Origin of the sequence: Methylomonas subterranea, assembly GCF_024505185.1 — a bacterium.
In the GTDB taxonomy this organism is placed as follows: Bacteria; Pseudomonadota; Gammaproteobacteria; order Methylococcales; family Methylomonadaceae; genus Methylomonas; species Methylomonas subterranea.
The window spans coordinates 1-106,819 of record NZ_JANIBJ010000014.1 but is presented as its reverse complement, the minus strand read 5'-3'; the positions used below and the strand labels follow the sequence as shown (position 1 = coordinate 106,819).

Here is a 106,819-nt window from a genome sequence, read left to right as displayed (position 1 = left end):
CCCGGGATTTGACTTAAAACAAGTTCCTCCAGTTTGAAAAATATTTGAATTCAAACTGGAGAACAACTTTAATAAAAAAGATCAGTTTGGGGTAGGTACATAGCCTTCCGGTGCTTCAAATCCGCCGGCAAACAGGAATTTTTCGCGCTCAGCTTCTAAAATCTTTTTTGCGGCCGGGTCGAAACTGGCCAGACGACGTTCGTTAATGATCATGGTTTGCATGGCCAGCCATTCTTTCCAGGCCTGTTTGGAAACGTGATCAAAAATGCGTTGACCGTTAGGGCCAGGAAATGGAGGTGTATCCAAGCCTTCCGCTTCAACACCCAGTTTTACGCATTTAACCATTCTCGTCATAATAATCCTCTGTGTAATATTGTTGCAGCAGGCGCTTGATTGGCGCCGGCAGCCCTAAGAAATCGATCTCGCCGGATTTATACCAAACCGTTCGCCCGGCTTCCATCACTTTGTCAATGGGGTTATCCACTTTAGCCAATATCGGAACGTAGTCCAAGTGATAATGCGAAAAAGTATGTCGTTGGTTAGCCAGAACGGTTGGCTCAATCAACCGATAGCCTTTTTGTTTGCACCAATCCACTAATAGCGGATGATCGGCAAATTCCGGCAAACTCCACAAGCCGCCCCATATTCCGGTAGGAGGGCGTTTTTCCAGTAAAATTCGTCTTTCATTGTCTTGCAAAACCAGAAAATAAGCTCGCTTGATTGGCAATGTTTTTCTTGGCTTGGGTTCCGGCAATTGATTGACTAAGCCGAGACGGTATGCCTGACAACCGTCGATTATGGGGCAAATCCCGCAACGAGGTTTGCTCCGCGTGCAAAGGGTTGCGCCCAAATCCATCATGGCCTGGGTGTAATCGCCAGCGCGCCGGCCCGGCGTATATTGGCTGCTGAGGGCCCAAAGTCGGGCTGTAACCCTGCTGTCGCCCGGCCAGCCATGCACGGCATGAAAGCGAGTTAATACCCGTTTGACGTTGCCATCCAGTATAGCTTGGCTTTGGCCGCAAGCGATACTGAGTATGGCCCCGGCGGTGGAACGTCCGATGCCGGGCAAGGCGCTAAAGTCTTCCACGGTTTGCGGAAATTCGCCGCCATTGGTGGCGATTATTTGTGCCGTCTTATGCAGGTTTCTGGCACGGGCGTAATAACCCAGTCCAGCCCAATGTTGTAAGACTTCGTCCAACTCGGCGTCCGCCAAGTTTTTAACAGTTGGGAAGCGCGCCATGAATCGATTGAAATAATCAATAACGCTGGCCACCTGAGTCTGTTGCAGCATTATTTCCGACACCCATACGCGGTAGGGGCTGATGGCCTGTTGCCAAGGCAAATCCTTGCGGCCATGTTCATCGAACCAAGCTAGGAGCTTTTGCTGGAACTGTTCGGGGGGCATGGGAATTAGGCGAAGGGTGGACTGCGCAATCTTAAAGCCTAGTAGCGTCGGCAACATCTGACATTACGCAAATGTATAAATATGTAGCCAGAGATTGGATATCTTTCTGCCGCGTTAGTGAATCAAGATGTTATCCACACAGCGAAAATTTAATTCCGCGCGCGCGTATTTACGGAAAAAGCGACTTTCTCTAACCTTTAGATCAACTGTTTCTACATTTCTTTTTCTGTCACCGCAGAAATCCGTAGCCTCCTCGTATACTTTTGCTTTTTCCCATGAATCCGTTGAAAGTAGCGGGAACAAAAGTGAAAATGGTTGGCTATGAGCAACCATATAGGTGTCTCTATCTGTTGATACAATTCCTGTGCTGCAACCGGTTAAAGCCAGCGCTGAAGCAACAATAATTTTCTTCATTCATTTTCCTCCTGAGAAGTTGCGTAAATTTTGACCAATCAAATCGATTTACAACCACGACTTATTGCGTTAAAAGAGTTTGGAATATGTGCCAACGCCAAATAGGCAATTAAATTGTCGCGGAATTAATTGTCCGGAAATTTTATTCCCACTCAATCGTAGCGGGCGGCTTGCCGGAGATGTCATAAGTAACACGGGAAATGCCCGCCACTTCGTTGATAATCCGACGCGAGATCAAATCCAGAAAATCGTAAGGCAGATGCGCCCAGCGGGCAGTCATGAAGTCTATGGTTTCCACCGCGCGAATGGCGATGACGTAGTCGTATTTACGGCCGTCGCCCATCACGCCGACCGATTTCACCGGTAGAAATACCGCGAAGGCCTGGCTGACCTTGTCGTACAACTCGTGGCGGTAAAGTTCCTCGATGAAGATGGCATCTGCTTGGCGCAATAAATCGGCGTATTGTTTTTTTACTTCGCCCAGGATGCGCACGCCCAGGCCGGGGCCGGGGAAAGGATGGCGAAAGATCATGTCGGCCGGTAGGCCCAATTCCAGGCCCAATTTACGCACTTCGTCCTTGAACAGTTCGCGCAGTGGCTCAACCAGTTTCAAGGTCATGTTTTCCGGCAGGCCGCCGACGTTGTGGTGCGATTTGATCAGGTGGGCCTTGCCGCTCTTGGCGCCGGCCGATTCGATCACATCCGGATAAATAGTGCCTTGCGCCAGCCATTTGGCATCGGTGAGTTTGCCGGCTTCCTCGTCGAAAATTTCCACGAACAGACCGCCGATGATTTTACGTTTGGCTTCCGGGTCGTTGACGCCGGCCAAGGCGTCCAGATAACGTTGTTCCGCATCCACGCGGATGACTTTGATGCCCATATGTTGTGCGAACATCGCCATGACTTGGTCGCCTTCGTGCAAGCGCAGCAGGCCGGTGTCGACGAATACGCAGGTCAGTTGCTCGCCTATGGCCTTATGCAACAGGGCGGCTACCACGGATGAATCAACACCGCCGGACAAGCCCAGAATGACTTGGTCGGCGCCAACTTTTTCTCGCACGGCGGCAATACTATCTTCGATAATGTTGCTGGCATTCCATAAGGCTTGGCAGCCGCAGATATCCAACACAAAACGGCTCAAAATCCGTCCGCCCTGCTTGGTGTGGGTGACTTCCGGATGGAATTGCAGCGCATAGAAGTTTTTATCTTCGTCGGCGATGCCAGCGATAGGCGCGCCGTCGGAACTAGCGATCAATTTGAAGCCGGCCGGTAACTCAACCACCCGGTCGCCGTGGCTCATCCACACGTCCAGCAAGCCGTAACCTTCCGGTGATGCGTGGTCTTCTATGTTCAACAACAATCTGGAATGCCCGCGAGCGCGAATCTGTGCATAGCCGAATTCGCGGTGGTCGGACGATTCGACCTTGCCGCCAAGTTGTTCGGCCATGGTCTGCATGCCGTAGCAAATGCCCAGTACCGGAATGCCGAGTTCGAAGACGCAGGCGGGAGCCCTGGGAGTATCGCTGCTGGTGACGGTTTCCGGGCCGCCGGACAGAATAATTCCCTTGGCGCCAAAGTTTTTGACTTCATCGGCGGAACAGTCGCAGGAGTATATTTCGCAATAGACACCTATTTCACGGATGCGGCGGGCAATCAGTTGCGTGTATTGCGAGCCGAAATCGAGGATCAGGATTTTGTCGGAATGGATGTTGGCGTGGGCTTGTGTCACGGTTGGGCCTTCGAAGATATGAAAAATAAAGCCATTTATGCAATGGCTTGCCGCCCAAGGCATTGCCTTACGGCGGCTTCGGATGAGGGTTTAATTCGATTTGCACGACTGGTAGAGTTGGTCGAGCAAAGCCTTGTTATTGTCAAAATTCTTCAGGGCAATTTTTTCCGATAGGGCTCTGCCCATGCGTTGAACAAAGCGCTGGTAAGGCGTGGCGGTCAGAAAATGCGCGGTGTTGGTATGCCCATGCACAATGGCTTGGATGCGGGCGGCATTGCCCTCTATCCGTAAATCTTCCAAGGCGGAGTTGTTTGCGTTGGCGCGCTGGAAAAAAATCGTCATATTACCGCCGTCCGCGGAAAACAAATGGCTGTGTTCCATCAAGCCGGCTTTCTCGCCCATTTTGCGCAGGGTCTCCAGATTGAAATTGTAGAGGTGCGCTTCATGGAAGGTGCTTTTCGGTGCCTGACAGGTGGCTTCTATGCTGGGTACTTCCACAACCAATATGCCGTCGGGCTTTAACCAGCTACGCAAATTGCGCAAAACCAAGCTGGGATCTTCGGTGTGTTCGAGGACGTGCCAGATGGTGATCAGGTCGAAATGTTCGGTGGGTAGCGTAGCGTCTTGAATGAAGCCGATTTGCAGGTTTAAACCGTATTCGGCCGCTGAATATTCCGCATAGCCCTTGTTGGGCTCTATGCCTTGAAGATCATGACCCAAGGACTTCAGCAGGTAGGCGAATTCGCCGCCGCCGGTGCCGACGTCGAGGACCTGTTTTGAGTCCCGCAAAAAATGTTTGATTTTGGCATGGCGGTCCAGCGCGATTTTGCCGGCCCGCAAAATATGCTTGGGTTTGGGGGCGTAGGTGTTTTTATATTCGACCCTATAATCATGTTCGTAAAACTGCCTGGGATCGTGCGGAAACGGATCGCTCCACACCAGGCCGCAGCTGTTGCAGATCACGCTGCGCAAGGGGCCGCCGTTTCTGCTTTGAGTAGCTAATACCGAAACATCGTGACCGCCACATAAATTACACGGCAGCGAGGATGTTATAGCTTGGGTTTGTTGCATGAATTTACTCCAAAATTCAGTCCCGAGGCGGGACATGGATATGCCTTGAGTTCAAGCACTCAATTCATATGATAATTCGGCGCTTCCTTGGTGATGGTGACGTCGTGGACATGGCTTTCGCGCATGCCGGCACTGGTAACTCTGACGAACTGGGCGTTTTCGTGCATTTTTGCGATGGTGGCATTGCCGGTGTAGCCCATGCTGGAGCGGACGCCGCCGAGCAACTGGTGAATGATGGCCAGCACGCTGCCTTTATAGGGCACCCGGCCTTCGATGCCTTCCGGCACCAGTTTTTCCACATTTTCGGTGGCTTCCTGAAAATAGCGGTCGCTGGAACCCTGCTGCTGTGCCATGGCGCCTAGTGAACCCATGCCGCGATAGGATTTGTAGGAGCGGCCCTGGAACAGTTCAACTTCGCCAGGTGCTTCCTCGGTGCCGGCAAACAGACCGCCCAACATCACCGCGTGCGCGCCGGCCGCCAAGGCCTTGGCCACATCGCCGGAATAACGGATGCCGCCATCGGCGATCAGCGGAACGCCCGTGCCTTTCAGGGCCGCCGCGACGTTGGTGACGGCGGTGATTTGCGGCACGCCGACGCCGGCGACAATACGGGTGGTGCAGATCGAGCCCGGACCAATGCCGACCTTGACGCCGTCCGCGCCGGCTTCCAGCAAGGCTTTGGCCGCTTCTGCGGTGGCGATGTTGCCGCCAATCACTTGTACTTGCGGGAAATTCCGTTTGACCCAGCGAACTCTGTCCAACACGCCCTGGGAATGACCGTGCGCCGTATCGACGATGATGACATCGACACCGACGGCGACCAATGCCGCCACCCTTTCTTCGGTACCGGCGCCGGTGCCGACTGCCGCGCCCACCCGCAGGCGCTCCTGTTCGTCCTTGCAGGCATAGGGGTTGTCCTTGGCTTTTTGAATGTCTTTAACCGTAATCAGTCCGCGCAAATGAAAGTCATCGTTAACCACCAGCACCTTCTCGATGCGGTGTTTGTGCAGCAACTCAATGGCTTCCTTATGGCTGGCGGACTCGTTGACGGTCACCAGACGTTCCTTGGGGGTCATCACCGAGCGGACGGATTCGTCCAGCCGAGTTTCAAAGCGTAAATCTCGGCTGGTGACGATGCCGACCAGTTCTTCGCCATCCACTACCGGTACACCGGAAATATTCTTGGCACGGGTCAGTTCCATCACCTCGCGCACGGTCGCATTGGGTGACACGCTGATGGGGTCTTTTATGACGCCGCTTTCGTATTTTTTGACCCGGCTGACTTCGGCGGCCTGTTGTTCGGTGGTCATGTTTTTATGAATGATGCCGATGCCGCCTTCCTGGGCGATGGCAATGGCCAGACGGGCCTCGGTAACGGTATCCATTGCCGCTGAAACCAAGGGAATATTCAGGGTGATATTTCTGGTCAGCTGGGTTTTCAGTTCCACTTCGCGCGGTAACACAGCCGAATGCGCCGGTATCAATAAAACGTCGTCAAACGTAAGCGCTTCCTGAATGATTTTCATGAGTACACCTGAGCTAAAATTCGAAATAGCAGCGTATTGTACAGCCTAACGGCTGCGCCGACAAAAGCGGAAATGCTTCAGGTTTTGCGGTATTGGCGGTTTGGAGACGACAAGGCATCAAGGATGCTTTGCAGTTCCTCGCGCTTGGGTTTGTGTAGGTAAACGCCTACCGCGCCCAACAGGGTGAAAATATATAAAGTGTTAAAGTCGTCGCCCAGCACAAACATGATAAAACCGAACAGGCCGACGATTTCCACCATGGATTGGGTAACGAGGATGGTCACCAGATAGCGCTGGCCGGCGGTTTTCTTGCCGGGCATGGTCTGGTTCAGGCGCAACAGAATGTGGCGTAGCAGATTGGTCAACGGGAACAGGACGATGGCGACTATGTATAAAATGGTGCGAAGCACTATTCGTTGCGGCTCGTCCAAGGGGTGGCGGATTTCGTCTCCCCACAGCTGGCCGAGCAAATTGTATATCAGTAAAGAAGATAACATGGCTAAGCAGATCAGCCAGTGGGGTTTCAAGGCGTTTGACTGTTCCATGGAGAGATTGGGCATGAGAAGGCTCTTTAAAGGCTGTTTCGATAGTTGCGTAAAATAACAAGGAAGGCGATGAAATCATAAAAGCCGTGGATCACGATAGGTGTTAGCAGATTGCGTTCTCCGCCATAATCCAGACTGATGCCTAAATATAAGCCCATCAGCAGAGCCAGTAAGGCATATAAGGGGGTGACGGCATGCGCCAGGGCGAATGCCGCGTTGCTGAGCCATAAGCCCGCCGTCATGCCCAGGCTGTTTTCCAGCCAAGGTTGCAGGGTGCCGCGAAATAATACTTCCTCGGAAAATCCGGCAATGGTGGCCAGGATCATCAAGTCGGTCCAATGGTGGCGGTACAGGCGGGGGCCCAACGTCTCCAGCAACAGCGCTTTAATCCTCCGCAGCGCCCGCGGGGGCGCCTCTTGCAAGGCAAAAAATAACAGCAACAAGGGGAGGGTGAGCAGCAGGCCGTGCAACAGAGCCCGCTCGTCCCAGGCGAGTTTGTCAAAAGGATCTATATCGACCAGCCAGCCCAAGGCAATGGCCGCCAAGGTCAGGGCGGCTTCGAAATAACAAGCCACGCTAAAAAAAGTGGAGGCTGATTGAGTGGAATGCGGCATGGGATAAGGTTTGTGTTGGAGAAATCCGGCCAAAAATTTTAGCGAAAAACCGTTAAACTTGGCGGCATTTGTTTGCGAGGGGTAATGCGATGTTATGTTTTATCTATAAAAGCTTAAAAAAAGAAGAACTTTATTTGTATATGGATAAAAAAGATGATTTTTCCGCGTTGCCGGAAAGTTTGCTCAATAGTTTCGGATCATTGCAATTCGTCATGGAATTGGAGTTGTCCGCCGTGCGTAAATTGGCCAGGGAGGATGTCGTCAAGGTAATCGCCAGTCTTGAAAGCAAGGGGTTTTACGTGCAGATGCCGCCTGTAATGGTGTTGTCGCCATTGAGAGTTGCCAATACTCAGCTGCACTGAAATCGGATGTCATCCAGATAAACCGTGCTACCATACGCGCGGAAAAGCGGTTGATTGCTCACATAATTATTTAGTCGAATCAGGATGCAATACATGTCGGATAGTCCACAAGCTTACGAAGACGCGAAGTCTAAAGGCATACTCTGGGGTTTTGGCACACTGGTAGGCGTAGTGGCAATTGTTATGCTGTTACTGGGCGAATGGTGGAGTCGCGAGCCGGAGCAGTTCAATGTCCAGGACGAAGCCGTCGAGCGTATGAACGTCACCCATACCGATCAAATGCCGATTGGTTATGTTTATGCCAATACCTTGGCGCATATCGCGGAGACGATACTCTTCAAACCCGGCGGCTATCTGACCAATGACGTGGCGCCTCCCGGCCTGTTTTGCGATAACATCCAAAACTGGGAATACGGCGCCCTGGTGATGTTGCGGGATGCGACAACGGCATTGCGCAACCATTTTGCCCGCGATCAGTCGCAATCGGCTGAAGACCCCGATCTGGCTCAGGCGGAACCTTACTTTTATTACGAGCACAATTCCTGGGCCTTGCCTTCCACCGAGGCGGAGTACGTAAAAGGCGTCGAAGCGTTGCATAAATACATGCTGCGTCTGCAAAATCCTACGTCAACCTCCAAGGCCGCCCAGTTTCACTCTCGGGCCGACAATTTGTGGCAATACACCGAGGTGGTGATCAAGCGCCTGGGCGGTTTGTCCACCCGTCTGGCGGCCAGTACCGACAAGTTCTCCGGCGCGATGCACGGCGACCCCGCCAATCTTATCAATGCCAATATGCCGACCATAGGCCAAACTCCCTGGATGGAAATCGACAACGTGTTTTACGAGGCTCGCGGCGCCTGCTGGGCGTTGTTGCATATCCTGAAAGCCATCAAGCACGATTTTTCCGATATTTTGCTGGACAAACGGGCCATGAATACCCTGGATAACATGATTCAGGCTTTGGAAAACGCTTTGACGCCAACCCTGAGTCCCGTGGTTCTGAATGGCGACGGATTCGGAATGTTCGCCAACTACTCTTTGGCCCTGGCCAACTATATTGCCCGCGCCAATGCCGCCGCGCTGGATTTGCGGGACGTAATGAACAGGGGGTAATGCGGTGCGGGAAGAGATCAACGAAAACCTGAAACGCGTCGCTACCTGGAAGCGTATTATTTTCATGTTGATTTATGCCGTCATCGATAGCATCGTCAAACTGATGCTGTGGCTGGTGGTGCTATTGCAAGTGGGGTCGGTGCTTATAACCGGTGCCACGAATAGCAATATTTTGGGTTTTGGCCGCAGCTTGGCTACCTATCATTACCATATTCTGTTGTTTTTGACCTTCAATACCGAGCAACTGCCGTTCCCTTTTTCCGATTGGAATCTGACAGCCGAACTGGAGTCGCCGGACAAATCCTGAAGCATGCACCAATCGCCGCGCAAAATCATCCATATCGATATGGATGCCTTTTATGCCGCGGTGGAGCAGCGCGATAATCCGGCCTATAGAAACAAGCCCGTCGTGGTGGGCGGTAAGCCGGATTCGCGTGGCGTGGTTGCCACCTGCAGTTACGAGGCGCGGCTGTTCGGAGTACATTCCGCCATGCCTTCGGCGCGCGCCGCCCGACTTTGTCCCCAAGCCATTTTCATTAAGCCGCGCTTCGACGTTTACAGGGAGGCGTCGGAAAACATTCGTGCCATTTTCAGTCGATATTGCGATTGCATCGAGCCGTTATCCTTGGACGAAGCGTATCTTGACGTCAGCGACAGCTCTTATTTTAAGGGCTCGGCGACATTGCTGGCCAAACATATCAAGCGGGAGATATATCGCCAGACCGGCCTGATTGCCTCGGCCGGTATTTCCTATAACAAGTTTTTGGCAAAACTCGCTTCGGATCTGGACAAGCCGGACGGATTGCGTGTCATTACCCCGGAGCAGGCGTTGGCAGTCATGGCAAAATTGCCTATCGGAAAGTTTCATGGTGTTGGCCCCGCCACGGAAAAGAGAATGCGCGATTTGGGCATTCAAAACGGTTGGGATTTAAAACAAGTCTCCCTGCCGATGCTGCAGCAATATTTCGGTAAATCCGCCCGGCATTATTACGATATTGCGCGCGGGATAGATCATCGGCCGGTTAATGCGCACCGGGACCGAAAATCCATTGGGGTCGAAACCACATTTGCCGAGGATATCGACGACGCGCAAATCATTCTCTTTCATCTGCAAACATTATTGAGTCAGGCGCTTAACAAGCTTGCGGAAAAAAGACTGCTGGCTTATACCTTGACCATCAAAGTCAAGTATCGGGATTTTGTGCAAGTAACCCGTGGGCGAACCTTGCCGCAAGCCATTGCGGATACGAACGATAACGTTCCGTTGTTGATTGATTTATTGAGAAATACCGCTGTCGGCGAGAAGAAAGTCCGCTTGCTTGGCGTGAATTTGTCGACATTGCAGCCGTGCCGATATGTGGATGAATGCAGGCAGTTGGATTTGTTCAGCAGCCTGCTTTAAGGTTTGCGGGCTGCCAAGAAATGTCGGGTAGAGGCAAACAAGTTGAATCGGTCTATAATTGGCGGCGGTAACCTTTTGATATTTGGAAAGATGGCAGCGCTATTTCGGTATAAATCGACATTCCCCTTGGTCTTGGTCGCGAGCTTGTTGGCGGGCTGCGCCGGTACGGAAAAGGTGCCGTTGAATGTGCCTTTCTCCGCTGCGGGTAATACCCGCGCGGCGCTGGATGCCTTGCAGTTGCAGGGGCAGCCCTACGTTTATGGCGGCACGGCGCCCGAACAAGGTTTTGATTGCAGCGGGCTGGTGGTGTATGTCTACAACAAACAGGGGATAGTGTTGCCACGCACCACCCAGTCCCTGGTGCAACAGTTGCCGGGAGTTCGGGCGGAACAACGCCAACCCGGCGATCTGTTGTTTTTCAATACCGAAAAACCTTATTCTCACGTCGGCATTTATGTCGGTAACGATGATTTCGTACATGCGCCCAGCGCGCGTACCGGCAGGGTAATGGTATCCAGTCTACGGAATCCGTATTGGCGGGAGCGTTTTATGGCTGTGCGGCGCCCCCAATTTCTGCAGGGCTTGTCGCTGAATGTCGACGGTGAAAATAGCTGCCGATTAAATTGAATGATCTATAAGCCCTCATCGTTATACACAAGTCACTCGAACAGTGGCGAAGCCATCAAAACCCCTCTCCTGTTGGAGAGGGTAGGGTGAGGAGAGTCAAAATAAAGCATTTTGGTGATTCAAATTCTCCCCCCCCCCCCTCCCCCCCGCCCTCTCCATCAGGAGAGGGAGCTAAACGCCACCATAATGAGGCTTGGTGAGGCATGAAAAAGGGTTGCCCCATGCAAATCGAAATGTGTATAACGACGAGCTATAAGCCGTGACGGTGGGTCAGGGTTGCTCCGAGCCCACCGAATAGTCGCGCTACAAACTGTCGCCCACTTCGCGTTGATAAAACGGCCATTTTTTGACGTGCAAATGTTTTCTGATCGGGGTTTTGATGACCGATACGCACAAAGCAATCGAAAACAGGCACCAGACCGCGCAATACTCATTCGGATCGTCGGTGGTGATGTCGGAAATCCAGGGTCCGATCAAATAATGAAAACCGACAAAGCGCCATGAACCGTAGACGATGGGCAAGTAAAACGCCGCCAGAATATAAGAAAAGGCATGCAAGCCCCAGTTAAAGCCGAACAGCCATTCCACCGGTTGCGACATCAGACCGTTTAACGGCATTTGCCAAGCGATATGCCAAGCCCCGGAGACCGAGCAGGTCTGTGCGCCGCAAAAGCCTTCCACGCCCGGCACGCACTCGCCGGCCCAGGCAAACGGATACATCTTGATCAGCATCGCCAATGAACTGATGGAACACAAGGCATACACCGTGGTACGGATTTTCAGTTTGACGCTTTCGGGAATGAAGTACATCGCCACCATATTCACGAAAAACGGCTGGAAGGCGATGTGTAAATAGCCGAGCAAGGTCAGCACCTGATTGTTGGGATTGTCGCAGAGATTGATGTAGACATAGGTAGCTGCCTGTAATAATTCCATCAAGGCAAAATATGTCAGCGGAATCCACAGTTCTTTGGATTCTCCTTTATAAGCTACATATACGGCGGTTGTTAAACCCGCGGCGGCTAGAACGCCGGACGCCTCTCCACTCCAACACATTGCAATACCCTCTATAGTTATTATGATTATCGCTACGCTACGGGCTTGGCCCGCAAAACTGCGGAATTATCCCATAAATAGACGGGACTTTGGCTGAGATTGCCAAGACTTAATATAAATCCACCGGATCGACATCCAGCGACCAACGGACTTTTGCCGCCAACTTGAGCCTGGAAATTTGCGGTACCGCTTCATCCAGTAATCGATGCAAATCCTTGCGTTGTGGGCTTTGCAGCAACAACTGGAATCTGAATTGGCCGGCGCGACGCGTCATCGGCGCGGCGACTGGTCCCAAAACCCGGGTTTTGCCGCCATTCAGAGTCCGGATCAAATCAACCAGGGCCGACAAAAATTCTTGCGGGAGTTGGGCATTATTGGCATGCGCCCTAAACAGAGCCTGATGACTATAAGGGGGCAGGCCGGCTTGCCGGCGTTCCGTCAGGGCGGCTTCCGCGAACGCTTGATAGCCCTTGTCGATCAGGGTGGTCAGCAGGGTATGTTCGGGCTGTCGGGTTTGTAACACCACTTTGCCGCGCTTGTCGGCCCGGCCGGCGCGCCCCGCGACCTGCACTATCATTTGGGCCAGTTTTTCGCCGGCGCGAAAGTCGACGCTGAACAAACCGCTATCAATATCCAGTATCGCCACCAGGGTCACCTCCGGAAAATGATGGCCCTTGGCCAGCATTTGGGTGCCCAGAATGATATCGGCCCGGCCGCTATGAATTTGCTCCAGGTAGGCCTCCAAGGAACCTTTGCGCTGGGTGGTATCCTTATCCAGCCGGACGATGGTTTTGCCGGGAAACAGCTCCGCCAGCGTGAGTTCAATGCGTTCGGTGCCCAGGCCCAGAGCTTGCAGTTCGCCTGTTTTGCAAGCCGGGCAAACCTTGGGTAGGCCTTGTTCGCTGCCGCAGTGGTGGCAGCGTAAACGGTGCTCGCCGGCATGGATTACCATATTGGCGTCGCAGCGCGCGCAGCGGGATACCCAGCCGCAAGCATGACAGATCTGAACCGGCGCGAAACCGCGCCGGTTCAGAAACAGCAGAACCTGCCGGCCTTGATCCAGGGTGGCGTGCATGGTTGAGATCAAGGCGTCCGATAAACCGGCGCGCAAGGGTTTGTTGCGTATATCCAGCAGCTGAAACAACGGATCCGCCGCATCGCCGGCCCGGCTGGATAGCTGTAACAGCCGATAGCGATGGCGGACGACGTTGTATAAGCTTTCCAAGGAAGGCGTCGCCGAGCCCAACAAGACCGGAATATTCAATATTTTGCCGCGGGCGATGGCGACGTCGCGGGCCGAAAAGCGAAACCCTTCCTGTTGTTTGAACGAACTGTCATGCTCTTCGTCCAGAATGATCAGACCGGGTTTTTGTAAGGGGGTGAACAGGGCGGAGCGGGTGCCCAGCATGATGGCGGCATGACCTTGCCGCATGCCCAGCCAGGTTTTCAAGCGTTGAGTGTCATTGAGCTTGGAATGAAAGCAGACGATGGGTGCGGAAAAACGTTGGCGAAAACGCTGTTCCAGCTGCGGCGTCAACGTTATTTCGGGTAATAAAACCAATGTCTGTAGGCCGCGAGACAGGGTTTCCGCAATGATCTGCATATACACTTCGGTTTTGCCGCTACCGGTGACGCCCTGTAGCAACGATACCGAAAATTGTCCCAAACCGGCGATAACCGTATCGATAGCGTGTCGTTGCTGGGGATTCGGCTGTAAAGCGTCGGCTTGCCCTGCCCAGGCGCGATCTGTTTCCTGACGCGGGCTCGGCTGAATCAGGCCTTTTGCCAGTAAGGCTTTCAAGGCGGCTTTATGCTGGCTTAATTCCGTCGAGGCAATTGCATACGGGCCGGTCTGAAAGAGTGTCAGCAGAGCCTGTTGCCTGCCGGAGCGCTGCAGCTGCGCGGGACTCGCCCGCTGTCCTTGTTCGCTCAGGCTGTAGTAACAATCCTCTTGCACGGACGCGGCCTTGCCCTGTCTGAGCGCAACCGGAAAGGCGGTCGCCAGCACTTCGCCCAAGGGGTGGTGATAGTAGCGGGCGGCCCAGTGCAACAACTGTAGGTCCCGAGCCGATAACAGGGGTTCGGAATCCAGTATCCGTTCGATCGGTTTTAGTTTATCGGGATCCGTGGTGCTGTCGTCAAGATCGGCGACCTGCACAACGACGCCGGTTTTCATGCGTTTGCCGAATGGTACCGAGACGCGCATGCCCGGTCTTATGGAGCGCGGGTCATGTTGCTCGGGTAGCGAATAATCGAACAATCGGGGTAGTGGCACCGGAATGGCAATTCGCAAAATGAATTGGATCGAAGAGCTGCAGTTAGCCATGTTTTATGAGGTGTTTTTGATGTTGCCCGCCTAAGTGATTGCAGGTATTGGGGGAATCCGGGTTATACACAAAATCTGTGGATAACTCTGTGGATTGTGGTGGAGCAGTCGCGCTTAGTGTCGGTTTTTGTTACAGATTTGTTAACTTGATTAATTTTAGGGCATGAAAAATAATTTATATATTTCATTGACTTACTTATTTAATTGATCTGTGTCAAATGCCCGTGCTGAAAGAGACCGTTAGAAATTGCGGTTGCCCCAAATTTGTGCATAACATGTAGTCCCGGCTTCGAATCGATACTGTTCCGCGGCTATCAAATATCCTTTTCTTGATCGGTATCCGACGCATGGTATACGCGAAGGCTTGCCAAACTGAAGGCGGCCAGCATGACAAAGGCAATGAATGTCCAGCCCGGGATGGTCAACCCCAGAAATATGCCATCGATTTGCGAGCATTCGCCGGTGCCGGTCAGCATCAATTTGATGGTATCCGTCAAGGGAAAATGCTGGAACACATATTCCAGGCCAGGGCTGCATTCCGGCACTTGCTCGGGCGGCAAATGCTGCAGCCAGACATGTCGGGCCGATATGCCGGCGCCGAGCAGGGCGGAAAAGGCGGCGGCGATGGCGTAAATGTTGTGAGCCTTGTTATGCAGCGCCGCCATTAAAAAAATGATGCCGGTGGCCAGTATCGCCAAGCGCTGGGAGATGCAGAGCGGGCAGGGCTCCAGTTCCTCCACGAACTGCATGTAGGCTCCTACGGCCAGCAGTCCGCAACAAGCCATAAAACCCGTTGAAAACCAGAGCCTTCGACTAACTGTTATCCGATTCATAATTCCTGTCTTGCTTGCATGCAGTGATTTACCCTCAAGGGGCGAGAATATCCGACATCGTCGGGGTTGGGATCTCGATTGCTGTCCCGGCCCATCCGCTGGGGTTGAATAATTCGTTCATTTCCGATCTTTTTAACATATCGCGCATTTTACAGCCGCATATTTGATGCGGGCTGCCGATTTTGTGGTGTTATTTTTTGAATTCGATGACTTTGTTAAGGGGGCTGAGATTGATTTCGTCCACCGCGCAATTTGGCTTGGCATTTACGATATAGCTGATCGCATCGGCCACGTCTTCGGCGAGCAAAGCCTGCCCGGGCTGGCGGCCTGGATTGAAATGCAGATGATCAAAAAATGCGGTGTCCACCATGCCGGGATTAACCAGCGACACCCGCACTCCGCTTTTGCCGCACTCGTCGCGCAAGGCCTGGCTAAAACCACGCAAGGCGAATTTGCTGGCGCAATAAACACTGCCGTTACGGCTGCCTTTTAGCGCGGCTTCCGAACCGATATAAATCAGGTTGCAGTGGGATTTCTGTTTGAGTTTGGGCAGCAAGGCCTTGGTCATGAAGACCTGCCCGGTAAAGTTGACCGTCATCAAGTGCTCGATCTGGCTAAAAGACAGTTGTTCAAGATTGCCGAATTGGCCGTAACCGGCGGCGAATATTACGGCATCCAGTCGCGGAAAGTTGGCTTGTAGCTGTTTGCAAAAGGGCTCGATGTCGGAAAGCGCCGCTAGATTCAGTTGCGCGGGAACAAAAAGAGGGTGTTCGACGGCAAATCGCCGGACGTCCCGGCTCGTGCCGATCACAAAATGTCCCTGGCTTATCAGCAACTCAGCCACGGCCCGGCCGATGCCGGAGCTGGCGCCCGAGACCAGTACGGTACGTTTTACAGTCGACACGGAAAAAACCGCTCGCTGGGTATGTATTGCAGCAGCATGTCGGCGCAGTCTTCCATCATGGCCTGTTCCAGCTCGGTTTTATACGACACCATGCCGGCGGTATTTCGTAGGGGGCTGGCGAATAGGCGTTCATCGGGATAGAGTTTGTGCATTTTCTTGAAAAAGTGCTCCGGCAAGCGGAATACGCCCAAGCTCACCGAATGCAAGGCGGCGGCATCGATGGTCGAAAAAACCCGCGCAAACAATTGCCGATACTGTTCCCGGTAATGATGCTGATAAATCAAGGGGTCGAAGCGCAAACCTATCCGCCAGCCCTGTTGTTGCAGTTTGGCGGCGGCCTCCAGGCGCTTGCTCAGCGACGGGGCCTTGGCTTCCACTTTATCGGCCACCGATTCGGGCGACAAGCTGAACGCGACTACACAGCGTTCTAACGCCGGTCGATTCAGCAAACCGCGAATTTGCGTGCTCTTGGTGCGCAGTTCCAGCCAGGCATTCGGCAACTCGGCAAACAGCGGTAAAAACGCTTCGGCAAACCCGGTGACCGGCTCGAGTGCTAAGCTGTCGCAATCGTAGCCGGAGAAAAAGTAGATGGCTTGCTGCGGCGTTTCCCGGCAGATATCGCGTATTTGCCGCTGAAAATCTTCGTAATTGACAAACAGTACATAGTTGGCGGATTGGTACATGCCTTGCAGGAAACAATACCGGCAATCGTACAGGCAGTTGAGCATGTGAGAGAAATAATAGTTTTGCTCGCCGCCGATGCCGTATCCGGCTGGGGCCGGCAAGACAAATTTCTGGTGTTTGCCGGCCAGAATCAGGGCCGGGTTTTGCTTTTGCAGGCGAAAGTTCTGGGCCTTGGGGTTGAACACTTCGCCGTAACGTTCGCAATCAATTACCCTGGCTTCGGGAAAACGCCGCCGAATTGCCGCTACGCGCGGGTGTTCAGCTATCGCCGATTCGATATACAAGGTATCTATCATGTTGGGTTACACCGTTTATGAGGCGGACATTATAAATGACGATAGGTCGCACCGGTCGTTACTGTTAAAATCCAGGGTTTTTACATGACGGAAGCTATGCGTTTGATTCGGGGATTACAGCATCTTGAGCCGTTGCGTGATGGCTGTGTGTTGACTATCGGCAATTTCGACGGTTTGCATCTGGGGCACAGGCGGGTTATCGAACGGGTGGCGGCGCATGGCAAGCGCCTGGGCTTGCCAACCGTGGCCATGGTGTTCGAGCCGCAACCCTTGGAATATTTTTTGGGCGATCACGCGCCCTCCCGGCTGACCCGATTGCGGGAAAAGGTCATTCAATTCGCCAAATTGCCCATAGACGAACTGTTGGTTTTGCCCTTTAATCGCGCGCTGGCGGATTGCGACGCGGAACAGTTCATTCAGGACATACTGCTGAGCAAGCTCAACATCAAGCATTTGGTGATTGGCGACGACTTCCACTTCGGCAAGGCAAGACGCGGTAATTTCGCTTTGTTGCAGCATCGCGGCCAGGAATACGGCTTTGCGGTCGAGTCCACCGATTCATTCGAGTTGGAGGGCTTGCGAGTCAGTAGCACAGTGATTCGCGATGCCTTGGGGGAAGGCGATCTGGCGCAGGCCAAAAGCTTGTTGGGGCGGGATTATTCTGTGTGCGGGCGGGTGGCGCACGGCGACAAGCGAGGGCGTGAACTGGGTTTTCCGACCGCCAATCTACGCATGTTTCGTAAGAATACCCCGCTGGTCGGGGTGTTTGCGGTGACCATGACGGGATTGGACGGCGGCGAACTTTACGGTGTGGCAAATCTTGGCAATCGCCCCACGGTCGATGGCGGTGCCACTGCAGTGCTGGAGACGCATTTATTCAACTTCAACCGGGACATTTATGGTCGTTATGTCGAGGTGCATTTCAAGGCCCGATTGCGCGACGAGGTCCGTTTCGAATCGCTGACTGCATTGCGGGCGCAAATCGCGCATGACGTCTCCGAGGCGCAGGCCTTTTTCGCGGGCATGGACCGTGGCTGAAGAGTCGGAAAACATCCCGTCGCCTTGCGTGCGTAATTGTTGTTTGGACGAGCAAGATATTTGTTTGGGCTGTTTTCGCAGTTTGAGCGAGATTTGCGGCTGGTCTCAAGCCGATACCCCATTGCGCAAGCAGTTTTTGGCCAACGCCAACCAGCGAAGACAGCAATCCCGGCCACATGCCTTTAAAGCGGATATTGGCCTGAATGAACGGTCAAAACCCGATAAATAACCGGCTGGTTTGCAAGCCTCAAGCGGCCTTTTTATCTATCGGCGACTGTTGGTTTATTGATTTAACACTTGTTCGCACAAGGCGGGTAATGGCGGCGGCGCTGTCGGTTTGGCGGGTTTGCTTGGGGTCTTGGCTTCGGCGGAAAACCACCAGGCCAAGCTGGCGTCACAGCCGTCGCCGATTGGCAGCGCTGGTTGGCCCTGGCAATACAAATTGCCGTCAGGGCATTTTAAGCGCACATGAAAATGATCGTCGTGTTTCCACCAAGGGCGGATTTTTCGCAGCCATTCCGCCGCCGAGGCGGTTTTATGCTTGCATAACTCCTGCTTGATACTGGGGTTGACGAAAATCCTGTCCACTTCCGGAGAATTGGCGGCGGCTTGCAGAATCTTTTCGTGGGCTTCGGTCCATTGTCGATAGTCCACTGTATCGGTAGATAAATTCACCATCGACGGCGCGCTCCAGGTTTCCCGTTCGTTGGCGCTCAGCAAGCGGTTATCCAACTGCCTGGACAGCAAGAACCAGATATCCACGTCCAGGCCGGTCTGATGACTGCGGTGGCCGCTAGGCGTCGGTCCGCCGCGGGCTTGCCCCAGGTCGCCTATCAATAATGTGCCAAGTTGTTGGTCGGCGGCGACTTGCCCAAGCTGTTGAATAAACTGTATCAACGCGCTGTGCCCGTACACACGGTTGCGCGACAGGCGCATGGCTTGGTAGCCGATGCCCGATGTGGGCAAGGCCATCGCGCCGGCAACACAGCCGCTGGTAAAGGTGCCTATGCTTTGTGAGATCGAGTCGCTTGTCGGCGTGGTGCGTTGCGCCCAACTTTGGGGATTGGAATCGGCGAAGCAGAAGCTGCCCAGCAGATAGAGGGCGATAACTAAAATTTTGAACATGAAGTGGCGGCTAGGCGGAAAAACAAATCGAATTGCCGGGCATGATACACCTTGCAGTGACTTATGGCATGTCGGGGTGTGGGTTTTTGAGTGGCTCGGAGCGAGCTAAAGTGGGTTGTTGGCGGTTGTCGTCCCTGCCCGGACAACTGCACAATTCCTTATGCAGTTGTCCGGGATATTCCTTGGCGTCTATATTTTCCATGTCCACGGGGGAGAGAACTAAAAATCCCTGACACCTGATTTCTTTGTAGCATTAGTCGTGCCATCCTTTGAAGGCGTGATGTTTTGCGACATTATAGCTAAAAAAATCCGCTGCTAACATTAAAACTATGTTATTTCACGCTGCCAGTGTGGCATATCACGCATTTTGTCCTTTCTGCCGCCCTCTCGGTGATTTAGCTATATGATTCGGCAGCCATTACGAATTAACCATTACTTGCCCTTAGAGCCTTGAAACCATTACGCCGATCAGTTCGCTACCAGCCGCAAGCCCAACGCCGGCAAAACTTAGGAAATCTGCCTAAGAGGCTGTTGCGGATTGTGGCATATGCCGGATTCGGCTTGTTAGTCAGTTCAATTATCGCGGTCGTTGCCCTGCGCTATGTTCCCGCGCCTACTTCAGCCTTCATGCTGAAGGCTCATATTGACGATCTGATTGCCGCCAGGCCGTATCAGCCGATTCAATATCATTGGGTGAGCCGCAATCAAATATCCGGGCAGGTATTCGCGGCCGTTATCGCGGCCGAGGATCAGCGCTTTTATCGGCATTTTGGTTTTGATGTCGACGCCATTTACAAGGCCTACCGACAATACCAGCGAGGCGGGAAGCTGCGTGGGGCCAGTACCATTAGTCAGCAGGTGGCTAAAAATCTGTTTTTGAGTCCGGCGAAAAATTATGCCCGCAAGGTGCTGGAAATCTGGTTTACATTTCTGATAGAAAGTATCTGGAATAAAGACAGGATTTTGGAGATGTATGTGAATATCGCTGAATTCGGCGATCATATATTCGGTATTGAGGCCGCCAGCCGGCATTATTTCGGCGTTCCAGCCAAACAACTGTCGGCGGGGCAAGCGGCCCTGCTGGCGGCCACCTTGCCGAATCCCATTTTATTGAATGCCGCCAAGCCCAGTGCGTATTTGGTCGGGCGGCGGGATTGGATCAGGCGTCAGATGCAAAACCTGCAATATTGAAAGATAGCGTTCCGTGGGCCGTCACTCGTCGTCATCATGTTCTTCGTCGTCGTCCGGTTGCTTATCCGGCGAGTATGCCTGTTGGCCGGCAATCAACTCTTTCAGGTATTTGTACAGCAGGCGCGAGGATTTTGGCGGTTTGCCATCCTTGGCCTCTTTTTGGCCATTGCGCTGTAATTGCCGGATGTGCTGGCTGTCCGCTTCCGGGTAGTCGCCCATGAACAGGGTCAGTTGTTGGTTGCCGTTATCGGCAAGTAACTGATCGCGCCAGCGCTCGGCTTGATGGTGTTCCCGGACCGCGTGCGCGCTTTTGTTTTTCATGCGCGCCAACTTTTCCGCTATTTCCTCGGTGTCCAGGTTGCGAAATTGTGCCGTGATGTATTTCAGCAAGCGCTTGCGGGCGGCATTTCTGCCCATTTTGCCGGCATCCGCCAAGGCGGTTTGAATTTTTTCGGGCAGATTGAATTCGGCGATTTGCGCCGGCGTCAATTCGCAAATTTCTTCCGCTATGGCAAAAACGGCGGCAATTTGTTTTTTTATCTGGGTTTTGTTTGGGCGAATCGCATAGAACTCGCTTTCGTCTTCCTCTTCATACTCATCTTGGAAATATTCTTCTTCAATCATTTCAAACCATCGCAATTAAAAATATTACAAACATCACAACCAGGCCCAACGGCAATATCACGCTTTGCCAGTCGCTCGGCGCCTGCTTGCCGCGAGCAATAGCGGCTTTTAGGCCGGGTTGCAGCCAAAACAGCAATAATATGGTCAATGCACCGAGAATAACCGTTTCCAGTCCGGACATGGGGTCTCCCGTCGCCATGGTTTAGGAATAGTGTGTTAAAGCTGCGGCATTCTAACAAACCTTTGTCATGGGGCGCGGTTTACCTTGATTGGCTTAGGGAATGTCCGGGGCTGATTTGTCCGAAAGGCGCATATGGCCGTTGATGGGCGGCTTTGGGGCGATATGTGTAAGTTGTCGTTTTGGTCTGGAGCTTGGTTGGGTGTGGCGCGAGCTGGTTTTCGGTCTGGCGGGTTCTATCGCCGTAATAAATTTGCGATAATCACCGGTTTTTATTGAGCGTATGCATGTGGTTTAAAAATCTTGCGATTTATCGTTTTACCGAGCCCTTTAGCTTGTCGGCGGAGCTGTTGGAGCAAAAACTGCAACAGCACCCTTTTCGGCCTTGCGGCAGTCATGATGAATTCAGCTTCGGCTGGACAGCCCCCCTGGGCAGGGCCTCGGATGCGTTGGTACATGCCAACAACGGCTTTATGATGATCAGCGCGAAAAAGGAAGAAAAAGTGGTGCCTGCTTCCGTGATCAATGAAATGCTGCAAGATCGAATCAGCGAAATAGAAGAGCGGGAGGCGCGTAAACTGCCGGCCAAGGAGCGTGGCCGCATTAAGGACGAGTTGATTTTTGAGCTGTTACCAAGGGCTTTTTCCTTTTCGAAAAAAACCTTTGCCTACATCGATAGCCGGGGCGGTTGGCTGGTGGTTGATGCGGCATCCGCCAAAAAAGCCGAAGACCTGTTAAGCAATTTGCGTCAATGTCTGGGTTCGTTACCCGTTGTTCCGATAGGCGCATCGGTAAAGCCGGCCGGCGTTATGACGCAGTGGCTGCTGGATAACGGCGCGCCCAAGGATATTTTGATTGAAGACGAATGCGAATTACGCTCTCCCGAGGAAGAGGGGGGGATAATCCGTTGTAAACGGCACGATCTGGCCTTGCCGGAAATCAAGAATCACCTGGATAGCGGTAAGCAGGTGATCAAATTGGCAATCAGTTGGGCGGATAGGCTGTCTTTCGTACTGGATGAAGGTCTGGCGGTGAAGCGTCTAAAATTTCTGGACTTGATTCAGGAGCAGGCAGCCGATATCGAGGCGTTTGACGAAACCGAGCAGTTTGACGCCGATTTTTCCATTATGAGCGCGGAACTTGCGCAGTTCATTCCGCGTCTGCTCGAATTATTCAATGTCGAAGGTAATGCCTGATGAAACGCACGCTATTATCCAGTTTACTGGCCCTTACCACTACCGCCGCAACTGCGCTGACACTGCCCGTTCCCGATCGTCCTGGCGACAGTTTGATCGGCAGTCCTCCGCATGAAGTCAAATATGTTGCGGCCAAATACGAAGATACCCTGATCGATATCGCGGTAGAGCACCGTCTTGGCCAGGATGAAATCGTTTTGGCCAATCCCCACGTGGATCGCTGGCTGCCGGGGGAGGGAACTCCGGTACGTATCCCAACCAGCTTTATTCTGCCGAATGCGCCGAGACAGGGTATTGTGGTTAATTTGCCGGAAATGCGGGTTTACTATTACCCAAATGCTCATCAGGTTGTTACTTATGCGATTGGCATAGGCCGGGAAAATAACTGGAGAACTCCCTTGGGCAGAACCCATATTGCCGCCAAGATGGAAAATCCCTCTTGGACGCCGCCGCCTTCCATTATTGCCGAACACCTCGCCGATGGTGATGTGCTGGATCCTTATTATCCGCCGGGTCCGAATAACCCTCTCGGCCTGTTTGCCATGCGTTTGGGCATATCCGGTTATTTGATGCACAGTACTCAAAAAACCAACGGCATCGGCATGCGGGTCAGTCACGGCTGTATCCGCATGTATCCCAGCGATATCGAACAGTTTTTTCCAATGGTAAAAGTGGGTACGTCGGTCAATATCGTCAATCAATCCATCAAGGTGGGTTGGTATCATGACACGTTGTACATGGAGGTTTATCCGGAGATGGAGGAGTGGCCCGCAAGCTATGAGCAGCGCCTGCATACCGCTTTGAATCTGATTGAGCAGGCCAACGGCGGGCAAATACCGGTCGTAAAAGGCTCGATCTTGAAAATGGCTTTGGAAAAGCCTACCGGCATTCCTGTAGCCGTCTACGAGCGGCCAAGTCAGGCCTCGACTCAGACGACAGTGCAAAACTGATACGCATAAAAAAGCCCGAGAGCTTTAAATCTCTCGGGCTTTCAAATCGACGACAGCAATAAAGCTTATTTGTGTTGTGATTTTTTGAACAGTCTGTCCAATTTGCTGTTGGTGTCTTGAGCGTATTGGGCAGCGCGGTTGGCGGCAGCTTCTGCGGCTGCGGCTTTGGCGGCGGCTTCGGCAGCGGCGGCTTTAGCGGAAGCGGCATCAGCGGAAGCAGCGGAAACTTGTGGTTTCAGAGAATCGATTTGACCTTGCAGGTTTTCGATGTCTGAAGTGCTTGCGCAGCCGGTAGCCAGAGCGGCAACAGCAACAAGTGCGGATAATTTTACAGCTTTCATCATGGTTTTCCCCTTGATAGTGGTTTAAAAAACAAATGGAACATACGGTGGCAATTCTCCAACATTTTTTGGAAATTTACCAACATTATTTAACGGTCACCGGCGTGCCGGTTTCCACGTATTGACTCAACCGATCGATTTGATCATTCGTTAGAGCAATGCAGCCATGCGTCCAGTCAAACGTCTCGTGAATACTTAAACTGCCGCTACCTAAACCATGTATGCCAATTTGGCCGCCGAGGTCGGTATTTTGCGGCGGAATTTGACCTTTGAATTCCGCGTTGACTATGGCTTGGTAAGTATCCTGATCGATGCGGCCTTTCTGCAGGGCCTTCTCCGCGTGATCCGGATTGGGATAAGTCAAGCCGAAGAACTTACGAAAAGCGCTTTTTTCGTTGATCCAGCCGATCCGATAGTTACCGAGCGGTGTTACGTCGTCGCCACGATATTCTTTGGTGCCGGCACCCTTGCGGCCTATGACCACATGCTCCAACACTTCAAGCGTTTCTTCGCCCTTTACGATTTCGAGGTTACGGGTTTGGGTGTCGATGATCAATCTGACCTCCGGGTCGGCCGCGCAAAGGCACGGAGCAAGACAAAAGCCTGTCAAAATATTGCGTAACAACATTTTATGTCTCATAACCAATCTGTGTCTGCCTGCAAGTCTGTTAAAGAAAGGTGTTTTGGTGTAAGTTAAACGCTTTAAATTGTCGCATTAAGGGTAGAACATGCAAATAAAAATAAAAACCCATAACACCACGCCCTATGATGATCAAAAGCCGGGAACTTCCGGCTTACGTAAAAAAGTAAAGGTTTTTCAAAATGCCAATTATCTGGAGAACTTCGTTCAGTCTATTTTCAATAGTTTAGACGATTTTCAGGGAAAAATTCTAGTTTTGGGCGGCGATGGCCGCTATTTTAATCGTCGCGCGATTCAAGTCATCATCAAAATGGCGGCCGCCAATGGTTTTGGTGAATTGATCATAGGGCAGGGCGGTTTATTGTCCACCCCGGCGGCTTCCAACATTATCCGAAAATATCAGGCATTCGGCGGCATCGTTTTATCGGCCAGCCATAACCCCGGTGGGCCGGATGAAGATTTCGGCATCAAATATAACGTCGGCAACGGTGGACCCGCCCCGGAGAAGTTTACCGACGCTTTGTACGCTAACACCAAAACCATCAATAGTTATCAAATTGCTGAAATCGACGACATCGATCTGGATACGATTGGCGAATTAAGCCTGGGCAATCTAAAGATACGCATCATTGACCCCGTGGCCGATTACGCGGAGCTGATGGCGAAAATATTCGATTTCGACCTTATCAAGCAAAGTATAGCCGCCGGTTTGATCACTCTGCGCTTCGATGCCATGCATGCCATAACAGGCCCCTACGCCAAACAAATACTTGAGGGCCAACTGGGTGCGACACCCGGTTCCGTATTCAATGCGGTGCCTCTGGAAGACTTTGGCGGCGGTCATCCCGACCCGAATATGGCGCACGCGCATGAACTGACGGAAATCATGTTTGGCGCCAATCCGCCTGTCTTTGGGGCCGCTTCCGATGGCGACGGCGATCGGAACATGATTATGGGCGCAAACATTTTCGTCACGCCCAGCGACAGCTTGGCGATTATGGCCGCAAATGCCCGTTCCATTCCCGCCTATGCCAAAGGTATCAGTGGGGTGGCCCGCTCCATGCCGACCAGTCAGGCGGTTGACCGCGTTGCCGACAAATTGAGCCTGCCTTGCTACGAGACCCCAACCGGATGGAAGTTTTTCGGCAACCTTTTGGATGCGGATAAAATCACTCTTTGCGGCGAAGAGAGTTTCGGCTCGGGCTCCAACCACGTGCGGGAAAAAGACGGCCTGTGGGCCGTATTGTTCTGGTTGAACTTGATCGCCCGCAAGCGCCAATCGGTCGCCGACATCGTGCATGAGCACTGGGAGAAATATGGCCGGGACATTTATTGTCGCCATGACTATGAAGCCGTCGATTCCGATATAGCCAACGGCATTCTGGAGAACTTACGCAGCCAGTTAAACCATTTGCCCGGAAAAAGCTGGGGAGATAATAGCGTTAAATTTGCCGACGAATTCAGTTATACCGACCCGGTCGATGGTAGCGTAAGCAGCAATCAGGGCATGCGTATCGGTTTCGATAATGGTTCCCGTATCGTCTTCCGTCTGTCCGGCACCGGAACGGTCGGAGCGACCTTGCGGATTTATTTGGAACGCTACGAGCGGGATGTCCGCAAGTTTGATCAAGATGCGCAAGTTGCGCTGGCCGAGTTGATTGAGATAGCCGAGCAACTCTGCGAAGTTAAAAAACGCACCGGACGTAACGGGCCCACGGTAATCACCTGAGTCAAGGCTTGGTTTGCTCCGTTTAGGCATCTTAGCTTGGCTTGACGGCGAAAATCCGGATGCCGTTGCGTAGGAGGCTCGGCAATCGCTCGCAACTGGTTTGCTTCGCACGCAATTTGGCGGAGCAAGTTTGTTTGTCCGGCAGACTTAGGCGATTGGAATGTCGCCGCTTCGGTCAGCGCGGACGCGTTCCCTGCGTCCCGTCCGGCGAGTAACTTGCCCCATCGACTATTCTTTCATCGGCAAGGGCGATGCCAGGCCTGCTGCATGAGCCATGTTGATTTAAGTATGCGTTAAGTCGGTCTATAGAGACTATTCCACGGTTAAATAAATGTGGAAACTTATGGACACCTTGCATACGCTCAACGCTCAAAACCCACGCAATCAAAAAATTGGCGGCGGCCTATACATTACAACCGACGGTTTACTGAGGTACTGCGTTACCGCGCCATTGCTCGAGTTGCCGCATGATTTTAAGGAATGGTATGGCGCTAATGCCCCGGACGGCTCGGGTATTCGCCATCAATCGGTATATTGTCAAAGCGCGGCTTGAACTTACCCCGGATTATTGCAAAATCATTTCCACGGCTGCGCGCCGAAGGTAAGGACTGAGCGGATTGGTGCCCGAATAGCTCATTCGGTTCTTGGATCGTTATGAAGGGGTTCGTATGTGCCGGCGGGCTCGCTGGGCGTGGCGCCTTCGTGCAATACCCGGTTCTCGGTTTTCTTGTTCATGACGATAACGGAAATCCGTCGGTTCATGGGGTCTTCGGGGTTTTCGGTGTTATATGGAATGCTGGATGCCAAGCCGACCACCCTTAAAATTTTCTCTTCCCCCAATCCGCCCAGATTCAGCTCGTGGCGGGCGATGTTGGCGCGGTTGCTGGAGAGCTCCCAGTTGGAGTAGCCGAATTTATTACTGGGGAATGGTAGTGCGTCGGTGTGCCCATTGACGGTTACCTTGTTGGGCAATTCATTGATAACGGGCGCCAGTTCGCGCAGTATCATTTTGGCGTGTTCTTCAATTTCCGCGCTGGCCAGTTTGAACATGGGGCGGTTTTGGGCGTCGATAATCTGGATTTTCAAACCTTCCGGCGTGGTTTCCAGCTTGATCTGATCGCGGTATTCAGCCAATTTGGCATTGGCGGCCAACAAGGATTCAATTTTTGCCTCCAGTTTTTCCAGAATTTGCCGTTCCCGCAGTTCGGCAAGTTTTTCAATTTCTTCCGGAGATTTGTCGGCAAGCGACGGCGGTATGTCCGGACCGGAATCGACTTGACCGCTGTCCGTGGCAGCCAAGTCAGAGCCGCCGCCCGGTATAAGCGCCGCTCGGTCCGCTATGCCTTCGCCGCTAGTGCTGATGTTGACACCGAACGGATCTTGAAAGTATTCGGATATGCCTTTTTTGGTGGTATCGTCGGTTGAGCCCAACAACCACATTAGCAGAAAAAATGCCATCATTGCCGTAACGAAATCGGCATAAGCGATCTTCCAAACCCCGCCATGACGGCTATGTCGGCTCCGCTTGGCGGATTTCTTGATGATAATGACGGGAGATTCGGCCACCGCTGACTATCCCTTGCCGGCTTTCAGCCTTGCTTCCATTTCCAGAAAGTCAGGACGAACACTTTGCGGAATAGTGATGCGCATGAATTCCACCGTAATGCTTGGCGAGGTGCCCTTGGCGCAATTTAGCAAGCCCGATTGAGCGCATCTTAAAGCATTCAATTGGTCTTCCAGGCGACGCTCCATTATCGCGGCTACCGGGTTGACGAAACCGTAAGCCACCAGGATGCCCAGGAAAGTACCTACCAGCGCCGCGGCCACCAACTTGCCCAGCTCCGCTGGCGGAACACCTACGGATTCCATGGTATGAACGACGCCCATGACCGCCGCGACGATGCCGAAGGCCGGCATGCTATCGCCCAATTGCTGCACGGCTCTGAGGGGTACGTGTCCGTCTTCGAGGTGCACTTCAAGCTCGGCATCGATCAGGTGTTCCAGTTGATTGAAATCGACGCCGGTTAAAATCAAGCGCAATTTGTCGCAGACAAATTCCATTAAATGATGATCCGCGGCCACTTGTTCCCCGAAAATGGCATTGTAATCGGGATCGTCCACCACTTTCTCCAGTGACAGCAAGCCTTCCTTGCGGGCCTTTTGACAGAGGGCGTTGAAACTCAGCAATAATTCAAGGTAGTAGCTTTTGCTGTAGATGCTGGGTTTTAATGCGTTAAAAGCTCCGGCTAGCGCCGCTTTGACGATGTCCAGCGAGTTGCTGGCCAAAAAGGCGCCTAAGCCGGCGCCGAACAGAATCAGCACTTCAACGGGTTGCCAAAGCACTCCCAGGTGGCCGCCGGCAAGCGCGAAACCGCCTAAAACGCCACCCAAAATGACCATATAACCCAAGATCAAGAACATGCTGGCCTCAACGGATGCTTGAATCGGAAAACGATTATTGTGGCTGGTTATGGTTGGGCATTCAAGCGCGGCAAAACCTCGAAGGCGGCAACGGGTCAGGCGGTTTCGACCCTGACTACAATGCGCCGGGGTTTGAGCGCCAATTTGCTGATGGCTGGCAATAACACAAATGTACAGGTCATGATCCAGAAAATACCGATGGTGATGACCAATCCCATGCTGGCGATACCTTGATGCGGAGAAAAGGCCAGGCCGGCAAAACTGGAGATGGTGGTCAATGCGCCGTAAAACATGCCGCGGGCCGTGCTGGATTGATAGATATTCTGATCTTCCGACAGGGAATGATGCAGCTTTTCCACCATGTGTATGCCATTGTCGACGCCCAGCCCCATCAACAGCGGCAGGGCTATGATGTTGGCGAAATTGATAGGCGTGCCGGTAAATACGGTGCTGGCCATGGTGAACAGGCCTGCCAAAACCAGCGGCGTCATCACCAGCAGGGTGTCGACGATGCTGCGGCGGATGAATAGCAGCAATACCGCTATCGCCGTCAGTGCAATGACGATGGCTTGTTGAAATGCCGCCAAAACGGCTTTCATGGACTCCCAATACATAACGGGCAAATCGGTGGCGTCGGGCGCTATGGCTTGTACTTCGGTAATGAAATCCCGCAGATGGTCCAGGTCGTTCAAATCCTGCTTGGGAAAGATCTGAATGCGGTACAGACCGTCCTTGCTTAGCCAGCGCTCCCTTACCTCGGTGGGGATACTGGCGGGTTCGATTTCCTCGGCCTGGAAGCCCGTCAGTAGTTGGTTCATGACGGTCGGCAGCGTACCGAGCAGGGAGGTTTGGATTTTTTCGACAAACACGCCGCGATCGGGTTGGAAACGGGCGTCAAGTTCCAGTAACACATCCTGTAGTTGTTGTTTGAAGGCTTGCAGGGAGCGGATTTCGGCCGGAGCTGTTTTTTGGGGCAGGCGGGTATCTATGGCCGCAATCATGCGCAGAATGCTGGGCTTGGGGTCGGTACCGGTTTTCAGTTGCGGAAACGATTGGCTTTGCGGACCCAGTGTCATCATCATGTCGTCTATGATGCCCAATTTGTTTTCCTGATCCTTGGGTACGAAATCGAACAGACTGACGGTCTTATCCACTGTTTTTAAACCGGCCAGTTTTTTTCGCATGGCTTTGGCATCGGCTTCCGATTGCGCCAATACGGTCAGCGTCATCGGCGAAGTATCCCGGGCTTTCAGCAGTTCCTTAAAGGCAATCACCGACTCGGTGTGCGGATCGCGCAGATTGATGGGGTTGAAGTCTGTTTTGACCTGAAAGACCAAAAAGAGCGCGATCACCGTTAGCAGCGCGGTAGCCCAGGTAATGGGTTTTGCGTAATGTAGCGTGAACGATGCCAGCCACAAGGATATTTTCGACGCGCCGGGGTGCTCTCCGCGTTGCAAGGCATGAATGGCGGGTGTCGGCAGAATTTTCAACAACACCGGCAGCACCGTCAGGGTGATGAATAAACAGATGAACAAACTGGAGCCGGCCAACAAGCCAAGTTCGGAAATACCTTGGTAGTCGGTGGGGACGAATGCGTAGAGGCCTATCGAGGTAGTGCCTGCGCATAAAATCAGCGATGGGCTGGTATCGAGCACGGCGGAATGGATGGCTCTCAGTTTGTCCTTGCCGTGCAGATCCAGATTGTCCCGGTAACGCAGGCAGAAATGAATGGCATATTCCACACCCAGACCGATATTGGAAACCGCGAACGCCACCGATATCAGGTTCAATTCCTCGACGGCCACCGCCGCGAACAAGCCGCAGAAAATCATGCCCAGGGCCAGCGTCAGCAAGGTGGCCAGCATCAAGAGCCACGAACGGTAGGCGATCAGCAGAATGCCGCACACCAGCACTATCGAGAAAATGCTGGCGGTAAAGGTACCTTCGCTCATGCCGGCCATTTCATCGTGTTCCAGCCCCACCTCGCCAGTGATCCAGACTTTGACTTCGGGTAAATTGGGATCCTGGATTTTATCGACCGCGGCACGAATGGCGTTGATGGCAGGTTCCACCGGCAGCAACTGGCTGAAGTCGAATTTCGGGGTGACAAAAATAAATGCCTTGTCCGATTGGGCTTCGCTGATATTGTTTTCGGCAATCAAGTTTTGCCAGGACAATAAATCGGTTTCGCCGTTCAGGGTTTTGTGTAGAGAGAGGCTGACTTTGTCGATCAGCGACATCAAGTCGATCGGTACTTCGCCGCTTTTGTTTTCCGCATTCAAGGCGTCTTCAAAAATCGAGAAAAACCCGTTCAGGCTGGGATCCTGGGAAATACGACCGATAAAGGGCTGGGCTTGGGCCAGGGTGACGGAAAAGTCCTGCAGTTTGGTGGTATCCAGGTACAACAGGCCGTTGCGGTGAAAAAAGGCATTTTCGTCGGGACGGTAAACCTTGCTGAAATGCGCGGTATCCGCGCGTAGCGCGCGGCCCAGGCGTTGCGCGGCGGCCTTGGTCAGTTCCGGGCTGGTGGAATCGATGACCAGCAGCAGGGTGTGTATATCCTGGCCGAAGGCTTTTTCGAATCTGCGGCGATTTTGTTGGAATTGCGATTCCGGCGCAATCAGCTCGGCGGTATCGGTATTGATCGTCAGATGCCGGCTGGTGTAGTGAACGGCAAAATACGCCAGCAGCATGGAGCTCGCCAGCAATAATGCCGGCGAATACATCAGCCAATTACTCCAGCGGAAAGCCAGATTGCGTAAATGCGTTTCCATCGGCATGTTTAAGTGCTCACTACGCTATCGATCAGGTAAAGGGTGTAAGCGGTATAGGTGGCCAGCAAAATCCCGCCCTCCCAACGATTGATGCTGCCGTTACCGTTACGGTCGTAAGCCATGGCGAACAAAGCCAACGTCAACAGCGTCATCAGCGGCCAATCGCGGCTGATAATCTCCGCAGGGATGGTCATGGGCTGGATGGCGCCGGCCACGCCCACCACGGCCAAGGTGTTGAAAAGATTGGAACCGATGATATTACCCACGGCCAAGTCGTGTTCGCCCTTGCGGGCTGCCATCACGGACGAAGCCAGTTCCGGCAACGACGTGCCGATGGCGACCACGGTCAAGCCGATGATCAAATCGCTGACGCCCAGGTCGGTGGCTATCGATACCGCCCCCCAAACCAACATCCGCGAACTGACCACCAGTAAAACCAAACCGGCGATCAACCAGAGCCAGGCCTGAAAGGCGGACATCGCATGCGCGTCCAGTTCCGCCTCGATTTCCTGTTCGAAACTGTCGGCGCGATGCTGTTTCATGCCCTGCACCGTCATCCAGGCCATGACACCGGCAAATAGAATCAACTCCAACACGCCATCCAGACGGGAAAATTCGCCGTCGTGGAGTTGCGCAAACGCAAATAAGGTCACCAATAACAAAATCGGCAACTCCTTTTTCAAAATTTGCGAATGCACGGCGATTGGGCTGATGATGGCGGTGACCCCGAGAATCAGGGCGATATTGGTGATATTGGAGCCATAGCCGTTGCCCAGCGCCAAGCCGGGGTTGCCTTGCAGGGCCGATAGGGCGGATACCGACAACTCGGGCGCGGAGGTGCCGAAGCCGACCACCAACATGCCGATCAGTAAGGGCGACATGCCCAGATGCCGCGCAATGGCGGCGGCGCCTTCAACAAACAGGTCGGCGCTCCAGACCAGAATGATTAAACCCAAAACGATCATCAAAATTGGCAAAGCCATGGATTACCTACAAAGTAAAAAAATGAGGGGGAAGCGGTTCAATCGACCGTCCATTGCACCAGCCCGCCGTAGGCCGTGCCGATGACTATCAGGCCAAAGGCGATGCGGTACCAGGCGAAGATGATGAAATCGTGGTGGCTGATGTAGCGCAGCAGGCCCTTGACGGCAAACAGGGCGCTGATGAAGGCCGCGACCAAACCGACGGCAAACGAGGCCATGTCGCTTTCCGCATGCAGCAATTCCCGATGCTTGTACAGGTCGTAGAAGCTAGCGATTACCAGGGTGGGAATCGCCAGGAAAAACGAAAACTCGGTTGCCGCCTTGCGCGACAGGCCGAACAACAAGCCGCCGATGATGGTGGAGCCGGAGCGCGATGTGCCGGGAATCAACGCAAAAGCCTGGGCGATGCCGAGCTTGAAGGCGTCCAGCATGCTCAAGTCGTCGACACTGTGCACGCGGATTTTATGCTCGCGCTTTTCCGCCCAGATAATGACGAAAGCGCCGACGATGAAGGCCAGCGCCACGGGTATCGGTTTGAACAGCAAGGCCTTGATCGTTTTGCCGAACAACAGGCCCAAGCTGGCCAGCGGGATGAAGGCTACGGCCAGATTCAGCACGAATTTTTGCGCCTGTTTGTCGCTGGTCAGGCCGGACAGTACGGAAGCGATTTTGCCGCGGTATTCCCAGCAGATCGCCAAAATCGCCCCTACCTGAATCACAATCGAAAACAGCTTGGCTTTTTCGTCGTTGAAGTCGAGCAGGTCGCCGGCCAGGATCAAATGTCCTGTGCTGGAGATGGGCAGAAATTCCGTCAGGCCTTCCACTACGCCCAGGATGAGAGATTTGATCAGTAGTTCAATGTCCATATCGGCAGACTCCATACCAAACCGGCACATGGGGAAAATTCAGCATGTTGATCAGGTAGTTATTGTTAGAAGGATATAAGGATGGGCAGGGCAAGAAGCCATGCAAACGGGACGGGATTATAGTCGAAATATTCCGTGAATCGTAACTTAAACACACCGACAACAGCGTCCCGCCAAGGGATGCAAGGCAATTATTGCCCAAACAATGCTTGCCTTAGACTGCGCCCGGCTTGGCTTACCGGCATAGGGAGGGGTTGGAGTCGATATGGGCGAAATCCCATATTAGATGAGTCAAATCCCACATTTGGAGGAGTGGATAGGCTGGCTGATTGTTAATGTAAGCAAATAATTACAAGCACTTAAAGGATTGGCATGGATGTTGACATATTAATGAATAACAGTATTGCCAAGTTTGAATATTGTTAGGGATGAAGGGTTTGCCGGTTGGGTGCCGCAAATGCAATAAGCAGTCGCTAAAGCCATGCAAATCCGGGGATATCCATCGCCAATCCTGCTGTGAAGCAGGTGCGGAAAGTCACGGGTCTTGACTGCAACTGTAAGACAGCCGGATTGCCCCCTGGCAACAGGGGGCGGCATATGCCGCATTTCACGCAATTTTTTCAACCAACGACACAATGGAATAATCTAGTATGAGTGTGAATTTACAATTAACAGCCGTCGCCGCCTTGCTGGCCGTAAGCGCTAGCTCACAAGCCGCCCTGACCGTAAACAGCGGTCCCGTCGATTTCAGCGGCTCGGCTTCTGTAACGGCAACCGGTTCGGGCGTCTTATCCGCAAGCAACAGCAACAATGGCTCCACGGTTGCCAATGTTGCCTTGAGCCAGTTCGATGCAAATTTTGGGGTATTGACCGGGGTCGATTTGCAGCTTACTTCAAATCGTACCCAGGTAATCAACGGCGTCGGTAACAAAAATAATGGTCCGGGTAGAACCGCCAACGGTAGCGGCACCAGTAGCGCATTGTTATCGGCGGCTGGCGTCAGCGCCAGTTTCGCGCCGAATTTGACTCAATCCGGAACGGGCTGCGGCTTGGCCATGGGCATGACCGGCCCGATCAATTGTAGCTGGGGGCCCGACACCGCGGCAACTGTCGCAACCAATACCACGGCCGCCGTCGACCAGCAAAATCTGGATGATTACGCCGGAAACGGCACCGTCAGTGCATTATTGAGTTTGCCGACCTTATCCGCCACGACGACGCTCTCCAGCATCATGGGGCAAGCGGGCGCCGGCTCGTCAACCACCTACAGTGTCGACTGGTCCGGCAGCTTGCAAGCCAACTACAGCTATCTGCTGCACGCCCTGGCTTCCTTTGATGGCGGTTCCGAGAGCAGCACCCTGACCCTGGATTTCGGCACGGTCGCGCAAAACAGCATGGCCTCGTTGGGCTTCGGCTTGTTCAATCTGGCCAACGCCGACCGTATCGGCCTGGATTTGGATAGCGTCGTCGGCAGCGGCGATACCGCCGCGTTCGATAGCGGCTTATCCGGCTTTGCCGGCCTGGCGCAAGGCGAAAGCCATTCCTTCATTGCCAACCTGTTGACCGCCAACAGCGGCGCCTTCAGCGCGCAATACCTGTTGAACTTGTCCGATGCGGACTTGGGCGCCGCCAGCACCCGGCAAAACTACCAACTGACCTTGAATCTGGTCGGCAACGTCGCCGCCGTTCCGGTGCCGGGCGCGGTTTGGTTGTTCGGCAGCGCGCTGATAGGTATGTTGAGCGTGGGTCGCCGCAAAGCGGTCGCCTGATTGAAGATCCGTTAAAAATACAGCGTATCGCCAGCCTGGGATACGCTGTATTTGTCCGTCAAATCCATGGCCGTTAGCCACTCGGCGGCAAATCATAGAGACAATTTTATGCATCCAAGAATACTAAGCTTGCTGCTGTGCTGGCTGGCGCTTGCGCCGGGGCTATCCCGCGCGGACTTTTTGGCGCCGCCGCAGGCGCCGGGCGTCAATACCTTCACCACCACCCATTTTTCCGGCTCCGGTAATTGTAGTCTGTGCCATAACGGTATCCGCGATAAAAACAATGTCGATGTTTCCATCATCACCGATTGGTCGTCGACCATGATGGCCAACTCCGCGCGCGATCCGTTCTGGAAGGCCAAGGTGCGCGGCGAACTGAGTCGGCATCCCGAGTTGCAAGGCGTGATCAACGATAAATGCACCAAATGCCACGCGCCGATGGCGAACTACGAAGCCAAGTTCGCCGGAAATCTCGCCGGCCAGACCGTTTTCGACGGCGGCATACTCAGCGCCGGCCATCCAGGCCACAATGCCGCCATGGACGGCGTCAGTTGCACGCTGTGTCATCAAATTCCCAATTCCGCGTCGTTGGGGACCTTGCCGCACATGTCGGGTAACTACAACATCAATAGCGGCAAAACCATTTACGGTCCTTACGGCGGTCCGGGCGATACGGCCTTGTTTCCGAATCCCATGATCATGATGTCGGGGTATACGCCGACTTACGGTGCGCATGTCAAGGAATCCAAGTTGTGCGCCTCCTGCCATAACCTGAAAACGCCTTTTGTCGACGAGGCCGGCAATATCCTCAGCACCACGCCGGAATCGGAATTTCCCGAGCAGACGCCTTACATGGAATGGGAACATAGCAGTTTTGTCGACGAAAAAAGCTGCCAGGGCTGCCATATGGGCCGCGCCGATGGCGTGCGCATTTCCAATCGACCGCCGTTCCTACCTCAGCGGAATAACTTCGCCCTTCACGACCTGATCGGCGCCAACAAGCTGATGCTGGGTATCCTGAACGACAATAAAACCCAACTGGGCGTGTTGTCGAATAACTTCCCGGAAACCATCGCCAAAACCGACGCCATGCTGAAAAGCGCGGCCTCTCTGACTGTGCTTGAGCAACATGACACGCCGGGCGCGCTGGATTTCAGCCTGAAAACCACCAGTGCCACCGGCCACAAACTGCCGACTGCCTATCCGTCGCGGCGCGCCTTCCTGCGCGTTACGGTGCGCGATAGCCAGAATGCCATCGTCTGGGAATCCGGCAAGGTCAATCCCGACGGCAGCGTGGCGGGTATCGATGCCGACGAAGTGCCGGGTAGTTTCGAGCCGCATTACGAGTTGATTTCATCACCCGAGCAAGTCCAGGTTTATGAAGCCATCATGGGCAACAACCTGGGCGAAGTGACTTACACCTTGCTGCGCGGCAAGGAATATCTGAAAGACAATCGTATCTTGCCTAAGGGTTTCGACAAACTCAACGCGCCAAGCGATATTCAGGTGGTGGGTGAAGCGCTGAGCGACGCCGATTTCGTCGGCGGCAGCGACGAGATCCGCTATCGAATCGAAACCCTGCCGCCGGGCAATTACAGCGTGACTGCGGAGTTGGTGTATCAAACCCTGGCCCATGGCTTTGCCCGGGATTTGTTCAGCGACACGACGACGCCGGAAGTGGTGGATTTCAAAACCCTGTACGACGCCGCGGCCGATAAAACCACCGTCATCGCCAGTACCGAGTTCGCCGCGTCCGTCGCCGCGCCGGCGTTGGATAGCGACGGCGACGGCGTACCCGATCATCTGGATAACTGCACGCTGATAGCCAACGCCAACCAGCGCGACACCGACGGCGACGGCTACGGCAATATCTGTGATGCGGATTTCAATCAGAACAAGGTGGTTGATCCTACCGATCTGTCCAGGCAAAAAGCTTTACTGGGAAAAGTGTCTCCAAACGGGCATGAAGATTTGAATGGAAATGGGATAGTCGACCCTACCGATTTGAGTATCGCAAAGGGATATTTGGGAAAAGTGTCGGGCCCATCGGGCATGGCGCCCTGAGTTTTATTGCTTGAATCGGCCCGTGATGCTGGGCCGATTCAAGCGCAAATAGCGAAGTTTTTAATGAATACATCCATATCAAATAAATTCGGAGAATACATGAACGAAATTTTTAAGAAGCCGCTTTCGATGCTTAGTGGCTTGGTCTTACTTGCCATGTTTTCAGCCCCAGTTTCGGCTACCGTTGTGGCGCCGAATACCGTGATGTTCAGTCAAGGCAATATCATCAATGCGAATGCGGGCGACACTTTGACATTGGAACTGAGGGGATATGATTTCACTTTGGGGCCCGACGGGGCGGCGTTTTCGCTGAGTTGGGATCCATTGGTATTGAGCTACGTTGGTAGCGCGGTTGCCAATCCCCCCTGGGATAGCTCTTTTATGAGTGAAGAAAATGCCGGGGTTATTGATTACGTATTTCTAAATAAACTAACCGCTGGTGATGCCGGGAACTCTTTTGCCATCGCATCGTTCACTTTCAACGTGTTGGGCGCCGTGGGCTCGGAAACAACCATCGGTATTGGGAATCCCGCGTTTGACGATACCGGGTTTACTTTGCCGAGCGGGACGTTGGTTGATGTCAATTACGTTAACAGCCAAGTACGCGTGGTGCCTCTACCGGCCGCGGCCTGGCTGTTCGGCGTCGGTTTGGCGGGCCTGCTGGGTCCGATGGGGCGTCGTAAACAGGTTTGAGCACCCGCCTAAAAAAGTATGTAAAAACCCGGCGCTGCCGGGTTTTTTGTGTGCGGCATACGTAAGGAGAGCAATTCAAGGGGTAACGTGAGTCAGGCCTTGCGCAATTTCTTGTAGGTATTGATCAAGCCATTGGTGGAACTGTCGTGGCTGGTAATTAATTCTTCATTTTTCAGTTCCGGCAAAATAGCCTTGGCCAGTACCTTGCCCAATTCCACCCCCATCTGATCGAAAGAGTTGATATTCCAGATAACCCCTTGCACGAAGATTTTGTGTTCATAAAACGCAATCAGGGTTCCCAGGGTCCTGGGGGTGAGTTTTTTGAACAGGAACGAATTCGATGGTTTATTGCCGTCGAAAATTTTCGACGCAATCAGCGCGTCGTCCAGGTTGGGATCGTGGTTCAAATCCATTCTGACTTCCGCTTCGGTTTTGCCGCGCATCAAGGCTTCCGCCTGCGCCAGAAAATTTGAAATCAGAATGTCATGATGATCCGGCAGGTCGTACTGGCTTTGCGCGGCGGCCAGAAAGTCGCCGGGAATCAATTTGGTGCCCTGGTGGATCAGCTGAAAAAAGGCGTGCTGACCATTGGTGCCGGGTTGGCCCCAGATAATCGGGCCGGTATTGTAATCGACTTTTTCGCCGTTGATGGTGGCGCTTTTGCCGTTGCTTTCCATGTCGCCTTGTTGAAAGTAGTCGGCAAAATATTTCAGCGATTGCGCGTAAGGCAAAATGGCGTACGTTTCGGCCTCGAAGAAGTTGTTGTACCAAATGCCCAGCAAGCCCATGATGACGGGGATGTTTTGCTCGAACGGGGCGTGGCGGAAATGGTCGTCCGCCAGATAGGCGCCCATCAGCAATTCCTCGAAATTGTCCATGCCGATATACAGGGCGATGGACATGCCGATCACCGACCAGAGCGAGTAGCGGCCACCCACCCAATCCCAAAACTCGAACATGTTTTTGGGGTCTATGCCGAATTCCCTAACTTTTTCCTCGTTGGTGGAAATCGCAATGAAATGCCGGGAGATATGGGCGGAGTCCTTGGCGCCGTTCAAAAACCAGTTGCGCGCCGAACGGGCGTTGGTCATGGTTTCCTGCGTGGTAAAGGTTTTCGAGGAAATCAGGAACAGCGTTGTTTCGGGATTCAGCGGTTTCAAGGTTTCGACAATATCGGTTTGGTCGACATTGGACACGAAATGGGCTTTCAAGCCTTCCATGCCGTAGGGCGCAAGGGCTGTATCCACCATTTTGGGGCCCAGGTCGGAGCCGCCGATACCGATGTTGACGATGTCGGTGATCCGCTTGCCGGTATAGCCCGCCCAACAGCCGCTACGCACCTGTTCCGTGAAAGCCCGCATTTTGGCCAGGACTTTGTTGATTTCCGGCATCACATCCTGGCCGCGAAAATAGACCGGCTTGTTGCCCCGGTTGCGCAATGCGGTATGTAATACCGCGCGCTTTTCGGTGGTATTGATGATGGAGCCGGAAAACATTGCTTCGGTTTTTTGCGAAAGTTCGGCCCGCTTGGCGACTTCAATCAATAAGGGCAGGGTTTGGTCGGTGATCAGGTTTTTGGAGTAATCGAACAGCAAATCGTTAAAGGTGATGGAGAACTTATCGAAGCGTAAAGGGTCATTGGCGAATGCTTCTTTCATGCAGAATTTGCCGGCAATTTCCCGGTGATGTTGCTTGGCTGCGTTCCATTCGGTGGAGTCGATTAATTTGGACATAATTTATGTGATAAACCAGACAGGGAACCTTAAGCGGGTCCGAATTACGTGCGGTGGAAAGGGTATTTCCGCATTATAAGGATTGTCATTCGGCGCTGACAAAAAAAATTCCGTCAAGCGGTTCGGCGCCGAGAGCCATATAAGTAATGCCTTTATTTGCAAGGGGTGATGTGCTAGAGTTAGGGCCGATTTTTGGTGGGACAGCTAGCTTATCAAGGTGGATAATACCGAGTCGCATCATGCGTAAGTGCATGAATAATAATAAAACATTAACAACGGGAAGGGTAAACATGAAAACATCGGGTATTTTCAGAAATGGTCTTTTTGCTCTGGTCGGGCTGATTTTTTCCACTGCGGCATTAGCGCACGGCGGCGCCGCCGGTACGGACACCGATCAGTGTAAGTTTGAGCTGGAAAAGGACCATTGGATTCATTACACCGCTTATCAACCTAAAGCCTATCCGGCCGAAGAGTTCTGCGGCAACATCCCCGACACCGATTCATTGATTCAGTTGGTATTCGATTATCAGGATCAACGCTATCGCGATAGAGCCATTGAATTTGAAGTCACCAAGGAGCCGGAAGGCACGCGGGTTTTTTATCAGGAACCCAAAAAACACAAATCCGGTACCGTGATTCTGAATCTGGATAACGGCGTGCCCGAAGCGGGTAAATATCTGATCCATATCACCTTGCTGCAGGATAGCGGCGAGCGTCTGGATGCGCACATGAGCTTCAAGGCCGGCGGCGGACAACCAACCAGTAAAGGCAGCATGGGATTGTACGCATTGGTGCTATTTGCGGGCCTGTACATCGCTTATTTGTCTCACGCCGGGTTCAAACGCAAAGTGGATGAATTGCTGGGTAAAGCGAAAGAATTTTAGGCTGTCGGCGTTCATCCCGCCCCTTCACGCGGCGGGATGAACGATTGCCGCTTCCGGATTCCGCGCTCTTTATGGCGAGGGGTTCAAGATTTTTTAAACGTCGACTTTAGTTATAGAGGAATTGCTCTAATGGTCAAAACAGTATCGATTGCCGCTCTGGTTTGTGCGTTGTCTGTTTCAGGTGTTTCCGCGAAAGAGTTTCAGGAACACAAAAACATGATGAACCATGGCGATGGCCACTTGATGGACATGGATGGCGGCATGGTGATGGGGCAAAACACGGACACCTTGCCCGGCGGTTGCGACAAAATAGCCGCCACCAAGGAGCTTACGGTACACGCGGGGCACAAATATTCGGAAAAATTTCCGGGCACCATGTGGGCCTTCGACCAGCAGGAATACCAATTCGAACCTTGTACCAAATTGACCGTGCATTTTGTCAACGATGACGAAATCCGTCATCAGTGGATGATGCATGGTTTACCCAAGTATTTGTATCCGAAAGGCATGTTTCATCTGGAAGTCAGTGGCCCCGGCAGTGTTTCCGGCACGCTGATTTTACCGCCCGGCGATAAAACCTATCTGGTGCATTGCGATATTGCCCAGCATATGGAAAAAGGCATGAAAGCCCAGTTAAAGGTGGGCAAGGGCAGCGAAGACCTGCCCAGCATTCCCGGGTTGACGGCCAGTGTTTTTCCCGACGACTACAGCGGCAAACCGTTTGATCCCAAGGTGTTTGCGGCTCAGGAAGCGGAGGCCAAGGCCGCTAGCGCCGCGTTGGCGTTGGCTGCTTCCTCTTCCGCCGGCAAACCCGCCGGCGATGCCGCTGGCGCCGAGGCGGACAGTGGTTTTCTGTCCGGTGTCGGTGTTGTGGGTCTGGCGGTGGGAATTTTGGTGGCGCCGTTATTGGCCAAGCGCTTTAAAGGCATGAGTGTCGGTGAAGTCATTGCCACCGTGTTTGAATGGGTTTCCGAAGCGGTGGGCGTTGCGCTGGACTTGGTCGGTAAATTGTTGAAAAAGCTTTCAAGCAAAAAAGCGATTCCGCTGCCGGATAAATGACGACAGTATCTTAAAGCCCCTGAAACGCTTGGTTTCAGGGGCTTTTTTATGGGAGTAAACAATTGGCATTGGAATCGTGGGGCATGTTGGGTTTGTTTCTCAGTGCATTTATTTCCTCGACGATCGCACCGGGCGGCTCCGAAGCCGTGCTGGCTTATCTGGTAAACAGTCAGCGCTACGTGGTCGGACAATTGGTGGTGGTCGCCACAATAGGCAATACTCTGGGGGCGTTGACAACCTGGTGGCTGGGGCACTGGGCCGCAAAAAGGTATCCGGCCGAAGCCTTGTTGCCGGATTCCCGGCGCAAGTCACTGCGGACGGTTCGCGATTGGGGGAGTTGGGCGCTGTTGTTCTCCTGGTTGCCGATAGTGGGGGACGGTTTATGTTTTGCCGGCGGTTGGCTCAAGCTGTCGCTATTTTCCTCGATATTCGCCATTTTTCTCGGTAAGGCACTGCGTTATATTGCGGTGGCTTATGCTTTTCTTTGATAGTGCAAGGGAATCGATGAATCTTTTTACGCTGCCGCATTTCCCCCCGCCGGATGTCGCCGCGCCGCATAAGCGGCGGGATTATTTCATCGCCGGCTTTACTTTCGTGACCACCACGATTTGTCTGACCACCGATGGTTTTGCGCCGCGGTTCATGCAGTACGTGTTGGCATTTTTCGGTTGGATATTCTTGCTGGCCTTTCTGCGCGGCGAATGTAAATACGTCCGTACCCAGGTGGCGGTTGCCGTCGCGTTTGCGGTGGTGGGCGAATATTTTGCGTCGATTTACATGAAAGGCTACGTATATAGGTTTGAGAATGTACCGGCCTACGTGCCCGCCGGGCATGGCTTGGTCTATCTGACGGCGGTGGCATTGGGGCGTTCCGGGTTTTTTATGCGCCATGCCCGGCGGATTGCGGTATTTGTGGTGGGTGTTTGCGGGCTCTGGGCTTTATGGGGAATCAGTGTCTGGGCACAGCGGCAAGATATCATCGGTGCCGTGTTGTTCTGTGTGTTTTTGATCTATTTGTTCAAGGGGCGCTCGCCCATGGTGTATCTCGGTGCATTTTTCATCACCTCCTGGCTGGAGATTGTCGGCACCAGCGCCGGCACATGGGCCTGGGCCGTGATTGACCCCGCGTCCAGTTTACCGCAAGGCAACCCGCCTAGCGGCGTGGCTGCCTGGTATTGTCTGGTGGATGCGGTGGCCATTGCCGGCGCCGGCCCGGTGTTACAGGTCTTCAATAAAACCGCTCTGATATTGCAAAGACAAAGGGCTTGATTGTTTTTCCGTTGTGTTCAGGATGATTCGATTTTGGGCTCCAGTTGCCGAATGGCATTTAACCGCACACTGTCACCGACACGAATCAAACCGCCGGATACAATGCGCGCCGTCATGCCGCCGTGACCGCGCAAGGCGTTATAGCTTCCCAAGCCCAATTCGGCGGGCATCTTCGAACACGGATCGCATGGTCCGGTGATTTGAATAATCACTTCATCGCCCACCGACCATTGCAACACCACATCCGCAAACGGCGAGCGCATCGCAATCAAATTAAGTCCCGAAACGACCAGATTGCGCCGCAAGCGGATTGGCTGCAACTCGGCGATTCCGCACCAATTGGCAATAAGCGGCAAATGTTCGGCCTGAAACAAAGTCAGTTCGCGTTTGGCGGATTGCCTGCCGGAGCGGAGAGTATTCGCCCGTCTATCACCGATCAACCCGCGCCCCGGTTCGGCGTGAGCCGCATCAACCGAAACGGCCAGCTCGTCGCGCGAGTGGCGCAGAATGATGGTCTCCAGCCGGCCTTCGGAAGCGAATTGGTGGGTGAGTTCGCGGAGCGTCATGACGGGCGGTCGTGAGGGCAGATGCGGTTGGCGTAGTTTAACCGTACCGATACACAACGGTCAGGCTAATTGCGTTACGCCAATCGGCTGCGTCAGTCCTAATCCGTGGTGGGCATGGGCTGTTAAATTCCAGCCCCCGACCAATTTACGGTTAAAATAGCCTTAATTTAAACCCAAGCGCATCCGACACAAAACATGGAAAAAACCTATTCCCCGCACGCTATCGAACAACGCTGGTATCAACTTTGGGAAGACAGCGGCTACTTTGCCGCCAAGCAAGATGGCGACTCCTATTGCATCATGATTCCGCCGCCCAACGTGACCGGCAGTTTGCATATGGGCCATGCCTTTCAGGACACCATCATGGATGCGCTGACCCGCTACCACCGTATGAAGGGCTATAACACCTTGTGGCAACCGGGCACCGACCATGCCGGTATCGCCACGCAAATGGTGGTGGAGCGCATCATCAACGCCGACGGCAAAACCCGCCACGACTTGGGCCGCGAAGCGTTTATCGAGAAAGTCTGGGAATGGAAAGAAGAGTCCGGCGGCACCATCACCCGCCAGTTGCGGCGCATGGGTTCGTCGCTGGATTGGCAAAAAGAGCGCTTCACGATGGACGACGGTATGTCGGACGCGGTGCGGGAAGTCTTCATCAAGTTGTATGAAGAAGGCCTGATTTATCGAGGCAAGCGGCTGGTGAACTGGGACCCGGTGTTGCATACCGCTGTTTCCGACCTGGAAGTGTTGTCGGAGGAAGAAAACGGTTCGATGTGGTATATGCGCTATCCGCTGACCAACGGCACCGGCCATTTATTGGTGGCGACCACTCGCCCGGAAACCATGCTGGGCGACGCGGCGGTGGCGATACATCCCGACGACGAGCGTTACAAGCATCTGCTCGGCGAATTCGTCGAATTGCCATTGACCGGCCGCCGGATTCCGGTCATAGCCGACGAGTATGTTGATCCGGAATTCGGTACCGGTGTCGTCAAAATCACCCCGGCCCACGATTTTAATGACTACGAAGTTTGGACTCGCCATAAACAAATGTCGGTGATCGCCGATCAGCCGCACGGAGGCTTGATCAATATCTTTACCGTCGATGCGGCGATACGCGCGAATGATGATGGTTTCGAGATCATTCCGGAAGCCTATATCGGCCTGGACCGCTTCGATGCACGGAAAAAAATCGTCGCCGATCTGGACGCCCACGGCCTGCTGGAAAAAATCGCCGACCACAAATTGATGGTGCCGCGCGGCGACCGCACCGGTGCGGTGATTGAGCCCTTACTGACCAATCAGTGGTACGTGAAAATCGCTCCGCTAGCCAAACCGGCCATCGAAGCGGTGGAAACCGGCGCGATCAAATTCGTGCCGGACAACTGGAAGAACACTTATTTCGAATGGATGCGCAACATTCAGGACTGGTGCATCTCCCGGCAAATCTGGTGGGGCCACCGCATTCCCGCCTGGTACGACGACCAGGGCAACACCTATGTCGGCCGCAACGAAGCGGAAATCCGCGAAAAACACGGTTTAGCAGCCGATTACCCGCTGTTCCAGGATGAAGACGTGCTGGACACTTGGTTCTCGTCGGCGCTGTGGCCTTTCTCGACCCTGGGCTGGCCGGATAAAACCCCGGAACTGGCCGCGCATTACTCGACCAGCGTGCTGGTCACGGGCTTCGACATCATTTTCTTCTGGGTGGCGCGGATGATCATGATGGGCCTGAAGTTCATGGGCGACGTGCCGTTCAAGGAAGTCTACATCCATGGCCTGGTGCGCGACGCCGAAGGCCAGAAGATGTCCAAATCCAAGGGCAACGTGCTCGACCCTATCGACATCATCGACGGCATCGATTTGGAGCCTCTAGTCGCAAAACGCACCACCGGGTTAATGCAACCACAGGATGCGCCAAAGATCGAAAAAGCCACCCGCAAGCAGTTCCCGGACGGCATTCAATCGTTCGGCACCGACGCGCTGCGCTTTACCTTCGCTTCGCTGGCATCGACCGGCCGGGATATTCGTTTCGATTTGCAACGTACCGAAGGCTACCGTAACTTCTGCAACAAATTGTGGAATGCGGCGCGTTACGTGTTGATGAACACTGAGGGTCAAGATAACGGCATTGATTGTGCCGACTGCCACTACAGTCCGGCTGACTTATGGATTTTGTCCAGGCTGAACCGCACCATCGCCGAGACACGCAACGCCATCGACAGCTACCGTTTCGACTTGGCCGCGCAAGCGATCTATGAATTCACCTGGAACGAATACTGCGACTGGTATCTGGAGCTGGCGAAAATCTCGCTGCAAAGTGACGACGCCTTGTTGCAACGCGGCACCCGCCAGACCTTATTGAGAGTGCTGGAAACCGTGCTGCGTTTGGCGCATCCGATCATGCCATTCATCACCGAGGAAATCTGGCAGCGCGTTGCGCCGCTGGCCGGCGTGACTGCCGCGACCATCATGCTGCAGCCTTATCCTGAAAGCGACGATACCGCAATCGATGCAACGGCCGAAACCCAGGTGCAATGGATCATGGATTTCATCCTCGGCATACGCCGCATCCGCGGCGAAATGAATATTGCACCAGGTAAACCGTTGAACGTGCTGCTGCAAAACGGCAGCAACGCCGACCAAGCCTATTTGAAAGAAGGCGAAAGTTATCTGTTGAAACTGGGCAGACTGGAAAGCATTACCTGGCTGGCGGCGGACGACAACGCGCCGGAATCGGCGATTGCCCTGGTCAGCGACATGAAAATCCTCATACCGATGGCCGGCCTGATAGACAAGGATGCGGAATTAGCGCGGCTGGAAAAAGAAATTCAGCGCATCGAAAAAGAACTGCCGCGCATCGAAGGCAAACTAGAGAATGCCGCGTTCGTCGATAAGGCTCCGCCAGAAGTGATTGCCAAGGAACGCGAGAAGCTGACGGGTTTGCGGTCATCGTTGAAAAATCTCAACGAGCAATACGGCAAAATTCAAGCGCTGTAAATGAACGCGGGCGATTTAAACGATAAACAACCCCAAGGTTTGGACGAGTGGGTCGAAATCCTGCGTGATGAAGAAATGCCCATCTTTAGCAACACGGCGCAAAAGATTTATTCCGCCATGGATGACAAAAAGAAGGGGGCCATGGAACTGTCTTCCATTATTTTGCAGGATCCCAGCCTAACCGCCAAACTGTTAAAAATCGGCAACTGCACGTATTACAATCCTTCCCGGCAAAAAATCAGCACCGTTTCCCGCGCCATAGTGATTTTGGGCATGCATATGATTCGGGAACTGACGCTGGCCTGTTCTTTCTTCGAATCGATTTTGTCGCCGGCCAACAAGGAGCGGGCCAACAAGGAGATTGCCCTGGCTATACATGCCGCCGTGCAGGCCAGGGAACTAGCCGTCGCGTTGGGGGACCCGTCGCCCGAAGAGGTGTTTGTCGCGGCATTGCTGCACAATGTCGGCCATGTGGCATTCTGGTGCTCCAATCACCCGAAAATTGCCCGCGTGCATGAGCGCTTGGCGTTGAGCGGGGCTGACGGCGAAGCGGCTGAAAAAGAGGTGCTGGGTTTTCATCTGCAGGATTTGGGTAAAAAGCTCGGCAAATCCTGGCATTTGGGCGGCCTGATTCAGGAGGCCATCAGTCATCCGCAGTCACCGGATACGCGAGTCCGGATCGTCTGTATGGGAGCGCGGATTTGTCAAGCGCTCGACCGGGGCATGGAGTCGGACGAGATGGCGGCTTGTCTGGAAACCTTGCAAAAGTTGGGCGGCGGCGCTACCGAAGGCATCAAATCCAAAATTCAAGCCAACACCTTGAAGGCTATTGAGATAGCGCAGCAATTCGGTGCGCACGACGCGTCGCGATATATCAGTCCTGAGCGCGAGCATGGGACGGTGGTCGTGCAGGATGAGGCGCAATTCGATAAAAAGCAGATACGGTTCCAGGTGCTGCAGGATATTACCGCGCATATCAGTGGCAATATTGATTTGAACGTGTTGTTTGAGATGGTGATGGAAGGCGTTTATCGCGGGGTGGAAATGGACAGAACCATATTCATGTTGTTGGGCCCGGATAAAAAATCGTTGAATGAAAAAATTGCCTTGGGCTGGCAAAAGCAAGCCGTCAACGAAAAAATTCGCGTAAACAATACCGACGCTCAAGGCAATCTGCTGTTTCACGCCTTGCGCGAAGACGATGGGTTGTGGTTAAAGCCCGATCAGCATGGCGCGCTTTATAGCCGACAAATTGAATCGCGGTTTGGCCGGCACGAATGTTTTGTGTTCCCGATTCAGGTGGAGAACAAACCCATCGGTTTGATCTACTGCGACCGCGGGATAGGGCATAAGGCTTTGACCGCCGAAGACTTTTCCGCAACCAAGCATTTTGCCAAACAGGCGCAGATCGGCTTGACCCTATACAGGATGAAACATCATTGACCTATGAACGAGAACGAAATGGCCACTCTGGAGGTGTTTTTGGTAGAACCCTCTCACACTCAACGTATCATCATCAGTCAGCATTTACAGGCCAGTGGTATTCACGCCGTTACCTGTGTTTCCAGCGGCGGGGAAATGCTGGCGCAACTCAAATCGGTCAAACCGGACCTGATCATCAGCAGCATGTATTTACCCGACATGACGGGCGTGGACCTGATTCATGCCATTCGCAAGGACAGCGAATCCTACGACATGGCTTTTTTATTGATTTCCAGTGAAACCAATATTCAATACCTCGAACCGATCCGGCAGGCCGGCGCGATAGCCATCCTGCCGAAACCGTTCACCCAGCGGGAGCTGGATACGGCCCTGTGCGCGGCGCTGGATTATTTGCATCCGGAAAAGGCTGATTTAGAGCACATCGATGTGGAGGATTTGCAGGTTTTATTGGTTGACGATAGTGAATTTTCACGCAAATACATACAGCGCGTATTGAATAATGTCGGGATAGAGCGTATTACTTGCGCCAGCGACGGCAAACAGGCCTTGGGAATGTTTCAGGAACATTTCTTCGATCTGATCGTTACCGACCTGAATATGCCGGAGATGGACGGTTTGCAGTTGGTCAATGCGATACGCGGCGACGCGGAGCAAATAGCGACCGTGCCCATCTTGATGGTGACCAGCGAGCAAAATCAAAACCGCTTGGCGGCCATCGAAAAAGCGGGGGTTTCGGCTGTATTGGACAAGCCTTTCGAGCCGCGGTCGATCAAAAGACTCATTATGCAATTGTTGAGTTAAGTAGTTTGATTTCCTGCCGTTGCGCGCGGTAAAGGTGTGGACAAAATCCTTAAGTCATCTATAGTTGCAGCATAACTAAAAGAAATTACTTTACATGGCCACAGCTCCTTCCAATATTCATTTCAGCGGTTTGGCAAAATGCCTTATTCAACAAGGCGTGCTGACCGAAGAAGCCGCCGCCGCCGCCGTGGAAGAGGCTCAAAAAAATAAACTGCCTTTTGTCAGCTACCTGGTCAAAAACAAGCAAGTGGATAGCCGCACCGTGGCAAATTTGGCCTCGGCGGAATTCGGGGTGCCTTTCCTGGATCTGGATGCCATCGACTTGAGCGGCGTGCCGATCAAGTTGGTCAGCGAAAAGTTGGTGCGCCAGCATCATGCCTTGCCCTTATTCAAGCGCGGCAACCGCTTGTTTGTCGCCACGGCCGACCCCACCAATTTTCAGGCCCTGGATGAGATCAAATTTCATACCCGGCTGAATACCGAAAATATCCTGGTCGAGGAAGAAAAACTCATCAAGGCCATCGATGCGGCATTGGAAGCTGTCGATACCTCCATGTCCAGCATGCTGGACGCCGATCTGGATAACATCAACATCTCCGGTGGGGATGATCAGCCCGTTGAAGAGGTCAGTTCGGATATCGATGACGCGCCCATCGTCCGTTTTGTAAACAAGATTTTGTTGGACTCGATCAAAAAAGGCGTTTCGGATATTCACTTGGAACCGTTCGAAAAAAAATTCCGCATCCGTTTTCGTTCCGACGGGATTTTATCGGAGGTGGCCAGTCCGCCGGTCAGTATTTCCAACCGTATCATTTCCCGGATCAAGGTCATGTCGAAAATGGACATCGCCGAGCGCCGGGTACCTCAGGACGGTCGGATCAAGATGCAGTTGTCCAAAAGCCGCGCCATCGACTTCCGGGTAAACACCTGTCCGACCTTGTTCGGCGAAAAGGTGGTCATGCGGATACTCGACCCCAGCAGCGCCCAGATCGGCATCGAAAAACTGGGCTTCGAGGAAGTACAGCAAAAACTGTTTTTAACCGCCATACACAGGCCTTACGGCATGGTGCTGGTGACCGGGCCGACCGGTAGCGGTAAAACCGTATCCCTCTACACCGGCTTGAACATTCTGAACAGCATAGAGCGGAACATTTCCACGGCGGAAGACCCGGTGGAGATCACCGTGGAGGGTATCAATCAGGTCAACGTCAACCCCAAGGCCGGTCTGACCTTTGCCGAAGCTCTGCGGGCTTTTTTGCGGCAGGATCCCGACATCATCATGGTGGGCGAGATACGGGATTTGGAAACCGCCAGCATCGCGGTCAAGGCCGCGCAAACCGGTCACTTGGTGCTTTCCACCCTACATACCAACGATGCGCCGCAAACCATCAACCGCTTGATGCAAATGGGCATAGAGCCGTTCAATATCGTTTCGGCGGTGAATTTGATCATGGCGCAACGCTTGGCGCGGCGGCTGTGCGAATACTGTAAAAAAGAGGCTGATTTTCCGGAAAGCGTGCTGCTGTCGGCCGGCTATGCGAAAGAAGATATCGGCAGCTTCAAGGTTTACGAGCCGGTGGGTTGCGAGCACTGTAACAATGGTTATAAAGGTCGGGTAGGCATCTATCAGGTATTGCCTATCAGCGAAAAAATGCGGGCCTTGATTCTTAGCGGCGGCAATGCCATGCAAATGGCCGAGTTGGCCAAGAGCGAGGGCATCAACGATCTGCGGGCTTCCGGCTTGTTAAAAGTGCGGCAGGGTATTACTTCGCTGGAAGAAATTGATCGCGTCACCAAGGAATAAAGCATGGCTAAACAAACAGACCAAATCGACTTTCTTTGGGAAGGTCTCGATAAGCACAGTAAAAAAGCCGGCGGCTTGATCAGCGCCAAAAGCGAGGCCATCGCCCGTTCCGAGTTGCGGAAAATGGGGATCAGGGTGGTAAAAATAAAACCCAAGCCCAAGCCCTTGTTCGGGAATAAAGTACAAAAGATCACCACCGGCGATATTGCCGTGTTCGCCAGACAGTTGGCCACCATGCTGGAGGCGGGCGTACCTTTGGTGCAATCCTTCGACATCATAGGCAAGGGCCACGACAATGCCAGCATGTCGGAATTGCTGCTGGGGATCAAAGCCGATATCGAGGGCGGCGATACCCTGGCCCAAGCCATGGGCAAGCGACCGCTTTATTTCGATGACTTATTCTGCAATCTGGTCCACGCCGGCGAGCAGGCCGGGGTGCTGGAAGGTTTGCTGGACAAAATTGCCACCTACAAGGAAAAAACCGAATCCATTCGGAAAAAGGTCAAAAAAGCCCTGACTTACCCGATCGCGGTTTTGGTGGTGGCTTTCATTGTCACGGCGATTTTGCTGATCTTCGTGGTGCCGGTGTTTGAGGATTTATTTAAAAGTTTCGGCGCCGACTTGCCGGCTTTCACCAAGTTCGTCATTGGTTTGTCGGAATGGGTACAGGAATGGTGGTGGGCCGTGGTCGGCGTGATCGGCGGTGTCGGCTATACCTTCAGTTATTTCAAAAAACGCTCTCGACCCTTCAATCATTTTCTTGACCGGGCCTTATTGAAAATTCCGGTTGTCGGCATGATTTTGGAGAAATCGGCCATTGCCCGTTTTGCCCGCACCCTCTCCACCATGTCGGCCGCCGGCGTGCCGCTGGTTGAGGCGCTGGTGTCCGTGGCGGGGGCTTGCGGCAACATCCTGTTTTACGACGGGGTGATGAAAATGCGCGATGACGTTTCCACCGGCCAGCAACTGCAGTTTTCGATGATACAGACCGGTTTGTTTCCCAACATGGTGGTGCAAATGGTGGCTATCGGCGAAGAATCGGGTTCCATCGACAGCATGCTGGACAAAGTCGCCGATTTTTTCGAAGAAGAGGTAGACAACCTGGTCGATAATCTCAGCAGCCTGATGGAACCCATCATCATGGCGGTGTTGGGGATACTGGTGGGCGGCTTGATCGTGGCGATGTACCTGCCCATCTTTAAACTCGGCGCCGCGGTCGGCTAATCGATTGCCTTGGTCGCGGCTCATGCCCCCTTTTTTGCTTGGTAGCGTATGTTTTTGACAAGCTTGCAACAATCCCCGTCGCTATTGATCGGCCTTGTGCTGGTTGTCGGTCTGATGGTCGGCAGTTTTCTGAATGTGGTGATTTATCGCCTGCCCGGCATGATGCAATCGGGTTGGCGGCGGGATTGTCTGGAATATTTACAAATGCCTGCCGAGCCCAAGGGCGAGCGGTTTGATTTGATGTGGCCGGCGTCCCGCTGTCCGGCCTGCAAAACCGAGATCAAGCCCTATCAAAATATACCGGTATTCAGTTACGTCTGGTTACGCGGCAAGTGCGGCCATTGTTCCGCGCCCATTTCTCCACGTTACCCGCTGATTGAAGCCTTTACCGGCCTATGCTCGGCGTTGGTGGCTTGGCATTTCGGCTATGGACTGCCCATGCTATTCGGATTGGTGTTGACCTGGAGCCTGATCGTGCTGAGTTTCATCGACATAGACCATCAACTGTTGCCGGATTCGATCACCTTGCCGGTATTGTGGTTGGGTTTGCTGTTGAGCCTGTTTTCAATTTATACCGACGCGCATGCCAGTATTATCGGCGCCGCCGCCGGGTATTTGAGTCTTTGGAGCGTTTACCATCTGTTTAAATTGTTGACCGGCAAGGAAGGCATGGGTTTTGGCGATTTTAAGCTTTTAGCCATGCTGGGCGCTTGGTTGGGCTGGCAGTATTTGCCCTTGATCATCATCCTGTCCTCTTTGGTGGGCGCCGTCGTTGGTATTGCCATGGTCATGTTCGGACGTCGCGACGCCGCAAAGCCAATCCCGTTTGGCCCCTATCTGGCCGCGGCCGGTTGGCTGGCGTTGATTTGGGGCAGCGATTTAAACCGCCTGTACCTGAGTTTCGCCGGGTTTTAGCCAATGCTGAGAGTGGGGTTGACCGGCGGCATAGGCAGCGGAAAATCGACCGTCTGCCGCTTGTTTGCCGGCTTGCACGTGCCGATCATAGATACGGATGTCATTGCCCGCCAGTTGGTGGAGCCCGGACAGCCTGCCTTGTCGCTGCTCGCGGAGGTTTTCGGCAAGGAGATTATCAAGGCGGACGGATCGCTCGACCGGGCAAGGCTCAGGCAATTGGCTTTTTCCGATCTTCGGCAAAAGCGGCAATTGGACGCCATCATGCATCCCTTGATTTTCAAGGAAGTGGTTGCACAAATTGCCGGCTTGACGGCGATTTACTGTCTGGTGGTGATTCCTTTGCTGGTGGAAACGCAAAATGACTATATCCTGGACAGGGTGCTGCTGGTCGATTGTCCGGAGTCGATGCAAATACAACGCGTCATGGACCGGGATGGGGTGGGCCGAGAGCAGGCCATGGCGGTCATCGCCGCCCAAGCCAGCCGCCGGCAACGTTTGGCGCTGGCACACGATGTGATAGACAATGCCGTGACAGCAGATCGCCTTGCGGAACAGGTTAAAAGACTGCACAATTCCTACCTTTTATTAGCCACCGCTGGGACGACATCGGCTTGAACAGACAAACGACCTACGAATTCCCTCTTAACGAACGAATTCGGGTGTTTATGCGCCTGGAGCAATTATTTCAACAGCTCAGCCACTTCATGGCCGGAGATTCCGTATTCGATAAGCGGGCGGCTGTCGATACCTTGCTGGATATATTGGTCATATTCGGCCGCGCCGATTTGAAGTCGGAATTGATCAAGGAGTTGGATAGACACGCCAAAGTGCTGGGGATGTTGAGCGGCAGCCAGGATGTCGATACGCAAAAATTACAGGAGATACTGTCGGAGCTGACCCAGGCCAGCCGTAATCTTTACAACGCCAGCGGAAAAGTCGGCGCCAGCGTGATGGAAAGCGGGTTGTTTCAGAGTATTTCGCAGCGCAGCACGATTCCCGGCGGTACCTGCTCGTTCGATTTGCCGGCGTTTCATTATTGGCTGGAGCAAGACCGGGCCGACCAGCAAAGGGATTTTCAACAATGGACACAGCCGTTTGCCGACATCCGCAATGCCATCGACCTGATTTTGGGTTTCATCCGCCAAAGCAGCGCGCCGAAACAGGAAATCGCCCAAGCCGGTTTCTTTCAACTGGCTCTGGATAAAAGCCATCCGGTACAACTGTTAAGGGTGGGTGTGTCGGCGTCGGTGGGGTGTTTTGCCGAGATCAGCGGCGGCAAACACCGCTTCAGTATCCGATTTATGATGCCGTCGAGCGACGAAAATCGGCCGACTCAAACGCCAGCGGATATTTCTTTCTCCTTGTCGCGTTGCGCGGTGTAATGGGCGAACGCGCCATCGCCACTGTCGCCTGCCCGACTTGCAAAGCCCCGGTGCCCTGGACGGCCGAGCAGCCCTACAAGCCGTTTTGCAGCCAGCGCTGCAAACTGATCGATTTGGGCGACTGGGCCACCGAGGCGCATAAAATTCCCGGCCAGCCGGTTTCGCCGGAGAGCGATATCGATTGGCGCGGCCCCGAGGAATAAGCCCGCAAGCCAGCGTATCCCCTGGTTCATGATTGGGGCGGGACCCGCTATAAGCACCGAGGTGCCTCAGGTCAAAAAAGCGCTGATACCGGCAATACCCCGAGCGCCGGCATGCCGAGCTCTGTCCATGTCGGCCAGTTCCAGGCCGCCCAGGAAAAATACCGGCAGATTGACCCGGGTTATCAGGTTTGCCGCGGCCTCCCATCCCAATGTCCGGGCACCGGGATGGGTCGGGGTCGGTAAAATCGGCGCCAATACCGCAAAATCCGCGCCTATCTGTTCGGCATGCCGCAATTCCGACAGATTATGGCAGGAGGCCGCCACCCACTGATAATGTGGCGGTCTGGACCGACAAGCCAGCAAGGCCCGGCTGCTGAGATGGATGCCGTCGGCGTTCCGATGGCTCAAGGCCAGATCGGAGTTCAACAACACCCGTATGCCGCGCCGTTGGCATTTTTCCAGGACGGCCTCGCAAACCGCGGATACCGCCGCCGTGGGCAGCGTTTTAAGCCGCAATTGCAGCAACTGAATTTGTTTGTCGACGATGCGTTCCAGGTTGCTCAGCACCTGCTCGGCGTTTTGCCCTTCCAGAATGGCGTAGCGGTCGGGCAGGCGAGCGGCGGTAATGATGGGCAAATTGGCGGCGGGAAATGTGTAAGCGCTCAAGCGTTGCGGCGCAACCCAGCGCATGGCCTGGCCTTCGCGCGCATCGGCCGTGCCGGAGAAATCGGTTACCTGCCAGACATCCAGCAGCACCCGCAGCTCCGGGTAGCGGTGATTGATTTTGATCAGCGGATGGGCGTTTTTTACCGTGATACCCACTTCTTCCCGCAGCTCGCGCCGCAGGGCTTGCGCCACGCTTTCATCCGCTTCCAGCTTGCCGCCGGGAAATTCCCACAAGCCGCCCTGATGGGCGTGTCTGGCGCGCCGGGTCAGCAAAATATTGCCGTCGCCGTCGCGAATCACGCCAACGGCGACATGTACGGCCGGGGTCGCGCTCATTCAGGTACGATATTCGGCATTGATGCGCACGTAATCGTAGGAAAAGTCGCAGGTCAGCACTTCTTCATGCGCGTTGCCCCGGCCCAAGCGCACCGTCACGGTGATTTCGGCCTGGTCCATCACGCGTTGTCCGTCCTGCTCGGTATAAGCGGGCGAGCGGGCGCCATTTTCGACGATGCAGACGGTGCCCAGATAAATTTCGACTTTATCCAATGCCATGTCGGTTAGGCCGGCCCTGCCCACCGCCGCCAGGATGCGGCCCCAGTTCGGGTCGCTGGCGAAAAAGGCGGTTTTCACCAGCGGCGAATGAGCGATGGTTTTGGCCACCCGCGTGGCTTCCGCGTTATCCAAGGCTTGTTCCACCACGATCCGGATCAATTTGGTGGCGCCTTCGCCGTCGCGGACGATCAATTCGGCCAAGCGCTTGCAGACGCGGGTCACCGCTGCCGCGAAAACGGCGTATTCGGGGCTGTCCGCCGTGATTTCCGGCGCATCGCCGCGGCCGCTGGCCAACAACACGCAAGCATCGTTGGTGGAGGTGTCGCCGTCTACCGTGATGCGGTTGAAAGACAGTTCTGCCGCGCGCGACAAACAGGTTTGCAGCAAGTCTTGTTCGATGTTGGCGTCGGTGGCGATAAAGCCCAGCATGGTGGCCATGTTGGGCTGAATCATGCCGGCCCCCTTGGAAATACCGGTAATGGTGACCGGCCGGCCGGCGATATCGATGACGGTCGACGCGCCCTTGGCGAAGGTGTCGGTGGTCATGATGGCGCGGGCCGCCCGGTCCCAATGATCTTCGTGCAAATTCGCCACGGCGGCGGGCAGGGCGGCGGTGAGTTTGGCGACCGGCAAGGGTTCGCCGATCACGCCGGTGGAAAACGGCAATACCTGCTGGGCAATGCCATCCACTTCGCCGGCCAGCGCGGCGCAGCTGGCAAAGGCATCCTGCAGGCCTTGTTTGCCGGTGCCGGCATTGGCGTTGCCGGAGTTGATCAACAGCCAGCGCGGCTCTTGCGCCAGATGTTCGCGAGCGATCAAGACCGGAGCGGCGCAAAAGGCGTTTTGGGTGAACACCGCCGCGCAGCTGCCGGTTTCGGCCATTTCGATAACCAGCACATCATCGCGTACGTTTTGTTTGATGCCCGCGTTGCAGGTGCCGAGTTTGATGCCCTTAACCGGGTGCATCGTGGGGAAATCACATTGTCCTACTGCCATGCCCTTACCTGTCGAAAAAATTAAACCACTTCCAAAACGATTATATATTCGCCGTTATCGGCCCGGGTTTCCAGCACCTTGTGGCCGTTGATGCGGCACCAGGCCGGTATATCCTGCATCACGCCGGGGTCTGTGCACTCGACAGTCAAAATGTCGCCGCTTTGCAGGGTTTTGACTTTGTCTTGGGTGCGGATAACCGGCAGCGGGCACAACAAGCGGCGGGCGTTCAAGGTTTGCCGGTTCATACGAACCACTCTTCGGGGATATGTTCCGCCGGCAGGGGAATGACCTGGATGTTGTGTTCTTCGCCATCCCGGCCGCGAATGGTCACGTCCACCGTTGCCGCATCGCGGCCCTGGCCGTAACGGGCGGTAATCTGGCCGGCCAGATACAGGTCCTCTTCGGTCGGCGCGCCGTCGATCAAAACCAGCGGGCCGCGGTGGCTGGCGCAGTTCATGCTCATAAAGTCTTTTTTATAACCGCTCATGAAGCGGGATTCGCCGTCTTCGCGGGCAACGATAAGCTTGAAGTTCGGCTTGGGGCGGATGTGGCGGCCGACTTTCAACAGCATCACGTCGTCCAGTTCGTATTCGCGGTTGCCGCGCGCTTTCCACAAATCGACCAGTTTGTTCGAATAGGCGGCGTCGGTTAAAAAGCAACAGCCGCCGGCCGGCTGGGCGTAATCGGTAAAACCGAATTGCTTGGCCAGGGCCATTTGCGGTTTGCGGGAGCGGCCGCTGAAGCCGAACATTTTTTCCCGGTTGATCCAGCCTTCCCGTTCCGGCAGCGTGGCCGGCAAATTTTGCGCCGACAAGGGGCGCACCAGCAAATCGTCGGCGCCCGATTCCGCGGCGACGATGGGCATGGTTTGCTTGCGCTGCGACATCGGCCGCTGGCCGACCACTTCGCCGGTAATGATGAAGTCGAAACCGTTTTCCGCCATCCATTGTTTGGCTTTGTTGACCATGAAGATCTTGCAGTCCAGGCAAGGATTCATGTTGGCGCCATAACCGTGCTTGGGGTTCAATAGCACCTGCTTGTATTCTTCGATCACATCGATGATGTGCAACTTAATGCCGAGTTGCTCGGCAACCCACAGGGAGTTGTTGCGCTTGGGTTTATCCGCATCCTGCTTGCGAATGGCGTGAGTGTGGCCTTCCACGCAGAAGCCGGTAAAAAAATTGATGCCTTCGACGTGTATGCCCTGATCCAGGATGGCCTGGGTGGCCAGCATGGAGTCCAGGCCGCCGGAAATCAGCGCCACGGCTTTTCGTTGTTGATTCATGACTGCACTACTACGGGTATTTTGAAAAACCCGCCATTATACGCGATAGCCGAGACACTGTTTCCGGCTTCACTTAAGCGGGTATTACTCTACACTTAAAGCCGATTTTAACGATTACCGTGGCAAGGCAATGGAATTTAAAGACTATTTGAAGGTATTGGTACAACACGACGGCTCGGATCTTTATTTGACCGTGGGGGCGCCGCCGGCGGCGAAATTTCACGGTGCCTTGAAACCCATAGAGAATGTCAAGCTGACGAATGAGCGCCTGAAGGAAATAGCCGACAGCATCATGGACGCCGACCAGCGCGCCGCCTTCGAGCATGTGCCGGAGATGAATCTGGCCATAGCCGAACCCGGCATAGGTCGTTTCCGGGTGAATATTTTCCGGCAGCGCAACAGCCACGCGCTGGTGATCCGCAATATCAAGGTCGACATCCCCAATGCCGACAGCCTGGGCCTGCCGCAAATCCTGAAAGACAAAATCATGGAAAAACGCGGGCTGATTTTATTTGTCGGTGGCACGGGTTCGGGAAAATCCACCTCCTTGGCGGCCTTGATCGATCATCGTAACAGCAACTCGTCCGGACATATCATCACTATCGAAGATCCCATTGAGTTCGTGCATCCGCATAAAAAATCCCTGGTCAATCAACGCGAAGTAGGGGTGGATACCTTGAGCTACGAAGACGCGTTGAAAAACACCCTGAGACAGGCGCCGGACGTGATCCTGATCGGCGAAATCCGCAGCCAGGAGACCATGGAACACGCGCTGGCCTTTGCCGAGACCGGCCACTTGTGCCTATCCACGCTACATGCCAATAACGCCAACCAAGCCTTGGACCGGATCATCAATTTTTTCCCGGAAGAGCGGCGCGGGCAATTATTACTGGATTTGTCGCTGAATTTGCAGGCCTTCGTTTCGCAACGTCTGGTGCCGACGGTGGACGGCAAGCGGGTGGCGGCGATAGAAATTTTGCTCGGCAGCAAGCTGGTCAGCGATTTGATACACAAGGGCGAGGTACACGCCATCAAGGAGGCCATGGAAAAATCCGAAAACATCGGCATGCAGACCTTCGACAGTCACTTGATGAAGTTGTACAAAAGCGGCGTGATTTCGCTGGAAGAGGCTTTGCGAAATTCGGATTCGCCCAACAATTTAAAATTGAAGATCAATCTCAGCGAAGGGCTGGGTTCGGCAACGGCGCCCAAGGCGGACAACGGCAAACGCATGCTGGACAGCCTGGCCCTGGAAGAAATCAGCAAAAACGAGGATGAGGGCGAAGAAGGGCATTAAGCGCGGACTCCCCGCCCCCGTTCGTGCCGGCGTTGGGAGCGATGATAGGCATTGCGGCATCGATAGGCTAGCGATAGCGTTTGGCCATTTCGCCAAGCGGGATGGCCTTGATTTTGTCCGCGTGCCCGGCACTGCCGAAGGCTTCATAACGCGACTGGCAAAGCGCCCGCATGGCGTCCCTGGCGGCTTGATAGGTTTTTCGGGCGTCCAATTCGGTTGCATTTTCAGGTTGCGCCAAAAAGCGGCGCATGGCGCCGGTCGAAGCCATGCGCAAATCGGTGTCTATATTGACCTTGCGGACACCGTATCGGATCCCCTCGACGATTTCGGCCAGCGGTACCCCATAGGTCTCCGGGATGGCGCCGCCGTATGCGTTGATGATTTCCAGCCACTCTGGCGGTATCGAACTGGAACCGTGCATCACGAAGTGCATATTCGGCAGGCGCTGTTGCAAGGCTTTTAGACGGTCGATCACCAAAACCTCGCCGGTGGGTGGCTTGCTGAATTTATAGGCGCCATGGCTGGTGCCGATGGCGACGGCCAGGGCATCGACGCCGGTCTGTTCGACAAACGCCACCGCTTCATCGGGATCGGTCAACAAACGCTGATGATCTTGTTCGCCGGCCAATGCGCCCAGGCAGCCTATTTCGCCTTCAACGGAAACTCCGCAAGCATGCGCCATCCGCACCACCGCGCGGGTGGCGTCGACGTTATATTCGAAAGAAGCCGGGGTTTTCATGTCCTCCAGCAGGGAGCCGTCCATCATCACCGAGCTAAAGCCGGCTTGAATCGCTTGCGCGCAAATTTCCGGCGAGGGTCCGTGATCGCGGTGCATGACCACCGGAATATGGGGGTATTGTTCGACGGCGGCCAGAATCAGATGGCGTAAAAAAATCTCGCCGGCGTAGCGATTGGCGCCGGCCGAACCTTGCATGATCACCGGGCTATCGCAGGCGTCCGCCGCCGCCATGATGGCTTGTACCTGTTCCATGTTGCTGATATTGAAAGCCGGAACGGCAAAACCGTGCTCCGCCGCATAATCCAAAACTTGTCGTAATGAAACCAAGGCCATTCGAGGCACTCCCGATATAAATGTTAGCGCCGTCATCCGCTTGATTGCCGGCATTGGGCGGGAAAAATGAATAGAGCCGGCTTGTATTTAAACGCGCCGAGCAATGGGCGCTTTCCGGGAAAGCGCATGGTAATGGCATTAGCTTGAAGTAGCCAGGGGAAAAATTATTCGAAAGCCGATGCCTAATTCATGTTCCTTCATTAAGCATGGGTTGCGGACGTTTGCAGGGAATTCCGCGGCTGGCATTCAGCCAACGGCTGACGGGACGCCCAACTCGACCGGATACGGTCGAGTTGGGTTTCGGGCCAGCCAATCAGTTGTCGAACCGATCCAATTCCATTACCTTGGCCCAGGCCTTGGCAAAGTCCAGCGCGAATTTTTCCTTGGCATCGTCGGACGCATAAACTTCCGCCACCGCCCGCAACTCGGAATGGGAACCGAAGATCAAATCCACCGGCGTCGCGGTCCATTTGACTTGGCCGCTTGCGCGGTCCTTGCCCTCATAGATGCCTTCGTTAGCCGACTTGCTCCATTGCGTGCCCATATCCAGCAAGTTGACGAAAAAGTCGTTGCTCAAGGTCCCCGGCCGGCTGGTGAACACGCCGTGTTGGGAATGGCCGGCGTTGGCATCCAGCGCCCGCATGCCACCCACCAGCACGGTCATTTCCGGTACGCTCAAGGTCAGGAAGTTGGCGCGTTCGACCAGCATTTCGGTCGGCGACAGGCTGTTATCCTGGCCGAAGTAATTGCGAAAGCCGTCGGCTTTCGGTTCCAGCACCGCCGCTGAATGCACGTCGGTTTGTTCTTGCGTCGCATCCATCCTGCCCGGTTTAAAAGGTACTTGCAGTTTGACGCCGGCCTTCTTAGCCGCTTCTTCCACCGCAGCGGAACCGCCCAGCACGATCACGTCGGCCAACGAGACTTTCTTGCCGCCTTTCAAGCCGCGGTTAAAGTCGGTCTGAATGGTTTCAAGGCGCGCCAGCACCTTAGCCAGTTCGGCCGGATCGTTGGCTTCCCAATCCTTCTGCGGCGCCAACCGAATCCGCGCGCCATTAGCGCCGCCGCGCATATCGGTGCCCCGGAAAGTGGCCGCCGAAGCCCAAGCGGTTCTGACCAATTCCGGTATCGTCAGATCGGTAGCCAGGATGGCCGATTTCAATTTGCCGACATCCTTGGCGTCAATCAGTTTGTGGTCGACTTTGGGAATCGGGTCTTGCCAGACAAAGTCTTCGGCCGGCACTTCGGCGCCGACGTAGCGCGCTTTCGGCCCCATGTCGCGGTGGGTCAGCTTGAACCAGGCCCTGGCGAAGGCGGCTTCGAATTCCTTGGGGTTATCCAGAAAACGCTTGGAGATTTTTTGGTAATCCGGATCCATTTTCAAGGCCAGATCGGTGGTGAACATGATGGGCGGATGGCGTTTAGTCGAATCGTGGGCGTCGGGTACGAAGTTTTCGCCCTTGTTGTCCTTGGGAATCCATTGCGTCGCGCCGGCCGGGCTCTTGCTTTGCTGCCAGTCGAAGGTGTACAGCCAGGTCAGGTAATCGTGGGTCCAGCGAGTCGGGTTGGTCGACCAAGCGCCTTCCAGGCCGCTGCTGACCGTGTCGGCGCCGTGGCCGGCACCGCATTGGTTGGCCCAGCCCAAACCTTGCTCCTCGATACCGGCGGCGGCCGGTTCCCTGCCGACGCATTCGTCGGGTTTATGCGCGCCGTGGGCCTTGCCGAAGGTATGGCCGCCGGCGATCAATGCCACGGTTTCTTCGTCGTTCATCGCCATGCGGCCGAAGGCTTCGCGGATGTGTTTGGCTGCCGCCAACGGGTCGGGATTACCGCCGGGGCCTTCCGGATTGACGTAGATCAGGCCCATTTGCGTGGCCCCCAAGGGCTTGGCCAGTTCGCCTTTATCGTTGTGGCGCTGGTCGGCCAGAAATTGCTTTTCCGAACCCCAGTTGACGAGTTCGGCTTCCCAGTCGTCGGCTCGGCCGCCGGCGAAGCCCAGGGTTTTGAAACCCATCTCTTCCAACGCCACGTTGCCGGCCAATACCATCAGGTCGGCCCAGGACAATTTGGCACCGTATTTTTGCTTGACCGGCCACAGCAAGCGGCGGGCTTTATCCAGATTGACGTTATCCGGCCAACTGTTCAGCGGTTCGAAGCGTTGCTGACCGCCGGAGGCGCCGCCGCGGCCGTCGAAGATGCGATACACGCCGGCGCTATGCCAGGCCATGCGGATGAAGAACGGGCCGTAGTTGCCGTAATCCGCCGGCCACCAGGGTTGGGAGGTATGCAGCACGCCGGCGATGTCTTTTTTTACCGCTTTCAGATCCAGGGTCTTGAATTGTTCGGCGTAATTGAAGGTCTTGCCCAGCGGATTGGATTCGGCCGCATTCTGGCGCAACGGCTTTAAATCCAATTGTTCCGGCCACCAAAAGCTGTTGGTCGTGGGTTGCATATCGGCAAAGGCCGGTGGGGTATGCAATGCCGAGCAAATGGCTACCGCTAACGCGGAAGCCAGGAATAGTTGTTTGGTTTTCATGGTGCACCTCTATTTCAGATTGTGGGTGAATGCTAAAAATAGCGACGATGTCGTTGCAGATAAATGAAGCGGTCAATACGGCTTCGCTGATTGGATACGCATAATTTGTATTTTTAATAGGCGAAGCAGCGAAATAAAAGCCCGTAAATTGATCGTTTCGGCGGGTGTATTCAACCTGATTATGCCTCTCGTTTGAAATTCATTTCATCGATAGGCCCATTTTTCAAATCAATGGGCGGCGCTTGCAAGATGGTATGATTGGAAAAGTCCTATTTCGGCCAAATAACTCATGTTAAGGGATTAAGCAGCTATGAACCTGCGCGATTTAAGCTATCTGGTGGCGGTAGCTGAATTAAAAAACTTCAGTCAGGCCGCCGAGCAATGCTCGATCGGCCAACCGACCTTGAGCACGCAAATCAAAAAGCTCGAGGAGTATTTGGGCGTGGAATTGTTCGTGCGCGAGAAAAACAGCGTGGAAGTGACCGATACCTGTCAGGAAATTTTGCCGATTGCGAAAAGAATTCTGGCGGACGTTCAGGGCATCAGGCAAATCGCCGTCCATGCCAGCGACAGGCATCGCAACATGCTGTCGCTGGGGGCGTTTCCTTCGCTGGCCAGTTATGTGCTGCCGGAGTATGTCTTCCGCATTAAGCAGCACTACCCGGAGCTTAAATTACAATTGGTCGAGGAAAAAACCCATGCGCTGATTGCCTTGCTGCTGGGCAAAAAACTGGATGCGGCCATGCTGGCCCTGCCGGTCGAGCATGAGCAACTGACATGCCGGACGCTGTTCGAAGACCCTTTTACCTTGGCCGTGTGTGCCGACCACCCGCTGGCCAATCTGGAGGAAGTCGACCTGAACATGGCGGCCAGGGAGCATCTGTTGTTACTCGATGAGGGGCACTGCCTGCGCGATCAGGCCTTGAAGTTGTGCGACCCATCCCGATTCGTGGAACACGATTTTCGGGCTTCCAGCCTGGAAACCTTGCGTTTCATGGTCAAGAACGGCGTCGGGGTCACCTTGATGCCGTCCGTTGCCGTTCAGGCCGAGGATAGCGACATTCGCTACATCAATATCAGCCAGCGGCCTAGCCGGACTATTGCTTTGGTTTGGCTGCGGTCCCATCCTCGTGGCGCGATTCTCGAGACATTGGCCAAGTTGTTGGCATATAAACCCTTGCCGTGAGTTTTGCTGTTCAAGGTCGGCGGATAAAACTGCCGTAAAGACCGCGCCGCAACGGTTGCGGAAGCTTGAATTGTCCCGCCCGTCTTGGTTGAGCGATAGCGCCACCGGCGCATGGTGGGCCACTATAGATCGCTTGCATCGAGTATTTTGTAAACCGCATAGGCCGGTTGTTGATAGGGGTGAGCGGCCAGCAAGGCGCTAATGGCGGCTTTTATTTGCGCGTCGGCACAAATCATTTCCACTTTATATTCCGCCAGCCGTTCCAGTTTGCCTATCTGCCCCAAAAAGGGCCGGCTGTCCGCCAGCGGGCGGAACTGGCCTTGGCCCAAGGTTTGCCAGGCGCATTGGTCGTAATCGTTAAAACGCCCGGCTCCAGCCTCGAACAAGGCATTTTTTACCTGATCCAGATGGCTGGCGGGAACATAAAAAGTTAGTTGATACATGCCGGTATTTTAACCGGCGCCGGCCAGCAGAAATACACCCCATAACACTACCACCACGGTCAGGTCTTCCAGCCGATTGATGGTGAATTGCCGGTATAGCCGGCTGCGCATGGCGTTTTGATTGGCTTTTTGATCTTTCATATGCACGGACTGACTCATCATGACGGTTACTCCCGAGGGTTTGTTGCTTAGGCACGAATTAGGCATTCAGACGGGCTTGTGTGCCGGGAAGCGGCGGCCTGTCAAAATGTTTTTCTTTTGTTTTCTAAAGCATATATGAAAACAAAAAAAGAACAAGTGTGCGGGTGTAAATTTATCTGCCGGGCTGGAAAATGTCGGAAATACAGGTAAAGCCGGGTCGAGTTTTTACGGACATAAAACCAAGCCCAACTTGGGCTGAATGCCGGATGGAACGGGATAATGGTCGAGTTTTTAGCGCGGGAATACGGCGGATTTAGGTTGCCGATAGCTGTACCCGGGGCAAGCGGTTGACGCTAAAACGGCCCGTTAATGATAGGCGCGCTTAATCGAAGGAGCGAAAAAAAGGGCCTGATCGGCCCTTTGGAATAAGGTACAAAGCTTTGTAATTTATGACGATTTGAAACAAATCTTTTATGCGCCGACCAGCGTTTCGCCGGTTGATCTGTTTTTGCGCAGCAGCGTAAACAGGCCGAATGCGGAACCGATCAACCAGCCGGCTCCCGGCACGGGTACGGTGGTGATGGCGCTGGCACTGAGGGGGCCGCTGGTGGGAATCAACGCTCCGCTGCCGAAGCCAAGGGCGCTGGCGATGCCTGCTGCGGACAGATACACGCTCTCGTAGGTTCCGAACAAGGTGCCGAAGCCGCTAAGTTGGTTGGTTGCAAAGCCGAGGTTATCGCCGTCATAGGCGAAATTTTCCAGTTTTGCGGTCAACAAGTCGCCGCTTATGTAAACGCCGGGAAGACTGGCGAACGGATAGGGTATCGAACCGAAAATCGACAATGTGCCGGACTTGAAGGTGCCGTTGCCGGAAAACAGTGCCGTCAAAAAGAATTCGCCGGGATTGGATGCGGTAGAGGTAACACTGGAGGACCCCAGGTTAAAGGTTATCGGCGAGCCGGCGTTGGTGGCGGCAAACAGGTAATTGTCATTGCCGAGACTAAACAGATTGATTTCCGCGGAATTGGTAAAGTTGGGCGTTCCCGATTCCGGTATACCGGGTAAGCTGAGCTGTGAAGCATTGCTTAATGGTGCATATGCAAGCAGCATCACCATTAAACAAGTCACAATATTTTTGAATCTAATCATGATTATCACCTTAAAAAAAATAGAATTGGATGCTCTCCCCCGACCCAAGTATATGCAAACGGAGTATTGCTGCTAAGAAAAATGTGACTTTAATCTAATTTTAATATGAGTCCAGGTTAAGCGGACTTTTTGCCAATTTACTGTTATTTAATGTTTTTAACGGCTTATGGGCTTGGTATGAGTGCATGCATTAACTGTGGTGAGCATATTAACGATTAAAGTGGTCTGCAGATCGCTAGTCCGCGCCACATAAGCGTTAGGCTTTGCGCAAGGCCGGGATGCGAAAATCGCAAAACGACTCCGGCCGGGCCTTTAAAAAAATGCTTACGTTTGGCGGTAACAAACCCCGCACCGTCCGTGTTTTGACAAGCATGCCATCAATCGCGGCGAAAATTTATTAAGCTTGCATGTCCGCCAAAATCTTATCGCGCGCCAGTTGTCCGGAAAGCGTCACCATCGGCATGCCGCCGCCGGGGTTCACGCTGCCACCGACGAAATAAAGGTTCCGTAATTCCCCGCTACGTTGCGGAGCCTTGAAACCCAGGTTTTTCCAGCGATCAGCCACCACGCCGTAAATGGAGCCGAGATTGGAATAATACTTGGCCTGAATATCCAGCGGGGTCCAATACTCTTCGGTAACGATGTGCTTGCGTAAATCCGTCAAACCCATGCGTTCCAGCTTCAGCAGCACCCGTTCCCGCAAGGCCCAATAATCGTCGGCGGTCAAAGGCTTTGCCGGATCGATATGCGGAATATGCGGTAGGATTTTGATGATCTCGTGGCCCGCCGGTGCCTGACTCGGGTCGGTTTTACAGGGCGCAACCAGGTAGATGGTCGGGTCGTCGGACAGACAGTGGCTTTTGAACACCGCATCGAAATGCTCGCGCGGGTGATCAGAATAAAAGAAGTTGTGGTGGGCCAGTTGCGGGTAAATTGTGTCAATGCCCAGATGCAACACCAAGCCGGAACAACTGGGTTCGAAGCGCTGCATTTTCTTCAGCGCGGCGGCCGGGCTATGCAGCAGTTTTTGCATGGCCGGAATCACCTCCATGTTGGATACCACGATGTCGGCCGCCAGCACCTCGCCATGTTGCAAGGCCACTCCGCTGGCGCGGGCGCCGTCGTGTTGAATTTCCAGCACTTCACTGTTCAAGCGGATGTTGACGCCCAGTTCCAGTGCCAGTTTCTCCATGGCCTGCGCCAGACCGTACATGCCGCCCTTGACATACCACAGGCCGTATTCATATTGGATGTAGGGCATCAGATTCATCAGGGCCGGTGCATCGTAAGGCGAGGAGCCGACGTATTTGATGAAGTAATTCAGAATGTCGACCAGTTTGGGATTGGATATAAACCGGCGTACGCCCTGATCCATGTTGCGGAATACATCGAAATTCAGGCTGCGCAGCGGGCCGTAAAATTTCAGCAATTCCCCGAAGCTATCCAGACCCTTGGCGAAATAGCCGGCTTCGGTTTCCTTGCCGAGCTTGCGCGAATAAGCCATGAAACGTTCGAATTCGGCGGCGGTATCGGGGCCCAATTTGTTCAATTCGCGGCGCTGCGCGTCTGCATCCGCGCATAAATCGATAGTGGTGCCGTCCTCAAAAAAATTGCGCCAGTGCGGTTCGACTTTTTCGATGCCAACATAGTCAGCCATGTTTTTGCCGACTCGGCTAAACAGCGCTTCGAAGATGTGCGGCATGGTCAAAATTGACGGCCCCAAATCGAAGGTGAAACCGTCTTTGCTCATGATGTTGAGTTTGCCGCCAACCTTGTCGTTTTTTTCCACCAATTCGACGCTAAAACCCTCGGATGCCAAGGAAATGGCGGCGGACAGGCCTCCCAAGCCGGCGCCAATCACCACGACATTTTTGTTGTTGATTTGTTGCATCAGTAATCCCGTTGCCATGACAGCCATAATTTTAAATTTTGCCAGCGCTGGGTTAAATCGAACGCCGAGTATTCCTTGAAGGCTTCCAGCGCTGGCCAGTTGCGTTTGATGCGTTGCGGCAGCGAGCCGGAGCCGTAGACAAAATCGATGTAGCCCTTGAAGTGTTGATAGCGCAGCTCGGAATACGGGAACCAGTTGGGTTCGCGGGGCAAATGGCTGCGGCTGGTAAGGCCGGACACCGGATAAGTAAACTGTCGCAGGCCTTCGGCGCCGTGATAGCGGCCGAAACCGCTTTTTTTTGCGCCGCCGAAGGGCAGGCCGGGATGACCGATATTTTTCAACACGTCGTTAATCACCCAGTTACCGGTATGCAATTGGCCGGCGATGCGTTCGGCCTTGCCGATGTCCTTGCTCCAGACGCTGGCATTCAAGCCGAACTCGCTGTCATTGGCCAGTTGCAGGGCTGCGGCTTCATCTTGAAAAGCCATCAGCGGCAACAGCGGGCCGAAGGTTTCCTCGCGCATCAGCCGCATGCCGTGGTGTACATTCCACAGCAGCACGGGTTTGACATAATTGCCTTGCCGTTCCAGCGGGCCGGATGCTTGCGCGCCTTGGGCGATGGCATCGACGTAATGCGCTTTTACGATATCGAACTGCCGTTCGCTGGTCATGGCGCCCAAATCGCCTTGCGGGCCGTGGCCGACATTGATATCGGCCAGGCCTGTCCGTAAAAGCTGTAAAAATTCCGCATGGCAGGCTTGCTGCACGTATAAGCGTTCCACCGAAACGCAAGCCTGGCCACTATTGCAGAAGGCGCCATACAAGGCCGCGGCGCAAGCGCGTGGCAGATCGGCATCGGCGAATACCAGCATCGGGTCCTTGCCGCCCAGTTCCAGTAGTACCGGGATGGGGTGTTGCGCGGCGCGTTGCATGACCGCCCGGCCGCTGTTCAGGCCGCCGGTGAAAAATACCAAGTCCGGGCCGGCATCCAGCAGTTGTTCGCCGGCGCCGGCATCGCCGATTATCCATTGCACCAAACCATCGGGCAATTCCAGTTTTTGGCACAAATCCATGATTAAGCGGCCGATCGGCAAACTGAATTCGGAGGTTTTCAGCAGCACCGCGTTGCCGGCAAACAAGGCCGTCAACAAGGGCGCCAGACTAAGTTGAAACGGGTAATTCCAGGGGGAAATGACCGCCACCACCCCATAAGGGCGGCGCTCGATGCCGGCCGTGGCGCCCGGAAACGCGAACGGCGAAGTCGCTATGCTTTGCGGGCGCAAAATCGCGGCGGCATGTTTTTGATAATAGCGGGTTAAATCCAGAATGGGGTAAATCTCGCCCAGCAGGGCTTCGGTGCGGACTTTGCCGGTGGTTTGTACGATGCGGTCGCATAGATGGTCCAAATCCGCCAGCAGCAAGGGCAGCAGTCGCCCCAAAATTTTGCAACGGGTTTTGATCGGCACTTGGCGCCAAATATCGGCGGCATTGCGCGCGGCTAGCAACTGCCGTTGAATGTCTGTTCCGGAGCTGGGCGTATATTCGCCCAGCAGTTTGCCGTCTAGCGGCGAAATCGCCTGCAACATCGCCATGCTCACGCTTTTTTCAGCCAAGTACTGTGTTGAATGTCCTTGAATGCCACCCGGTGTTTTCTGGAAATCAGGTTGGAGGAAATCCGCGCCGATTCGTAAATGGTGGGCAGGCCGCTGCCGGGATGGGTGCCGCCACCAACCAGATAGCAATTGTCCAGTTCCTCGAAGCGGTTATGCGGTCGCCAGTACAGCATCTGGCTGAATTTGTGCGACAGGCTGAAGGTGGCGCCCTTGTATACGTGCTCGTCGGTTTCCCAGTTTTGCGGGGTAATGATTTTTTCGCATTCGATATGCGCGCGAATGTCGCTCAAGCCGAGCCGAGCGCCCAGCGTGTCCAGCACCTGCTCGCGAACGTTTTGGCAGTGCGCCGGCCAGTCCAGGCCGCTGTCATTGTTGGGCATGGGCACCAAGACATACAAAGCCGATTTGCCGGCCGGCGCCAGACTGGCATCGCTGACGGAAGCATTTTGCACATAAAACGAAAAATCTTCCGTCAGGGTTTTATTCCGAAAGATGTTGCGTATATTGCTGGTGTAATCCTTGGCGAAGACGATGGTGTGGTGCGGCAGGTCGTATTGTTTGTCCAATCCCAGATACAGCATGAAAGTGGAGCAGGAATACTCGCGCTTTTCCATGGCCTCGTGGCCGTATTTGCGCAGCTCTCCCGGCGCAACCAACCGGGTCATGGCATGGGCAAAGTCGGCGTTGACGATCACTTCATCGCCGCGCACTGTCGCGCCGGTTTGCAACTTGACGCCCTTGGTCGCGCCGTTTTCGATCAACAAGGATTGCACCGGGCTGTCGGTATGGATTTCGCCGCCATTTTCCAGAATCACGGCGGCCATGGCCTGGGCGATACGGTTCAAGCCGCCGGCTACATGGTAGATGCCGTAGTCGTGTTCCAGATAAGGCAGCATGGTGAACAGGGCCGGGCAATCCCACGGCGACATGCCCAAATACTTGGATTGGAAACAAAACGCCAGGCGCATTTTTTCCTGATTGAAATATTGCCCCAGATTGTTGAAGACGCTTTTCGGGAAGGCCAGCCAGGGCAGGGCCTTGAGCAAATCCCAGGAGAAAAAAGAAGCCAGCGAAGAATAATCCCGGGTTATACAGGGATACAGCGCATTGAAGCGGTTACGCTCGTTTTCGATAAAGCGCCCGTAGCCGTCGGCGCCTTCGTCGAATACCCGCAGCAACTCGGCGCGCATGTTGTCGCGGTCGGAAAACACATTCAGTTCCCGGTCGTCGTACACCAACCGGTACATGGGGTTCAAGGGCAGAAATTGCAGATAATCCTCGCTGCGGCGCTCGCACAAGGCGAACATTTCATCCAGCACGCCTTTCATCAACAAAAAGGTAGGCCCGGTATCGAAGGTAAAGCCGTTCATGCGTATGGCGCGATTACGGCCGCCGACTTCGCTGTTTTTGTCGTAAATCGAGACTTTGAAACCGCGCTGGCTCAGCAGCATGCCGGCGCATAGGCCGCCGGGGCCGGCGCCGACGATGATAATGTGTTTGGATTGAGGCATGGGAGATTAAACGATCCGTCCGGGTGCTTAAACGTTGAAATTGGCAGCTAATGTAACAGTTAAATGACCAAAAGCCGATCATCGCGGCGAAGCGGGCGCAAAACGCGTGGTCATGGCCGGTTTCCGGGCCGATGGCTTGCGCATAGTGTGCCGTGCAAACGCAAAAATGCCAGTCTAGCGGCGAGGACTGGTTTAATCATGAATTTGATGTGAAGATTGCGCTTTTACTTGGCTATTTGCATGAATTGATGTCCGCAATTTCTCTCCACGGTCACAGCACCAACCTGATCGGCATTGCCACCGAATGCATGGCCAGCCCGCTTTTCAATGACAATCCGCAAGCCCTGCATATCGCCGGTACCCGCGAAGCGGCGGCGGGCTTGTTTGACAAACTGGCTCAACAGCAGGATTTGGCGACTTGCGGGCGGGTATTTCAGGATTACATGTGCGTGGTATTCGGTTTTGAAACGGAGCAGCGCCTGGGCGTGGATAAACAAGGCCGGCGGCGCTTTCGGAACAGCTATTTGCGTCTGATACAGGATTGGGGCTTGGATTCCAACAATGCCCAGGGCGCGGTTTTTAAAGGTTGGGTGGAAAGCCGTTTCGGTTTGTTCCCGAGTTTTCACAAACAGCCGCTGATCGGTTTTATGGATAAGGATTGGTTGGTTTATATCGAGGAAAAGATGAACAGCCGCTACCATAACAACTGTATTTATATGCAGTTGGATTTGCTGTACGAATATTGCCAATGGGTGATAGAACGCTTTCAGATACCGGCCGATCGCCATATCACCCTGTATCGCGGCGTCGATACCCTGGATGAGCACGGCGTGGTGGGGGCGGATAAAACTCAAAAAGTCGTGCGTTTCAACAGTCTGGTGTCGTTTACCGATAGGCGTGGCATTGCCGGCGAATTTGGCGCATATATACTGGAGGTGCAAGTGCCGGTAGTGAAGCTGATCTTTTTCAACGAATTACTGCCGCATCATGCCTTGCACGGCGAAGCCGAATATTTGGCGATAGGCGGGGATTATCGGGTCAAGGTACAGCGTTAAACGGGGATATATGATGGAGCGGCAGTTATTGGATAGGGCGCTGGGCGCTTATTTGGGCTTTGCCTGCGGCGACGCGCTGGGGGCGACGGTGGAGTTTATGACGCCCCGACAGATTCAAAAGCGCCACGGCGTGCACAGCGAAATCACGGGCGGCGGCTGGCTGGGTTTGGCGGCCGGGCAGGTCACCGACGATACCCAGATGTCGCTGGCGCTTGGGGACGCGATTCTTCGGCGGCGGGGTTGGACGTTGAGTGTCGTCGCCGATAATTTCGTCGCCTGGCTGGAAAGCGAGCCGCCGGACATAGGCAACACCTGCCGACGCGGTATTTTGCGCTACCGCGACAGCGGTGTTTTGCGGGGCGAGCCGCGCGACGACGAGGCCGGTAACGGTGCCTGCATGCGCAATCTGCCGGTGGTGCTGGCAACCTTGCGCAGGTCGGAGGATTTCCCTGCCTGGAGCTTGCAGCAAGCGCATATTACCCATAATCACCCGTTATCCGACGCCGCCACGCTGGCGCTGGGCCGGTTGACCGGCCGGCTGATAAAAGGCGAGGCCTTGGCGGACTGCAAAACGGAAATCGATAGCCTGATAGGCCAATTCGGCGAATTCGCCTATCAGCCCTATCCGGGCAAGGCCAGTGCTTATATCGTCGACACAGTGCAAACGGTGCTGCACCATTTTTTTAATACCGAGGGTTTCGAAGCCTGTGTTGTCGCCACCGTCAATCAAGGCGGCGATGCCGACACCACCGGAGCCTTGGCCGGCATGCTGGCCGGTGCTTTGCATGGCTTGGGGCAAATTCCCCCGCGTTGGCTGGCGCGACTGGATTCGGCTGTCTCGGAGCAGATCAGGCGGCAAACACTGGAACTGCTGGAAGTTGGTTTTGCGCTCGATTAGCCCTTGGTGACGCGGCGGGTCTAGGTTTGCAATGTAAGCGGGGATTGCGACAGCAATTGCGCTTCAAACTCGTCGATGGGCAAGGGCTTGCCGAAAAAGTAACCCTGGTAGGCCATGCAGCCGTTTTGTTTCAAAAATTGAAACTGTTGTTCGGTTTCAACCCCTTCTGCGATAACATTCAGCTGAAAATTCAAGGCAATGTCGATGATGTTTTTCACCATCATCGCGTCGTTGGCGTCGGTCGCGATATCCCGTACAAAGCTTTGGTCGATTTTGACTTGATCGATAGGCAGCCGTTTCAGGTAAGACAAGGATGAGTAACCCGTGCCGAAATCGTCCAGGGACAAGCGGACGCCCAGTGCCCGCAAGGCGAGCATTTTGTTCACCACATCGTCGATATCGTGCAAAATCACGCTTTCGGTTAGTTCCAGCTTCAGGCTTTCGGGGACGATGGCGTGCGTCCGCACGATGTTCGCTATCGACTCGACAAAGTCCGGCATCATGAATTGGTGGGCGCTGACATTGATGGCCAGTATCAGGTTGCGGGTGCGCTCGCTGTTGCGCCATGCCTCCAGTTGCCGGCAGGCGGTTTCGACTACCCAAAGGCCTATGTCCAGTATCAAGCCGGTTTCCTCGGCGATCGGGATGAATTGGGCCGGCGAAATCATGCCCCGCTCCGGGTGGGTCCAGCGCAGCAAGGCCTCCGCGCCGAAAGGCCGGTCCCGGTTATCGTATTGAATTTGATAATACAGTTGCAGTTGCCGTTGGGCTAATGCCTTGCGTAAATCCGACTCCATGGCGGCGCGCCATTCCACGGTATGCTGTAAAGCCGGGTCGAAGAAATGCACCCGGTTGCGGCCGCTGTTTTTGGCGTGATACATGGCAATGTCGGCTTGTTTGATCACGTCGTCAGCCGCCAGCGCGTGGCCCTGGAATAAACACACGCCTATGCTGGGCGAGCTGATATGAATATGCGGTTGAAAGTGGAACGGCAGGGTCAGGCAGGCGCGGATTTTTTCCGCAATCAGGCTGACGCGTTGGGAGGCTTCCTCGGCCGCATCGCCGATATTTTCGAACAGCACCACGAATTCGTCGCCGCCGAACCGCGCCACGGTATCCACTTCGCGGATGCTGGTTTTGATGCGTTCGGCTACTTCGATCAGCATTAAGTCGCCGATGTTATGTCCCAGGGTATCGTTGAGGGATTTGAATTTGTCCATGTCCAGGAACAGCAGGGCACCGTATTGCCTGCTGCGTTCGGATGCCAGCAGGGCCAGATGCAAACGGTCGAGCAGCAGGCGGCGATTGGGCAATTTGGTCAGGGGGTCGTAAAACGCCAGATGACGGATTTCCTCTTCCGCCTGTTTGCGTTCGGTGATGTCGGTAAAGATGGCCACGTACTCGGTGGGTTGGTTGCGGATGTCCTTCAAGGCGGTAATGGTCAGCCATTTCGGGTAGATTTGGCCGTTCTTGCGTCTGTCCCAGATCTCGCCTTCCCAGGTTCCCGCGGTGAGCAATTGTGCCCACATGGCCTGATAGAAGCTCTTATCGTGGCGCCCGGAACTCAAAATGCGCGGATTCCGGCCTATCACTTCGGCGGCGGAAAAACCGGTAATGTGCTCGAAAGCCTGGTTGACCCGCAGAATATTAGCCATTGCATCGGTAATCATGATGGCTTCGTGGGTTTCGAAAGTGGCGGCGGCAATGCGCAACTCATCCTCGGCTTTTTTGCGGTCGCTGATATCGGACCAGTAGCCGACCAGTTCCAAGGGCTTGCCTTCGCTGTCCCGAATCAGCACCAGTTCGTCATGCATCCAGCGGTATTCGCCGTCTTTATGCAAAAAACGGTACTCCTGTTTATGCGGGCCGCCGTGAAAGGCTTGCGGCAGTTCCGCCAACACCCGGGCGCGATCTTCCGGATGAATGCGGTTAAGCCAGAAACCGCTTTCGCCGATAAAATCCTCCGGCCGATAACCCAATTGAGCAATGATATTCTCGCTGATAAAGGTGGTGTCGAAACTGCCCGAGGCCCGGCGGGCATAAATGATGGCGGGTGTGGATTCAAGCAGAAATTGCAGCCGGGATTGCAGCGCTTTTAAGGTTTCTTCCGCCTGTTTGCGCTCGCTGATATCGTGTGCCAATGCGCAATTGAACTCCTTGCCGTCGTACTCGAAGTAGTTGGCGACTATTTCGACCGGGATTATCGTGCCGTCGCTACGCTTGTGAGCGGATTCGAAACGCAGGCTCTTGTTGAGTTTCAACTCCCGCCAATGCTCCGGCCACCGCTCCATCGGGTAATAGGGGTCGAGGTCGGCAATGGTCAGCTGGCATAATTCCTGGTGGCTGTAGCCGAGTTTTTGGCAAGCGGTTTTATTGGCGTCCAGGATGCGGGCATTTCGGTCCAGCCAAAACAATTCCTCCCCCGCATGATCCAGACTGAACTGGCGAAAACTCAGGGACTGTTCCATGCGTTTGCGTTCGGTGATGTCCAGATGCGTGCCTATCATGCGCAAGGGCCTGCCGTTGTCGTCGCGGGCAACCACCACGCCGCGGGTCAAGATCCAGCGCCAGCCGCCGTCCTTATGCAGCAATCTATGTTCCTCGGCATAGGATGGGGAGGCACCTTCCAGGTAGGCCCGTACCGCCGCCAGAATGTCGGTCTTGTCGTCCGGATGTATGCGGCTTTCCCATTCGATGAAGCTGTCCTGAATTTCGTCTTCAGCGAAGCCGAGCATTTCCTTCCAACGTCTGGAAAAAAACACCCGGTTTTCGGCCATATTCCAATCCCAGACTCCGTCGCCCAATCCCTCCAGGGCAGTATGCCAACGGTATTCGCTATCCTTCAGCAATTGTTCCCGATGGCGGATTTCGCGGGTCAAGTCGTCGGCCATGCGGGTGGCGGTAATCTGGCTGAAAATCCTGGCCCGCATCAGGTTAAACAGCAGGCCGCTAAGCGCGATGCCGCCCAGCAGTATGGCCCATGCCGGTGCATGACTGATATGAAATGGGCCGCCGAACCGGTCGAATACCAACAGCCACGGCCGGCCGTTGAAATTGATCAGGCGGCGCTGTTGCAACCATGTCGCGTCCTCCGCGGCCGTTTGCTGGCTGGCGAACAACAGCGTGTCCGGCGAGTCCACGCCGCCGTCATGGATACGCAGGCCGATAACTTGATCCCCGCGTTGCCGCCAGTCGCCCAGGATGCCGGACATCAGATCGTTCATGCGGTAGGGACTGTATACCCAGCCAACCAGGGCTTGGCGGCGTTGCGCCACATTGTTGCGCGGCAGGTCTTGGCTATAAACCGGCACATACATCAAGGTGCCCGGCTGGACTTCCTTGTCCGTCTCCTGTATCAGTCTGACCTTGCCCGACAAAGCGGCTTGGCCGCTATCGCGAGCCTGTTCCATCGCGCTTCGTCTTACCGGCTCGGAAAACATGTCGTAACCGAAGGCGCGCAAATTGCGGTCGCGGAATGGCTCCAGATAAACGATGGCGCTATAGAATGCGCGCTCGCCGGCGGGATGGACCCGGTATTCCGGGAAACCTTCGCCGCGAACGCGGGCAATATGGCCAGCCAGGCGCTCCGGTGCTATCGCCTCGGCAAAACCAATGCCTTGTACGCCCGGAATACTGTCCTGGGCGCGCAGGGCTTCGGTGAAAATTTTCCAGTCCTGGCGAGTCACCAAGGTGGATGCATCGAACAAGGCGGCGCCGCTACGCAGCGTCATGGCATAGGCGCCCAGCCGCTCGCGAATTTTTAAGGTTACGTGATCGCAGGCAAAGGCAAACTGGCGCAGGACGTCGGCGTCGATCGCCTGTTTTGCCCACCAGCTACCGTAAACGGTGGTCAGCAATCCGAGGCTCAGCAGCGTCCAAGCGAGTAGCAATTGCCTGGTAATTTTGTTCATATACGCTGGGCCATGGCTCAACCTCGTGTAAGATTTAGCTTACAAATATACCAAGTTCGCCAGCGCTTGCCATACTAAAAGTGCGTGAATTTGAAGTCGATTTCGATTTGTTCGGTAAAATTGCGCCGCGCATGCGATTCCCGCCTGTTGATGCCGGTGATTTGAATGCGCAAATCAAATTCCATTCCAAAAAAGCCTGCTTATCGACGATAATAGCCGGCTTTGTAAACCGTCTTGAGCGTACCCCGCCAGTCATGAAACTGGAGAAAATCAAACTTTCGGGTTTTAAATCCTTTGTCGATCCCACCAGCATACCGATTAGCGGCAATTTGACCGCCATCGTCGGGCCGAACGGTTGCGGCAAATCCAACATCATCGACGCGGTACGCTGGGTGATGGGGGAAAGTTCCGCCAAGCATCTGCGCGGCGGCAACATGGCCGACGTGATTTTCAACGGCTCGTCGGGACGCAAGCCGGTCGGCATGGCTTCGGTGGAGTTGGTATTCGACAACAGCGAGGGCAAGGCCGGCGGCGAATATGCCAAATACGCCAGTATCTCCATCAAGCGCCAGGTCAGCCGCGACGGTCAATCCCTGTTTATGTTGAACGGTTCCAAATGTCGGCGCAAGGACATTACCGACCTGTTTTTGGGTACCGGTTTGGGTTCGCGCAGTTACGCCATCATCGAACAGGGCACCATATCCCGCATGGTGGAAGCCAAACCCGAAGACTTGCGGGTGCATATCGAGGAAGCCGCCGGCATTTCCAAATATAAAGAGCGCCGTTCGGAGACCGAGACCCGCATGCGGCATACCCGCGAGAATCTGGAACGCTTGGAGGATTTGCGCGACGAAGTGGAAAAGCAGATTAAAAATCTGGCCAAGCAGGCGGAAAAGGCCGAGAAATATACCGAACTGAAAAAACAGGAACGCCAGTACAAACAAGAATTGCTGGCCATGCGCTGGCAAAACTTTCAGCAACATGCCCAGCAGCTGGAAGACAAGCTGCAAGGCATCGCCGCCGAGCACAACCGTTTGTTTGTGTTGTTGCGCGATACCGAAAAAACCATGGAGTTGAAGCGCGGCGAGCAAAAAGCCCAGCAGAAGCAGTTGGACGGCACCCAGGCGGAATATTACGCCGTGGTCGGCGAAATCGGCCGGCTGGAGCAGGCCATCAAGCATAGCGAAAAGAGTCATGAAGAAACCCTGCTCGAAATCGAACGCCTGCAACAGCAGGCGGAGCGGGCGCAAGGCGAATGCGAACAGGATAGGTTGCAGTTGGAAGAAATCCGCCAGACCTTGATGGAAGCGGAAGAAACGCTGATTGTCGCCAAGGAACGCGAGGAAGAACTGTTGGGTATACAGCAGGACGCGCAGGCCAGAAAACAACAGTGGCAACGGCAATGGGAGGCTTTCTTGGCCGAAAACGCCGCTTATAGGGAGCAGGCCGAGGTGCAGCGCACCAAGTTGATTCAACTGGAAAACCAAAGTCGCCAGTTACAGGCCCGCCTGGATAAATTGCAAGGCGAACGGGAAGGCTTGGCCGATGCCCAGTTGCAATTCGAACTGGAAAGCCTGGAAAGCGGTATCGAGCTGATCGAAACCGAACGCGCCCTGCTGCAGCAGCAGTTAGAGGATGTATTGCAACGGATTGCCGGCTTGCGTCCGGAGATCAAAGAGTTGCACGAGCGTTTGCATGAGCGCCGCGCCCAATTGCAAAAAGTGAACGGTAAGATCAGTTCGCTGGAATTATTGCAACAGCACGCCATGGGCAAGGATAAAAAAGAGCTGGCGGCGTGGTTGGAGCAGGTCGGTTTGGAACGGCAACCGCGATTGGCCGAATTTCTGGAGGCGGAAGAGGGTTGGGAAACCGCCGTCGAGACCGTATTGGGTAGCTACCTGGAAGCGATATGCGTCGACAATGCCGACAGTATCCTTGCGGAGCTACAGGAACTCAGCAAGCAATCGTTGATTGTATTCGAAACGCATCCCGCGGATACAGACGTCTCGGCGGCGGCTGCCGGCTTGGCCGGAAAACTGCGCGGCCGTTGGGATTTGTCCAGTCTGTTGAGCGGAATTTATTGCGCCGATACGCTGGCGCAAGCCAGACAAATGGAGTTGCGGGGGAGCGAGTCGGTGGTTTTGGCGGACGGCACATGGATGGGCAGGGATTGGATCAAAATCAGCCGGGGCAGCGATAGCAAGGCCGGTGTGCTGCACCGGGAAAAGGAATTGCGCGAATTGAAGCTGTTGCAGTCCGAATTGCAGTCGGCGATAGTAGAAGACGAGCAACATCTGGCGGACAGCGAACAGGCCTTGAAAACCGCCGAGGCTAATCGCGAGCAATACCAGCGGCAAGAGAAACTATTGAGCGCCGAATATTCCGCCAAGAGCGCGGAGTTCAGCGCCCAGTCCGCCCGCTTCGAGCAGCAAAAGCGCCGCCTGGAACAGCTGGATCACGAGATCGAGGAAATCGGCCAACATTTGGCCGAAAACGCCGAGAGTATTTCCGAAGCCGAATTGATCAAACAGGATGCCGAGCTGGCCTTGGGCGAACTGGGCGACAAAAAACTGCAATTGGAACAATTGAGCCGGCAAATTCAGTCGCAACAACAGGATACCGACACCTCGGTGGATGAAGCCCGCCGGCATTTGCAGCGTCTGCACGCGCAAATCGAATCGTTAAAGGCCTCCGAGGGCTTGACAGCCAAGCAGATCGAACGGCTGTTGGTGCAGCATCGACAGTCCGCCGATCGCATCGCCGAGCTGGAACATAAACTGGCTTTCAGCCTGACGCCGCTGGACGACGAGAAAATGCTGCTGGAGCAGTTGCTGGAGAAAAAGGTAGGCTTCGAAACCGGGCTGGCGGCCGAACGCCAGGCGCAACAGGCCAGCGAACAAAGCGTCAGTCAGCTGGCTGAGCTTTATTCCCAAACCCAGCGCGATTTGGAAAAGCAGAAGGAAGCCCTGGATAAGGTACGCTTCGAGCAGCAGGATAGCCGGGTTCGCCAGCAAACGGTGGCCGAGCAATTGAGCGAAGCGGATGCCGACCCGCAACAGATATTGGCGAAGCTGCCGGCCGACGCCAGGGAATCTAGCTGGAAAAGCCGGGTGGATGAACTGGCGGAGCAGATCGAAAGACTGGGTTCCATCAATTTGACCGCAATCGAGGAGTACAAAACCCAGTCCGAGCGCATGAAGTTTTTAACCGAACAGCATGATGATTTGATGGAGGCGTTAAACTCGTTGGATCAGGCTATTAGCAAAATCGACAGGGAAAGCCGCCAGCGCTTTAAGGAAACCTTCGACAAAATCAATAGCGGCTTGCAGGAAAAGTTTCCGCGTTTGTTCGGCGGTGGCCAGGCTTATCTGGAGCTGACCGAACAGGATGTGCTGGAAGCCGGCGTCAACATCATCGCCCGGCCGCCGGGCAAGCGTAACAGTTCGATTCATTTGCTGTCCGGCGGCGAAAAAGCCCTGACGGCGGTGGCCTTGGTGTTTTCGATTTTCGAACTGAATCCGGCGCCGTTTTGTCTGCTGGACGAAGTGGATGCGCCGCTGGACGATGCCAATGTGGTGCGATTTTCCAAGATGGTGGAGGACATGTCAGCCAGCGTACAGTTTTTATACATTTCACATAACAAAGTCACAATGGAAATTGCAAAACATTTGGCAGGTGTTACCATGAGGGAGCCTGGGGTGTCCAGAATGGTGGCGGTCGATATCGAAGAAGCAGTGAGCATGGCGGAAAGCTGATGGATAAAGAATTATTGAGAGTCGTGATTATTTTGATCGGCATGCTGGTGATGATAGGCATGCTGTTGTGGCATTTTTTCAAATCGTTGCGCGAGCGCCGGGACGCCGACGATTATTTTGACGATACCGAATACAGCGATAGCTTGGTCGATGAATTTGAAGTCGACGAAGACGACGATGAAATGGACATTTTTCCAATACCCGATGCGGTCGATGGCGACGGCTTGCTCGACGACGAATCCATCAACCCCGTTCCCAGGGCAAGCGCCAAAGCGGATGTCGTCAAGGAGCAGCCCAAAACCGCCCTGCCGGCGTTGATCGAATTCAGTCTGGTGGCCCGCGCCGATGAAGGCTTCAACGGCGAAGACCTGTTCGAAGCCTTCGAACGCGTCGGTTTGGAATACGGTAGCGTAAAAGTGTTCGAGCGTATCGATAAAAACCGCTTGGTGGATTTTGCCGTTGCCAGCATGATCGATCCAGGCACCTTTCCCGATACCGGCTTGGAGGATTTCTATTGTCCGGGTATCGTGTTTTACATGCAGCCGCGCGAGGTGGACAAGCCCTTGGCGGTATTCGACGACTTTATCGAAACCATCGATACGCTGGCGGTGGAGCTGGACGGCGTGGTCTGGGACAATCAGCGGCAGCCGTTAACCGCCGAAACCATCGCGCAATTCCGGCAAATGCTAGCCCGATAATCTTCAAACTATTCCCGGCGAGGGCGCATCGCCCTCTTTTCAGTTTAACTTTAGTAGTCAGTAAGTGGATCAAAAACATATCAGAAATTTCTCCATCATCGCCCACATCGATCATGGCAAATCGACATTGGCGGATCGGTTCATTCAAATTTGCGGGGGCTTAAGCGACAGGGAAATGGAAGCCCAGGTACTGGATTCCATGGATCTGGAACGCGAACGCGGCATTACCATCAAGGCGCAAAGCGTCACGCTGGATTACAAGGCCGGCGACGGCGAAACATATCAGCTCAATTTCATCGATACTCCGGGTCACGTGGACTTCTCCTACGAGGTTTCGCGTTCGCTGGCGGCCTGCGAAGGGGCTCTGCTGGTGGTCGACGCCGCCCAGGGCGTGGAAGCGCAAAGCGTGGCCAATTGCTATACCGCCATCGAGCAGGGCTTGGAAGTGGTGCCGGTTTTAAACAAGATAGACCTGCCGTCGGCCGAACCGGAGCGGGTGATGGAGGAAATCGAAAACGTCATCGGCATTCCGGCCGACGAAGCGCTGAAAATCAGCGCCAAGACCGGTATCGGCGTCGAACTGGTGTTGGATCAATTGATCGAGAAAATCCCGCCGCCGGCCGGGGATGAAAATGCGCCCTTACAAGCACTGATCATCGATTCCTGGTTCGATAATTATCTGGGCGTGGTGTCGCTGATACGCATCGTCAACGGCAGCTTGCGTCGCAAACAGAAGATTAGCGTAATGTCGACCGGCAAATCGTTTTTGGTGGAAAAGTTGGGCGTATATACGCCCAAGCAACTCGAGAAACAGCAGTTGAACACCGGCGAAGTCGGTTTTATGGTGGCCGGCATCAAGGATATCTTCGGTGCGCCGGTCGGCGACACCATTACCGCCACCGACAACCCTGCCGCCTCGGCCTTGCCTGGTTTCGAGAAAGTACAGCCGCGGGTGTTTGCCGGCTTGTATCCGGTCAGTTCCGACGATTTCGGCGATATGCGCGAAGCGCTGGATAAATTGCGTTTAAACGATTCCGCCTTGAATTACGAGGCTGAAACTTCCCAGGCTCTGGGTTTCGGTTTTCGCTGCGGCTTTTTGGGCATGCTGCACATGGAAATCGTCCAGGAGCGGCTGGAGCGCGAATACAATATAGACCTGATCACCACGGCACCGACGGTGGTTTACGAAGTGGAAACCCATGGCGGCGAAGTGGTGATGGTGGACAACCCGGCCAAATTGCCGGATGTAGGTACCATCGTGGAAATCCGCGAACCCATCATTTTGGCGAATATCCTGGTACCGCAGGCTTATCTGGGTAATGTGATCAATCTGTGTATCGAAAAACGCGGCGTGCAGAAAAACATGCAATATGCCGGCGCCCAGGTATCGCTGAATTATGAGTTGCCGATGAGCGAAGTGGTGTTGGATTTCTTCGATCGCTTGAAGTCGGTCAGTCGCGGCTACGCCTCCTTCGATTACGAATTTTTGCGTTTCGATCCGGCGCCATTGGTGAAGCTGGATGTGTTGATCAACGGCGATAAAGTCGACGCCTTGTCGATTATCGTGCACCGGGATTTGAGTCAGAGTCGCGGTCGTGACCTGGTTGAAAAAATGAAGGACCTGATACCCAGGCAGATGTATGAAGTGGCGATTCAGGCGGCGATAGGCTCGAAAGTGATTGCCCGCTCGACGGTAAAAGCCATGCGTAAAAATGTCACGGCCAAGTGTTACGGTGGCGATATCACCCGGAAGAAAAAATTGCTGGAAAAACAAAAAGCCGGCAAAAAACGCATGAAACAGGTGGGCAGTATCGAGATTCCGCAGGAAGCGTTTCTGGCGGTGTTGCAGGTTAACAAAGAATAACGGCAGTAAGGCATATGGATTACGATTTTTCTTTTTTTCTGGTGGTGGCCACGTTTGTGACGGGCGTGGTCTGGGGCGCTTATTGTCTGTATCTCAAATACGCGCGACTGCCTTATCCGGCCGACAGGGAGCCGCTGTTGGTGGAGTATGCCCGTTCCTTCTTTCCGGTGGTGCTGATAGTTCTGATATTGCGGTCGTTTTTGTTCGAACCGTTCCGGATACCGTCCGGCTCCATGATGCCGACCTTGTTGATCGGCGATTTTATTTTGGTGAACAAATTCACCTACGGCGTGCGTCTGCCGGTGTTGAACAATAAAATCGTCGAGATGGGCGAACCCAAGCGCGGCGACATTGTGGTGTTCCGTTTTCCCAAACAGCCCAGCGTGGATTACATCAAGCGCGTGATCGGCCTGCCGGGCGACAGAATCGCTTACTTCGATAAAAAACTCTATGTGAACGGTCAGCCGATTGCCAATACTTCCCTGGGTCGTTATCAAGGCGTGGGGCAGGGCATGAACATGACCGGCGCCGAACATCTGCGGGAGGATTTGACCGGGGTCGGCCATTCCATTTTGATCAGTCCCGGCGTGCCCAGCGTGGAAGATGTGTTTGTGGTGCCGCAAGGCCAGTATTTTGTGATGGGTGATAACCGCGATAACAGCAACGATAGCCGTTATTGGGGGACCGTGCCGGAAGCCAATCTGGTGGGCAAGGCCTTTTTCATCTGGATGAATTGGGACTGGGAAAACAAGGGGATTGCTTTTGAGCGAATCGGCACTATTCTGGAATAAACAAATGATATTCAGCCGGGGGACAGCTATGCGGACTTCACCTTACAAACAACAAGGTTTGACCTTCATCACGCTGGTTTTGCTGCTGGGCGTGATCGCTTTTTTTACCATGCTGGTGCTGAAAATCGCTCCCATCTATTTCAACCATAGCAAGGTGGTGAATGCCTTGGAAGCGGTGGAAAATACCACCGATATCACCACTATGACCAGATCGGAGATTATGAGCAGCCTGCAGAAGCGCTTCGATATGAACTATGTCGATTATGTAACGAAGGATGATATTCACATTCAGGCCCAGCCCGGTTATGTCAAGGTGGATATCGATTACGAGCGCGTCGAGCATATGGTGGGTAATTTAAGTGTATTGGTTGAGTTTCATGAAGGATTCGAAGCTGGTGGGAAGTGATTAAAAAACCGGAAGAACTGGCTAAAAAGCTGGGCTTGACCTTTAGCCAACCCCAGTTGTTTAAAACCGCATTAACCCACCGTAGCGCAGGATCTCATAACAACGAAAGACTGGAATATCTCGGTGACTCCGTGCTGGGATTCGTGGTGGCCGAGCGCCTGTATTCCCAATTCCCGGGCGTCGGCGAAGGCGTATTGAGCCGTTTGCGCGCCAGTCTGGTCAATCAGACCTCCCTGGCCGAGTTGGCCAGACAGCTCTGCTTGGGCGATTACCTGATTTTGGGCTCCGGGGAATTGAAAAGCGGCGGATTCCGCCGCGACTCGATTTTGTCCGATGCCCTGGAAGCCATCATGGGCGCGATCTTGCTCGATAGCGGAGTAGACGTTTGCCGACATTGGATACTGAATCTGTTTGCGGATAAATTCGCCCAGATCAAGCTGGATAGCTGGAACAAAGATCCAAAAACCCGTTTGCAGGAGCTGATGCAGGCCCGTAAAAAAGAGCTGCCCCTATACGAATTGGTCAGTATGAACGGCGTCGATCATGCGCAAACCTTTGAAGTCAAATGCAGCGTGCCTATTATGCTCGAGTCCACGCGCGGTGTCGGCATTTCCCGCAAGAAGGCCGAGCAGGCCGCCGCGGAAAACATGTTAATTCTTTTGGAAGATAGGGACTAATGAACTGCGGATACGTCGCGTTGATCGGTAGGCCGAATGTCGGCAAGTCGACCTTGATGAATCATTTGCTGGGCCAGAAGCTCAGCATTACGTCCAGAAAGCCCCAAACGACCCGGCATCGGATACTGGGTATCAAAACCACCGAGGCGGGTCAGGCTATCTTCATGGATACGCCGGGCATGCATGGCGACGAAAAAAAAGTTTTGAACCGTTATCTGAACAAAACCGCCGACAGCACCTTGCTGGGCGTGGATGTGGTAGTGTGGCTGTTGGATGGCCTGTATTGGCACGAGTACGACGAGCGGATTTTCAAAAAGCTGGAGGCGGCCGGTCTGCCGGTGATTTTGGCGGTCAACAAGGTCGACAAGATCAAGGACAAGCAGGCAGTGATGGCCTTTTTCGCCGAAGCCAAACAAAAATATCCCTTCGAACAAATCGTGCCGGTTTCGGCCTTGAAAAATACCAATCTGGACGTACTGGAACAGCACATCATGGCTTTGCTGCCGGAAGCCGAGCCGATTTATCCCGAAGATCAACTCACCGATCGGCCGGAACGGTTTTTTGTGGCGGAAATCGTGCGGGAGAAACTTACCCGCCGCTTGGGCGATGAGTTGCCTTATGCCTTGACGGTGGAGATCGAGTTATACGAAGAGCATCCGGAGCTCAGTAAGATTTATGCCAATATCTGGGTGGAACGCGGCAGCCAAAAAAGTATCGTGATCGGCAAGCAGGGCGAGATGCTGAAGAAAATCGGTACCGAGGCGCGTTTGGACATTGAAAAACTGATAGGTCAAAAAGTTTATCTGCAGTTGTGGGTGAAAGTGAAAAAAGGTTGGTCGGACAACGAACGCGCCCTACAAGGCCTGGGCTTTATCGATACGGAATAAGCACATGGCCGAGTCCGCGGTTTATCTGCAGCCGGCATTCATCCTACAACACCGGCCCTATCGCGAAACCAGCCAGCTTTTGGAGGTTTATACCCGCGATTTCGGCATAGTGTCCGTGTTGGCCAAGGGCGTGCGCAAGGAAAAGTCCAGGCTGGCCGGCGTGTTGCTGCCTTTTACCTTGTTGCAACTGTCCTATCTCGATAAGAGCGAGCTAAAAACGCTCACCCAGGCCGAGTTTGTCCGAGCTTATTCATTACAGCGCTTGGCGCTGTATTGCGGTTTTTATCTCAATGAGTTGCTGCAACGGTTTTTGTATCGAAACGACCCGCATCCCGAATTGTTCGCCGGCTATCAAAGCAGTCTGGAGGAGTTGCTCGCGGGGCTGCATATCGAACAGACTTTGCGTTATTTCGAGTTGGCGCTGCTGGAGGCTTGCGGCTATGGCTTGGAACTGGATGTCGAGCATAACCGGCGGCGGATCGATAGCCGGAGGCGTTATCGCTTTGAAGCGAATGCCGGCTTGTTCGAGGATGCCGAGGGCTATGTCAGCGGAGCCAGCCTGCTGCGATTAAGTGCCAAGGCGCCGTTGATCGGCGCGGCGCTACCCGAGAGCAAGCAACTCTTGAGGGCCATGCTGGATGGCCATTTACAGGGCAGGCCCTTGCAAAGCCGGGATGTGCTGGCAAAAATGCTTAAGTATTTGTAGAAGAAATAATTGGGTAACTATTCAGCGATTGTGAAGCGTGGATGTGGATAAGCGAAACGCATCCAGCATGACAGCCGGATGCGCTTCGCTTATCCGGTCTACGTTTGTTTTACGCTGTGTTGACTGAATAATTACCAAACTGGATTCATTATTTAGCCGGCCGGGGACAAGCCAAACCACCATGGAAAAACAGATTATTTTATTGGGCGTGAATATCGATCATGTCGCCACCTTGCGTCAGGCGCGCGGCACTCGCTATCCAGAGCCGATACAGGCGGCATTGGTGGCTGAACAGGCCGGTGCCGACAGTATTACCGCGCATTTGCGGGAAGATCGTCGGCATATCCAGGATAGAGATATCTATCTATTGCAGGATATGCTGCATAGCCGATTGAATCTGGAAATGGCGGTTACCGATGCCATGATAGAAGTCGCGCTCAAGGTCGGGCCTCGGGCGTGTTGTCTGGTGCCGGAACGTAGAGAGGAATTGACCACCGAAGGCGGCCTGGATGTAGCGGCCGCGCCGCAAAAAATGCGCGATGCCTGTGGCGCCTTGGCGGCGGCTGGCGTGGAGGTGTCGTTGTTTATCGATCCAGAACTCGCTCAGATCGATGCCGCTGTCCAGGCCGGAGCGCCGGTGGTCGAGTTGCATACCGGCCGATATGCCGATGCGCAAACGCCGGAGCAACAAATGCGGGAATTGCAGCGCATTCGGGTCGCCGCCGATTATGCTCATCGGGCCGGATTGCAGGTCAACGCCGGCCATGGCTTGAATATGCATAACGTGGCGGCGATATGCCGGATCGGGCAAATTACGGAATTGAATATCGGCCATTCCATCATCGCCCAAGCTGTTTTCTCCGGCCTGGACCGGGCGGTCCGGGATTTGAAACAACTCATGCGGGAAGCGCGCCTGCACAGTTAAGCATATGCAAAACGCGTTGGAGTTCTATCAATTGTCCTCGGTGGGGGATAGGGAAATCAACCAGGATTGCATGGCGCATCGGGTCTGTGCCGATTATGCCTTATTCGTGGTGGCGGACGGTTTGGGTGGGCATCAGGCGGGCGAGAAGGCCTCGCGGTTTTTTTGTCGCGGGTTGATTGAAAAGGCTCAGTCTTTTCAGGCAAACATTCAGCTTCAGCCGGAACGGGGCATGCGGGACTGGATAGCCGCCGCGGTCGAGCGCATGCGGGAATTGTTCGGCGACGATCCGTTTGCCGCCAATGCGCACACCACTTGCGCGATTTTGTATCTGGAGCCAGGTCGGGTCATTACCGCGCACTGCGGCGATTCGCGCATTTATCGCCTTAACCCGGAGCGGGTGGTATGGCGCACCAAGGACCATTCCCTGATTCAGCAGCTATTCGATGAAGGTGCCATCAGCGAATGGGAGATGGGTGTGCATCCCGAGCAAAACAAGCTGACCCGTAGCGTCAATGTACTGGCCGCGCCGGTGGTCGACATTCAGCTGTTCCCCGCCATGCAAAGCGGGGAAACCTTTATTCTTTGCAGCGACGGCTTTTGGGAATCCATAAAAGAACAAGAGTTTTTACGCTTGTCACAGCCGGCCAGCGGCAAGGGCGAGCTGACCAAAATGGCTCAGATGGCTATCTTGCGGGCTCACGGCAAAAGCGACAATTGCACGGTGCAATGGGTGAGAAAACGCTAATTGCTTGATCGAGGTTGCATGGGCTGTAAAGCCCGCAACCTCGCGATGTGCTTAACTTAATGGGTTGCCAAGCCGTGTTTTTGGATGCGGTAGAGCAGGGTGTCTCGGGAAATTCCCAGCAGGCGGGCCGATTTGCTGCGATTGCCGTTGGTGCGGGCCAAGGCTTGATGAATCATATTGGCTTCCAGCGCGTCCAATTGCAGTCCTGTTTCGGGTAGTCTGAAATCGGTAACCGTCGCGCTGATTTCCTTGCCATGGGTAAATTCATGCGGCAAGTTTTCCGGCTCTATCACTCTGCCGGCCAGCAAGATGCTCAGACGTTCGCACAGATTGCGCAATTCGCGCACATTGCCGGGCCATTTGTGGTTGCGCAGCACTTTTAGCGCGTGTTTGCTGAAGGTGGGCGATTGCAGCGAATGAGTTTCGGAAAAATGAGCGAAGAAATGTTTGGCCAGCATTTCGATGTCTTCGCTACGTTCGTGCAGGGTAGGTAGTTCCAGAGGTACCACATTCAAGCGGAAATACAGGTCGCGGCGGAATTCGCCCGCTTCGATCTGGTTGGTCAAGTCGGAGTTGGTGGCGGCAATCACGCGCACGTTGACCCGGTAGGGTTTGGTGCCGCCGACCGGCAGGCATTCGCCGGATTCCAGGAACCGCAACAATTTGGATTGTATGGTTAACGGTAAGGAATTGATTTCGTCCAAGAACAGGGTGCCGCCGTCGGCGGCTTGAAACAGGCCTTGTTTATCGGCGGTGGCGCCGGTGAATGCGCCTTTTTTATGGCCGAAAATTTCCGATTCCACCAAGCCTTCGGGCAGGGCGGCGCAGTTTAGGGTGACGAAGGGCTTGTTGGCTCTGGGGCTGTCTTTTTGAATGGCGCTGGCCAGGACTTCCTTTCCGGTACCGGTTTCACCTTTGATCAAGACAGTCACATCGGTCGCCGCAACCACGCGGGCGCTACGAATCAATGCTTCCAGAGCAGGGGATTGACCAATGATAGAACTGAAATTATCCACTGTAAAAACCTCTCAAAACGTCATGATGTGTTCAACACGCATCGGGTTAAGCCATGGGAATACGGCCAGTAGGGCAAAAATAATAAACAGGATGCCTACCACCTGCTTGAAACGCCGGGCCTTGGAAAGCCGCGCCAATAATGAGGTCATTATACCGACTCCGGCCACGGCAGGTAAAGTGCCCAGTCCAAAAGACAGCATGGTCATGGAACTGTGCATGACGTTGCCGGTGGTGGCGGCCAGAGCCAGCGCGGTATAGATCAAGCCGCAGGGCAACCAGCCCCAAACCATGCCGAACAATATGGCCTGTGTGCGGGTTTTGACCGGAATCAATTTGCGGCCAAAGGGTTCAATCAGCTTCCAAAACCGCGAGCCTATTTTTTCGATATAAGCGAAACGCGGAAACCAGCCGCCGATATATAGGCCCGCGCTGGCCATGATGGCTCCGGAGGCCAGCTGTAAAATACGGTGGGCGTGGCCTTCCGTGAAGGGTAGGCTGAGAAAGCCGACCACGGCACCGGCAATGGCATAGCTGGCAATGCGGCCCAGGTTATAACTGAGGACTATGCTGAACAATATGCGCTTGTTGCTTCTAAGCTCCTGGCTCAGGCTGTAGGTCAAAGTGCCTATGATTGAACCGCACATGCCTATGCAATGCAGGCTGCTGAATAAACCTATAAAAAATGCGGCAAGGTAAGAGGCATTGAAGTCTAAATAAAGGTGCATGGCCTGGAAAACTCGAAAAGGGCGTCAGTCATGCGCCGGATTATAGACGCATAATCGTTTTAAAGCGGGGCATTGGTTTGTTGATGCTAGCGGGGCGACAGATTTTCGCAACAAACCCGGTTGCGGCCCTGTTTCTTGGCGCGATACAAAGCGTCGTCCGCTGCTTGCAGCAAGCCGTCAACCCGATCGCCGGCAGTGGCAATGATGGTACTTACGCCGATGGAGACGGTAATATAAGCAATATCGCTGCTGTTGGCATGATCGATCTTAAGGTTTTCCACTGCCAGCCGGTATTGTTCCGCCCGCATCACGGCGCCCATGTTGTCGGTATTCGGCAGCAGAATGGAAAACTCCTCGCCGCCCAGCCGAGCGACCAAATCTTCCGGACGGTGGGTGTGCCTGGTAAAGGCATTGGCCACCCGCCGTAGGCAATCATCTCCGACCGGATGGCCGTACTGGTCGTTAAACAGCTTGAAGTTATCGATATCGATCATCATCAACGAGAGCGGGCTGGCGCTGCGCTTGGCTTGATTGAATTGCCGTTCCAGGGCGGCGTCAAAGGCGCGACGGTTGGGGATTTCGGTCAAGCCATCCAGGGATGCGAGCTTTTCCAGTAAATCGGTTTTGGCTTTCAATTGTATCTGGGTTTTGACGCGGGCCAGCACAATGGCCGGCGAAAAGGGCTTGGTAATGTAGTCGCAGCCGCCTATTTTAAAGCCCAGCACCTCGTCCGCTTCCGAGCGCTTGGCTGTCAAAAAAATCACCGGGATATTGCGCGTGCTATCGTCCGATTTGAGTTGATGACATATGTCGTAGCCGTTGATGTCGTCCAGCATGATATCCAGCAAGATCAGATCAGGCCGTTGATTGCGGGCGATATGTAAAGCCAGTTGACCGCTCGGCGCCACCTTTACGGCGTAATGGGGTTCGAGTATGTTTTTGATCAGATCAAGATTTTCCGGGCTGTCGTCAACCGCGAGTATGGTGTGATCGGCTTTTTTTTCCATGCTTACCTATCCGGGGAATCCAACAGTGATTTTATGGCTGAAGCGGCATCGATAAAATGATAGTTCGCTATTTGTTTTCGGATCGAAATTAACTCATCCGTCAGGATTTTGTCTTGAACGCCGGCCAACAGAAAATCCAGTTGTTTATCGGCGTCCGAATCAAAGGCTTGCAACTTCTCCAGCAAGACCGTCAGATGGTGTCGGGTTTCGTTTTGGGAAAACCCCCGGATGTGTTTGAATTCAGGCTCAAGAGGCGGAATGGTGCTTTGTATGCTGTTGACGATGCGTTCCAGCTCTTGCGTGGTCAGGCTGATGAGTTTGCTCATGCTGGGTGTATTCTGAATGTTAGAATCCCGCCCGGCAAGCAATTCTTCCAGCCGTTGCAAATGGCCCCGTAGCGAGGTGGCACCCAGCGAGCCTGCCAACCCTTTAAGGGTGTGGACCGAATGCCGCGCCGACGACAGATTCCCCTCTGTGGTCAGGGCCCGCGCTACTTCATGCATGCTGTCGGCGTGATTTTCCGCGAATTTGCGTAATATTTTGCGATAGACGGTTTTGTCGCCCGCGGTATGTTGCAAACCCAAATCGCTGTTTATTCCGTAAAGAAAGGGAATGTTCTCTGCGGACTCGGGCGAATCCGCCGCGGGCTCATCCCCAAGGTTTTGCGGCTTGATCCATTTTGTCAATGCGGCATACAGAGTGGCCGGTAAAATCGGCTTGCCGATAAAATCGTCCATGCCCGCTTCCAGGCACTTGTTTCGGTCGACGCTCATCACATTGGCCGTCATGGCGATTACCGGCAACGTTGCGCAGTCCGGTTGTCGGCGCAGCATGCGGGTGGCTTCATAGCCGTCCATGACCGGCATTTGTACATCCATCAAGACGCAGTGGTATTTTGTTTGTTTAAGTTTCAGCAGGGCGATCTCGCCGTTCTCGGCCGTATCCACTTGCAAGTGTGCTTGCGTCAACAATTCGATGGCGACTATGCGGTTGACTTCGTTGTCTTCGACCAACAAAATCCGGGCGCCGCGAATACAATTTAGTTGCCGGGTATCGATGTTGGCGCGGTGGCCTGAATGGCGCGGGCTGTCGATATCGCTTAAGCCCAGGGTGACGGTAAAACTGAAGCGGGAACCCATCCCCGCCTGACTTTTAACGCTGATATCGCCGCCCATCTGTTCCACCAATTGCTTGCTGATCACCAAGCCCAAACCCGTGCCGCCGTATGTGCGGGTTACACTGCTATCGCCCTGGCTGAATGCCTTGAACAAGCGGGTTTGTTGTTGTTCGGTCATGCCGATGCCGGTGTCGGAGATGTCGAATTCCAGCGTGATATGTTGGTTTGCGCGCGCGATTTCCCTAAAGGAAACTTCGATTTGCCCGTGTTCGGTGAATTTGATGGCGTTGCCTATCAGGTTGATCAGAACCTGCCGCAAGCGTTGCGGGTCGCCCACCACCGCATGATAGTTTTGCTCGATTTGCGGCCGAATCAGTTTCAGTTGCTTGCGGCGGCATAAGTCGGTCATGGTTGAAAACACCTGATCCAGCATTTCCTCCAGAATGAAGGGCGCGGACTCGAGGTGGAGTTTGCCGGACTCCATTTTGGAGAAATCCAGAATGTCGTCTATCAGGGTGGTCAAGCCGTTGGCCGCCGTTTCGACGCGTTCCAGGTAATCGCGTTGCTTGGAACTAATATCGCTGTTCAAACATAGCTCCACCAGTCCGACAATGGCGTTCATCGGCGTGCGAATTTCGTGGCTCATGTTGGCTAAAAATTCGGATTTCACTTGGGTGGCCTTTTCCGCCTCCAACTTGGCCTCCAGCAGTCGCTGTTCGGTTTTCAGACGGTCGGTGATGTCCTGCATGGTGCCTTGAATGCCGACGGCGCGTTGGTTGTCGTCCCGAATGACCTTGCCGCTCTGGTGCACGTGGCGGATTTCGCCATTATGCAAAACGATGCGGTGCTTGAAATCAACGATGTCGTTATTGTGGGTATTTTGCAGGGCGGTTTTGAAAATGTTTCTATCGTCCGGATGCACCAATTGGGTCAGGAAACTGGCAAATGAAGGAATAAAGCTGCTTCGCTGCGTATCGGTAATGCGATACATTTCCTCCGACCAGCTGAAATGATTGTCTGCCCAGTACCAGCGCCAATCGCCGATATGGGAAATGCTTTGCGCGTCTATCAGGCGTTGCTTTTGAATGTTCAGAGCCCGCAAGGCCTGGCTTCGCTCCAGTTCCGCGAAAATCAGCGCCGCATACAGTTTGAGCATGTCCTCGGCAAATTGGGGGTCCGCCGGCGGGCGGCGATAGAGGGCGGACACAAAACCGATGACCTGCTGTTGTTCGTTCAGCAAGGGTACGCCGATGTAGGCTTCTATGCCCTGTTCCTTCAACCAGGTATCGTTGGGAAATTGTTGGCTTACACCGCAAGGATAAGTGCAAATCTTGCCATCGGCGGCATGCGCGCAAGGGGTAGTGCTTATATCGAATTCGATATTGTCGACAATGGCGCCATGCGCGCAAAGCGACAGGGTTTTACACAGCTGGCTACCTTGTTGCAGCTTTCCTATCAGAGTGAAGTCGGTGCCCAGCGCCTCGGAAGCCAATAAAGTCAGTTTGTCCAAGGTGATTTTGGCGGAGGTGTCCAGGGTGTGGGAGGCAATTTTGTGAATGGCCCGGTTTTGCGTGTGTTGTCGGGTAATGTCGGTGATCAGGCCCTGATAACCGATGATTTGGCCCTGTTCGTCACGGATGACGATTTTATGATCCTGTATCCATTTGCCGCCGCCGTTTTGGGTTTGTATCCGGTAAGGCAAATGCGCGATTTCCTGGCAAGCCGGGTCGTTGAGGCTCTCGGCCAGTTCCGTCCGGAAGGTGGGCAGATCGTCGGGATGAATCGCATTCAGATAGGCCCATTCGCCGTTTAGCAACTCTTCTATGGGGTAGCCCAGGCAATCGGCCAGATTTTCGGTGGCAAATTCTATCGGCAAGCCCTCGGCGGCACGCCATTTTAAAACCACGGAGGGACTTTGGCTGATGACCTGATAGGTGGCCTGCAAATTCTTTTCAAAGCGTTTGCGGGCGCTTATGTCCTGATGCGTGCCGCATAAACGGGTTGGCTGGCCGCTCAGCGGGTCGCTTTCCACTACCGAGCCGGAGCCCTGTATCCAGACCCAATGGCCGGCCTTGTGCCGCATGCGGAATTCGACGACGTAGGGGGTGCCGGATGCGATATGGGCCGATATCAGATCCCTTACCCGGTCATGGTCTTCGGGATGTATGCGGTGGTGCCAATCGTGGATATAGTTATCCAGCTCATCCTGCCGCAAGCCCAACATATCCAGCCAGCGCTGATTGACTTCGTGCTTGCCGCTTACATAATCCCAGTCCCAATAGCCCAGTTCCGCGCCGTCTATGACCAGCGCCAATTGTCGTTCAATTTTTTTGCCGGCGGTGATATCGAAATGCAATTGCAATACGCGGTCCGGGGCGTTGGCCGACAGCTTGCTCAAGGAAATCTGCTGCCATCTTTGTTGGGGAAAGGCGAAATCGGTCGCGGCCAATTCCCGGCCGGCGGCGATGTGTTGGCAAAGCAAGCAGTCTTGGGCCGGTGTTTGGGTAGGGTGGAACAAGTCGTGCACGGGTTGCATGATAAGGCTGGCGGGGGTTCGGTTGAGCAACTGGGCGGCCGCCGGATTGATGTCGCGGATCAGGCCCCGCCGGTCGACCAGCAGGGCCGGTTGCGGCAAACGGGTAAAACAAATGCCGGTTTCGATTTTGCCGGGGAGACTCCGGCTGGATAGGCGTATCAGCCCGCCGAGCAGAAATCCGAGTCCGGTAGCCGATAAAGCCAGATCCAACCAGGGGATTTCAGGCATGCCATGGAGTTTTTGGTAAGCACCGACCCCGATGCCCGCAACCAACAGGATGGCCGCGGCGATTAACGGTAAGCTTGAGTGAGCAGGGCGGGCCGGGGCGGATTCGGAGTCCATCCATATTCCTAATATGAGGGTAGCGACTTAAATATACCTCGAACAATGCAACCCGAGACGGATTTGTCAGCCCAAACGGATTTTATGCGCGGCTCCGGCTTGTTCCTTGACCAGTTTGGGCACCAGATAGCCGGGTAACTGTTCCCGCAGGGATTGCATCAATGACAGAGCTTGCGCTTCGGGCACCTCAAAATGCCCCAACCCGCTGGCTCGATCCAGGCAATGCAAATAATAGGGCAAAATGCCGCAATCAAACAGTTTTTCATGTAATTGAAGCAAGCTTTGGCTGTCGTCGTTAACGCCTTTTAATAATACGCTTTGGTTCAACAATGTGACGGTGTGTCGGGTCAAATCCGCGCAGGCCTTGGCGACTTCTTGACTCAGTTCGTTGGCGTGATTGGCGTGTAGCACCAGCACCACTTTTTGCGGCGTATCGCTGAAGATTTGTAATAGTTCGGCAGTGATGCGGGCCGGTAAAACCACCGGTATGCGGCTGTGGATACGGATGCGCCGGACGTGCGGAATCGCCGAAACGGCGTCCAGCAGCAGGCCAAGTTTGTCGTCGTTCAACAATAACGGGTCGCCGCCACTGAGTATCACCTCGGTGATTTCCGGACGGGCGCTTATGTAAGCCAATGCCTGTTGCAACTTTTGCCGGGATAGTTGTTGGTCGCCATAGGGAAAATGCTTGCGGAAACAGTAGCGGCAATTGACGGCGCAGCCGCCGGTGCAGATCAATAATACCCGGCCGTGATATTTATGTATCACGCCGGTTGCGGTCATGGCGTTTAAATCGCCCACCGGATCGTGACTATAACCCGGGTAAAGCACTAGTTCGTCCCGCACGGGCAGCACTTGCCTCAGCAAGGGGTCGCACGGATTGGCCTTTTCCATGCAATCGACAAACCCCCTGGGTACCCGTAATGGAAACTCCTTGTAATCGGGTAATAAAGGTAATTGGGCCGGATCAAGTTCAAGATACCGGCATAAGTCCGTTACGTTGGAAAATGCCTCGGCAAGTTGGCGTTGCCAGGGGAGGGGCAGGGTGTTCAATACGGCTCCGTTTTTAATAATTAGGTGGGTGAATCGTCCGAAAACTATCCGGCAAGCCAATGGATTGGGCGTGCCGCAAACTCGCCGCCGCGGCGCATGGTGGGATTAAAATCCGGCCAAGGGGCTATATTTGTTCGTGGGATTCGCCTTATCCATTATAATCGCCCGATTTATTTTTGTTTCATGAGGAAAAAATGGCGACTTACAGCACCAACGAGTTTAAAGGTGGTTTGAAAATCATGCTGGACAACGATCCTTGTTCGATTATCGAGAATGAGTTCGTCAAGCCCGGCAAGGGTCAGGCCTTTAATCGGGTCAAAATCCGCAACCTGAAAACCGGCCGCGTCATTGAACGCACTTTCAAGTCCGGCGATACCGTCGAAGGTGCCGATGTTGTCGACAAGGATATGCAATATTTGTATAACGATGGCGAATTTTGGCATTTCATGGTGCCGGATACTTTCGAGCAATATCAAGCCGATAAGAATGCCGTTGGCGAAACCATCAAATGGCTGAAGGAGCAGGATATGTGCATCCTGACTCTGTGGAACGATTCCCCGCTGTCCGTCACGCCGCCCAACTTCGTGGAGTTGAGCATTACCGAAACCGACCCGGGCCTGAAGGGCGATACCTCCGGCGGCGGCGGCAAACCGGCTACATTGGAAACCGGAGCCGTGGTGCGCGTGCCGCTGTTCGTGCAAATAGGCGAAATGATCCGGGTCGATACCCGTACCGGCGAGTACGTGTCCCGCGTCAAAGAATAGTGACTGCCGATTGGCGGCCCAGGGCGGACTTGCGGCAATTGCGCCAGCGCGCGCGGTTGCTGGCCGCCATTCGCGAATTTTTTGCCAAGCGCGAGGTTCTGGAGGTGGAAACCCCTTTGCTCTGTCGCGCTACCGGTACCGATCCCAATCTGGATTTTTTTTCCAGCCAGTTTCATAGCCCGCCGCAAAACCCCACGCTGTTTCTGCAAACCTCTCCGGAGTTCGCCATGAAACGCCTGTTGGCCGCCGGCAGCGGCAGCATTTACCAGATCTGCAAGGCCTTTCGCAACGGCGAGGCCGGCCGCATGCACAATCCTGAATTTACCATTTTGGAATGGTATCGGGTCGGTTTCACGCTGCCGCAATTGATGGACGAAGTCGCCGAATTGCTGCTCGGCCTTTTGGGTCCGGCGTTGCAGGTAGTGCGGACGGATTACAGGCGGTTGTTCGAGCGGCACACCGGGCTGGACGCGTTGGTTTTCGACCGGCCGGCTTACCGGCAACATGCCGAGAGTCGGGGGTATCCGGAGGCCGATGCCCTATGCGGCGGCGACCATGCCTTGTGGCTGGATTTTTTGTTCAGTCATTGTGTACAGCGCAGCATGCCGGCGGATACGATTTGTCTGCTGCATGACTATCCCGCCGTTCAGTCTTCCCTAGCTTGCCTGCATCCCGAGGATACCAGGGTGGCTCAGCGATTCGAGGTGTTTGTCAACGGCATTGAACTGGGCAACGGTTTTTTCGAACTGTCCGACGCGGACGAGCAAGAGGCCCGTTTTGATCGGGAAATAGCTCTGCGCCGCCGGCAAGCGCTGCCGGAGGTGGCGAAAGACCGTTTGTTTCTGGACGCGTTGCGATCGGGCCTGCCGGAATGCAGCGGAGTGGCGATCGGTTTGGACAGATTGTTAATGATAGCCGAGGGCCGCGGGGCGATAGCCGAAGTTCTGGCTTTTCCAATCGGCAATGCCTGAATGCCAAAGAGGCTGTAAGCGTTTGTTCGACTGAGTGCCTCGACCGGCGCGTTTGATTTTCACCCGCGATGTTCGCCACTCGCCCCATCCATGTGCGGGCGGGCGCACAAATCGCTGCCTTTGATGAGGTCTTCAGTATAATCGCCGCTTACCACAACAATAATAAATGGGGGAACCTCATGTACGGTATCGACAGCTTTTTTGAAAACCAATATTCACGCTTGCAAGCCCATCCTCGATACATGCAACTCATGGCGCTGCCAAACCCGCAACGTTGGGGGGCGATTGCCGGGCTGTTCCTCCTGAGTCAGATTGTGGTATTCGGCGGTTTGTACATCATTTTCGACAAGGTAGTGGTGGTGGGTTTTTTTGCCAGCATTCTGGCCGGCTTGGCGACAGGAGTGGGTGCGCTACCCGCCTTGTTTTTCAAGGATATTTCGGCGCGTCTGTTTAACGGCATGTTGGGCGCGGCGGCCGGCGTGATGCTGGCGGCTACCGCGTTTTCCCTGTTGGTACCAGGCATGGATTACGGCGAGCAGGTGTGGCCCGGCAAGGGATTGCTGGTGGTGTCGGTGGGTATGGTGATAGGCGCCTTATTTTTACATTTCGCCGACCAAAAGTTGCCGCATCTGCACTTCGATACTGTGGCGGATGAGAGTTTGGATTCGCTGCAAAAAATTTCCCTCTTCATCATTGCCATCACCATTCATAACTTTCCGGAGGGCATGTCGGTCGGGGTGAGCTTCGGTTCCGGCGACATGAAAAACGGGGTGATTTTGGCTGTGGCAATCGCCTTGCAAAATTTGCCGGAAGGTCTGGCTGTCGCTTTACCCTTGGTGGGCTTGGGTTACAACAAATGGAAGGCGGTTGCGCTGGCTACCCTGACCGGTCTGGTTGAGCCGGTGGGCGGTTTGCTCGGCATTACCATGGTCACCGTTTTTTCGTCGGTGTTGCCTATCGCCATGGGTTTTGCCGCCGGTGCCATGTTGTTTGTGATCAGCGAGGAAATCATTCCCGAAACCCATGCCCAGGGGCGTTCGCGCGTTGCCACGTTTTCCCTGATGGCCGGTTTTATCATCATGATGGTGCTGGACAAAATCTTGGGATGAGGTCCGCATAATATGCAAGAAGGTGCGGACAAAACGCCAATCGCGACTACTTTAAGGTTTCCTGCTGCCTCGTATTGCCCATGGACGTTTCATATCAACTAATAAGCAAACTGCTAAATCTGAATTTTGCCCAACTCGCCACGACTTCCGCGACCAGTTTTGTCTTGATAGCGGCGGCCGAGATAGGCGATAAAAGCCAGTTGGTGTGCATGACACTGGCATCGCGGCACCGCGCATCGCCGGTTATCTGGGGCGCCGTGGCGGCATTTGCCTTGTTGAACAGCTTGGCCGTGGTGTTTGGTGTTGCCATAGCCAGTTGGTTGCCGGATGTTCTGGTGGCGGCCATCGTGGCGCTGCTGTTTGCCGGGTTCGGCCTGCATGCCTTGTTGAATCATGCCGAGGACGAGGAAACGGAGGACGTGGTGGAGAAAAGCGGACACGGCATCTTCTTTACCACCTTTCTGTTGATTACCATGGCTGAATTCGGTGATAAAACCCAATTGGCGGTAGTGGCCATGAGCAGCACCGCCGTCCCCGCGGCGGTGTGGTTGGGAGCCACTCTGGCGCTTGCCTTTACCTCGGGGCTGGGAGTCTGGGCCGGCCGAACCGTGCTGCAGCGCATGCCCTTGGGTTTTCTGCATAAAATCAGCGGGATGATTTTTCTCCTGTTGGCGATGGCGGCCGCTTATCAAGCCTATACCGCCGCTTGGCCGCCCGACTGGCCGTCGCTGTTTTAACTGTCAGAGCGCCGGGGCCATCGGTATGCTTATTCCACACTATACGAGGCGGGATGTTTTGGGCATGTTGGTGATAGCCGCCGGCTACGCCTTGCTGGGAAAGTTGGTGCTGAATTACTTTTCCGCCGCCGGCAACGTTACCCTGGTCTGGTTTCCCGGCGGTATGGCGCTGGCGATATTGCTGGCGAAAGGCTTGAAACTTTGGCCCGGCGTGTTTGCCGGTGCCTTTGCCGCCGGCCTGTTGGTCGAAAATGCTTATGCGCAGTGTTTCGTGATTGCCTTGGGCAATACCTTGGAGTCGCTAAGCGCTGCCTGGCTGCTGAATCGCCATTCCAGTTTTTCCCCGCGGTTGAAACGTCCGCGCGATTTGGCGTGGCTGACCGGCGTAGGCGTGGTTTGCGCACTGGTCAGCGCCGCCATGGGGCCCGCCGCGTTATGGCTGGACGGGGCTTTCCCCGCCCAAGCCCTGCCCGGCGTGATATTTCATTGGTGGATGTCGGATGTCTTCGGCATTATTTCCACCACCCCATTTATCTTGATCTGGCGACGTTGGCCGAGCGACTGGTTCGATAGAACCCGTTTGGCGGAAACGCTTGGTTTTATCACGGTCTGCGTGTTGACGGCGCTGGTGGTGTTTCTGGATGTTTTTCAGGCGCAATTGGGCGAACTTCCGCATGGGTATTGGATGTACGCGGTCATGTTTTGGGGCGGAATTCGTTTCGGCCGCCACGGCGTGCAACTGGTGGCGGTGCTTACCGCCGTCACGGCATTGATGGGGGCGGCCCAGGGGCTGGGTTATTTCGCCCGCGACTTTGAATTGCACGGGATGTGGAATTATTGGCTGTTCCAGACCCTGCTCTGTTGGATAGGCACGGTACTGACCCTAACCTTGAATAATGAGCGCGAAATCCGCGCCAAATTGTCGGACAGCGAACAGCGTTTGCAAGCCATTATCGATGCTTCTCCCGTGGCTTATGTTTTGAACGACGACCGCGGTAACATCACGCTGTTGAACCCGGCGTTCGTCGCAACCTTCGGATACGCGCCGGTTGAAGTTCCTTCCTTGTCCGACTGGAGCCTCAAAGCCTATCCCGATCCCAAGTACCGGGCATGGGTGGAAGCGACTTGGCGGCAACGTTCGGAACAGGCCAGGCAAAGCGGCCGCCCCTTTCAAGCCTTTGAGGTGGATGTGCGCTGCCGGGACGACCAAGTCAAACATGTGTTGATCGGCGCCGGCCTGTTGGAAGGGGTGCATGCGGGCGAGCAGTTAATCACTCTTTTGGACATGACCGCACAAACCAGAGCCAGCCGGGCATTGTCGAATTCCAATATTTTATTGCAATCCATTCTGGAAACCTTGCCGCTGCGGGTGTTCTGGAAGGATACCAAGTCGCGTTACATGGGTGGCAACAGTCTGTTTGCCCGAGATGCCGGATTGGAGTCGGTGGCGGAACTGTTGGGTAAAAACGACCATGACTTGGCTTGGTGGGAGCAGGCCGCCGCTTATCAGCAGGATGACCGGCAGGTCATGCAGTCCGGGCAAGGCAAATTGAATGTGGAAGAGCCATTGACCATGGCCAGCGGCGAGACGGCGTGGTTGAGTACTTACAAACTGCCGTTGCGCAACAGCGAAGATCAGATTATCGGCGTGGTGGGCGCGTATGAAGACATCAGCATGCGCAAGCGCATAGAAGATCAATTGTTATGGCGCACGACCTTTTTGGAGGCTTTATTGGAGGCCTCTCCGGACGGTATCCTGGCGGTGGATAAGGATGGCTGCAAGTTACTGCAAAATCAGCGGGTAGCGGATTTGTGGAGCATTCCCGCCGAGATTGCGGGCGACCCCGACGACGCCGCACAGGTAGCATTCGTTAAAAACAAACTCAGCAATCCGGCCGAGTTTTTGGAGAAAGTGACTTATTTGTATGCGCATCCGGATGTCAGCTGCCGCGATGAAATCGAGCTCACGGACGGCGTGATCCTGGAGCGATATTCCGCGCCGGTCAAGGATAGGCTGGGTAGATACCATGGCCGTATCTGGCAATTTACCGACGTTACCCAAATTCGGCGCGCGCAGAGGGAGTTGCAGTTAAAGGATTATTACCAGCGAGCCCTGATGGATAATTTCCCCTTTATCCTCTGGATCAAGGACGCGGAAAGCCGCTATCAAGTGGTGAGCAAGGTGTTTACGGAATCCTACGCCGTCAGTATGGACGCGGTGATAGGCAAAACCGACTTCGAGATTTTTCCGGCCAAGTTGGCTCGGCGTTTTCGGGCCGAGGATCTGGAAATCATGCGCAGCCGCCAGCATAGATATACCGAGGAAATCGGCAAAATACTGAAACCCGCCACATGGTTCGAAGTATACAAGGCGCCGTTGCTGGATAAGGACGGCAATGTGTTGGGTACGGTCGGATATGCCCGCGACATCAATCATCGCAAGGCGGCCGAAGAGAATTTGAAGTTGGCGGCGCTGGTATTTGAAAATTGCAGCGAGGCCATGATGGTTATCGATGTCGACAACAAGGTGCTGAATGTCAATAGCGCATTTACCGAGATAACCGGGTTTGGCTGCGACGAGGTATTGGGTAGGGAGCCGGTCATTTTGGCCGCCGGAGAGCAAGATGCCTCGCTTGCCCAAGCGATGCGGCAAAGCATCGAAGCGACCGGAAACTGGCAAGGCGTCATCAAAAACCGCCGTAAAAACGGCGAATACTATATTGCCGAAATGGTCATCAATACGATTTTCGATCATGAAGGCAAGCCCCACAGGCGCGTGGCCTTGTTTTCCGATATAACCCAGCGCAAGCGTTCGGAAGAACAAATCTGGTGGCAGGCCAATTTCGATCAGTTGACCGGCATTCCGAACCGACATTTTGCCCGCGCCCAATTGGGCGAGGAAATCAAAAAAGTCCACCGCGCGCGGCGGAAGCTGGCTTTGCTGATGATAGATCTGGATAGGTTCAAGGAGGTCAATGACACCTTGGGTCATGAAGCGGGTGATCTGCTGTTGCAGCAGGCCGCCAAGCGTCTGGTGGCGTCCGTGCGCGAGTCGGATACCGTCGGCCGTCTGGGCGGCGACGAATTCGTGGTTATTTTGAGCGGCTTGGACAATGCGGAAAGTCCGGAGCAGGTGGCTAAGAAACTGCTTGAGCAATTGAGCCAGCCATTTACCTTGCGGACGGAACAAGTCTATGTTTCCGCCAGCGTCGGCATTACCCTGTACCCGGACGACGGTTTGGAAGTGAGTCAGCTACTGAAAAATGCCGATCAGGCCATGTTCGCCGCCAAGGCCAAGGGCCGCAACGGTTACAGTTTTTTTACCCACTCCATGCAGGCCGAGCTGAACGCGCGGGCGGCAATGCTGAACGATTTGCGCGGCGCCCTGGCCAGACAGGAGTTGACCCTGTTTTATCAACCCATAGTGGAACTGTCCACGCAACGTATTTATAAGGCCGAGGCCTTGTTGCGTTGGCGGCACCCGTTGCGCGGATTGATCAGTCCGTCCGAGTTCGTGCCCTTGGCCGAACAAACAGGCCTGATCAACGAAATCGGCGACTGGGTGTTTCATGTGGCCGTGGCGCAGGCCAGCCGTTGGCGGCAAATATTGCATCCGGACTTTCAGGTCAGCATCAACAAGTCGCCGATGCAGTTTTTGGACGCCCGCCATGATCCCGCCGAATGGATTGCTTATTTGCGGGCTCACGATGCGCCCGGCCAGTCGGTGGTGGTGGAGATTACCGAAGGCTTGTTGCTGGAAGCCAATAATAAAACGGCCGAGCATTTATTGGTGTTCCGGGATGCCGGGATTCAAGTGGCCATAGACGATTTCGGCACCGGCTATTCTTCGCTGTCGTATTTGCAGAAATTCGATATCGATTATTTGAAAATCGACCAGTCCTTCGTGCGTAATCTGAGCGCCGAGTCCAATGATTTCGTGTTGTGCGAGGCCATGATAGTGATGGCGCATAAACTGGGTTTGAAAGTCATCGCCGAAGGCGTGGAAACTCAGGCGCAATGCGATTTGTTGACCTCAATCGGCTGCGATTTCGGACAGGGCTACCTGTTTTCCAGGCCCATGGCGGCGGCGGATTTCGAGCAGAGCTTCAAGATAAACAGCGTTTAGGATTCCGGCCAAAGTAACGTCCGCATACTGTCCCCCCCCCTCCCCGGTTAGGGTGAGGGATATAAGTAGGGAAGTTATCAGGGGCGGAATAAGGGGGGAGTAAAGCCTATGCGGCGCCCCTGCCCCTGCCGCCAAGCTATTTTCAAGGGGCGAGCGGCACTATGGCCACCGAATCGGGAGTCAGGCTCAAACTGTACTGTCCTTGCAGCAAGCCCTGCAGTTCCTGTCCGGCCATGTTGTAACGCCAGCCGTGCAGCAGCGGACAATCCGAGTCGCCGAACAGCAGTTGTTCCAGTTCCTTGCGGGTGGCCAGAATCACCGGATTAAGCGAGTTTTGTTCGGCCCGTATCCGCACCACGGCGCTTAAAACGTCCATCACGGCTTCATGCTGCTGGGTTTTTTTGCCCGGCCGGTCTTTTTCGATCAAGGGTTTGGGCGGGCGTTGACGGGCGGCGTTGATCAACTCGCACAGCACTTTGCCGTAACGGTTGACGCTACGCTCATTGATGTTTCTGATTTTGCCCAGATCGGTCAAATTCACCGGCTGCAGTTTGGCCAGTTCCAGCAGCATATCGTCGGGGAACAGCCAGTTGCGCGGTTTGTTCTCGGATTGCGCGGTATATTCGCGCCACTCGCATAGGCTTTGCAGAATCGACAGTTGCCGACCGGTGAGTTTGTTTTTACCGCGAACTTTCAGCCAGGCGTTTTCCGGCGACAGTTGATAAAGTTCCTGATCGTTCAACAGGGCGAAGTCGCTTTTCAGCCAATCCAGGCGTCCCAGTTTTTCCAGCTGTTCGCACATCATTGTGTAGATTTTGCACAAATAAATGACGTCGTCGGCGGCGTATTGAATCTGATCCTCGCTGAGCGGGCGCTGGGTCCAGTCGGTACGGGTGTGAGCCTTGTTCAGATTGATGTTCAAAAAGCTGGAGACCAGCATGGCGTAGCCGGGATTTTCCTGAAAACCCAGCAGGGGCGCGGCGATTTGGGTATCGAAAACCGGTTCGGGAACGCGGCCGGTGATTTGAAAGAAAATTTCCAGGTCCTGGCGGCAGGAATGCAGCACCTTGACGATGGCCGGATCGTAAATGGCCGCGAATAATGGCGACAGATCGGCGATAGCCAGCGGGTCGACGCAGGCCACCCAGCCGGGCGCGGCAATTTGCAGCAAACAAAATTTAGGGTAATAGGTTTTTTCGCGCAGAAATTCGGTGTCCAGGGCAATCCAGGGCTCTTGTCGGATTTGTTCGCATAAAAGGGGTAGTTGTTCGGGGCGGTCTATATATTGAATAGTCATGAGGCCAGATAGGGAAAGGGCTTTTTAATCGATTGGCCGGCTATTTTACTCCGCCGGGGGGTAATCCGTCGGTAAATATTCCGCTTTGGCGGCATGCCGCCAAACAAAACGGCAAGGGAAAAATTCCTTTTATGGGCGAGGCCGTGGCCGTCGGCGCGGGGCCTGTTTATCATGCCCGGGTTTTAACGCTTTAAGGTAAACCCATGAACAAAGTTGCCCTGGGCCTGTTGCCCTGGTTTGCATTGCAGCCGCTGGCGGCGGCGATTGCGGCCGAAGTAACCGATAAAAAAGCCGAGACACTGGAACAAGTGGAAGTGGTCGACGTATCGCCGTTGCAGTTCGGCGCTATCGATATCAACAAAATTCCGGCCAACGTGCAGACCGTGTCGGCGGAACAGTTACAGGCCGGGCAGGCCGTGTCGTTGGCCGATTACATGAACCGCTATCTGGGCAGCGTCAATATCAACGACGCTCAAAACAACCCACTGCAGCCGGACTTACAATACCGGGGTTATAGCGCTTCGCCCTTGATGGGGGTGCCGCAAGGTATTGCGGCTTATGTGAACGGCGTGCGTTTCAACGAACCTTTCGGCGACATGGTCAACTGGGATCTGATTCCGCAAGGCGCCATAGAAAGCATGAGTTTACAGCCCGCATCCAACCCGGCCTTCGGTTTGAATGCGCTGGGCGGCTCCATCAATATCAAGACCAAGACCGGTTTCTCGGCGCCCAAACATGTGCTGGAAGTGCAGGGTGGTTCCTGGGACCGGCATACCGAAGAGCTTAGTAGCGGCTGGAACAATGGCACCTGGGGTTATTTTGCCGATTTCAGCAATTTTTCCGAGGCCGGTTGGCGCGACCACTCGCGCACCGAAGCCAAGCGCGGATTCGGTACCTTGAGCTGGCGCGGCAACGAATCCAGCCTGGATCTGCACTTCGCCGGCACCGAAAATGCGCTGCGCGGTAACGGCGCGGTACCGGAAGAATTGTTGGCTTACGGCCGGGAAAAAGTCTTTACCCATCCCGATCTGACCCGCAACCGCTTGTTCATGGTGTCCCTGGACGGCGAAACTTGGCTGAACGAGCGCAACCAGCTGTCCGCGACCGCCTATTACCGGCGTAACAAGATGAGTACCTACAACGGCGACGGTAGCGAATTCGGGGACTGCGAGGTGGGCGGGGTCGATTATTTATGCGACGGCGACGAGCCTTTGCAGGCCCTGGATGGAAGCCTGATTCCCGAAAACCCGGCCTTGGAGGGCGGTACGGTCAATACTTCCGAAACCACCCAGCAATCTTTCGGCTTTGCCCTGCAAAACGCCTTTCATCACAAAGTGTTCGGCATGAACAATCAATTGATTGCCGGCGCCAGTTACGACCACAGTACCGCGCATTACCGCGCCGATACCGAATTGGGCAGCCTGACCGCCAATCGCGGCGTGGCGGCCGGTGGCGTATTTTTATTGGACTCGCGGGTGCGCCTGAATACCGAAACCAACAATTACGGCGTGTTTCTGACCGACACCCTGTCGGTGACCGACAAACTGGATGTGACGGTTTCCGGTCGCTACAACATTACCCATCTGGAATTAAAAGACCATTTTCCGGGCGACGACCCCGATGAAAATCTGACCGGCTTTCATACTTTCAACCGCATAAACCCGGCCGCCGGCCTGACCTATGCGTTTATGCCTGAGCTGACTTTTTACGGCAATTACAGCGAATCATCCCGGGTGCCGACGCCCATGGAGTTGAGTTGCGCCGATCCGGATAACCCTTGCAAATTGCCCAATGCCTTCGTGGCCGACCCGCCCTTGGCGCAAGTGGTGGCCAATACCTGGGAAGCCGGTTTGCGCGGCGATCTGAAAAAACTGCCTTTCGAGGGGCGAGTGCATTGGAATGCCGGTTTTTTCCACGTCATCAACAACAACGATATTCTGTGGCAGGGTAACGGCGCCGTCAACGGCATGGGATATTTCGAGAATGTCGGCAAAACCCAACGGCAGGGCGCCGAGGCCGGCTTGTCGGGCTTGTTTTTCGACAATCGCTGGCGCTGGTCGGCCAATTACACCTATATCGACGCCACCTATCAAAGCCCCTTCGGCAGTCCGAACGGCGCTCATCCCGATGCGGTCGACGGCGTCACTCAGGTCCGTCCGGGCGACCGGATTCCCGGTATTCCGGCACACATCGCCAAATTCAGCACCGATGTGGATATTTTGCCGCAATGGACCTTGGGTTTCGACATGAGCTACAACAGCGGGCAGTATCTGCGCGGCGACGAGGCCAATCTACTGCCGAAAATTCCCGCTTTCGTGGTGTTCAACCTGCGTAGCGAATACCGCTTCAACGAACATGTGGCCTTGTTCGGCCGGGTCAACAACTTGTTCGATCGCGAATATGCCAACTTCGGCGCTATCGGTGAAACCGGAGAGGTACTGCAGGGGCTTGGGTTGAACGAAAACGAGAATGCTCGCTTCGTCGGTGTCGGCGCGCCGCGGGCCGCCTGGGTAGGCATACGTCTGAGCATGTAAGGTCCGGCGTTGGCGGATGCCAGAGACAGGGCCGCCGGCAAGGGAATGCCGGC

The 106,819-nt window shown here is 54.4% G+C and carries 92 protein-coding genes and 1 riboswitch; of the genes, 47 read left to right on the top strand and 45 right to left on the bottom strand.

Annotated features, from left to right (window positions below):
* Positions 1–81 precede the first annotated feature (81 nt).
* From NP590_RS09355 to NP590_RS09320, 8 genes are all read right to left on the bottom strand, one after another.
* A complete protein-coding gene (locus tag NP590_RS09355) occupies positions 82–354 on the bottom strand; it encodes an oxidative damage protection protein (protein ID WP_256602097.1) in 273 nt (90 codons plus the stop codon).
* Complete coding sequence (gene mutY, locus NP590_RS09350) at positions 338–1,405, bottom strand: A/G-specific adenine glycosylase (RefSeq protein ID WP_256602096.1); 1,068 nt, start codon at positions 1,403–1,405, stop codon at positions 338–340. Before mutY ends, NP590_RS09355 begins: the two co-directional genes overlap by 17 nt.
* A gap of 114 nt (positions 1,406–1,519) precedes the next feature.
* On the bottom strand, positions 1,520–1,819 hold the full coding sequence (locus NP590_RS09345; protein WP_256602095.1) for a hypothetical protein: 300 nt from the start codon (positions 1,817–1,819) through the stop codon (positions 1,520–1,522).
* Between the two features lie 142 nt (positions 1,820–1,961).
* Complete coding sequence (gene guaA, locus NP590_RS09340; RefSeq protein ID WP_256602094.1) at positions 1,962–3,548, bottom strand: glutamine-hydrolyzing GMP synthase; 1,587 nt, start codon at positions 3,546–3,548, stop codon at positions 1,962–1,964.
* Between the two features lie 90 nt (positions 3,549–3,638).
* Positions 3,639–4,619 (bottom strand): class I SAM-dependent methyltransferase, encoded by a 981-nt coding sequence (locus NP590_RS09335; protein WP_256602093.1) that lies wholly within the window; start codon positions 4,617–4,619, stop codon positions 3,639–3,641.
* Between the two features lie 59 nt (positions 4,620–4,678).
* A complete protein-coding gene (gene guaB, locus NP590_RS09330) occupies positions 4,679–6,145 on the bottom strand; it encodes an IMP dehydrogenase (protein WP_256602092.1) in 1,467 nt (488 codons plus the stop codon).
* A 77-nt stretch (positions 6,146–6,222) separates the two neighbouring features.
* Positions 6,223–6,705, bottom strand: a complete 483-nt coding sequence (locus NP590_RS09325; protein ID WP_256602091.1) for a hypothetical protein — start codon at positions 6,703–6,705, stop codon at positions 6,223–6,225.
* An 11-nt stretch (positions 6,706–6,716) separates the two neighbouring features.
* The gene (locus tag NP590_RS09320) at positions 6,717–7,304 is read right to left on the bottom strand and encodes a CPBP family intramembrane glutamic endopeptidase (protein ID WP_256602090.1); all 588 of its coding nucleotides are present in this window, start codon (positions 7,302–7,304) and stop codon (positions 6,717–6,719) included.
* An 89-nt stretch (positions 7,305–7,393) separates the two neighbouring features.
* On the opposite strand from NP590_RS09320, the gene NP590_RS09315 reads away from it, so the two are divergent.
* The 5 genes from NP590_RS09315 to NP590_RS09295 all read left to right on the top strand — a co-directional run bounded on the left by NP590_RS09315 (position 7,394) and on the right by NP590_RS09295 (position 10,808).
* A complete protein-coding gene (locus NP590_RS09315) occupies positions 7,394–7,666 on the top strand; it encodes a YcgL domain-containing protein (RefSeq protein WP_256602089.1) in 273 nt (90 codons plus the stop codon).
* 93 nt (positions 7,667–7,759) lie between these two features.
* Positions 7,760–8,779: a DUF2333 family protein gene (locus NP590_RS09310; RefSeq protein WP_256602088.1), complete on the top strand. Its 1,020-nt coding sequence runs from the start codon at positions 7,760–7,762 to the stop codon at positions 8,777–8,779.
* Positions 8,780–8,783: 4 nt separating this feature from the next.
* Positions 8,784–9,086 carry a DUF4389 domain-containing protein gene (locus NP590_RS09305; RefSeq protein ID WP_256602087.1) on the top strand — a complete coding sequence of 101 codons (303 nt, stop codon included), beginning with the start codon at positions 8,784–8,786 and terminating at the stop codon, positions 9,084–9,086.
* Between the two features lie 3 nt (positions 9,087–9,089).
* Positions 9,090–10,181, top strand: coding sequence for a DNA polymerase IV (gene dinB, locus NP590_RS09300; protein ID WP_256602086.1), 1,092 nt, complete (start codon positions 9,090–9,092; stop codon positions 10,179–10,181).
* 90 nt (positions 10,182–10,271) lie between these two features.
* The gene (locus NP590_RS09295) at positions 10,272–10,808 is read left to right on the top strand and encodes a C40 family peptidase (protein WP_256602084.1); all 537 of its coding nucleotides are present in this window, start codon (positions 10,272–10,274) and stop codon (positions 10,806–10,808) included.
* 303 nt (positions 10,809–11,111) lie between these two features.
* Here NP590_RS09295 and NP590_RS09290 read toward each other — a convergent pair whose 3' ends face one another.
* The 5 genes from NP590_RS09290 to NP590_RS09270 all read right to left on the bottom strand — a co-directional run bounded on the left by NP590_RS09290 (position 11,112) and on the right by NP590_RS09270 (position 16,907).
* Positions 11,112–11,864, bottom strand: a complete 753-nt coding sequence (locus NP590_RS09290; protein ID WP_256602083.1) for a DUF5765 domain-containing protein — start codon at positions 11,862–11,864, stop codon at positions 11,112–11,114.
* Positions 11,865–11,973: 109 nt separating this feature from the next.
* Positions 11,974–14,190 (bottom strand): primosomal protein N', encoded by a 2,217-nt coding sequence (locus tag NP590_RS09285; protein WP_256602082.1) that lies wholly within the window; start codon positions 14,188–14,190, stop codon positions 11,974–11,976.
* 314 nt (positions 14,191–14,504) lie between these two features.
* The gene (locus tag NP590_RS09280) at positions 14,505–15,023 is read right to left on the bottom strand and encodes a disulfide bond formation protein B (protein WP_305888647.1); all 519 of its coding nucleotides are present in this window, start codon (positions 15,021–15,023) and stop codon (positions 14,505–14,507) included.
* 190 nt (positions 15,024–15,213) lie between these two features.
* Positions 15,214–15,927 carry an SDR family oxidoreductase gene (locus NP590_RS09275; RefSeq protein WP_256602081.1) on the bottom strand — a complete coding sequence of 238 codons (714 nt, stop codon included), beginning with the start codon at positions 15,925–15,927 and terminating at the stop codon, positions 15,214–15,216.
* Complete coding sequence (locus NP590_RS09270; protein ID WP_256602080.1) at positions 15,915–16,907, bottom strand: spore photoproduct lyase family protein; 993 nt, start codon at positions 16,905–16,907, stop codon at positions 15,915–15,917. The genes NP590_RS09275 and NP590_RS09270 overlap by 13 nt, the downstream gene beginning before the upstream one ends.
* 96 nt (positions 16,908–17,003) lie before the next feature.
* Here NP590_RS09270 and ribF point away from each other — a divergent pair, with 96 nt between their 5' ends.
* A complete protein-coding gene (gene ribF / locus NP590_RS09265) occupies positions 17,004–17,945 on the top strand; it encodes a bifunctional riboflavin kinase/FAD synthetase (RefSeq protein WP_256602102.1) in 942 nt (313 codons plus the stop codon).
* Entirely contained in the window at positions 17,896–18,174 is a 279-nt protein-coding gene (locus NP590_RS09260) for a DUF1289 domain-containing protein (protein ID WP_256602079.1), read from the top strand. The genes ribF and NP590_RS09260 overlap by 50 nt, the downstream gene beginning before the upstream one ends.
* Before the next feature lie 53 nt (positions 18,175–18,227).
* Here NP590_RS09260 and mepA read toward each other — a convergent pair whose 3' ends face one another.
* On the bottom strand, positions 18,228–19,070 hold the full coding sequence (gene mepA, locus NP590_RS09255; protein WP_256602078.1) for a penicillin-insensitive murein endopeptidase: 843 nt from the start codon (positions 19,068–19,070) through the stop codon (positions 18,228–18,230).
* 561 nt (positions 19,071–19,631) lie between these two features.
* Between mepA and mtgA the strand changes: the two genes are divergently transcribed.
* Positions 19,632–20,261: a monofunctional biosynthetic peptidoglycan transglycosylase gene (mtgA, locus tag NP590_RS09250; protein ID WP_256602077.1), complete on the top strand. Its 630-nt coding sequence runs from the start codon at positions 19,632–19,634 to the stop codon at positions 20,259–20,261.
* Between the two features lie 21 nt (positions 20,262–20,282).
* On the opposite strand, the gene yjgA is transcribed toward mtgA, so the two are convergent.
* Both yjgA and NP590_RS09240 read right to left on the bottom strand, forming a co-directional pair.
* Positions 20,283–20,885, bottom strand: a complete 603-nt coding sequence (yjgA, locus tag NP590_RS09245) for a ribosome biogenesis factor YjgA (protein ID WP_256602075.1) — start codon at positions 20,883–20,885, stop codon at positions 20,283–20,285.
* 1 nt (position 20,886) lies between these two features.
* On the bottom strand, positions 20,887–21,084 hold the full coding sequence (locus tag NP590_RS09240) for a hypothetical protein (RefSeq protein WP_256602074.1): 198 nt from the start codon (positions 21,082–21,084) through the stop codon (positions 20,887–20,889).
* Between the two features lie 266 nt (positions 21,085–21,350).
* On the opposite strand from NP590_RS09240, the gene rdgC reads away from it, so the two are divergent.
* Together rdgC and NP590_RS09230 are read left to right on the top strand one after the other, a co-directional pair.
* A complete protein-coding gene (rdgC, locus tag NP590_RS09235; protein ID WP_256602073.1) occupies positions 21,351–22,259 on the top strand; it encodes a recombination-associated protein RdgC in 909 nt (302 codons plus the stop codon).
* Positions 22,259–23,209 carry a L,D-transpeptidase family protein gene (locus tag NP590_RS09230; RefSeq protein WP_256602072.1) on the top strand — a complete coding sequence of 317 codons (951 nt, stop codon included), beginning with the start codon at positions 22,259–22,261 and terminating at the stop codon, positions 23,207–23,209. Before rdgC ends, NP590_RS09230 begins: the two co-directional genes overlap by 1 nt.
* Positions 23,210–23,274: 65 nt before the next feature.
* On the opposite strand, the gene NP590_RS09225 is transcribed toward NP590_RS09230, so the two are convergent.
* Together NP590_RS09225 and NP590_RS09220 are read right to left on the bottom strand one after the other, a co-directional pair.
* Positions 23,275–23,553, bottom strand: coding sequence for an Lpp/OprI family alanine-zipper lipoprotein (locus NP590_RS09225; RefSeq protein WP_256602071.1), 279 nt, complete (start codon positions 23,551–23,553; stop codon positions 23,275–23,277).
* 82 nt (positions 23,554–23,635) lie between these two features.
* Positions 23,636–24,178 carry a L,D-transpeptidase family protein gene (locus tag NP590_RS09220; RefSeq protein ID WP_256602069.1) on the bottom strand — a complete coding sequence of 181 codons (543 nt, stop codon included), beginning with the start codon at positions 24,176–24,178 and terminating at the stop codon, positions 23,636–23,638.
* A 100-nt stretch (positions 24,179–24,278) separates the two neighbouring features.
* On the opposite strand from NP590_RS09220, the gene NP590_RS09215 reads away from it, so the two are divergent.
* A complete protein-coding gene (locus NP590_RS09215; RefSeq protein WP_305888646.1) occupies positions 24,279–25,919 on the top strand; it encodes an alpha-D-glucose phosphate-specific phosphoglucomutase in 1,641 nt (546 codons plus the stop codon).
* A 633-nt stretch (positions 25,920–26,552) separates the two neighbouring features.
* Here the strand turns inward: NP590_RS09215 and motB are convergent.
* The 5 genes from motB to NP590_RS09190 form a co-directional block, all read right to left on the bottom strand.
* Complete coding sequence (gene motB / locus NP590_RS09210) at positions 26,553–27,485, bottom strand: flagellar motor protein MotB (RefSeq protein WP_256602068.1); 933 nt, start codon at positions 27,483–27,485, stop codon at positions 26,553–26,555.
* Between the two features lie 6 nt (positions 27,486–27,491).
* Complete coding sequence (gene motA, locus NP590_RS09205) at positions 27,492–28,340, bottom strand: flagellar motor stator protein MotA (protein ID WP_256602067.1); 849 nt, start codon at positions 28,338–28,340, stop codon at positions 27,492–27,494.
* A gap of 95 nt (positions 28,341–28,435) precedes the next feature.
* Positions 28,436–31,120 carry an MMPL family transporter gene (locus NP590_RS09200; RefSeq protein ID WP_256602066.1) on the bottom strand — a complete coding sequence of 895 codons (2,685 nt, stop codon included), beginning with the start codon at positions 31,118–31,120 and terminating at the stop codon, positions 28,436–28,438.
* Positions 31,121–31,122: 2 nt separating this feature from the next.
* The gene (locus NP590_RS09195; protein WP_256602065.1) at positions 31,123–32,097 is read right to left on the bottom strand and encodes a calcium/sodium antiporter; all 975 of its coding nucleotides are present in this window, start codon (positions 32,095–32,097) and stop codon (positions 31,123–31,125) included.
* 38 nt (positions 32,098–32,135) lie between these two features.
* Positions 32,136–32,963: an undecaprenyl-diphosphate phosphatase gene (locus NP590_RS09190; RefSeq protein WP_256602064.1), complete on the bottom strand. Its 828-nt coding sequence runs from the start codon at positions 32,961–32,963 to the stop codon at positions 32,136–32,138.
* A gap of 494 nt (positions 32,964–33,457) precedes the next feature.
* Positions 33,458–33,541: riboswitch (cyclic di-GMP riboswitch) on the top strand.
* Positions 33,542–33,619: 78 nt separating this feature from the next.
* Between NP590_RS09190 and NP590_RS09185 the strand changes: the two genes are divergently transcribed.
* From NP590_RS09185 to NP590_RS09175, 3 genes are all read left to right on the top strand, one after another.
* Positions 33,620–34,732: a hypothetical protein gene (locus NP590_RS09185; protein WP_256602063.1), complete on the top strand. Its 1,113-nt coding sequence runs from the start codon at positions 33,620–33,622 to the stop codon at positions 34,730–34,732.
* Positions 34,733–34,840: 108 nt separating this feature from the next.
* Complete coding sequence (locus NP590_RS09180; RefSeq protein WP_256602062.1) at positions 34,841–36,796, top strand: thrombospondin type 3 repeat-containing protein; 1,956 nt, start codon at positions 34,841–34,843, stop codon at positions 36,794–36,796.
* A gap of 99 nt (positions 36,797–36,895) precedes the next feature.
* Entirely contained in the window at positions 36,896–37,489 is a 594-nt protein-coding gene (locus NP590_RS09175) for a hypothetical protein (protein WP_256602061.1), read from the top strand.
* Between the two features lie 92 nt (positions 37,490–37,581).
* Here the strand turns inward: NP590_RS09175 and pgi are convergent, their stop codons facing one another.
* Together pgi and NP590_RS09165 are read right to left on the bottom strand one after the other, a co-directional pair.
* Complete coding sequence (gene pgi, locus NP590_RS09170; protein WP_256602060.1) at positions 37,582–39,222, bottom strand: glucose-6-phosphate isomerase; 1,641 nt, start codon at positions 39,220–39,222, stop codon at positions 37,582–37,584.
* Positions 39,223–39,307: 85 nt separating this feature from the next.
* Positions 39,308–39,514 (bottom strand): hypothetical protein, encoded by a 207-nt coding sequence (locus tag NP590_RS09165; RefSeq protein WP_256602059.1) that lies wholly within the window; start codon positions 39,512–39,514, stop codon positions 39,308–39,310.
* Here NP590_RS09165 and NP590_RS09160 point away from each other — a divergent pair.
* The 4 genes from NP590_RS09160 (at position 39,513) to NP590_RS09145 (ending at position 42,434) form a co-directional block, all read left to right on the top strand.
* On the top strand, positions 39,513–40,106 hold the full coding sequence (locus tag NP590_RS09160) for a hypothetical protein (protein WP_256602058.1): 594 nt from the start codon (positions 39,513–39,515) through the stop codon (positions 40,104–40,106). The genes NP590_RS09165 and NP590_RS09160 overlap by 2 nt on opposite strands.
* Positions 40,107–40,235: 129 nt before the next feature.
* The gene (locus NP590_RS09155; protein ID WP_256602056.1) at positions 40,236–41,165 is read left to right on the top strand and encodes a cupredoxin domain-containing protein; all 930 of its coding nucleotides are present in this window, start codon (positions 40,236–40,238) and stop codon (positions 41,163–41,165) included.
* Positions 41,166–41,248: 83 nt separating this feature from the next.
* Positions 41,249–41,653: a YqaA family protein gene (locus NP590_RS09150; RefSeq protein ID WP_371927287.1), complete on the top strand. Its 405-nt coding sequence runs from the start codon at positions 41,249–41,251 to the stop codon at positions 41,651–41,653.
* Between the two features lie 16 nt (positions 41,654–41,669).
* The gene (locus tag NP590_RS09145) at positions 41,670–42,434 is read left to right on the top strand and encodes a hypothetical protein (protein WP_256602054.1); all 765 of its coding nucleotides are present in this window, start codon (positions 41,670–41,672) and stop codon (positions 42,432–42,434) included.
* Positions 42,435–42,451: 17 nt separating this feature from the next.
* Here NP590_RS09145 and NP590_RS09140 read toward each other — a convergent pair whose 3' ends face one another.
* The gene (locus NP590_RS09140; protein ID WP_256602053.1) at positions 42,452–43,000 is read right to left on the bottom strand and encodes an MOSC domain-containing protein; all 549 of its coding nucleotides are present in this window, start codon (positions 42,998–43,000) and stop codon (positions 42,452–42,454) included.
* A 195-nt stretch (positions 43,001–43,195) separates the two neighbouring features.
* Here NP590_RS09140 and NP590_RS09135 point away from each other — a divergent pair, with 195 nt between their 5' ends.
* The 9 genes from NP590_RS09135 to yacG all read left to right on the top strand — a co-directional run bounded on the left by NP590_RS09135 (position 43,196) and on the right by yacG (position 53,775).
* On the top strand, positions 43,196–46,003 hold the full coding sequence (locus tag NP590_RS09135; protein WP_256602052.1) for a valine--tRNA ligase: 2,808 nt from the start codon (positions 43,196–43,198) through the stop codon (positions 46,001–46,003).
* On the top strand, positions 46,004–47,446 hold the full coding sequence (locus NP590_RS09130) for an HDOD domain-containing protein (RefSeq protein WP_256602050.1): 1,443 nt from the start codon (positions 46,004–46,006) through the stop codon (positions 47,444–47,446).
* Between the two features lie 3 nt (positions 47,447–47,449).
* Positions 47,450–48,247 (top strand): response regulator, encoded by a 798-nt coding sequence (locus tag NP590_RS09125; protein ID WP_256602049.1) that lies wholly within the window; start codon positions 47,450–47,452, stop codon positions 48,245–48,247.
* 94 nt (positions 48,248–48,341) lie between these two features.
* Positions 48,342–50,051: a type IV-A pilus assembly ATPase PilB gene (gene pilB, locus NP590_RS09120; protein ID WP_256602048.1), complete on the top strand. Its 1,710-nt coding sequence runs from the start codon at positions 48,342–48,344 to the stop codon at positions 50,049–50,051.
* Between the two features lie 3 nt (positions 50,052–50,054).
* Entirely contained in the window at positions 50,055–51,275 is a 1,221-nt protein-coding gene (locus NP590_RS09115) for a type II secretion system F family protein (RefSeq protein ID WP_256602047.1), read from the top strand.
* A gap of 48 nt (positions 51,276–51,323) precedes the next feature.
* A complete protein-coding gene (locus tag NP590_RS09110; RefSeq protein WP_256602046.1) occupies positions 51,324–52,190 on the top strand; it encodes a prepilin peptidase in 867 nt (288 codons plus the stop codon).
* Between the two features lie 3 nt (positions 52,191–52,193).
* Positions 52,194–52,805, top strand: a complete 612-nt coding sequence (gene coaE, locus NP590_RS09105; RefSeq protein ID WP_256602045.1) for a dephospho-CoA kinase — start codon at positions 52,194–52,196, stop codon at positions 52,803–52,805.
* The gene (gene zapD, locus NP590_RS09100; RefSeq protein ID WP_256602044.1) at positions 52,802–53,572 is read left to right on the top strand and encodes a cell division protein ZapD; all 771 of its coding nucleotides are present in this window, start codon (positions 52,802–52,804) and stop codon (positions 53,570–53,572) included. Before coaE ends, zapD begins: the two co-directional genes overlap by 4 nt.
* Positions 53,572–53,775 (top strand): DNA gyrase inhibitor YacG, encoded by a 204-nt coding sequence (gene yacG / locus NP590_RS09095; protein ID WP_256602043.1) that lies wholly within the window; start codon positions 53,572–53,574, stop codon positions 53,773–53,775. Before zapD ends, yacG begins: the two co-directional genes overlap by 1 nt.
* A gap of 66 nt (positions 53,776–53,841) precedes the next feature.
* Here the strand turns inward: yacG and NP590_RS09090 are convergent, their stop codons facing one another.
* From NP590_RS09090 to NP590_RS09075, 4 genes are read right to left on the bottom strand one after another with little or no spacing between them, the layout of a single operon-like run.
* Entirely contained in the window at positions 53,842–54,777 is a 936-nt protein-coding gene (locus NP590_RS09090) for a Nudix family hydrolase (RefSeq protein WP_256602042.1), read from the bottom strand.
* Positions 54,778–55,992: a bifunctional glutamate N-acetyltransferase/amino-acid acetyltransferase ArgJ gene (gene argJ / locus NP590_RS09085; RefSeq protein WP_256602041.1), complete on the bottom strand. Its 1,215-nt coding sequence runs from the start codon at positions 55,990–55,992 to the stop codon at positions 54,778–54,780. It lies immediately after the preceding gene.
* Positions 55,993–56,012: 20 nt separating this feature from the next.
* A complete protein-coding gene (locus NP590_RS09080) occupies positions 56,013–56,237 on the bottom strand; it encodes a sulfurtransferase TusA family protein (RefSeq protein ID WP_256602040.1) in 225 nt (74 codons plus the stop codon).
* Positions 56,234–57,277 carry a tRNA (5-methylaminomethyl-2-thiouridylate)-methyltransferase gene (locus NP590_RS09075; RefSeq protein WP_256602039.1) on the bottom strand — a complete coding sequence of 348 codons (1,044 nt, stop codon included), beginning with the start codon at positions 57,275–57,277 and terminating at the stop codon, positions 56,234–56,236. The genes NP590_RS09080 and NP590_RS09075 overlap by 4 nt, the downstream gene beginning before the upstream one ends.
* Before the next feature lie 130 nt (positions 57,278–57,407).
* On the opposite strand from NP590_RS09075, the gene NP590_RS09070 reads away from it, so the two are divergent.
* A complete protein-coding gene (locus NP590_RS09070; protein ID WP_256602038.1) occupies positions 57,408–58,574 on the top strand; it encodes a PilT/PilU family type 4a pilus ATPase in 1,167 nt (388 codons plus the stop codon).
* A gap of 67 nt (positions 58,575–58,641) precedes the next feature.
* Here the strand turns inward: NP590_RS09070 and fba are convergent, their stop codons facing one another.
* Both fba and katG read right to left on the bottom strand, forming a co-directional pair.
* Complete coding sequence (fba, locus tag NP590_RS09065; RefSeq protein WP_256602035.1) at positions 58,642–59,646, bottom strand: class II fructose-bisphosphate aldolase; 1,005 nt, start codon at positions 59,644–59,646, stop codon at positions 58,642–58,644.
* 313 nt (positions 59,647–59,959) lie between these two features.
* Positions 59,960–62,179: a catalase/peroxidase HPI gene (katG, locus tag NP590_RS09060; RefSeq protein ID WP_256602034.1), complete on the bottom strand. Its 2,220-nt coding sequence runs from the start codon at positions 62,177–62,179 to the stop codon at positions 59,960–59,962.
* Positions 62,180–62,489: 310 nt separating this feature from the next.
* On the opposite strand from katG, the gene NP590_RS09055 reads away from it, so the two are divergent.
* Positions 62,490–63,365 carry a LysR substrate-binding domain-containing protein gene (locus NP590_RS09055; RefSeq protein ID WP_256602033.1) on the top strand — a complete coding sequence of 292 codons (876 nt, stop codon included), beginning with the start codon at positions 62,490–62,492 and terminating at the stop codon, positions 63,363–63,365.
* 122 nt (positions 63,366–63,487) lie between these two features.
* On the opposite strand, the gene NP590_RS09050 is transcribed toward NP590_RS09055, so the two are convergent.
* The 6 genes from NP590_RS09050 to NP590_RS09025 all read right to left on the bottom strand — a co-directional run bounded on the left by NP590_RS09050 (position 63,488) and on the right by NP590_RS09025 (position 70,113).
* The gene (locus NP590_RS09050; protein WP_256602032.1) at positions 63,488–63,808 is read right to left on the bottom strand and encodes a YqfO family protein; all 321 of its coding nucleotides are present in this window, start codon (positions 63,806–63,808) and stop codon (positions 63,488–63,490) included.
* A gap of 9 nt (positions 63,809–63,817) precedes the next feature.
* Entirely contained in the window at positions 63,818–63,970 is a 153-nt protein-coding gene (locus tag NP590_RS09045; protein ID WP_256602031.1) for a hypothetical protein, read from the bottom strand.
* Positions 63,971–64,420: 450 nt separating this feature from the next.
* Entirely contained in the window at positions 64,421–65,098 is a 678-nt protein-coding gene (locus tag NP590_RS09040; protein WP_256602030.1) for a hypothetical protein, read from the bottom strand.
* A 397-nt stretch (positions 65,099–65,495) separates the two neighbouring features.
* Positions 65,496–67,007 carry a phytoene desaturase family protein gene (locus NP590_RS09035; RefSeq protein ID WP_256602029.1) on the bottom strand — a complete coding sequence of 504 codons (1,512 nt, stop codon included), beginning with the start codon at positions 67,005–67,007 and terminating at the stop codon, positions 65,496–65,498.
* Positions 66,989–68,602 carry an aldehyde dehydrogenase family protein gene (locus NP590_RS09030; protein ID WP_256602028.1) on the bottom strand — a complete coding sequence of 538 codons (1,614 nt, stop codon included), beginning with the start codon at positions 68,600–68,602 and terminating at the stop codon, positions 66,989–66,991. The genes NP590_RS09035 and NP590_RS09030 overlap by 19 nt, the downstream gene beginning before the upstream one ends.
* On the bottom strand, positions 68,584–70,113 hold the full coding sequence (locus NP590_RS09025; protein WP_256602027.1) for a phytoene desaturase family protein: 1,530 nt from the start codon (positions 70,111–70,113) through the stop codon (positions 68,584–68,586). Before NP590_RS09025 ends, NP590_RS09030 begins: the two co-directional genes overlap by 19 nt.
* Before the next feature lie 248 nt (positions 70,114–70,361).
* On the opposite strand from NP590_RS09025, the gene NP590_RS09020 reads away from it, so the two are divergent.
* On the top strand, positions 70,362–71,168 hold the full coding sequence (locus tag NP590_RS09020) for an NAD(+)--dinitrogen-reductase ADP-D-ribosyltransferase (RefSeq protein WP_256602100.1): 807 nt from the start codon (positions 70,362–70,364) through the stop codon (positions 71,166–71,168).
* 10 nt (positions 71,169–71,178) lie between these two features.
* Positions 71,179–72,066 (top strand): ADP-ribosyl-[dinitrogen reductase] hydrolase, encoded by an 888-nt coding sequence (gene draG / locus NP590_RS09015; RefSeq protein ID WP_371927286.1) that lies wholly within the window; start codon positions 71,179–71,181, stop codon positions 72,064–72,066.
* Positions 72,067–72,086: 20 nt separating this feature from the next.
* Here the strand turns inward: draG and NP590_RS09010 are convergent, their stop codons facing one another.
* Positions 72,087–75,977, bottom strand: coding sequence for an EAL domain-containing protein (locus tag NP590_RS09010; RefSeq protein WP_256602025.1), 3,891 nt, complete (start codon positions 75,975–75,977; stop codon positions 72,087–72,089).
* A gap of 254 nt (positions 75,978–76,231) precedes the next feature.
* On the opposite strand from NP590_RS09010, the gene smc reads away from it, so the two are divergent.
* The 10 genes from smc to NP590_RS08960 all read left to right on the top strand — a co-directional run bounded on the left by smc (position 76,232) and on the right by NP590_RS08960 (position 87,431).
* Positions 76,232–79,732, top strand: a complete 3,501-nt coding sequence (smc, locus tag NP590_RS09005) for a chromosome segregation protein SMC (protein ID WP_256602098.1) — start codon at positions 76,232–76,234, stop codon at positions 79,730–79,732.
* Positions 79,732–80,430: a cell division protein ZipA C-terminal FtsZ-binding domain-containing protein gene (locus tag NP590_RS09000; protein ID WP_256602024.1), complete on the top strand. Its 699-nt coding sequence runs from the start codon at positions 79,732–79,734 to the stop codon at positions 80,428–80,430. The genes smc and NP590_RS09000 overlap by 1 nt, the downstream gene beginning before the upstream one ends.
* A 64-nt stretch (positions 80,431–80,494) precedes the next feature.
* A complete protein-coding gene (gene lepA / locus NP590_RS08995) occupies positions 80,495–82,294 on the top strand; it encodes a translation elongation factor 4 (protein ID WP_256602023.1) in 1,800 nt (599 codons plus the stop codon).
* A gap of 14 nt (positions 82,295–82,308) precedes the next feature.
* Positions 82,309–83,085 carry a signal peptidase I gene (gene lepB, locus NP590_RS08990; RefSeq protein ID WP_256602022.1) on the top strand — a complete coding sequence of 259 codons (777 nt, stop codon included), beginning with the start codon at positions 82,309–82,311 and terminating at the stop codon, positions 83,083–83,085.
* A gap of 28 nt (positions 83,086–83,113) precedes the next feature.
* Positions 83,114–83,491, top strand: coding sequence for a DUF4845 domain-containing protein (locus NP590_RS08985; protein ID WP_256602021.1), 378 nt, complete (start codon positions 83,114–83,116; stop codon positions 83,489–83,491).
* On the top strand, positions 83,488–84,168 hold the full coding sequence (gene rnc, locus NP590_RS08980; RefSeq protein WP_256602020.1) for a ribonuclease III: 681 nt from the start codon (positions 83,488–83,490) through the stop codon (positions 84,166–84,168). The genes NP590_RS08985 and rnc overlap by 4 nt, the downstream gene beginning before the upstream one ends.
* Positions 84,168–85,055, top strand: a complete 888-nt coding sequence (gene era / locus NP590_RS08975; protein WP_256602019.1) for a GTPase Era — start codon at positions 84,168–84,170, stop codon at positions 85,053–85,055. Before rnc ends, era begins: the two co-directional genes overlap by 1 nt.
* A gap of 4 nt (positions 85,056–85,059) precedes the next feature.
* Positions 85,060–85,761 carry a DNA repair protein RecO gene (gene recO, locus NP590_RS08970; protein WP_256602018.1) on the top strand — a complete coding sequence of 234 codons (702 nt, stop codon included), beginning with the start codon at positions 85,060–85,062 and terminating at the stop codon, positions 85,759–85,761.
* Positions 85,762–85,942: 181 nt separating this feature from the next.
* A complete protein-coding gene (gene pdxJ / locus NP590_RS08965) occupies positions 85,943–86,686 on the top strand; it encodes a pyridoxine 5'-phosphate synthase (RefSeq protein WP_256602017.1) in 744 nt (247 codons plus the stop codon).
* A 4-nt stretch (positions 86,687–86,690) separates the two neighbouring features.
* The gene (locus tag NP590_RS08960; protein ID WP_256602016.1) at positions 86,691–87,431 is read left to right on the top strand and encodes a PP2C family protein-serine/threonine phosphatase; all 741 of its coding nucleotides are present in this window, start codon (positions 86,691–86,693) and stop codon (positions 87,429–87,431) included.
* Between the two features lie 56 nt (positions 87,432–87,487).
* Here NP590_RS08960 and NP590_RS08955 read toward each other — a convergent pair whose 3' ends face one another.
* The 5 genes from NP590_RS08955 to epmB form a co-directional block, all read right to left on the bottom strand.
* A complete protein-coding gene (locus NP590_RS08955; protein WP_256602015.1) occupies positions 87,488–88,447 on the bottom strand; it encodes a sigma-54 interaction domain-containing protein in 960 nt (319 codons plus the stop codon).
* 12 nt (positions 88,448–88,459) lie between these two features.
* Entirely contained in the window at positions 88,460–89,173 is a 714-nt protein-coding gene (locus NP590_RS08950; protein WP_256602014.1) for a sulfite exporter TauE/SafE family protein, read from the bottom strand.
* Positions 89,174–89,259: 86 nt separating this feature from the next.
* The gene (locus NP590_RS08945) at positions 89,260–90,180 is read right to left on the bottom strand and encodes a diguanylate cyclase (protein WP_256602013.1); all 921 of its coding nucleotides are present in this window, start codon (positions 90,178–90,180) and stop codon (positions 89,260–89,262) included.
* 2 nt (positions 90,181–90,182) lie between these two features.
* The gene (locus NP590_RS08940) at positions 90,183–94,175 is read right to left on the bottom strand and encodes a PAS domain-containing protein (RefSeq protein WP_256602012.1); all 3,993 of its coding nucleotides are present in this window, start codon (positions 94,173–94,175) and stop codon (positions 90,183–90,185) included.
* Positions 94,176–94,241: 66 nt separating this feature from the next.
* Complete coding sequence (epmB, locus tag NP590_RS08935) at positions 94,242–95,228, bottom strand: EF-P beta-lysylation protein EpmB (protein WP_256602011.1); 987 nt, start codon at positions 95,226–95,228, stop codon at positions 94,242–94,244.
* Positions 95,229–95,422: 194 nt separating this feature from the next.
* Between epmB and efp the strand changes: the two genes are divergently transcribed.
* The 5 genes from efp to NP590_RS08910 all read left to right on the top strand — a co-directional run bounded on the left by efp (position 95,423) and on the right by NP590_RS08910 (position 102,935).
* Complete coding sequence (gene efp, locus NP590_RS08930; RefSeq protein WP_256602010.1) at positions 95,423–95,992, top strand: elongation factor P; 570 nt, start codon at positions 95,423–95,425, stop codon at positions 95,990–95,992.
* Positions 95,992–96,963 (top strand): EF-P lysine aminoacylase EpmA, encoded by a 972-nt coding sequence (epmA, locus tag NP590_RS08925; protein ID WP_256602008.1) that lies wholly within the window; start codon positions 95,992–95,994, stop codon positions 96,961–96,963. The genes efp and epmA overlap by 1 nt, the downstream gene beginning before the upstream one ends.
* A gap of 179 nt (positions 96,964–97,142) precedes the next feature.
* Complete coding sequence (locus NP590_RS08920; RefSeq protein ID WP_256602007.1) at positions 97,143–98,072, top strand: ZIP family metal transporter; 930 nt, start codon at positions 97,143–97,145, stop codon at positions 98,070–98,072.
* An 80-nt stretch (positions 98,073–98,152) separates the two neighbouring features.
* Entirely contained in the window at positions 98,153–98,809 is a 657-nt protein-coding gene (locus NP590_RS08915) for a TMEM165/GDT1 family protein (protein ID WP_256602006.1), read from the top strand.
* Between the two features lie 25 nt (positions 98,810–98,834).
* On the top strand, positions 98,835–102,935 hold the full coding sequence (locus tag NP590_RS08910; protein ID WP_256602004.1) for an EAL domain-containing protein: 4,101 nt from the start codon (positions 98,835–98,837) through the stop codon (positions 102,933–102,935).
* A 142-nt stretch (positions 102,936–103,077) separates the two neighbouring features.
* Here NP590_RS08910 and rnd read toward each other — a convergent pair whose 3' ends face one another.
* On the bottom strand, positions 103,078–104,232 hold the full coding sequence (rnd, locus tag NP590_RS08905) for a ribonuclease D (RefSeq protein ID WP_256602003.1): 1,155 nt from the start codon (positions 104,230–104,232) through the stop codon (positions 103,078–103,080).
* Between the two features lie 203 nt (positions 104,233–104,435).
* Between rnd and NP590_RS08900 the strand changes: the two genes are divergently transcribed.
* On the top strand, positions 104,436–106,766 hold the full coding sequence (locus NP590_RS08900) for a TonB-dependent receptor (protein ID WP_256602002.1): 2,331 nt from the start codon (positions 104,436–104,438) through the stop codon (positions 106,764–106,766).
* The last annotated feature ends 53 nt before the right edge of the window (positions 106,767–106,819 follow it).

Coding starts and splice junctions, on each gene's coding strand:
- NP590_RS09145 (WP_256602054.1), top strand. CDS start 41,670: ATGAATCTTTTTACGCTGCCGCATTTCCCCCCGCCGGATGTCGCCGCG.
- NP590_RS09315 (WP_256602089.1), top strand. CDS start 7,394: ATGTTATGTTTTATCTATAAAAGCTTAAAAAAAGAAGAACTTTATTTG.
- ribF (WP_256602102.1), top strand. CDS start 17,004: ATGCGTTTGATTCGGGGATTACAGCATCTTGAGCCGTTGCGTGATGGC.
- NP590_RS09045 (WP_256602031.1), bottom strand. CDS start 63,970: ATGATGAGTCAGTCCGTGCATATGAAAGATCAAAAAGCCAATCAAAAC.
- NP590_RS09355 (WP_256602097.1), bottom strand. CDS start 354: ATGACGAGAATGGTTAAATGCGTAAAACTGGGTGTTGAAGCGGAAGGC.
- pgi (WP_256602060.1), bottom strand. CDS start 39,222: ATGTCCAAATTAATCGACTCCACCGAATGGAACGCAGCCAAGCAACAT.
- NP590_RS09070 (WP_256602038.1), top strand. CDS start 57,408: ATGGAATTTAAAGACTATTTGAAGGTATTGGTACAACACGACGGCTCG.
- NP590_RS08900 (WP_256602002.1), top strand. CDS start 104,436: ATGAACAAAGTTGCCCTGGGCCTGTTGCCCTGGTTTGCATTGCAGCCG.
- mepA (WP_256602078.1), bottom strand. CDS start 19,070: ATGTTCAAAATTTTAGTTATCGCCCTCTATCTGCTGGGCAGCTTCTGC.
- NP590_RS09180 (WP_256602062.1), top strand. CDS start 34,841: ATGCATCCAAGAATACTAAGCTTGCTGCTGTGCTGGCTGGCGCTTGCG.
- smc (WP_256602098.1), top strand. CDS start 76,232: ATGAAACTGGAGAAAATCAAACTTTCGGGTTTTAAATCCTTTGTCGAT.
- NP590_RS09130 (WP_256602050.1), top strand. CDS start 46,004: ATGAACGCGGGCGATTTAAACGATAAACAACCCCAAGGTTTGGACGAG.
- NP590_RS09110 (WP_256602046.1), top strand. CDS start 51,324: ATGTTTTTGACAAGCTTGCAACAATCCCCGTCGCTATTGATCGGCCTT.
- NP590_RS09285 (WP_256602082.1), bottom strand. CDS start 14,190: ATGGCTAACTGCAGCTCTTCGATCCAATTCATTTTGCGAATTGCCATT.
- fba (WP_256602035.1), bottom strand. CDS start 59,646: ATGGCCTTGGTTTCATTACGACAAGTTTTGGATTATGCGGCGGAGCAC.
- NP590_RS09325 (WP_256602091.1), bottom strand. CDS start 6,705: ATGCCCAATCTCTCCATGGAACAGTCAAACGCCTTGAAACCCCACTGG.
- NP590_RS09050 (WP_256602032.1), bottom strand. CDS start 63,808: ATGTATCAACTAACTTTTTATGTTCCCGCCAGCCATCTGGATCAGGTA.
- motA (WP_256602067.1), bottom strand. CDS start 28,340: ATGTTCTTGATCTTGGGTTATATGGTCATTTTGGGTGGCGTTTTAGGC.
- NP590_RS08985 (WP_256602021.1), top strand. CDS start 83,114: ATGCGGACTTCACCTTACAAACAACAAGGTTTGACCTTCATCACGCTG.
- pilB (WP_256602048.1), top strand. CDS start 48,342: ATGGCCACAGCTCCTTCCAATATTCATTTCAGCGGTTTGGCAAAATGC.
- NP590_RS09055 (WP_256602033.1), top strand. CDS start 62,490: ATGAACCTGCGCGATTTAAGCTATCTGGTGGCGGTAGCTGAATTAAAA.
- NP590_RS09125 (WP_256602049.1), top strand. CDS start 47,450: ATGAACGAGAACGAAATGGCCACTCTGGAGGTGTTTTTGGTAGAACCC.
- NP590_RS08940 (WP_256602012.1), bottom strand. CDS start 94,175: ATGGACTCCGAATCCGCCCCGGCCCGCCCTGCTCACTCAAGCTTACCG.
- NP590_RS09335 (WP_256602093.1), bottom strand. CDS start 4,619: ATGCAACAAACCCAAGCTATAACATCCTCGCTGCCGTGTAATTTATGT.
- mutY (WP_256602096.1), bottom strand. CDS start 1,405: ATGCCCCCCGAACAGTTCCAGCAAAAGCTCCTAGCTTGGTTCGATGAA.
- NP590_RS09200 (WP_256602066.1), bottom strand. CDS start 31,120: ATGCCGATGGAAACGCATTTACGCAATCTGGCTTTCCGCTGGAGTAAT.
- NP590_RS09260 (WP_256602079.1), top strand. CDS start 17,896: ATGACGTCTCCGAGGCGCAGGCCTTTTTCGCGGGCATGGACCGTGGCT.
- NP590_RS09025 (WP_256602027.1), bottom strand. CDS start 70,113: ATGCCTCAATCCAAACACATTATCATCGTCGGCGCCGGCCCCGGCGGC.
- NP590_RS09270 (WP_256602080.1), bottom strand. CDS start 16,907: ATGATAGATACCTTGTATATCGAATCGGCGATAGCTGAACACCCGCGC.
- NP590_RS09080 (WP_256602040.1), bottom strand. CDS start 56,237: ATGAACCGGCAAACCTTGAACGCCCGCCGCTTGTTGTGCCCGCTGCCG.
- recO (WP_256602018.1), top strand. CDS start 85,060: ATGGCCGAGTCCGCGGTTTATCTGCAGCCGGCATTCATCCTACAACAC.
- NP590_RS09040 (WP_256602030.1), bottom strand. CDS start 65,098: ATGATTAGATTCAAAAATATTGTGACTTGTTTAATGGTGATGCTGCTT.
- NP590_RS08915 (WP_256602006.1), top strand. CDS start 98,153: ATGGACGTTTCATATCAACTAATAAGCAAACTGCTAAATCTGAATTTT.
- NP590_RS09230 (WP_256602072.1), top strand. CDS start 22,259: ATGAAACGCACGCTATTATCCAGTTTACTGGCCCTTACCACTACCGCC.
- yacG (WP_256602043.1), top strand. CDS start 53,572: ATGGGCGAACGCGCCATCGCCACTGTCGCCTGCCCGACTTGCAAAGCC.
- NP590_RS09160 (WP_256602058.1), top strand. CDS start 39,513: ATGAAAACATCGGGTATTTTCAGAAATGGTCTTTTTGCTCTGGTCGGG.
- NP590_RS09215 (WP_305888646.1), top strand. CDS start 24,279: ATGCAAATAAAAATAAAAACCCATAACACCACGCCCTATGATGATCAA.
- NP590_RS09320 (WP_256602090.1), bottom strand. CDS start 7,304: ATGCCGCATTCCACTCAATCAGCCTCCACTTTTTTTAGCGTGGCTTGT.
- NP590_RS09220 (WP_256602069.1), bottom strand. CDS start 24,178: ATGTTGTTACGCAATATTTTGACAGGCTTTTGTCTTGCTCCGTGCCTT.
- argJ (WP_256602041.1), bottom strand. CDS start 55,992: ATGGCAGTAGGACAATGTGATTTCCCCACGATGCACCCGGTTAAGGGC.
- era (WP_256602019.1), top strand. CDS start 84,168: ATGAACTGCGGATACGTCGCGTTGATCGGTAGGCCGAATGTCGGCAAG.
- rdgC (WP_256602073.1), top strand. CDS start 21,351: ATGTGGTTTAAAAATCTTGCGATTTATCGTTTTACCGAGCCCTTTAGC.
- NP590_RS09035 (WP_256602029.1), bottom strand. CDS start 67,007: ATGGCAACGGGATTACTGATGCAACAAATCAACAACAAAAATGTCGTG.
- NP590_RS09195 (WP_256602065.1), bottom strand. CDS start 32,097: ATGGCTTTGCCAATTTTGATGATCGTTTTGGGTTTAATCATTCTGGTC.
- guaB (WP_256602092.1), bottom strand. CDS start 6,145: ATGAAAATCATTCAGGAAGCGCTTACGTTTGACGACGTTTTATTGATA.
- NP590_RS09075 (WP_256602039.1), bottom strand. CDS start 57,277: ATGAATCAACAACGAAAAGCCGTGGCGCTGATTTCCGGCGGCCTGGAC.
- pdxJ (WP_256602017.1), top strand. CDS start 85,943: ATGGAAAAACAGATTATTTTATTGGGCGTGAATATCGATCATGTCGCC.
- dinB (WP_256602086.1), top strand. CDS start 9,090: ATGCACCAATCGCCGCGCAAAATCATCCATATCGATATGGATGCCTTT.
- NP590_RS09135 (WP_256602052.1), top strand. CDS start 43,196: ATGGAAAAAACCTATTCCCCGCACGCTATCGAACAACGCTGGTATCAA.
- NP590_RS09190 (WP_256602064.1), bottom strand. CDS start 32,963: ATGGACATTGAACTACTGATCAAATCTCTCATCCTGGGCGTAGTGGAA.
- NP590_RS09225 (WP_256602071.1), bottom strand. CDS start 23,553: ATGATGAAAGCTGTAAAATTATCCGCACTTGTTGCTGTTGCCGCTCTG.
- NP590_RS09175 (WP_256602061.1), top strand. CDS start 36,896: ATGAACGAAATTTTTAAGAAGCCGCTTTCGATGCTTAGTGGCTTGGTC.
- NP590_RS09295 (WP_256602084.1), top strand. CDS start 10,272: ATGGCAGCGCTATTTCGGTATAAATCGACATTCCCCTTGGTCTTGGTC.
- draG (WP_371927286.1), top strand. CDS start 71,179: ATGATGGAGCGGCAGTTATTGGATAGGGCGCTGGGCGCTTATTTGGGC.
- NP590_RS08910 (WP_256602004.1), top strand. CDS start 98,835: ATGCTTATTCCACACTATACGAGGCGGGATGTTTTGGGCATGTTGGTG.
- NP590_RS09090 (WP_256602042.1), bottom strand. CDS start 54,777: ATGAGCGCGACCCCGGCCGTACATGTCGCCGTTGGCGTGATTCGCGAC.
- NP590_RS09150 (WP_371927287.1), top strand. CDS start 41,249: ATGTTGGGTTTGTTTCTCAGTGCATTTATTTCCTCGACGATCGCACCG.
- NP590_RS08945 (WP_256602013.1), bottom strand. CDS start 90,180: ATGGAAAAAAAAGCCGATCACACCATACTCGCGGTTGACGACAGCCCG.
- NP590_RS09345 (WP_256602095.1), bottom strand. CDS start 1,819: ATGAAGAAAATTATTGTTGCTTCAGCGCTGGCTTTAACCGGTTGCAGC.
- NP590_RS09115 (WP_256602047.1), top strand. CDS start 50,055: ATGGCTAAACAAACAGACCAAATCGACTTTCTTTGGGAAGGTCTCGAT.
- NP590_RS09140 (WP_256602053.1), bottom strand. CDS start 43,000: ATGACGCTCCGCGAACTCACCCACCAATTCGCTTCCGAAGGCCGGCTG.
- efp (WP_256602010.1), top strand. CDS start 95,423: ATGGCGACTTACAGCACCAACGAGTTTAAAGGTGGTTTGAAAATCATG.
- NP590_RS09240 (WP_256602074.1), bottom strand. CDS start 21,084: ATGGCGACGGGAGACCCCATGTCCGGACTGGAAACGGTTATTCTCGGT.
- lepB (WP_256602022.1), top strand. CDS start 82,309: ATGGATTACGATTTTTCTTTTTTTCTGGTGGTGGCCACGTTTGTGACG.
- NP590_RS09020 (WP_256602100.1), top strand. CDS start 70,362: ATGTCCGCAATTTCTCTCCACGGTCACAGCACCAACCTGATCGGCATT.
- NP590_RS09290 (WP_256602083.1), bottom strand. CDS start 11,864: ATGTGTTGGAGTGGAGAGGCGTCCGGCGTTCTAGCCGCCGCGGGTTTA.
- NP590_RS09165 (WP_256602059.1), bottom strand. CDS start 39,514: ATGTTTACCCTTCCCGTTGTTAATGTTTTATTATTATTCATGCACTTA.
- coaE (WP_256602045.1), top strand. CDS start 52,194: ATGCTGAGAGTGGGGTTGACCGGCGGCATAGGCAGCGGAAAATCGACC.
- katG (WP_256602034.1), bottom strand. CDS start 62,179: ATGAAAACCAAACAACTATTCCTGGCTTCCGCGTTAGCGGTAGCCATT.
- NP590_RS09155 (WP_256602056.1), top strand. CDS start 40,236: ATGGTCAAAACAGTATCGATTGCCGCTCTGGTTTGTGCGTTGTCTGTT.
- NP590_RS09280 (WP_305888647.1), bottom strand. CDS start 15,023: ATGAATCGGATAACAGTTAGTCGAAGGCTCTGGTTTTCAACGGGTTTT.
- NP590_RS08950 (WP_256602014.1), bottom strand. CDS start 89,173: ATGCACCTTTATTTAGACTTCAATGCCTCTTACCTTGCCGCATTTTTT.
- rnd (WP_256602003.1), bottom strand. CDS start 104,232: ATGACTATTCAATATATAGACCGCCCCGAACAACTACCCCTTTTATGC.
- NP590_RS09010 (WP_256602025.1), bottom strand. CDS start 75,977: ATGAACAAAATTACCAGGCAATTGCTACTCGCTTGGACGCTGCTGAGC.
- NP590_RS08920 (WP_256602007.1), top strand. CDS start 97,143: ATGTACGGTATCGACAGCTTTTTTGAAAACCAATATTCACGCTTGCAA.
- NP590_RS09000 (WP_256602024.1), top strand. CDS start 79,732: ATGGATAAAGAATTATTGAGAGTCGTGATTATTTTGATCGGCATGCTG.
- NP590_RS08960 (WP_256602016.1), top strand. CDS start 86,691: ATGCAAAACGCGTTGGAGTTCTATCAATTGTCCTCGGTGGGGGATAGG.
- NP590_RS09310 (WP_256602088.1), top strand. CDS start 7,760: ATGTCGGATAGTCCACAAGCTTACGAAGACGCGAAGTCTAAAGGCATA.
- yjgA (WP_256602075.1), bottom strand. CDS start 20,885: ATGATTGAAGAAGAATATTTCCAAGATGAGTATGAAGAGGAAGACGAA.